The organism is Yersinia massiliensis CCUG 53443 (assembly GCF_000312485.1).
Taxonomy (GTDB): domain Bacteria; phylum Pseudomonadota; class Gammaproteobacteria; order Enterobacterales; family Enterobacteriaceae; genus Yersinia; species Yersinia massiliensis.
Genome location: NZ_HE997643.1, coordinates 1,865,127 through 1,955,540, shown reverse-complemented (window position 1 = coordinate 1,955,540; position 90,414 = coordinate 1,865,127). Strand labels below are relative to the sequence as shown.

Here is a 90,414-nt window from a genome sequence, read left to right as displayed (position 1 = left end):
GGCGCGTTTCGTCACGTATTTCATCGCATTCAATGACAAAACGGCGAAGTTCGGCCTCAATGATTTTCGGTTGCTCTTTTAGGTGGCGAAGATACTCACGGCCCGGCTTTTCGATTGCTGTCTTGCTGCGTGATGCGCTGGCTGCAAGTGATGCTATCCGTGCTCGGCCCTTTGCAGTCGACACATCAGGAACTTCATTAACTGCCCGACGAATCTGCTTGAGGTATTTATCAAGGCCGTTCGTGACGTACAGTGTTGGGTAGGATTCAGGCTTAATGTCGATTACCACCAAGCCGGTGTTTTCGTCTGCCATGCTCATTTCCTTGTGTTTGGCCCACAGCAAAACACCGACTATGGTCAGTTATTTAGTAGTGGGAGCGGGGAGTTAGTGGGGGATGGTTATTCGGTTTCTGTTACGGTATAGCCTTGATTTTCAAGCCAAGAGATAACGTCGGTTTCATTGATTTCATCGAGTAACTCGCTAGCGCCATATTCTTTAACTATCGTTTCAATATCCACGGCATCAACTAAATCAGCGCCAGTTATCTCAATCTCAATTTCACCCATACGAGTAACTGATATCTCGTCAATTTTTTTACATTCGATAATTATATCTAAGCTCATATCTCACCTATTTAGTTGGAGGGGTTATTTACTGCGAGCTGCTAGCATTTCATTGGCTATCCAATAAGCCTTATTGGCAATCTCTGGAACAGAAAGCCCCCATGTGTCTGTATGTGAGCAAATTCCTTGCATAGCCTTAGCTGCAAAATAGTCACGTAATGACATGCCCTCATAAAAATAATTTGAATCAGTTGCAGGCACTGGAAATGCCATACCGCCATCTTTCTCTGCCATCGCCTTACCCTCTATCAATGAACCTAATTAAGCTGCTTCTTCTTCATTTGGCTCGTTAAGCCATTCTGGACGCTCACCCTTTCCGAGATAGAAGTCGATGATATCTAACAGGCGAGGGTAGAACTTAAGCACCGTCTTGCCGTCCATGTCCGCAATTTCACGCTTGCTAAACTTGCGCCATTCGTCTGCTGTATGGTTTTGGCAGCCAACACGAACACTCTCGCCGTTACTAATCTGCAGATAATATTTTTCACCCATAATCACATAAGTGCGATCAGGCAGGTTGGCACTGCGCAGGTTGGCACCGTACAGGTCGGCACCGTACAGGTTGGCACTGCGCAGGTTGGCACCGTACAGGTTGGCACCGCTCAGGTTGGCACCGCTCAGGTTGGCACCGTACAGGTCGGCACCGTACAGGTTGGCACGAGATCCTTTATCTCTATACGACTCAACCCATATTTTATGTTCAGCGAGAATCTTGTTTAAATCGGTAAGGTTCATTGTTACCTCGATTTTCAGACATTAAAAAAGCCGCATAAGCAGCTCGTTGTTTGTTTCAGTGGTCTTATTGCTGCCACCGGTTAAGTGGCAGGGGTAAGGTCACTGTGGGTTGATTCCCATCAGACTATTTGCCTTTTCGATTACAGAAACTGGCACGATATTGCAGGTTGGAGTCTTGTCTTCTTCTGGATAAAACTTATCTGTCCAAGGCAGTGCAGCAATCATCTTTTCGCCTGATTTGAAGTGCGCCATTGCGGATAGCAAATCACTTCTGAATTGGGTTATTGTTTTTACTGTGGACATCAATTTTTTAAGCGCCGCCTTATCAGATAAGTCGCTGGCGTCACATGCATAACTTTTTCCGTATACGCTATGGCCGATACCAAAACGCTCTAACTCGCCTGAGCGAAGCTGCATCGCTGTTGATATAGCGCTAACGTCGATTCTGTCGTTGTATAAATCGATTTGGTCAGTTTTATCGCAGGCTTTCAAAACAATCGGGTCAACACCCTCAAACAATTCATTCTGATATTTCTTATAAAGCTGCTGATATGCATCTTCTTTGAAAGCTGAAAATGCTTTATCGAAGGTTGCTTTATGTTTATTTCGAGTTGCCATATCGGCAATGTGAGTTTTGATTTTTTGATTTAACTTGTACGCCATCATTCATTCCTCAGTTACGCCAATTTAGGCAATAAAAAAGGCCACCTAAGTGACCTCCTATAATTTGTGCTGGGATTTTTAGCCACGCCCAGCCGTGGTTTCCCTACTTTCCACAGTCAAGGAAAATTGATATGTTGGTTATTCCACAGTCAATATAGGGATTTAATTACCATGAGCACTAAAACTTTGAAGGTTGCCTGCCCTGATTGCGGCAGCGAGCTTGTCAGTCGGCCCGACGACTTTGATTTTGACAACAATTTCGTTGATGTCAGTTGCGCCGACTGCGGCCGCGCTATCACTAAAGACGATGTAATCGAACAAGCCACTGCCTCTGTTAAGAAGCAGGTTGATGATATGCTCAGAGACACTCTCAAAGGATTTAAGTTTAAGTGATTCAAGAAGCTCGCTAATCTGATTAACCGCTTCGCTGGCGTCTATGGCTATGGACGACTTTTTAATAGAGGCTTCATCAGGAGAGTAAAGCTCAGTAAATGCTGCTTTAACATCTCGGGCCAGCGCTGTTGCTGGTTCGAAGCCATTACTTTTTGACGAACCACACAAAGGGAATCTATCCGAGAGTGTGTTCGCCGCTATCACCTGTACTTCATATGGTAGTTCTTCAAATCTCATTCTCTTACCCCTTAACTATGTGGTGGGCCTACTTAATAACGTGATAGCAATCTTCACGAACTTTACGGAAGCCTGCTGAAAACTTAGCCACTTCAGGCAGACATATGTTGTCTGCGCTTGGCTGCTCACTGCTGCGAACCGGTACAGGCATCGTTGCTTTGTATACCCTCGCCGTGCAGCCCTCAGAGAGCTTTGTGAACGCTGCTTCAATGCGACTTGCCAGCACTCGGTTGGCATCCTTAGCCGCGAAGAATTCACCTGTACGCTTAAACTTGCGTGTCTTTGAATTCTCTTTAGCTGGCTTGACTGTGATCGTTACCATGATTACCTCCGGTGATTGGCTTTGGTGATGTGGTGGGCTGACTAACTTTCCAGCCTCGTACTGTCATGGTCAGCTTTGCTTGCATCCGTAAGCCGTTGTGGCTGCGCAGACTTGTACTGCTCATCGGTGGCGTTGCTTGCGTCTCGTTTCGTTACGCTTCCACCACATCCCAAAGCCAACTTCACTTTGGTCTCCCAGACTATCCGGGAGAAATCCGTCACGAGGATTGATTAGCATCTCTGCTTTCGTTCCCCGCTTTGTTAATGAGCAACCTGTCGTCCTGACTGGCGCGGCGAGTGATTCCTGTCTGCCGCATCGATGTTTCGTTTCGATGGATAGAGAATACAAGAAACCTTGTATGGCTGTAAACAAGATATATTGTTTATTTGGTTGTGATTACAATATTTCTTTGATTTATAAGTGAATTTATTTTGAAAATAATTCAGATGTGACCCATCGCACCGGCTAACAGGCGTGAAAAGTGTGAAGTGAGTAGTGTTTAATGCGGGTAGGGTGGTGAGATTGTCAGATTACAGGCATAAAAAAGCCCACGTGAGGCTATGTGGGCTAAAGGATCAATGTTGAGCGAAGTAATATCTGGTGTTGCAATTTGATTATGATAACAACTTCATAACATAGCAAGATTACAGGCACAAAAAACCCGGCAGCGGGGCCGGGTTAGTGGATTTATTATGCTGCTAACCTATGGATCCATGACTCTCTCTTGGAGAATGGGAGCACATGGCTTGTTTCATTGAACAAAAGGCTTAGCTGGTGCATTTGTTCGCCGATTGAATCACTATCAACAACGACATACCTATTGTTAAAATCATCGCCAGAATTTTTCAAGTCAATTAATTTACCAAGCAAAGAGTAGGCGCTATTCCAGCTACCTCCACTTTTTACGCTGGATGTAAATATCAGTTTTGGAGATGGTGTTTTCACGGTGATCGGCACTGTAATGTGATGCCCACTCATTCCTAACACAGAATCCCTCAAAGAGATAATGCTTTTAATTTCTGAGTGATACATGAACTCAATCACCTGACTTTCAAATTTCTCCACATGAACAGGCTGATACCAATCTGTAGATAAGCTTGAAGCAAGTATTCCAGCCCTTATTACACCTGAAGTTACAGAGCCAATGTTATTTTCAGTCGCCCACCCAATGATTTCACCGCGGTCATTGAGTTCAGCGCCCTCACGAAGTAATAGTGAACGGATATCTTCAATTCTCTTCTTGGTTAAAGATATCCCTCTTGACTCCATATTCATAAGAGCATCACAACGGTCGCTGACAAGATACTTACCATTGATCTCTCTGACAAAGGCACCAACATGCTCCCCATCATCACAATAAGTGAATGGGCTAATAATTCGTAAGGTTCCGCTACCTATTGGGTGGCATTCGAAACCTAAGTTAGAGATAACGGTTGAGCACATCATAAATTAAATCCCATCTGTCCGGATTCATCTTCAAGTGGAAGTTGTATTTTGCCTTTACAGGTTACATTAAGCTTTGTACAAAAATAATTCCAATAACCAATAAAGTCATCTGGTTTAATGTTTTCAGTTATTGGAAAACCTATCTTCTCACTATAGTGCCCAGCCATCTCATAGTACAGATGGTAATGGGGGCCATTGATGCTATCCTGAAAATCAGGATGTTCAATTTTAAAGCTATTCTTGTGCTTATCAAAAGGATAGGTGTCTACTGCAAAGATTCTCTTTTGATGGTATAGGGCTACCAAATTCATTTTTGGATATGATTCATCGGGGTTTTCGAATGAGTCATGGTCTGGCTTCCAGAGTAAAATAAAACTCAGTCCATATATGGGGATCCCGTCCTCATCCATAGGAACTAATTGCATTTTAAGTCTGTTGGGAGGTGGCTTTGTCTGCCACTTCAGTGGTGAAAAGTCGACAAATTTTTTGCAAAAAAGAACCCTGTCAACTTCGACCTGCGTTGGCAGGTAGTCATCTATTTTTGCCACTGTTTAAATATCCATTTATCCCATAACATGAAAATTATCATCCGTTCACCAGAACGTCTCTTTGGGTAATAAATCAACCCACCCCTCTATGGGCTAGCAGTGGGTTATGGTATTAGACCAACCGCAACTTTGTTTCGACAGCAACACCAATGATTTTGCAATTCCCATTGATTGGCACAAGAGGCCATGCTGGGTTTAACCCTTTCAGGTAGCGTAACCCGCCATCAATAACCAGCTTCTTAAAAGTAACTTCGTTAGAATCTGTTAGCTTAGCAATGACAAGGTTGCCGTTAACTGGTTCGCGCCCAGTATCAAACAAAACAAACGTTCCTTCTGGTACGCTTAGCCCAACTGGAGCAGTCATTGAATCCCCATCGACCTCAAGCCAAAATGCCTCGCCTTGAACGTGTGCATCAGACTCAAGCCACAATTCAATATCTCTGATCGTGTAAACCTCAACGGCCTCAGCCCAAGCACCAGCTTGTACCTTACTTATCACTGGATACCGCACACCAGGGGTGTGAACGCCAGCAAATGAAACATTGCCGACACCTTTGCCAAACATTAAGTAGTCAGGATCAGTATTTAAAGCCTTAGATATTTCTAGAAGATTTCTGGGGCGCTTTGTTGTGCCATTTTCTAAATTAACAATAGACTGCTGAGTTGTCCCTGCCTTAAGCGCCAACTCACTTTGCGTCATACCTAATTCATCGCGCCTAGCCTTAACTCTTTCTGCAATACCCATAAATCACCTCATAAATTTCCTCCCAATAGTCACAAGAAAAGCTGTAATTGACAAACAAGGTTTCTTGTCTGTAAAATACAAGAAACTTTGTCAAGGAGGCAATATGGAAACTATATCGGAACGCCTCAAGCAAAAGCGCTCAGAGCTGAATCTTACGCAGGCTGAACTGGCGGAAAAAGCCGGAATCAAGCAGCAATCAATTCAGCAAATTGAGTCGGGTGCAACCAAACGACCTCGCTTTTTGTTTGAAATCGCAAGCGCACTTCAATGTGAACCATCTTGGTTGTTGTACGGAAAACCAACAACTAAAGCAGCTTAAGCACTACCGCTCTTTAACACTACTGGCCTCACCCCGGAAAGTCTGGGGCAACAAAAGTGACAAGCTCACAGCTTTGTCACGTAACAACATCTAACAAGGGAAGAGTACGCAATGGAACGTGCAAGTAACAGCAAGAGAATTATGGAAGTTGAATCTGAGCTACGAAGCCGAATGGCTATCAAGGGTCAGAGCAAGTTTGCGCGGGAGGCTGGCTGGGCCGAATCAAAGGTCAGCCGGTTAAACGTACATGACATGGCAGTGACGTTTGTTCTTCTGGAGAAGATATGGGAGACGAGCGTGATAAGGGAAATCGCAAGGCAGGCTGTGATTGCGGTGACCGGAAAGCAAAAAGCCCCTGCGCGAACAGGAGAGGCTTCTCAAATAACGCTCAATTTCTGAGGTAACTATACATGAGTTTATCTACGGTAGTAAACCCGACTATGACCAGTCATGAGATAGCTGATCTCGTTGAGTCTCGGCATGACAAAGTTAAGCAATCAATCGAAAGACTGGCACTTCGTGGAACAATTCAACTCCCCCCATTGGGGGAAGTTAAGAATCACCTTGGTCAATCGGTGGCTGTGTACCAAGTTGGCAAGCGAGATAGCTACATCGTCGTTGCGCAGCTTTCCCCTGAGTTCACAGCTCGTCTAGTAGACCGCTGGCAGGAACTAGAAAGTCAGGCGCGAATCCCTCAAAACTTGCCAGATGCTTTACGACTGGCAGCAGACCTCGCAGAAGAAAAGCAGAAACTAGAAAATCAACTTGCCATTGCAGCCCCGAAAGCTCAGTTCGTTGACAGCTACGTAAATGCAACCGGATCTCTTGGTTTTCGCGAAACGTGCAAGCTTCTACACATCAAAGAAAACGCCTTCCGTAAGTTTCTGATTGATAGCGAAATTATGTATTTGCTAGCTGGGAAGCTAACGCCTTACGCTCAACACATCGATGCGGATCGCTTCACTGTTAAAACAGGCGAAAACCTAACAAACGGTCACGCTTTCATTCAAAACAAGTTCACCCCTAAAGGCATCCAATGGATCGCCGGATTACTGGCTGCTCATCAAATCAAGGATATTGCCGCATGAGTACAGCCAAACTATTTGATATCAGCGCCGAACGTGAGCGCAGGAGCAACAGGATGGAGAACCAGAAGCTTGGTTATGTCCCGTTGTACCGAAGCATCAAGAAGAAACCTTGGCACAAAGATGTTTTCCTGCGGACTCTATGGGAGGACCTGTTATTGGGTGCTCAAAGAAAGCCCCGCACGGTTAATTTCAAAGGCAACCAATGGAACCTTCAAGCCGGTCAACTGGTCACGACAGCGGCTGATTTAGGGCTATCTCTGTGCGACAGAGAAGGTAAGCCAACAAGCCGTGATGCGGTGGGCAGGATGCTCTCCTTTTTCGTTAAAGAAGGGATGATTTCAACGGGTGGCGAGAAGCGAAAAGGGACGGTAATCACCATCCTAAATTACGCTGAATATGCCGAAAAAATAGACAATTTACCCGCACATAACGCCGCACTTAAACCCGCACATAGCGAAGCCAGTAACGGCGAGGCTTTGGATGGTGGTGCCGCACATAACGCCGCACTTAAACCCGCACATCATGAACAAGAAGGTAATAACAATAATATAAAACCCTTTACGTCAGAGAATTCTAACGAATCCCCTGACACCTCACCTAAGAAGCTTCCTGTAGTTCGTCCTGATGCTGCAATCCAAAGCGGTAAAAATTGGGGAACGGCTGATGACCTTCGGGCAGCGGAGTGGATGTTTAGCGCTGTGCTGATGATTGCCCCTGACGCTAAAAAGCCGTCTTTTGCTGGCTGGGCCAATAGCATCCGGCTGATGAGGGAAAGGGATGGCAGGAATCACCGAGATATGTGTGTGCTCTTCAAGTGGGCCACTCAGGATAGCTTCTGGTGTGGCAATGTGCTTTGCCCGTCAACGCTCCGCGAGAAATGGGACAAGCTGGACATCAAGCGCAAGAAGCAGCAATCAGGCACCACCACTGGTAAGCCTGTTATTGATTTTGATAACACTGACTGGATAAACGGGGTATCGGTATGAGAAATGTCGTCACAGTCATCCAGAACCGTGATGGTCAATCATTGCAGCAGATTTATGGCACTGAAAAGCCAAAGCAGCAGGTGCCAGAGCAGGCCGCGCAGATATTCAACGAGCTATTTCGCCAGTTGAAAGCTGCATTTCCAGCGCTAATGACCAGCATCAAAGACCAAAGCGACCTGAACGAACTACGCCGGCAGTGGGTGTTGGCTTTTGTCGAAAACGGCATTACCAGCATCGACCAAGTTAACGCAGGGATGAAGATCGCCCGTCAGCAAGCTACGCCGTTCCTCCCGTCGCCGGGACAATTCATCGCATGGTGCAAGCAGGGTGCTACCCGCGCCGCTGGGCTGCCTGATGCTGATGAGCTTTACGACATGGTGATGGACTACGCCAAGCGCCGTGACATGTTCAGCAGCGCCGAAGCGTTCCCGTGGGCTAGCAATGCGGCTTATTGGATGGTTACCAAGCTTTACTCGCAAGAGCGAGTGCAAGGGCTATCTGAGCAGGATTTACGGAAGCGTTGCGGCAAAGAGTTGGCTGACATGTCGAAACGCATTGAGTCTGGAGAGCTGATCCCCGCGCCAGTGGTGCAAATTCCCAAACTTCACATTCCGGTTAGCAATGCGAAAGCGCTCGACCACATCGCAGAGCTACGCGCCAAGCTGAACATGCCGAGGAAATCATGATGGACATAACTAAATCGCGTGAAGAGTTTGAAGCTGAATTCCGCAAGCAACACGCCGGCAATGCATATATTGAAATGCTGCTTAAGATGTACAACCATGGCACTGATGAAGATCCTGAAATTGATTACTACTCACTTGCTGCCCGCGACGCATGGAAGTGGTGGAAAGCGTCGCGAGAGAGTCTTGTGGTGGAGTTGCCGGAAATTTACGGCAATGGAGTGCCAAAGTGTGATGAATATGACCGTGCCATTAACGAGTGCGCTGAGGCCCTCCGCACTGCTGGCATTCGAATCAAAGGAGAGAGTGAATGAGCAGATCAATCGAAACACTAATCACCAATCTTAAAGCCGTAGCTCATGAAGAAATCATGTTCCGCGAATCCAGTGACACATCAGACAAATGGCAAGACGAGTTAACGCCTGAAAATGTGCTTTTGCTGGTAGCTGAAATTGAGAAGGGGAGGGCGACATGAGTATCAGTAGCCCAAAAATAGGTGAATTAGTAACTTTAAAATCCGGTGGCCCGGTGATGACGATAAAAGTTATAGGCTACACAAAACAAGGCGGCAGTGAACTAACCTGCGTCTGGTTCACAAAAGACGAGCAATTAAATGAGGCTGTATTCAGAGCTGAAATAATCGAAAGGGGGACGTCATGAAAGAATTAGATAGTTTCACTGTAGAGAGACTGGGCGAAATAAAAAATGCATTTCTTGATTGTCACAAAGAAACCGCGCCAAGCATCGGAGAGATTTTCGCTCTAATTGACATCGCGTTAGCTGCAAAGAGGGCTGAGCCTATTGGTTATTTAGAGCAAAACCATTTGGATTATCTTCAATCCGGTTCTGATGCTGATATTTGGCCTGAGGGCGGTGCAGGTGATATCCCTGTCTATCTCGCCCCACAGTTGAACTCTCCGGAGATACCGGAAGGTTGGATCAGCTGCAGTGACCGGATGCCAGAAAATGACATGCGAAAGCCAGTAGCAGTTTACACAGGCAATTACTTAGGTCAGGGAATGTTTGTGGCTAGCTATGACGATAACGAGTTTTCCGATTATTGGGAAGGAACTGAGATTGATGGTGTAACTCACTGGATGCCACTACCCACAGCTCCGGAGAAGCCATGAAAGCACACATCCGAATAAACCGTAACGAGATACTTTGCTGGAACACCTTGCCGAGACATCTGCGTTATTTCGGTTATAGAAAAGACTGGATGGACGGGCCGATACCTTGCTTCGGTTTCTGGTTCTTTCACTTTTATATTTGGTGGCGGGAGAAGGAAAATGGATAAACAAATAACCCTATCCAAGAAGCAATATAACCAACTCTGCGACGCCTACGCCAACACAGTAAACATGATGCCCCAACTTCTGATGATTACACCCAATGAAGATGGCCGGTCACCAGATGCTTTGTACAGGCTTCAAACGGCATTGCAGATTGTTCGGCAGCAACTGAAAGGAGTAGTTGATGGTTAATCAAAAATATTTACTTCTAAACGAAAACATCAGACAAAACGCAATAGCAGCCATCAGAAACACACCGCTCGATTTCAAATCCCCCAAAGAAGTCATCATCCAAGAACCTAAGCGAAGCCTCCCACAGAATAACAAAATGTGGCCGCTGCTTACTGACATTGCCGAACAAGTTTTCTGGCATGGCGTGAAGTACAGCAAAGAGGACTGGAAGGATTTAATCACTGACCTTGTAGCAGAAACCAAGAAGCAGGAACGCAGACAGGCACCGGGCATTACTGGTGGCTATGTTCGCTTTGGTCATCGCACAAGCCAGATGAGAAAGAGCGAGATGGTAGAGATTATCGAGGCCGCATACTGGTTCGGCACTGAGCATAACGTGAAGTTTAGCGATGATGCCAAGCGAGAAGTGGAGTGGGCCAATCGATGGGGAGCGACACCATGCGACAAAGGCAAAGCAGCATAGTTGCAGTAATGGAAAACTCAATCTTCAAAGTATCCCGCCGAACCAAGCCTAAACCCCAAATCCCCGCAAGCCAGATAAAGACATTTGATTATGTCCATGGGCTGTTGCAAGCAAAATTCGACAGAGTAAGGAGAACGCGATGAGTGACTATTCAGCGATGAGTGATTTTGAAATTAATCATGCCGTAGCAAAACTAATTAGCTTGAAGTTGCAAAGTGTTTCATCACTTTTATACAACAAAACAGGCAATTGGGAAATCTTCGACCCCTGCAACAACCCCGCTGATGCATGGCCCATAATCATGGCAAATAAAATAAGCCTGATGTTCGACAGAAGCTTGGAGGATGGATGTAATGCTGAGTGGTGTCTAGCTTCATCGCCGTGCGACCAGATAATTGTGGACCACGTTATACCGGACAAAATTCTCCGCGCCGCCATGATTGTATTCCTGATGATGAAGGAGAGCAGCCATGCCTGAACTCCCCCAATCAATATGTATCTTCTGCTTCCTGATGCTTAACAAGGGTGAAACCTACGCTCATCAGAAATGCATTGATAAAGCAGCTAAGGAGGACGCCGATGATAACCGGCAAGCCGAAGAATAAGCCGCCCAAGCAAAAGAAGTGCAAAGTCTGCCCCACCAAGTTCACCCCTAGAAACTCCCTCCAAATAGTCTGCTGTGGTCACTGTGCTTACCTTTACCAAAAGCGGCAATCTGAAAAGAAAGCAGCTGAAAAGGCATTGGAAGAAAGAAAAGCATGGAGAGAGCGCAAGGCTAAGTTGAAGCCATTGAAGCACTGGGAGGATATGACGCAGCGTGCAGTGAATGACTACATCACCAAATGTCGCGATGTTGATGAGCCCTGTATCAGTTGCGGAACTTATCAGGCATTTGAATGGCATGCAGGTCATTTCAGAACGATAGCTAAAGCATCCCAAATTCGATATGTGGAGGACAACATAAATAAACAATGCAGTGAGTGTAATACCCACCAGTCAGGAAACCTCACACCGTACCGCATCAATCTTGTAAAGAAAATCGGCACTCAGCGCGTTGAGGCGCTCGAAAACAACAACACCCCTCACCGATACAACCGCGAAGAACTCGAAACCATCAGAAAGCTATACAGAGCGAAATTACGTGAGTTTAAAAAACTTCAGGAGGCCGCATGAAAGCAGATGTGAAAACTATTCCCGAGTTACTAATTGCCGCTTATGGAAACCAATCAACTGTAGCGGCCCAGCTAAATACTCAACGTGCAACGGTAAAGAAATACGCCAATGACTCGAAGGGTGAGCGTCACGCCATTGTTAACGGGCGGCTGATGGTGGGGACGACTAGCAGGAAGAGGTTGCTATGAATATAACTCAATTAAAACTCACCAAGGATCAGCATGATTGGGTTAATGGCTGGCTTGAACTATGGGGGGCATGGGTTTACTCAGGGAGATTAGAAAAGCGCATGAGCAGCGTTATAGCTCAGTACATGGCTACAGTACAGCCGCAGGGAAGCCCATCAAGGCCGATGTGCAATGATGATGACGGAATGTTGATTTCTCAGGTCGTAGATTCCGTTATGCGTATTGACACAAAAGCCTTGGGGATACTGATTAGCTATTACTCTCATGGGGCTTCCAAACGATCAATTGCATCGTACTACTTCGCGACTGCAAAACCCCGCAAGATGTCAACGAGAGGTGGGGATCGGATGAAGAAACCTTCATTGGGTACTTGCCGCAATGAAGTAGATCAAATCCTCGAAGCTGCTGTTTGGTTGTTGTACCAACCGCTGCAAAAAGCATTCATCTCCCGCAAACGTGTAGCTAAAATAAAGAAAGTTGCATAAACGTGTTGACATCTTGTAGCCAATTAGCCACTATTAGAAGGTAAGGTGCCGTATCTGTCTTAAGTCGGTGCCGAAAGCACAAAGAAGGCTCAGTTAATCACTGGGCCTTTTTGCTTTTCTGCATTCACAAATAACCATTTCGTTGACGTTACCGATATGGTGCCCTCATCAGTGAGGGTACCAATGTGGTGAAGCGGTTAAATCCAATACCCGCCAAGGCGGCCACCACATCCTAATTAAAAGCCCACACATCACTAGCCGCTGGCAATCGTTAATACCTGCATGCTGGTCATGTGTGGCAAATCTATTTCAAGGCTGCGCTATTGCGTGGCCTTTTTGCATTTAGCTCACCGCCTACACCAATCAACCGCAAACACCCTTTAGCGCACAGTGGAAAGGCGGCTGGGCTATTCCCTACACAAGACTAGGAGAATCCTTGTGAAATTACCTGACTTTATAAAAACGGGATTCGTGAGTTCTTCGCCTTGGTTGCTGGCGATAATCCTAGCTTCGTATATCGCAACGGAAATTAACTCACGTATTAACGCTGCTGCTTACGCATTCCCTAGGGAAGTCGTTGCTTATGGATTGGCTAATTCAAAAACTGATGATGAGCTGATATCAACAGTAGAAATATGGAAGCGTGATTCTTGGGGAGCACAAATCGGGGCGTTACGAGTTCTGTGTGAAAACGACCGGAACTATATAGATGCCCTTGGTGGGGTAGATGTAGGGGCTAGAGTATGCAGGATCGTAAAATGAATGAAAAAGACCCTGGGTTTTGGTCAGAGATTCTTAACGGGGTAAAAGCCTCATGGCCTCAAATATCAGGCGCTGGATTGGCAGCATTAATTTGCTATGGGCGTTTGATTTATGACGGAACTGACCGAAAGAATAAATGGATTGAGGGCGTCTTATGTGGCGCTCTTTCTTTGTGTATTTCAAGTGCTCTCGATGTTGTTGGTATTCCAATAAGCGCCTCGCCATTCATTGGCGGGATGGTTGGCTTCATTGGTGTCGAAAAGCTACGTGGTATCGCTATTCGCGCAATTAGCCGCAAGGTTGGGGGCGATGATGCAAATCAGTGATAACGGAATTAGTAAGCTGAAAGGCGAAGAGGGCGAGCGACTTACCGGCTACAAAGATTCTCGCGGCATTCCGACCGTTGGAGTTGGTCACACTGGCATCGTTGATGGAAAGCCAGTTGCTGTCGGTATGGTCATCACAAAAGACAAATCATCCGAGTTGCTACGTTCTGATCTAGCTTGGGTTGAAAAGTCCATCGCCACTAACGTGAAAGTGCCACTCACTCAGAATCAGTACGATGCACTGTGCAGCTTGGTATTCAACATCGGGCCGACCGCATTCGCTAATTCTACCGTATTGAAACGCCTTAACTCCGGTGACTACAAAGGGGCCGCTGATGCATTCCTGATGTGGAAGAAAGCCGGTAATGACTTAGATATTTTGCTTCCACGCCGCCAGCGAGAAAGGGCGCTGTTTCTATCATGAACCGAGTAACGGCAATACTCATTGCAGTAGCGGTGGCCCTGTTATTTGGCGTGACCTATTACCAAGGGAGAGTGGCTACTCTTCAGCGTGATGTGGCAGAAATAACTGCAGTAGCCAATCAGCAGAAGAAAGACCTGCAGGTCATAGAAACCCAACGCCAAGCAGTAGCCGCTATCGATATCAAATACACCAAGGAACTAGCAGATGCCAAATCTGAAAACGAGCGCCTTCGTGCTGATATCGCTTCTGGCACTAAGCGGTTGCAGCTCAACGCGACTTGTACAAAGCCAGTGTCCAAAACCGCCGGCACCGCCAGCGTGGATGATGTTTCCAGCGCCAGACTTGCTGAGTCCGCTGAACGGGATTATATCGATCTCCGCGAACGAATCGGAATTGCCACTAAGCAAATAGAAGGCTTGCAGGCATATATCAATAACGTGTGCCTGAAGTAACTCAACAGGATAAATCATGACTCAGAAAACAGCAGAACAAGTAAAGAGCGAGGCATTAGCCGCTATGCAGGAATACTTCCCGAACGGCGGTCGAGATTGGGATAACGTCAGCGCGCTATTTGATGCAATTCGTGATGGCAAGATTGCGGGGTTGGGTGTGAAGGATAAAATTCACGATCACGCTTGCGTGAATTGCTTTACCGATACAGGCCCATGCCTTGGTGAGTGCCACATAACCGACAGCAACAAAAAGTTAGCAAGCTTTGAAGAAGCCACCAAGCCATTAATTAAGTGGCTGGCTGAAAATGTTCACCCACATCACACAGTAATTGTTACCGGCACTGGCGCTGAGCTAAATGATGGGTGAGATGTCATTCCCCACTGAAGAATTTCTGAAAGATTAAGCGAATCAGATTGTGCAGCCCTAAAGAGGTGATCCACATCTTGCTGACGGGTAAGCCGTGAGTGGTCAAGCAACGTAGATATACATGGCGAAGACTGCGAACAAAGAACATGAAGGCTCAGTTTAACGACTGGGCCTTTTTTTGTACCTGCAATATCTCCGCGCATTCACCGCGCATTTCAAACGAGAGTCTTTCAGAAAGCTGAGCCTGAGAATTGCCGCTATAAGGTGGCGACCTTCTCTCGGGCGGCATTCTGGTGAACAGGCTCATCTTTCTAAAAGGTAATCGCTATGAAACACCTGATTAAAATCATCAAAGGCATTCCGGTAGTTAGCACTGATGTAATCGCAATAGAGTTTGGTCGCCGGCACGATAACGTAATGCAAAACATTCGCTCCTTGATTGATTCTGAACATTTAGATGCCCTTGATTTCAAGGAGACCTCATACGTAGATAAAATGAACAGAGCGCAGCCATGCTACGAACTTACTGAGCGTGGTTTCCTGATCGCAATGCCATTCATTGGCGGTGAGAAAGCAAGGGATGGTCAGGTTCGCTTGGTTGATAGTTTTATCGCTTACCGTGAAAAGGCCAAGCGAGAAGCTGCTATTCAAGCAGAACGCGATTTAGCTAGGGTTGAATACCGGCCGATGACCAATGCGATCAAGGTCAGCAAAGAAGCGGAAGGGAAAGAGGCTGAGCATTATCACTTCAGCAATGAGGCCAACCTGATAAACCGCATCGTGCTTGGTGCAACTTCAGCGAAGTTCAGGAAAGAAAATGAAATCGGAAAGGCTGAGGCGATTCGGGACTATCTGACCGCTGAGCAAATCCGAGCCATTACAGAGCTTCAACGGGCTGACACAGTATTCATCAATATGGGCTGGGACTTCGAAAAGCGCAAGACTGAGTTAACTAGGATGTTTGAGCGAAACCACAAGGCTCCGCTCATTGAAGAGCAGCACCGGTTGGCGGCATGATACCCCAAAGTGTTAAATCACACTTTGAATATAAATCAATTGTTTACAGATTGAGAGCCACTTTCACAACGGCTCTCAATCATTACAGACATAAATAACTTAAGGTTCTTGTCTTTTTCTTGATTGGAGGAGATATTTCCAAATCAATTTGCAATCAAGGAATGGTAATGAGCAAGAATTTAGATGGGCTTGATGGATGGCTTGGTATAGACACTTGGCATACTTCACATCCACGTGATGAAAGCCGGTTCTATCAGGCTATTTATAAAGTGATAAAAGCAAATAACTCCAATTCAATAAACCCTGATGATATAAGAAGCTACATTACTTCAAGGTTTGATGGGAAATTGGATGGTGTTCTTCTCAAATCAAGAGCAGAGGAAGCCGCTGAAAGGTTCGAAATTATAAATGAGTTCGTTGATGCTAATGAGCTTTAACTAAAAGTAATCAAGCCGCCTCTGGGCGGTTTTTTATTTGGCGCTATATATAAAACTCTGCAAAAGGTGCTAACAAGCGCCTTTGACAGAATCTTATAGAGGTTTTCACACGTCAAGGTATTGGCCAATCAGCGGCTGAGACTTTATCAACCAGCGGAATATTCTGTTATGGCTAATTCAGACATACAAATGAAGCGGCCATATCCACCACTATCATTCGTTAATGAGTTCAAACCATACATTGAATTGGTTCCAGCCACTGAAGTGCTTGAATGGGTTAACAGTCAAATACTCAGTGACGATGGCGAACTACACAATCCTGACCACAGTCACTTAATCGACGCTGACATAAAAATTATGTGGGCATCCTCTGCGTTTGAAAAGCAGGGTCGCACTGTTCTTGGTCAAGCTGAGCAAGTAGCAATGAGAGCCGGTGGCTGGCAAAAGGCCCGAATGGAACAACAGATGTATGAATGGTTCGGCGATGTGCCGACATTCATCATCACTCTGGCTGCTGATTATTGTGCTCAATGTAATGACCTTGAGTTCTGTGCTCTGATAGAACACGAGCTATACCATATTTGCCACGCAAAGGACGAATTCGGCGCGCCCAAGTTTAACAAAGAAGGGCAACCAGTATTGAAACTGCGCGGCCATGATGTCGAAGAGTTTGTTGGTGTGGTTCGTCGCTACGGCGCAAGCGTTGAAGTCCAAGAGATGATTGACGCAGCGAATAACAAACCCGAGGTAGGCAATCTCAATATCGCAAGAGCGTGCGGGACGTGCCTGCTTAAATTAGCTTGATTAGTTACATTACGTTAGTCATGGAGGATACCAATGGCTGCATTAAAACCAGAGGTCAAAGCCTTCATCGTCCAGTCATTGGCCTGCTATGACACACCGTCGCAAGTAGTCGCCTTGGTGAAACAAGAATTCAGCCTTACGTTAACGCTTCAGCAGGTGTCGTCATACGACCCGACAAAGGCCATTGCGAAGAATCTCGGACAGAAATGGATAGACCTCTTCAACTCAACTCGCTCCCGCTTTCAAACTGAAATATCCGACATCCCAATCGCCAATCGCGCTTATCGACTTAGAGCGCTCGACCGCATGGCGACGAAGGCTGAGAGCATGAAGAACTTTGCGATGACCGCTCAGCTAATGGAACAGGCCGCAAAAGAGGTTGGTGACGCTTATAGCAATAAGCAAAAGGTCGAGCACTCAGGGCCGAATGGCGGGGTAATTCAAACTGCAACTCTCAATGCAAAAGAGTTCGAAGAAATCGCGAGGAAGCTAAACGACGAGGTGTAAATGGACGTGAAAGAAAAACTAGCTGCCATTAACCTTGCCAGAGTTGATTTCTACTTTTTCGTAAGATGGATGTTTCTCCAGCGCCGCAAGTTTAAATGGCTACGCGGGAAGCATCACAAACACGTCTGCGATGAACTGATGAAAGTGTATCGTGGCGAAGAAAAACGGCTGATCATCAATATTCCGCCGCGTTATTCTAAAACCGAACTTGCGGTCGTTATGTTCATCGCCTGGACTATGGGAAAGAACCCAGATTCAGAATTTATTCACGCTTGTTACTCATCAACGCTCGCCACAAAGAATAGCGCCGAGATACGAGAAATACTCCGATCATCTGAATATCAGGAAATTTTCCCTGAGGTTCATCTGCGTGACGATTCTCAGGCCAAGAATGAGTGGAGAACAGTTGAAGGTGGCTGTATGTACGCAACAGGTACAGGCGGCACAATCACTGGTTACGGTGCTGGGAAAGTTAGAGAAGGATTTGGTGGGGCAATTATCTGTGATGACCTCCACAAGGCGGATGAGGCGCGATCTGACGTTATCCGCGAAGGCGTTATTGAATGGTTCCAGAACACGCTCGAATCTCGCTGCAACTCACCCAACACTCCGATTATTGTCATCATGCAGCGCCTCCATGAAAAAGATATCGCCGGATGGCTTGAAGGTGGTGCGAACGGTGAGCAGTGGCGAGTTATCAGAATGAAAGCGCTGGATGAATCAGGTGAAGCTTTGTGGCCGGAGAAGCACTCTGTCGAAAAGCTTCAACAGATGATGAAGGCGAGCCCCTATGTATTTGCTGGGCAATATCAGCAGGAACCGTATGCGGGCGAGGGTAACACTTTCCAGCCAGACACTATGCCCATTGTTGAGGCGATCCCTGAAGGAACGCGCTTTGTTCGTGGTTGGGACTTTGCAGCCTCAGTTCCTAAAGCGGGCAGAGACCCAGACTATACGGCAGGTGGAAAGATTGGGAAGTTGCCAGATGGGCGGTTCATTATTGCCGACATGGTTCGTCTGCAAGGGCTCCCTCATGATGTCAGGGCTGCTGTGCTAAATACCGCTGACCGAGATGGCAAGCGCGTGAAGATAAGCATCCCGCAAGATCCAGGGCAAGCTGGTAAAGCTCAGGTGGCGTCATTCATTCAAATGCTCGCAGGGCATCGCGTGATATCCAGCACGGAAAGCGGTGATAAGGTAACGCGTGCCGAGCCATTTGCTGCTCAGGTTAACGTGGGTAATGTCGTATTGCTTCGGGCCCCTTGGAATGATGCTTTAATTTCAGAGTTGCGCATGTTCCCTAACGGATCTCATGACGACCAAGTCGATTGCCTTTCGAGAGCATTCAACGAAATCTCATCAGGAGGGTCTGGACTCAATATGAATCCAGACCTCGTAAATAAAGCTCAGTCCAGAAACCTCACTCCAATGCGCCGGTAATCTATGAATAAAACACAACGTCGTAACACTCGGCGCAAGGCAACACGTCCTGAGCGCAAGAAATTTGCTGTATCTCAGTCATTGAGAGACAAGATAGACCAGCAGGGTTACATTCCGACCTACGGCGAAATTAAAGAGCTTTATGGACCAGCTAAAACACTGGGTGCCCCTAAAGAGGCCGTGTTGGCAATGGATCATTCACTTGATAGTGGTGGATCCTACACTCTTCTTCAGCACGCTTTCGAACACGGTCAGTTCCCCGCGCTTGGCCCATCATTCATGGGTTATGCTGCATTGTCATCGCTAATGCAGAACGGACTCATCCGTGCATGTATCGAAACGCTTGCTGATGATATGACGCGAGAATGGATAGAGATTGATGCGGTTGATCAGAATAACGACGGCGATGACACGGATGAAAAGAAGAAATTGCAGGATGCGATGATTGACTATCGCATTCGTGATATATGCCATGCAGCGGCTGAGTTTGATGGCTATTTCGGTGGTTGCTTGATTTTCATTGATACCGGCGCTAAAGATGAGCAGTTACTTACCCCGCTGGATATCTCTGATAAATCGGCAGAACTGAGGGACTTTAAGCGCTTCACTCTGATAGAGCCGATCAATATCTTCCCTGGCACCTACGAGTCAATAGACCCACTAAGCCCAATGTACTACAAACCGCAAACATGGTGGGTGCTTGGTAAACAGGTTCACTCAAGCCGCATGATTCGAGTGTGCGGTAACGAAGTGCCAGTCATTTTGAAGCCAACCTATAACTTCCTCGGGTTGCCTCAGGCACAAATTCTTTACGATTACGTCATCCACTTCCAAGATGCGCGGCAGGCAGAAGCAAGACTTTTGGAAAAGTTTTCTTTAACCGTGCTGAAAACTGACATGCAGGACATCCTGACTAATCCTAGCGCAACAAGCTCACTCGATCCTCGCCTTCAATACATGGCGTCTTACCGGTCGAATGACGGAGTTCTCGCTATCGACAAAGAGATGGAGGATATCGTCAACATCGTTACCCCTATGAATGGTGTTACCGACATCGTCCGGCAACAGCTTGAGTTCGTAGTGATGATAAACCGCACCAACGTGGTTAAAACGCTCGGTCTGTCTCCATCAGGCTTCAACACTGGTAATGCTGATATCAAGAACAACAACGATCATATTTCCTCTCAGCAGGAGAAAGTTTTGCGCGGTCCGATACAGAAGATGCTGGACGTGCTGCAAATTGTCACCCTCGGAAGTTATGATAAATCAGTGCAATTCAAGTTCGTTGGATTGAACGAAGAAGACGATAAGGCAATCGCTGAGACGCAGCTAATTAAGGCTCAGGCGCGATCAATCTACAAGGAAGGAGGGGACGTAAGCTCAATGGAGGTGCGTAAGGCGCTTTCAGAAGACCCTCACAGCGGTTTCACTGGTATTGATGTGGACGAGCTACCGGAGTCTGGAAATGGCGAAGAAAACCAAAACGGCGAAGGCGATCAGTCCGAACGCTGGTCTCCAAATGGAATATCAAAGGAAACTTCAATCGCTAGTTGATGACATGAGCACCTCGGTAAACTACTGGATCTCTGCTGAATATAGAAAGCAGGAACCGAAGATTGTCGGGGATGCTTCACCAGCAAAGCTGATGAATAAGAAGCTTCTCTCTGTCATGGCTCGTTGGCGGGGAACCTTCAACAAGAAAGCAGAAGATATTGCGATCTGGTTTGTGCGACGGTCTGATGCTTACGCCTCGACGTCAGTAAAGAATAAGCTCCGTGCTGAAGGTATGACCACTAACATGCGCATCACTCCAGAGGTAAGGAACGTTCTCGACAGCATCTACGAAACACAGGTCAACTTGATAAAATCGATCCCTGAGCAATACCTTACACAGGTCAGCACCTTGGTTCAGGAAAGCGTAATCCGCGGTCGAGATATTGGATATCTAAAGGAAGAGCTGAAACATCGTTATGGCATTACAGAGCGCAGGGCAAAATTTATCGCATCAGACCAGAACAATAAGGCTTCAAATGAAATATCACGCCAGCGGTTAATGGATTCAGGAATAAAGCGTGGAATTCTCAAGCATCGATCTGGTGGTAGTAAATCATACCGGCACTCTCACGTTCTGGCTGACGGTCAAGAATATGACCTCGCAGTGGGATTCTGGGATTCTCATCTCAAGCGATATGTACAACCAGGAGAGCTTCCCGGCTGTAAGTGTGATTGCAGGCCAATCATTGAGTAGGAGTAATGCCAAGTATGTGTAAAGCACCAACGCCATACAAACAAGGCGACACAGTGAAAAGGCCACCGCCTTCACCACCAAAACCGAAAAGCAATAGGATCGCTATAGCGGTCTTTTTTATTTTCTGAAGAAAGGTGAATAAATGGAAGAGATGCGAATATTAGCATTAGCCCTATTCCTGTGCGGGCTTGTGTTCGGCTTCACTTTTGGAATGTTGTGCTGTCTGGATGAAGATAGAGGCTATGAATTTTTACCCATCCCATCCCATCACCTCCAGTTGGTAGGCCTTGTGAGCCAGCAGCACCACTAAAAACAAGAGTGGCACATGACGACCACCACCTAGCTAAAACGGTGCGAGCTAAATTAAAGGCGCAGAAAGAGAGAAACAACAATGCCAATCCGAGAAGTAACACTTAAAAGCGGCAGGAAAGGCTATCGATGGGGCGCACACGGAAAGATTTATCCGACACGTGAGCAAGCCGAGAAGCAGGGAGCTGCTGCATCTTCAAATGGCTATGCCGGTGATGCCGCTCTCGCCCTTGATAAAGCCAGTAGTCGCGAATACGACCGTAATGGATACCTGCGAATCGCACAAAATCACATTACGAAAGAGCAGGTCGCACCGTATTACGGAAGAGAAATACCGGGTTTCGAAGCTTTAGGTTTGGATCCCGAGAAGATTTACTACGGGTATCGTCCGTGGGAAGAAATAGTTAAAGCCGTCGATACTTTCAATGGCGTTCCGATACTGATCGTTCATAAGTTGGATAGCGCTGATAACCCGCTTAAAGAAGAGCGCATAGGTTCGGTAGGCACCACCCCAGTTCTTAACAGACCATATCTCGATAACGCATTCACTTTCACTGATAAGTCAGGGATTGCGGTAATAGAAGATGGCTCTCAAAAAGAAGTGAGCGCCGGATATTTCTTCACTCCAGATTTTTCAAAGCCCGGAGAGTTCGAAGGAGTTCATTACGACTTCATTTTCACGGATCTCACCGGAAATCATGTAACCGTGGTGCCAGAGGGACGATGTGGTCCCGATGTTCACGTCCAAGACGCAATGCCGTCAAAACCAATAAAGGTGCAAAAAATAATGCAACTTACCCGCAAACAGGTGGCGGTGCGTGCAACGCTGGCTGCCTACTTAAAGCCGCGTCTTACCATGGATGCTGCTCCCGCAGATCTGACCAAGTTGGTTGGATCATATAAAAAACCTTCAACCCTAGCTAAAGCAGTCGTTCGCCAATACGGCAACAAGATTGCTCAAGACATGGAAATCGAACCTGAAGAACTGGCTGAACTGATGGAAGCGGCTGAAGAAGTCGTTGAGCCTGAAGAAAAGAAACCAGTTGAGACTGAAGAAACTATCTTTGATGAAGACAACGTTTCTGAAAGCTTGAAAGCAATTCTGGAAGGTAAAATTCCCGATGAAGTGCTGGCTAAAATTCTCGCATGCGTCATTGAACCAGTTGTTGGTGATGAACTCACCGAAGAAGAGAAAGCAGCTAAAGCACAGGCCGATAAAGACGCGGCTGACGCTGAAGCAGCCAGGAAGAAAAAAGAAGGCGAACCAGCGATGGATGCTAATACTATTAAATTGCAGGCACGCACGGAGGCTCAGTCTCATTTCCGCAATCTGAACGAAGCTGGGCGTAAAGTTCGTGATTTGGTTGGCGAAGTGGATGTCATGGCGTTTGACAGCGCCGAAGATATTTACGGGCACGCACTGAAAGCTAAAGGCGTGAAAATCGGTCAATACGAAAAGTCCGCATACAAAGGCATGGTTGATATGTTGGCGGCGAATAAGCCATCACAGCAGACCATTACTCAGGACTCATCTCTAGATACTTTCGAAGGCCAGTTTGCAGGTCTCGGCAATATCAAAATTAATTAAGGGGCAATGCAATGGGCCTTCAAAAACAAGTAAATCTTTATTATTCCGGTGCTGTAGCCGGTGACCGAGCATCGCATAACCCAGTAGTCTACTTACCTCGAAATCCTCTGGCTGAGGGTGTGGTGTATGTCGGTCGATTCGTGTTTAGGGGAACGGACCCAGAAAACCAAGTCAAAACATCTGGGTCTGTCGTGGCGGGTTTCGTAGAGCGCCTTCTCAATTACTATAATTTCACACTGACATCTGGCGGCACGCTAGCTATCCCAGATAAAACGCCTGTTACCGTAGCGAGTATTGGCGAGTTCTATGCCGTTTATACATCAACCGCACCAACAATTGGACAGAAAGCATTCGCCAATACCACGACCGGCATTATTTCTTATGCTGCGGCTGGAGCTACCGTTGCTGGTTCTGTTGAGACCGGTTTTGTTGTTAGAGAAGTTCGGGAAGAAGATGGTTTAGTCTTCATTTCCAACTGGACCCCCGCCGCCTAAACACTGAAATAATCCGCTCGTAACTAACACTGAAATAACTCGGTGGGCATCGTCACGTGCGGATGGAGATAATAATGAATATTACGTTCGAACAAGCCAAGCGATACGGCTTCGATTTTGGTCGCAACGCTCGCGAGTGGATCACGAAAGACAACATGCCTCGCCTGATTCAGGATGCTGCTCTTATCACCCAAGCAAACACAACTATTCCAGCAGAATTGCTGGCTTACATTGACCCGACTGTCATTGAGATTATGACAGCCCCACGCAATGCCCGCGAACTGTATAGCGAAGAGAAGCGTGGCGACTGGACTACGCCTTATTTCAAATGGCGTGCCGATGAAGTGACCGGCAGTACCGCCGCATATTCTGACTTTGGTCAGTTTGGCGTAGCTGGCGTTAACTCAGAATGGTTTACACGTGAACAATATCGCTTCCAGACAATCATTCAGTATGGCGATTTGGAGCAAGATATGGCGGCGCAAGCCAAAATCAATCTTGCAGCAGCGAAGCAGCGCTCAGCAGCTACTACCATCGACATCGATTCAAATAGGTTTTACTTATTGGGCGTTGCTGGTAAAGAAATCTATGGTGTCCTGAACGATCCAAACCTACCAGCAGCAACTACCCCGATCTCCGTTGGCGGTGTGACTGCGTGGTCAGGTAAGGACGCAATTGCTCGCTACAATGACGTGATCAAACTCTTCACTCAGTTAGTGAATCAGTTGCAGGGTTTGGTAGACGAGAAGTCACACCTTAAGCTAGCAAGCTCTCCTGCGTTGCGTGCACTTCTGGCTGAGCCTACCCAGCTCGGTATCACAGTTATGTCGATGCTGAAAGAGTATTTCCCTAATATGGAATTTGTATCTCTTCCACAGTTGGGCGCAGCGGTTGCGCCAGCGGCTGCTGAAACTATGATGCTGATCGCCCCTGAGATATTGGGTAATCAAACGGGCCTATTGGGGTTCGGTGAGAAAATCCGTATGGGTCGCATCGTCCCATCACTGTCATCATTCGCTCAAAAAGTTACCGGGACTACCTATGGTGGCGTTATTAAGGTGCCTGTGGCGGTTGCCCAAATGACGGGAATGTAAATTATGGCGCGTCAACGCAAAATCACAGCCTCTGAGGAGGCTGTTTCTTTATCTCAAGGAAATAATATGTCTAATTCAGTTCACGTTCGCTTAAAGCACCCACACGGCATCGTGTTTGATATTTCTAATGGTCGCAAGGTTGCATTATTTGGCAGCGACTTCCATCTGCGCGGGCTGGAGAAAGGCACACTGACATGCGGATTTGGTAAGACCATCGTTCCGTCTGCTGATTGGGAAGAAGTGTTGGCTACGTATCCTTCAATGGTGGACGATTTAGTCCGAAAAGGGACTCTTATTCATCAACCAGATTCTGCTAGTGCAGATGAAAACGCCGATGATAATCGAGGCGTTAAGCATGGACGTGAGCCTGTCGATACGAAAAACGACAAGACAATTAAAACCGAAGAAGTACCGGCGGGAGAGGCTGCATAATGGCTGTGGTCACTTTTGACAGTGACGAATTTCTCGGAATCTACCCTCGATTTACTGGTGTCTTAACGCCCATTCAATTACAGAATGCTTTCGACACCGCTTGCTTGATGCTGGACAACACTGACGGATCTATTGTTCCTTATGACCCTGACAACGGCATTAAAAATCGCAAGACGCTTCTCTACATGCTGACTTGCCATCTAGCCTCTGTCGCTCTATGGGGGGATGGACAGTCTGGTCCAGTATCAGGAGCTTCAGAGGGTTCTGTGAGTGTGTCGTTCGCTGTCCCCGATGTAACAACTGCTTCATGGTACAAGCTAACACCTTGTGGTCAGGCTTACTTTCAGGCGATCAAGAAATACATCGTTGGTGGACGCTACATTGCGCAGCGCTACTATCATCCATGGGGGTAATTTATGGCTGGAATATCAGGTGGTGACAAATTAGAAGCCGCGCTTGCTGCTATTTCTGAGAATATTAAGCTGCAAATGAATGTTGGCATATTAGCGGGGGCAACCAATAGGGATACGGGCGATCCTATTGCCCCATATGCGGCGGCAAACGAATTCGGAACCCTTAATATTCCGGCGCGTCCATTCATGCGAAACACCGTTGCTGAGAAGTCTGGCGATTGGGGGCGAACTCTTGGCAGATTGGTCATTGGAAAGGCTCATGAGCCCGGAGGCATAAAAAAAGCATTCAATATTCTCGGTGCTGTTATGGTTCAAGATATTAGAGATTCCATTGAGAACTCAATCCCACCACCCAATACACAGTCCACAATTAACAATAAACGCAGGAAAGGTCGTGCTAGTCCAGATAAGACATTGGTCGATTCAGGAAGCATGCAGAGTGCTGTTGACTTTGAAATCATCACTGGAGAATCAGAATGAATTTACATCAGATTGCTTCAGGGTTGATTGGACAAGTGAATCCGTTCATTGATGGCACCATAAAAGTATATTCGGGTGAAAATGAGGATGCTGCTGGCAAGGTTAGCCCAAATTATGTTGAAAAACAGGTTACCGGACAACTCCAACCTCTGGCATGGAAAGACCTTAAGCACCTTGACGGAATGAACATCACTGGAGTTGAAAAAAAATTCTATGTGAATGGTAATTTCAGCGCTATTAGCCGCCCGGGAATTTCTGGCGGTGACCTTCTGGTTATTGGCCCTCAGGTTTGGATGATTCGCACTGTGATAGAGCTTTGGCCTGACTGGTGCTCTCTTGGATTAACACTACAGGTAACATAATGGCAGCAACCATCACCCCGCTGATGGATGGGTTATTCACTTCTCTTCGCTCGTTTCTTATCGCTCACGTGACCGTTACTTCCTGTCGACAAGCACAGCTAAATAGAACAGCTATGCCAACGGGGGATTTCATTGTCATGACGCCTTTGGGCGTGGATGGCCTATCCACAAATGCGGTGTCTTATCAGTTTGACCCAGATAACGACATCAACACAGAAACTCATAAACGAACAACGGTGTGGCGATGTCAGCTAGATTTCTACGGCGATTCAGCTCAGGAGTTTGCAAATACTATCGCGATGATAATTCGCACTGATTACTCATGTGAATGGTTTCGGCATAATTCTGCTGAAACTGGCAGCTCGTTAATCACTCCGCTGTTCTGCACCGACCCAAAACAAACCGCAATGATAAATGGCGAAGACCAGTGGGAGAACCGATGGACTTGTGATTTGCACGCCCAAATCCCCGCTAGTGTCGTTGTACTTCAGCAGTTTATGGAAAGCGTTAGCATCGGTCTTGTAGAAATCGACGCAAAATTCCCACCGGAGAATGAATAAATGACAATCCCAGCTAAGAATATCGTACAAGTTAATCCCGGTGTTTTATCTGCCGGTGGATCTGCCGTTGATTTGAACGGACTGATCTTAACTACTAACACAGTAATCCCGATCGGCTCAACGCTACAGTTTGCCAGTGCTGATGCTGTATCTAAGTATTTCGGAGCAACCTCAACAGAGGCTGAAATGGCTGGCATTTACTTTGGCGGCTATTTGAATGCCACCAAGATGCCGGGCCTGCTCAATTTAACTCAGTATCCCGCGGCTGATGTATCGGCGTATTTGCGAAGTGGCTCTATGGCTACAATGAAATTGGATGAGCTGAAGTTACTTACCGGCTCGCTTACCATTACGGTTGACGGCACAGCAGTGACAGCAGCTAGCATTAGCCTAGCAGCAGCAACGAGCTTTAGTTCAGCGGCTACCATTCTGGCAACGGCGCTAAGTCTGCCGGTAACGTTCGATTCAATTCAGTCAGCATTCACGATTAGATCGACAACTTCTGGCGCGACCTCGACAATTAGTTATGCCACGGGAACGCTATCAACTAGCCTAAAAATGACTAATGCAACCAGTGCTGTAACGTCGCAAGGTGCAGACGAAACAAACCCAGTTGATTTCATGACTGCATTAGTGCTGCGTACACAGAACTTTGGCGCATTTACCACAGCTTTCGAACCTGACCTTGAAAACAAAATTGCATTCTCTCAGTGGACGAATGGCACCAACAAACGTTATGCGTATGTGGGTTTTGATACAGATGCCAATGCCATTGCTGCTGACAGCACAACTACATGGGCGTATGCAGTCAAACAGGCTGAATATGAAGGGAGTTGCTTGCTATATGGTGACATAACTCTCGCTGCGTTTGTATTAGGCGTCACGGCGGCAATTGATTTCACTCGAACAAATGGCCGGATTACCTACGCATTCAAGCGACAAGGTGGCTTGCTGCCATCAACGACTGATGAAACAGAAGCAACCAATCTGATTGCCAACGGTTATAACTTCTACGGTCGTTATGCAACATCCTCTGATGAGTGGAATTTCCTCTACGATGGATCAGTAAGTGGCTCATTCAAATGGATGGATGCTTACGTTAATCAGATTTGGCTCAACGCCAGCTTGCAATCAGCAATGTTGAATCTGTTACTAAGCGTTGGCTCGATTCCTTATAACAACGCTGGTTATGCATTGGTCGAAACTGCATGTCTTGATCCTCTGAATGCCGCTATCAACTTCGGTGCGATTCGTACTGGGACCACGCTGTCAGAGACTCAGATTGCGCAGATCCAGTTTGCTATCGGCTCTGATGTGTCTCAGGCAATTATTGCGAAAGGTTATTACTTGCAGATTGTCCCAGCGACAGCACAAATCCGGTCAGCGCGAACCAGTCCAAGCATGACGCTTTATTATGCTGATGGCGGTGCTATTCAGAAACTGACCCTCGCATCTATCGAAATCCAATAGCGGAGCGCTAACCATGTCAACAATCACTTCTGCTAACTCCGTATTTTCGTTAGCGATCACCAATTTATATGCTACCCCGCAGATCCTTGAAGGATATAGCTCTGACGATGCTTTCTCTACTGACGCTCTGGATATCACTGAAACGGTAATGGGCATTGATGGCAAGCTATCTGGTGGTTTCGTGTTTAACCCAACCAACCAGACAATCACCATCATGCCTGACTCCCCATCGCTGGTTATCTTTGAAACGTGGGTCACTGCGATGAAAACCATGCGCGAAACATTAACGGCTAACGCAACCATTCAGCTACCAGCGCTGGGGCGAAAATACACTTTAACCAAAGGTTTTTTGGTGAGTGCAAAAACAATCCCTGATGTGAAAAAAACACTTCAACCAACGCCGTTCGTTATTCGTTGGGAAAGAGTCACAGGAGAAACAATCTAATGGCGCGCAAAAAGGCGATGTACGAGGTTAAGGACGAAGGCCGAGACAAAGGAAAGGTGTTTATCCTGACTGAGATGTCAGCGTCTCAGGCAGAGTTGTGGGCGGCACGTGCACTGTTAGCTATCGGTCGAGAAGGAATTAATATTCCTGAAGGAATTGATAAAATGGGCTTCTCTGCAATTGCCACCTTTGGCCTGAATATGGTTATGAAATTGCCATTCGACACTGCCGAATTTCTACTTGGCGAGATGTTCAAATGCGTTCAAATCATCCCGAATCCAGCGAACAAAGAGTTCTCTCGCGACCTAGTCGAAGATGATATCGAAGAAATCACTACGCGGGTTAAATTGCGCAAGGCTGTCTTTGATCTGCATGCGGATTTTTTAATGGCCGCCGCGCAATTGACTTCGGCCCCCAATTCATAGGGGACATGCCAAGCGGCCTAGTAGAATACCTCAATATCCCCGCACCAATAGCAACCGTAATTTCAGCAGGTAAAGCATCCCTTCATGAGTTGGACACCGTTTATGGTGTGGCTGACCTATGGATGATGCTGGAGGTTATTACGGTTGATAACCATAACGCCAGAATCATGAACCAGCCTAAGGAATAATGATGCCAACTATTGTCGATGCTCTTGTCATCACGCTTGGGCTGGAATCATCCGGCTTTAAAAAGGGCGGTAAAGAAATAACCGAGGAGATGAAGAAGCAAAAAAAGGAGGCGGAAAAGCTTGCCAAGGACATGGCAGAACAGGGTAAAAAGGCTGGTGCATTTTTTGGCAGTATCAGAAATGAGTTGTTAGCACTGGTCGGGATATCTCTTTCCATTAAGGGATTTAAAGACCTGATCATTGGCACTGCCAATAGCATGGCTACGCTAGGACGTTCAGCGGCACCCCTAAATATGTCAGCTCGTCAATTGGATGCGTGGCAACATGTCGCCCAAGCAACGGGTGGAACTGCTGAAGGGCTTACTGGCTCAATGCAGTCGCTCAGCGATAGCATTCATGCATTCTCTATGGGTAAGGGGGGCGAACAAGCAATCGCAACGCTTGGTTCACTTGGTATATCAGCAAGAGATGCCCAAGGTAAAATGAAGGGGGTAGGTGATCTCTATATAGAAATCGCCCAAAAATTCAAAGATAAAAATCTTTCCATTGGTGCAGCAAGGCAGTTTGGCTCTGGGCTAGGAATGGACTCGTCCACCATCAACATGCTGATGGAGGGGCCAGAGAAAGTTCAAAAACTTTATCAGGATATGTATAAAAACTCTGGCGTGACTGATGCTGCCGTTGAGAGGTCTAAGCGGTTCCAAGAGCAGTGGGCAAAGATAGATCAAACTTTCCAAAGTGTAAGGGAAAAGCTATTTACAGCGCTAATCCCATACATTGATAAGCTATTAGTCTTGTTGGATAGATTTGCTAGCTGGGTAAGTTCACATCAAGAAGAAATAAATTCCTTTTTTACTAATTCGGCAGCAGAAATCGGAAAGGTTGTTGATGCTGTTGGTGGCTTGCAGAATGCCTTCGAAATATTACTCGCTTTTATGGTTGGCAAGTGGGCGCTTGGAATGCTTGGAACCCTCGGTAAAGTATCCGGTGCTCTTGGGCCAATAGTTGCTGCGATAGCGACAATAAACGCCTACAACAAAGTAAACAGCATTCAAGAAGAAGCTAAGGCTTCTAAAATGTCTGTCGGTGATTACTTAATTAAAAAGAATAAAGATTTTGAATCCTCGGAGGTAGGGAATACACCTGGAGACAAGATCATTAGGTGGTGGGATTCAGTTACTGGAGGTTACAGCGCTGGAGAATACTCGGCCTATGGAACTAAATCACCACGTGACCCAGAACAGCACGCTCAAGCGGCAAGAGCGACAGGAAAAGGTAAGGCTTTGCTTGACTGGATGAGTGGTCAGTTTGGAAAGCTGGAAGCGCAATACGGGCTACCTACAGGATTACTCCGAAGCGTGGCGACCACTGAATCAGGTGGCAATCAATATGCGATCTCTGGTGCTGGAGCTAAGGGTTTGTTCCAGTTTATGGACCCGACAGCCAGAGACATGGGGCTTAAAGGTAACGATGTATATGACCCGGAAAAATCAGCGAATGCGGCAGCTAAATATTTAAGCCAGTTGCTCAAAGCTACCGGTGGAGACCTAAATAAAGCATTGGCAGCTTATAACTGGGGAATTGGAAATGTTCAGAAAAAAGGGCTTGGAAACGCCCCGCTAGAAACATTGAATTACATACCAAAGGTTTTAAATGGAATGCCGATGGGTGCACAGGTGAGCGCTCAGCGCTTTGCTAACAACACCAATAACAACCAAACATCAAGCACCTCAAGCACTGAGATTAGCATTGGTAAAATCGATGTTCTAACTCAGGCAACAGACGCCACAGGTATCGCTAGAGATCTGGGCGGTCAAATTAGGCGCAATGGTCTAGTTGCCGCGGCTAACGGAGGAATAAGTTGATGCCATTAATCAATTTCCCAAACGTCCCTAATGTTCTTGGTGTGCCTAATGTGGCGCGTTCTGGTCTGAGCATCGATCAGGACGCGATCATGAGCGCCATATACAGTGGCGACATCCTGTCAATTCTTGATTCGGTAATCACCCCCAAGTGGGGGATTTACGCACAAGATGGCACTCAGGCAATACTCCCTGACTCTGTACTTGATATCGAATATAAAGGCGAATCGAGAATATTGGACTATCCGATTGAGGCGGGTGGTTTTTCTTCATTTAACAAGGTTGCGACCCCCTTTGATATTCGTATGAAAATGGCATGCAGTGGCAATTTGTCAGCGGCTAGAATGACAAGGGAATCCTTCCTTGCGCGGCTGGATGAAATGCAAGCTTCGCTTGACCTATACAACATCGTTACCCCTGATTATGTGTACAACAATGTTGATTTGGTCGGATATGACTATCGCCGAACCAATGAGAACGGGGTGACCCTGCTGATCGTCGAAGCAAGGTTTAACGAGATTCGCGTCACTGGAGATGCTCAATACAAATCAGTTAAAAGTGATAGCGCTGCCGACCCGGTAAATCAGGGGCAAGTCTACGCAAACAAGCCGACTGCGGAACAATTCTCAGCGGCCCCAAAAACTGCCGAGGAACTATTCTAATGCAAGTCATTCCCATTGCTGCGGTTCCGTCTCAAACGTTAAACGTTATCCTTGCTGGGCAGAGTTGCACTATAAGCCTGAGTCAGAAAAGCGGAGTCATGTATTGCACTTTAATGGTTGGTACGGAAAACATCCTTTCATCTGTCGTATGCCGAGACCGAGTAAGAATAGTACGTCTTACCTATCTTGGATTCATTGGTGACCTTGTGTTTGCTGATAATTCTGGTACTGATGATCCTGTCTATGCCGGCCTTGGTAGTCGCTTTGTATTTTACTATTTGGAGGCGGCTGATTTATGAGTTATCAAAAGCGAAAGATAACAGTAAATTTCACCCTGAGTGATGATGATTTCGGTGACGGCAATGACAGTCTGACAGTTTCAGGATTAAGGGTTGAAGCCCAAATAGATAATGCTGGCGGCGTATCAGGAAGCACCCTGTATGCCAAGATCTACGGCATGAAAGAATCAGATATGAACAAGTGCTGCACGTATGCACAAGTCTACGGAGTTATTAAAAACATTGCGATAACAATGACAGCCGGGGACGAAGCAAGCGGAATGTCGCAAGTTTTCCAAGGGACAATTTTTAACGGTATGATTGACTACAATGAAACGCCAAACGTCCCATTGGTCATTCAGGCCAAAAGCGGATTTGTTGAGCAGATCCTTCCAGCCGCTTCAAATAGCTCACCAGGAAGCACTAATGTTGCATCTATGATTGAAGCTATAGCCAAATCTATAGACTTCGGATTTACAAATAATGGCGTTAATACATCATTATCGAATCATTATTCTTGGGGGTCTCCAGTTGAGCAAATAAGAGATATAGCGAGAGCTGCTGGGATTGATTTAGCGATTGAAAATCGCATTGTCTCGATATGGCCGACTGGTGGCGTTAAAGATAACCAAATGGTGCATCTATCACCATCAGAGGGGCTCATTGGTTATCCTAACTATCTTGGATATGGATACGCAGTAACGGCGATATTCACTCCTGATATTGTTCGTGGAAGGCGACTTAGATTGCTTAGTGCTTCACCTCGGGCTAATGGAGATCTTTATATCCAAGCAGTCAGTCATTTGATATCGAGTGAAATGCCTGGAGGTCCGTGGTTCACGATGTCTACATTAACTAGCACCTCTTCTGGTGGGGAATTTTAATCATGTCATCTGCGATTCAAAGTACTCCGTTATCTTCATCTTCAGATCCAAATTCTTTAGAGTTTTTCATTAGTCAGTTCATGAATAAGATATGGACATCAACAATAGTTGTAGTTAAGGCATCATCTAATGATGGCGGCGTGTCACCAGTGGGTAAAGTAACCATACAGCCAATGGTTACCATGACAGATAGCAAAGGAAGAGTTGTCGATCATAGTGATATTTATGAGGTTCCATACATGAGGCTGCAAGGTGGTAGTGATGCGATCATCATCGACCCAAAGGTTGGTGATATCGGAATAGCTATGTTTGCCAGTAGGGATATCTCAGCAGTAAAATCCTCAAGGAGAATATCCCCTCCGGGATCGGGAAGAAAATTTCACGCATCGGATGCTTTCTATATGGGCGGCATTCTAAATGGTATCCCAACTCAGTTTTTGCGATACTTTTCTGGTGGTATTGAAATAGTATCCCCTCATAAAGTTACAATTATTGCTCCTGAAATTGAACATAATGCTGCAACATCATTTACCGTTAACTCTCCAGTCATCACACTTAATGGCAATCTTTCTCAAGGTGAGGGAAGTAACACAGGTGATGCAACCTTTGGTGGAACGATTACAGCTATTGGCGAGATAAAAGGAAATGGAATTAACTTATCAACACATAAGCATGGTGGCGTTCAGATAGGTGGTAGTGATACAGGATTGCCGGTTTAATGATAGAATGATGACATGTTTGATTTATTCCAAGAGTGACATAAAAATGAGAAAAATCATTATTGGCATGCTGTTATCTATTATGTCATTTTCAAGTATTGCTGACATGAACGCCATGGGCGAGTGCATGCAGCGTGCTGGGATACTAAAAACATCCATCCAACTAATAAATTCTGATTTCACAAGAAAAGATGCTGAAGTTCAGATTATGTCGAAGATAACCCCTAAGCAGTTCTATTATGATCGGACGGCTAAGTGGGTTAATAAGCTACTTGACTCAGTCTACGCCGACCCTGAATCCCCATTTGCAGACCCTCAATATAATTACGATGTGTTTTACCGGCACTGTGTGAATAACTTTAATAAATACAGCGGAAACAACGCCCTGTTGAGGTAGCGAAAGCCGCACTGAACAGCCCACCAAGTGGGCTTTTTTAGCCAAATCTATCTTTGAATTTCTGGTCACTTTTTCTACGACTCATTTTGCCATTGCAATATGGGCATAGGTGCTGTTTTTTACCTTCAATTTCCCACGTGAAGTATTTTTTCTTAAAGTCAGCACCGCAAATGTCGCAGCTTCTTGGTTTGAATAGGCTTGCGAAAAAAACCAGCACGACAATACCGATAATCCATTCCATCTATATCTCCAGTTTAGGTGGGTGTTGGAAGATAGCATACTGCTTCATCATCCATATGGGCAACTTAGCCAGCGAGTGCCATACGGTGGCTATTGGCAGGATAGGACAGTGAAGGTGGTGAGGTATAAAGATTTATAAATAAAGAGCATCTTATTGGTGCTCTTGATGATGGTTTTGATTTTTGACGCGTCCTTGAGTAGATTTAAGGCGTTAGTAGAAAGTCAAACTTGGTCAGGACTGTGCAACCATCCAGTTGTTTCAAGCGAGATCGCGTAAGTTCGAGTTAAATTCGTGAACTGGGTAGAAAATAAATCACTCGATTAACCAATGGTTTATCTATTTGATAAACAACTGCGGTTGTATGTTGGCGAGTTCGTCAAGTAGAATTCTATGCAAGTTACCTTAAGGTAACTATTACATGAGGGTGTAATTATGAAAAAATTTGATGAGTTTGATGGCTTCTAACCAATAAACCACATACGAACCTGCGATCGGAGGCTGAAACCCTCCGATTTTTTGTTTAAGGCTGGCAATAATGGAATTGCTCAAATCTATTCTTTCTTCCGAGATAACTAGAAATATCGGTGTCTTTATTGGGATATTAGTTGCGGTGGTGTCAGTTTGGAGTGCCAAGGTAACGGCAAGGAAAAAACAAACTGCTGATTTTTTATTTGCCAGTCGGACGGACAGTAAGTTAATTGATGGTAATAAGTGTCTATCTGAACTTCATGTATCTGATGATAAGAATATGAGATCCTTCGCCAATCGAGCGAAGTTCGACACAGAAGAAAACATTAATATTAGATATGTTCTTAACCACTATGAACGAATAGCAGTTGGTATTCAGGCTGGGATATACGATGAAGGAATGTTGAAAAAAACATCCTGCAATAGCGTTTTACGTCTATATAAGCAAGCCAAGCCATTTATAGATGGGGTTAGGGATAGTGAAGGGGTGTTAACCTACTATCAGGAATTCGAATGGTTAGCCAAAAAATGGGAAAGGTCACCCCTTAAGACAAAAAGATGAGAAAGAACAATCGACTAAACCCGCTCCGGCGGGTTTTTGCATTTACGCAGTAGGCAGCTAATTAAAGATCGTCCGCTTCCCTGCTTATTGACGCAGCAACATTGATAGCGAGAAGGTATGCGTCGTCTACTACACCATAAGTCTTTGGAGTAATGGCGTTTGCATGCCGACAGAAAGCATTTTCCATATATTCCAGTAACTCTTTGTTATGCGTATCTTTACTAGGGTCTAGGACGTGCAGCCCGCGAATAAACTCCCAATAATTTTCGAACAACTCATGGATGAAAATTTCATTTTCGGAGAATTGGTAGAACTCATCCAGAGTAAGGGGCCGATTCAATTGACTTAATCTTGTTAGCTCTCTAATTAACCACTGGCTTGCGTCACGTAATTGTTCAGCATTTATACTCATAGTGATATGTTTCCTTAGATTAATTTTCCACTTTGACGATTACAAATTGCCAAGGATCTGGCGCGTCCGTGCGCCGGCGTTATCAATAGTTTTGTAAATTTATCTCTTTTCTACGATTGATTACGATTGAGCGATTTTTGGGCTATTTACCACCTCAAAGCACTGTGCTTTACTCTACATCGAAGCGCTGTTGGGTGTGGTGCGAAGCTGCTCAGGTAGGTTTTTTATTGGCGTATTTTTGTTTTGCCTTAAGCAACACTCTAACGTTAGCGCTTTCGTTATCAATTTTTTCCATAAGCTTATCTATCAACCAATCTACCTTTTCATTAACAGCATCGAATTCTTCTATTGTTTCATGCTGTGCGTGTGTGACTTGATTAAAAACAGAAACAAACTCGGCATCCATATTTATAGCGCCCCCAGATAGTGCGTCTTGCAGTATCTGAACAATTTCAGAATTCATGGATCTGCCATTTTGCTTGGCACGTTCAGCTATGGCATCACGCATTCCGTCAGGCATCCTGACCGTAAATCGCTCTATAAAATTTGGGTCATCTTTTTCAGTCATTTTTAGGGTCCATAATTATTTATATAAAACACGGTAGCATCATATTGACATTACTCACAATGACATCATAATGGTGTCAGGCATCAAAATGATGCTATCTGAAACAGGAGAAAGTAAATGCAAGATGTTCTTTATACCGGACGTAAGAACGATAGCTTTCAGCTTCGCATGCCGGAGCGCATGAAAGAAGATATCCGCCGCATGGCTGAAATGGATGGAATTTCTATCAATTCTGCGATTGTGCAGCGTTTGGCGCGGTGCTTGAGAGAAGAGCGTTCTAATGCAGCTTAGAAACAACGAAACCCCATTGGTTGCAGCCGCAGGGGTTTCTAATTTGTCAGTATCTACCAAGGAACTAACAATGAATAGTTTAGCAAAGTCAAATGCAAATAACACGCAAACTTCCGCAATATCACAGTTCCATTTTGATACTCATGCTGTTCGGGTGTTAAGTATCCATAATGAGCCATGGTTCGTTGCTGCTGATTTATGCCGCGTGCTCGAACTATCGAACCCAACCAAAGCCATCATGAATTTAGATGATGATGAGAAAGCCCTAACTTCAATTCAGGGCTTAAGTCGTGGTAATGAAGAGGCCAATATCGTAAGCGAGTCAGGAATGTATACACTGATACTCCGCTGCCGTGATGCTGTAAAGCCGGGAACCATACCTCACCGAGTACGCAAGTGGGTCACTGCCGAAGTTCTTCCCGCAATTCGTAAAACAGGAAGCTATGAAAGTCCACGTAAGTCCACCAAGAAAGCATTGCCCGGTAAAATCACCATCGAACAGCAGGAAGCGGTCAAACAGTTAGTAATGAATCGCGGCAAGGCTTTGCCAAAAGAAAACCAAGCCAAAGCCATAATCACCATGTGGTCAGCGTTGAAAACTCACTTTGGTTGCAGCTACAAAGAAATCAGTGAAGACCAGTTCACGGAAGCTCTCTCACTGGCTGCGCGAGTTCCTATTGAGGGTGAGTTCCTCGGCAAACAGGAAGCGCTACCAGCCCCGAAAATATCTTACCCAATGGAATACTTCGAACAGTTCAAATGGATTATTGGTGAAAAGGCATTGAGTTCACCTTGGGCGTATCCAGCCAGAATGTTAACTCCCGATGCTGATTACCCTAATCCATGTGGTCGTTTATTGTTTGATTTGAAAAATGCCGGATATGAAGTGGAGGCCGCATTATTCCAGTTACTTTCGCTGCAACACCATATTCAAGTGCTGCGTAGCAAGGTCAGCGCAGTAGAGCGAGTATTAGGGGTTAACTAATTTTGCCAAAACACAGGCAATAAAAAACCGCCAGTTAGAGCTGGCGGCTCAATAAACTAAACCGTGTGAGGTTTTATGTCTGCATTAACTTTAGCAAATGGTAGATCTGATGTCACGAAAATGTCTAGCCGAGAGATTGCGACTCTGACAGGTAAGCAGCACAAAAACGTTAAGCGTGACGTTGAAGTTATGCTGGAAGATCTGAAAGAAGATAAGCTCAAATTTGAGCACATCTATTTAGATACCATGAATCGCAAACAGAGTGAGTACCTACTGGACCGAGAACATGTTGAATGCCTGCTGACTGGTTATAGCGCACAACTCCGAATGAAGGTCATTCGCCGTCTTCGTCAAATTGAGGATGGAAGCAAGAAAGAGAAATCATCATCAGGACTGCCAGAGTATCGTCGGGCAAGAACACTTAAAATGTCAGTAGATGCAGTCCATCAGCTTTTCGACATGATGCCCAACCTTAGTGAGCTGTCTAAACAGTGCGCCGCGGCTAATATTATTAACCCAGTCGCTGGTTTTGAAGCCATCCCTTTGCCAAAGCTGGAAGAACATTTCTACACAGCCGGTCAGGTTGGTGAGATGCTTGGTATTTCTGCTCAAAAAATCGGCCGCATATCTAACGCCAATAACCTCAAGACTGACCAGTACGGCATTTATGTAATGGATAAGTCTGCGTATAGCAGCAAGCAAGTTGAGGCGTTCCGCTACAACGCTAACGGGGTAGAAGCGTTGCGCCACCTGATCCACGGAGCTGATGTAGCTTAATTAGTTAGGTCTAATCACCAAAACCTAACCCACTTAACTGTGGGTTTTTTATTACCTAAATTCCGGAGAGTCAATGCAAAACACGCTGCTTCTAGATCGCACTGCATGGGATTTAGTTCTTGATGCAAATGGAGATATTGCCATGGCTAGTTTGCCTTACTCAATAGCTCAGGACGTCGCCAGCGCCATTAAAACATTTATCGGTGAGTGCTGGTATGACACGTCTCAGGGGCTGCCTTACTGGCAGCAAATACTAGGAGAGTGGCCTCCAATATCTTTGGTTAAATCTCACTTGGTATCTGCTGCCCTTTCAGTACCGAACGTTGCGGATGCTAAGTGTGTGATCGTCAGCTTCAAGGGCCGAGAATTAACCGGACAGGTGCAAATTACTGATAGCGATGGCGTGGTGTCGCTAGTCTCATTTTAAGGAATCATCATGACTACAAATGTACCCGCCATTGTCTTTACTGATAAGGGACTGACGCTTCCAGATGAGACAGCAATACTTGCAGGGAGAATGGCTGATATCAACACGGCATTTGGGGGAGGTGTTAATCAGCAATTAAGCACTCCGCAGGGCCAAATAGCGCAAAGCGACACAGCCATTATTGGTGATAAGAATAATCAGATTGCATTACTTGTAAACCAAGTTAACCCGGATTACGCATCAGGGCGCATGCAGGACGCTATAGGGCGCATTTATTTTCTGAATCGCATATCAGCGTATGGGACTGTAGTCACTGGGCGCTGTACTGGATTGGTTGGAACTGTAATACCGATAGGAGCTATGGCGCAAGATAATAGCGGATTCCTATATTCAGCCATCACCACTGGTGTGATACCAGACGCAGGGTATATCGATGTAGATTTTCAATGTACCACAACAGGTCCGATTGCATGTCCAGCAAACACTTTATCAAGAATTTATAACGCAATAATTGGCTGGGACACTATTGATAATGAGTTGTCTGGAACGCCAGGTGTTGATGTTGAAAGCAGAGCTGATTTTGAATCGAGGCGACGGAATTCTGTAGCCGCCAATGCTGTTAATTCACCTCAGTCAATATTTGCTAGGGTATTGTCAGTACCTGACGTTATCGATGCATACGTGATTGATAACCCAACAGGGGAAACAGTTAATATTGGTTCAACTAATTATTCAGTTGTCGCGCATTCTGTTTATGTTGCTTGCGCTGGCGGCGCGGCGGCTGATATTGCAGCTGCAATATGGAATAAAAAATCACTGGGTTGTGATTATAATGGCGATACAACCTACACCATTGAAGACATGAACTATCAGCCTCCGCGCCCACAATATTTGGTTAAGTGGGTAACACCTACGGCGGTCCCTGTTTATTTTGATATTCAGATAGCAATGAACTCCGCATTGCCGTCAAATATTGTCGAATTAATACAGGACTCGATTATTAATTCATTTAATGGTTCGGATGGTGGATCACGCGCTCGTATAGGGGCGACCATTTACGCATCTCGTTATTATTCAGGAATAGCATCAGTAAGTAATAACGTAAATATTCAATCAGTGTTGCTTGGGGTGGTGTCACCTGGCATATCAACTTCAGCAACGATTGGAATAGATCAGCGTCCAACTCTTGATGCAACCAACATTACAGTAACGTTGGTGTAGATATGGAAAATTACAAAGACACACTTCTCAGTCAATATGCCAATAGTCCAACAATTACATCAATAATCAGCACATTTAATGATGCAATAGATCCGGAGGTTGATTTAGATAACTTCTATAACTTTATCTGGAACGTCGAAACGGCGGTGGGGTTCGGGTTAGACATCTGGGGGGCTATCGTTGATATTCCTAGATTATTGCAGGTTGAAACTACGCAGTTAAATTTGGGGTTTGTAGAATCTGAAGGGATTGGGTCGGATTTAACAAGCCCTCAACCATTCGGGCAAGCCCCATTCTACGAAGGCCCATTAGCAACAACAACAGTATCTTTGACTGATGATGCATATCGCCTTTTAATAATGGTGAAAGCACTTGCAAATATTACTGATTGCACTGCAATGAATTTAAATAAATTGCTCAGATATCTTTTTACAGATAGAGGAATTGTTTTTGTTGCAGATACGGGAGGAATGACAATCAGATATGTATTTGGATTTGATTTAACCCCTGTCGAACGTTCAATTGTTCTTAATTCTACAGCCATTCCAAGATCTGCTGGCGTCCTCGCGCAGATGATGATTACCAATTTTGACTATACATTCGGCTTTGCTGAAGCAGAGCTGGCCCCCTTTGACCAAGGGACATTCTTCCCAGACTCAGGACTTCAAGATGCAAAATAGCTCTATACCAACAAGAATGCCGGTACCATTTGCAAATAGTGGTGTTAAGCAAACAATTCCTATCGATTCTCAAATAGGTATTGAGGGCGGCAGGGCTTCTTTCACTGATGGGTTTCCACCTCTAACACGCATTCCATTAACGGCAGGAGGCATCCCTCCATATGGCACAGATTTTAATGGAGTGCTGAACGCGATTACTGATTCTATTCGATGGGCTAATGCAGGGGGAGGGTATTTATATGATTCTGCATTTTCATCACTCGTAAGCGGTTATCCGAAAGGAGCAAGATTAATAAACTCAACCTATACTGGGTATTGGCTAAATACAACAGAGGGTAATACTATTGCCCCTGAATCTGGTATCACTACAGGCTGGGTGCCAGATAAAAATCATGGCGTAACATCCATTACCGGACTTGCAGGCGCTAACGTCACTTTGACCGCTCTGCAAGCATCGAATGACCGCATTACCTTATCTGGAACGTTAACAGCGAATATCAACTTGGTATTCCCGAGCTGGTTATCAAAGTGGATCGTAACCAACAACTGTACTGGGAATTTCACCGTAACCTGTAAAACCGCATCAGGGAGTGGCGTTGCTATTCCTGTTGGCACTACAGCAGTAGTATTCAGTGATGGAACGAATATCACATTGAATGGCCCGCTGATGGTGCAGGCAGCAACGAACAACAATCACGCCGTAAACTTAGGGCAAGGTAACGCTCAGTGGTCACCGGTTGTTGGTGCTTCTCGCAATGCGAAAATGTCCGTAACGGCTGCCTCTGCTACTGCAACATTTACCGCAGATCAGCTTACGGTTACTACTGGACTGAGTGGGCAGCCGTATCTGTTAACTAGCTTCAGCAAGACAATTAACCTTGCGACCACCGGCGCTGGCGGGATGGACACTGGCACCGTTCCGGCCGCGGGATTTGTCGCGCTGTATGCGATATATAATCCCACAACTCAAGTATCTGCATTGCTGGCTGTTAATGCTACGTCAGTGCTGGCTCCTGAGGTATATGGCGGGGCAAATATGCCATCTGGTTATACGGCGTCAGCGTTGGTTAGTGTGTGGCGAACTGCAAGCAGTCAATTCACTATTGGTTACCAGTTAGATAGGAATGTTTCATTCCCTAGGGTAACTATTTTAAGTGTTACCACTGGAACGACTCCGCTTTTGGCGATAAATATGCCCAATTACTTACCCATAAATGCTAAGTATTGCAGCGTAGATGGTTCAGCAGGAACATCAAACAACGGTGTTGTTGGTTTGGCGTTTGCTTCATCGCTCTCAGGCATCGCTTGGCGGGCAAGTGCAATGGCAACAACTGCAAGTTATGGTGTCACATATACAGCCATGAACATTCCGATAACTACCACACAAACCGTTTATTACTCAGCGAATGCAACGGTTGGTACTTTTACCAATTTCGCATCTTCGTTGGTTGACTATTCATTTTAACGGGGAATTACATGGATATTTTATATGTGCAGTTTTCCGACGAAACGGAAACAGTAATAATATCTTGGTTTTGCTGCCCTCAGTCACCATCTGTTTATGATAATTTAGGGGAGGTTTATGCTGATGACCCAAGATACATTGCATACTATGAATCTCTCCCAGAATGGTTAAAGCCATTCTTACCTCAACCGATATATCCATAAAATACGCACCATTGGCAAGGACGCCATCATTGTTGGCCTGTTAAATCATAATCATGTATTTTTAATTTGGTAAGCATAGTAGTATAGTGAGAGAGGAAATTTCCCCCTATGCTATGAAAATAAAATCGCGGAATCGAGGAGTATGAATGCGCGTTCAATTTGCAAACCAATTGAGGGGCGTGGCTGCGATGATAGTAATCATATCGCACTATCTTGGATCTTATTTCTATCAAAAGAAATATATCTCTTCTGTAATAGGTAGTAACATAGAAGAGCACCAACCAAATGATTTTATTATTGTTTCTTTCTTATCTAAACATTTCGCCAATGTATATTTAGGCCCACTTGGTGTGTCAATATTTTTTTTAATAAGTGGATTTGTTATTATGTTTTCATTAGGGAAAATGACAAGTTCGAAATTCATATTCCAAAGAATATTCCGTATCTTTCCTACGTACTGGGCTGCATTGATTATAAGTGCATTTTTTTTATTGTTTTCATTCATCTACTGGAAGCCAATTAATTTTATCGAGAGATTTAGCCCCGCAAGAATTTTAAGCAATATATTTTTATATCATGATATGGCTGGTGAATCTTCTATTAATTTTGTTAACTGGACATTAACTATTGAATTGCTTTTTTACTTTGTATTTGCTTTGGTTTTTTTAATTACAAAAAAAGAAAAATTTATCGCTAATGTTCTTTTTGTTTTACTTTCACTGGTGTTATTACTGTTTTTTTCTCTGAGGTTTTTCAATGTTGAAATTCCTTATTATTTACTTACTTTACTATTAAGATTCAAGTATATACCTTATATGTGTGTTGGCTATTGTATTTATATGCACTTTAAGGGAGTTGTGACATTAATGCGGTGCTTCATTTATTCTGTGATGTTTTTATTTTTATCCTATCTGTATCTTTTGTTGGAGGGCGATAATAACCAACTATCAGTTCTTGGTTTTAATTATATTTATGGTTTGGTGGTGTTTTTAACTTGTTATTTTTTTAGAAGTAAATTTAACGATAATAAAATTATGGATTACTTTGCCGATATTAGCTATCCGGTTTATTTATTACACGCCACTTGCGGGTATGTAATCATATCAATAATGCTTGATAATAATATCAGTATATATACATCATCATTAGTATCCTTGCTGGTGGTAATTTTTATAAGTCACTTAACACATTCATACATTGAGATACCATCAAATAAGCTTGGGAAGTACGCTACATCGATAAAGCAACATGCGCCTATGCATGGGGAGAGAGGATAGTCTATGTGGGCTGGCATGGACGCCCATGAGGTTGGTGGCGTCGAAATGACGCCAGTTAATCTACTTTCTGACCATTGAATCAAGATAGTCCGCATACCATTGCATCATGCGCTTTCTGTCATCGATATATTGGGCGTGGTTATAAACGCCTCTTATTTTACTTTTATCTAAGTGCGCCAGTTGTCTCTCTACCCAATCGCCCTCGAAACCATGCTCATTGAGTATTGAACTCATTTGATGTCTGAAGCCATGGCCGCATGTTCTCCCCTCATAACCAACTCTGCGGATCACCCCTAAGACAGTATTCTCACTAATAGGCTTGGTTCGGTCATTACGCCCAGGGAAGACCAATTCAAAGTGTCCGGTTATTGGTTGTAGCTGTTTGAACAAGTTAATGACTTGGCTGGATAGCGGGACAATATGCAACCGGCGTTTCTTCATCACTTCAATTGGGATGGTCCATATAGCAGCATCCAGATCAACATCACTCCACTTAGCATGGCGCAGCTCTTTAGTTCGCAATCCTGTCAGCATTAATATCTGGGTTGCGGCCTTAGCTATGACACTGCCAAAGTATGAGTTAAGCGCAATAATGAAATCTGGAACTTCAGCCTCGGTGAGGAATGGATAGTGGGTGCTATTTGGTGGCGTCATTGCTACCGTCAAATCTGGGGCAGGGTTATATTCCGCTCGGCCAGTAACAATTGCGTATTTAAAAACCTCCCCGCACCGCCGCCTTGTTTTCCTCGCCATCTCCATAGCTCCGCGCCCTTCAATTTTTCTGAGTACATCCAAAAGCATTAAAGGTTTTACGTCTTTTATTGGCATATGTCCGATGAAAGGGAAAACGTCACGCACGAACATAGACATAACTAGGTCACTGTAGTCGGGTGTCCATACTTTCCTTTTTGAACCGTGCCACTCTCTTGCAATAGCTTCGAAAGTGTTTTCCGCTGATATGCGCTGAGAGACTTTTTTTGCTTTCTTGTCTTGAGATGGATCCACACCATCAGCAAGTAGTGATTTCGCTTCATCTCTCTTTTGACGTGCGTCAGCTAGCGTTGTGGCTGGAAACAACCCAATGGTCAGTAGTTTCTCTTTCCCGTTAATTCTGTACTTGAGCCGCCATGACTTAGCGCCAGTGGTAGAGACATACAAAAATAAACCTCCACCATCAGAAAGCTTATAGGCCTTTTCCTGTGGTTTAGCTGTTTCTACCTGCCTAGCTGATAGTGGCATTTCGGGGGTATCCTATGTGGAGGTCGTTTCAGTACCCCTGATACTACCCCCACTTTATACTTTATTCACGGTTATTTGTGGTAATGTGTGGTTACATCGATTGTCTGAGAGCGTTGCTGTAAAAGGGTTTTTGGTGTGACGTGGTAACGTGGGGTGATTTTGTCGTGGTGTCCCCGACTGGAATCGAACCAGTAACTAGCCCTTAGGAGGGGCTTGTTATATCCGTTTAACTACGGGGACGCTATCATCAACTGGGTGTTGGCGATGTGTGGTGCCGGAGCATTATACGCATTTTGACCCAGATAATAAGCAGTTAGACGTCTGTTTGGTTACTCTGTCGCCAATTTAGAGTGAATAAGTGTTATCGACAATCACAACGTTACCGTTATCTGCCATGCTCTTCGTGCCGTTATTGGCGGGATGATGATGTTTTTTTGTCTACTTTGTCACCTATTTTAGGTCGATGGGTCATATCACTGCGAATCTGAGCATGGCTTATCAGAGCAAAAATAAAGGTACCGCCGATAATGTTGCCCGCCAGTGTGGGGAGGGCGAAGGGGTAAATAAATTGCTGCCAGGGGATAGAACCGTTAAACACCAGATAGAAGATTTCCACGGAGCCGACCACAATATGAGTCAAATCACATAACGCGACTAAATAGGTCATCAGGAAAATCACCCAAATTTTAGCACCGCCCGCCGAAGGCATCATCCAAACCATAGTGGCAATGATCCAGCCGGAGAATATCCCTTTAGCAAACATCTCCCCCGCAGTACTTTCCATTACACCTTGTGCAATGCTGACAAAAGCCGTGCGAGTGGCATCATCGAACACTGGCATATAAATAAAGGAATAGGCGGCCAGCCCAGTGCCAATCAAGTTGCCCAATAATACCAGCCCCCAAAGGCGAAATAGCAGAATGAAATTTTGGCGGCTGGGTTTTTGCATAATGGGCAGCACAGGGGTGACGGTATTCTCGGTGAACAACTGTTGACGAGCCATAATCACAATAATAAATCCGAAGGTATACCCGATGTTTTCCAGTAAAAAACTGGCAGGCGTATCAGGCAATTTTGCGTGAAAAATTCCTTTGCCAAGCAACGATGCCCCGATAGAAAGGCCTGCCGCAATGGCCGACCACAGTAAAGCGAAACTGTCGCGCTCTAACTCTTTTTCGCCATCCATCCGAATAAGTTCATGGATGGCTGCTGCCTTGGAGGGCAAGTTCTTCTCATTAACTTCGATGTCTTTCTCCTGCTGTTGCTCATTGCTTTCCACTTTTAGCTCATTCTCATCCAGAGAGTCTTTTTCATCGCTCATAAGAGGTTTCCTGAAAGGTAGAGAAAGTCACGGTTATCGGGAGGGTAAGTAAGGAAAAGCAACAGTGATAAGCATAGTCGCTAATGATGATTCAAGAAGTTTTACCGGCGAGAATGAGAGGATTCTGCGTCGAGATTTATTGTGATTTTGATAAAAAAAAGTAACCAAACTTTAACGCTGTTGGTTTTTTCTACAGAAATTTGATCTTATACCGAATAATACCTCTATAAGGGTAGGGATAGCGTTAGACCCAAGCTACGTAAGGATTAAGCCTTATGTTATCATTCGGTTTTCCTGAGCGAACAATCCTACGGTGGAAGAAAATTCGTCATGCTGGAAGCAAAAAATCTGACCTGCATTCGAGATGAACGTCGCTTATTCCACAGGTTAAGTTTTTGTGTGGCGGCGGGCGAAATTGTGCAGGTTGAGGGGCAGAACGGGGCGGGTAAAACCAGTTTGCTGCGTATCTTAGCCGGGCTTGCGGATGCGGATGAAGGGCAAGTGAATTGGCTGGGGGAAAATATCCGCCGTGATCGCGCCCGATATCACCAAGATTTACTGTTTCTAGGTCACCAACCGGGTATTAAAACGGTTCTGACACCTTTTGAAAACTTGGCATTTTATCAGTCGGTGTTTCAAAAGGTGGATAGCGCCGCAATCTGGCAGGCATTGGCTCAGGTGGGGCTGGTGGGATACGAAGATTTACCTGTCTCACAGTTATCCGCAGGGCAGCAACGGCGGGTCGCACTCGCGCGTTTATGGCTGAGTCAGTCGCCGTTATGGATTTTGGATGAACCCTTGACCGCCATCGACAAGCAAGGGGTGAGTACATTGTTAGCCCTGTTTGTCGCCCATGCCGCTAAAGGGGGCATGGTACTGCTGACCACGCATCAGGATTTGGATACCGTCGGCCAACAGGTGCGTAAAATCCGCCTCATCAACACGCAGGAGAGTTAATGTTTATCAGCGTGTTGCGCCGTGAACTAAAAATAGCCTTCCGGAAAGGTGGGGAAATCGTTAACCCACTCTGGTTTTTTCTGATTGTCATCACCTTGTTTCCGTTGGGTATTGGCCCTGAACCACAATTATTAGCGCGTATGGCCCCTGGTATTGTTTGGGTCGCCGCCTTGTTAGCCTCGTTATTATCGCTGGAACGATTATTCCGTGATGATTTCCTCGATGGGTCGCTTGAGCAACTGCTGCTATTGCCAACACCACTAGCGCTCACGGTATTAGGCAAAGTGTGTGCTCACTGGGTTGTCACTGGGTTGCCGTTACTAATTTTATCGCCGCTGGTGGCGTTGTTGCTTTCCCTCGATAGCAATACCGCGATTGCCATGGCGTTAACGTTATTGTTGGGGACGCCGACCTTAAGTTTTATTGGCGCCATTGGCGTCGCGCTGACCGTGGGGTTGCGTAAAGGCGGGGTCTTGCTGAGCTTATTAGTGCTGCCGTTGTATATCCCAGTGTTGATATTTGCTACGGCGGCCATTGATGCAGCATCTATGTCTCTGCCGATTGATGGTTATCTGGCCATTCTCGGGGCGATGCTAGCAGGCAGTGCAACACTTGCCCCTTTTGCTACCGCTGCCGCATTGAGAGTGAGTGTGCACTAGTGGCTCATCCTTGGCAGCTAACAGGCTGCCCATTAGAAGAATAGGTGCAGTAAAAAACAGCAATAAAATAAGTACCGATTTTCAGACGCTTAAACGCGGTAGCCAACGCGAATCAGAGCAGATTGTGCGCCGTACCCTGCATGGGATTGCCAATGTGGCGATATCCATCCAATTTCAATGTGAGCAATGAAAAATGTGGAAATGGTTTCATCAATTGGCAAAACCCGAACGGCTATATCAGTTGTGTGGCCGATTTATTCCGTGGCTGGGCATTGGCGCTGCCATCTGCTTGATCGTCGGTTGGGTGTGGGGATTTGGTTTCGCCCCTTCGGATTACCAGCAAGGTGACAGCTTCCGTATCATCTATATACATGTTCCGGCGGCCATCTGGTCGATGGGCATCTATATGTCGATGGCTATTGCGGCGTTTGTTGGCTTGGTCTGGCAAATGAAAATGTCCGAAAACGTGCTCGCCGCCATGGCACCCGTTGGCGCGGTATTTACCTTTATCGCGTTAGCGACCGGTTCCACCTGGGGTAAACCGATGTGGGGAACTTGGTGGGTCTGGGATGCGCGATTGACTTCTGAGTTGGTGCTGTTGTTCCTCTATCTCGGGGTGATCGCCCTGTATAACGCCTTTGAAGATCGCAAATTGGCCGGGCGTGCCGCCGGTATTTTGGTCTTAGTGGGCGTGGTGAATATTCCTATCATTCATTATTCCGTTGTTTGGTGGAACACCTTGCATCAAGGTTCAACCAACATGCAGCAAAGTATTGATTCGAGCATGCGTTCACCGCTGCGCTGGGCAATATTCGGGTATTTATTGTGCTTTATCACCCTCACTTTAATGCGCTTGCGCAATCTGATTTTGCAGCAAGAACGTCATCGCCCTTGGGTCAGTGCCTTATTGCGTAAGGAGCCTCGTGTATGAAACCGGCTTTTGATTCTTGGACGGCATTTTTTGCCATGGGCGGCTACGCCTTTTATGTCTGGTTGGCCGTCGCGATCACCTTAGTCTCGATGCTGGGCCTCTACCTACATACCCTGTGGCAGCATAAACAATTAATCGCGGATATCCAGCGCCGCCAAGCCAGAGAGCAGCGTATTCGCGAGCATGTAGCTCATTCGCAGGAGGGACACCAGTGAACCCACGCAGAAAAAGCCGGCTCTATCTGGCGTTAGCGGTGCTCATCGGTCTTGGTTTGACCACCACACTGGTGCTCTATGCATTACGCGCCAATATTGATTTGTTTTATACGCCGGGCGAGATCATCGAGGGCAAAGGCGAACGTCATGAGATGCCAGAAATTGGCCAACGTTTGCGCATCGGCGGCATGGTCATGCCGGGTTCCGTCAAGCGGGATGATAAAACGCTGGAAATGAGTTTTAAGGTTTACGATGCGCGAGGTGTCGTCACCGTCACTTATACCGGCATTCTGCCTGATCTGTTCCGCGAAGGGCAGGGTGTGGTCGCTCAAGGCGTGTTCGCCGAAGGCAATACCATTAACGCCAAAGAAGTGCTGGCAAAGCATGATGAGAAATACACCCCACCAGAAGTTAAAGAAGCGATGAAAGAAAACCATACGCGTCCTGCTGAGGTTTACAACAATGCCAACAGCGGGGGCAATGCCTCATGATGCCTGAAATTGGCAGTTTTCTGTTATGTCTGGCCCTCGCCATTTCGCTGCTACTGAGCTTTTATCCACAATGGGGGTCGGCACGTCAAGATGCCCGCATGATGGCAACCGGCAGGCCACTGACTTATGGCATGTTCGCGACGATCGCGCTTTCATTTATATGCCTGATTTATGCCTTTGTGGTGAATGATTTCACTGTCTCTTATGTGGCGGCCAACTCGAATTCGCACCTGCCGGTGTATTACCGGATCGCGGCGAGCTGGGGCGCGCATGAAGGTTCGTTGCTGCTGTGGGTGTTGCTACTCAGTTGTTGGTCGTTAGCCGTGGCGCTGTTTAGCCGTTCAATGCCTGAAGATGCGGTGGCAAGAGTGCTCTCAGTGTTGGGGATGATTACGGCAGGCTTCCTGCTGTTTATTATCCTGACCTCGAATCCATTTACTCGCACCTTGCCGGACTTCCCCATTGATGGCAACGATCTGAACCCTTTGTTGCAGGATATCGGGCTGATATTCCACCCGCCATTGCTGTATATGGGTTACGTCGGTTTCTCCGTGGCTTTTGCATTCGCCATTGCTTCATTAATGGCCGGTCGACTCGACAGTGCTTGGGCGCGCTGGTCACGGCCTTGGACTCAGGCCGCATGGGTGTTCCTGACCTTGGGGATCGTGCTGGGTTCCGCGTGGGCTTACTATGAACTTGGCTGGGGCGGTTGGTGGTTCTGGGATCCGGTCGAAAATGCCTCCTTTATGCCTTGGTTAGCCGGTACCGCGCTGATTCACTCGCTGGCTGTCACGGAAAAACGCGGTACTTTCAAAGCTTGGACGGTACTGTTGGCTATCAGCGCATTTTCACTGTGCCTGATGGGGACATTCTTGGTGCGTTCCGGTGTGCTGGTGTCGGTGCATTCATTTGCCTCTGATCCGGCGCGCGGCATGTTTATTCTGGCCTACTTGGTGATCGTCATTGGCGGATCGCTGCTGCTTTACGCAGTCAAAGGCGCACAAGTGCGCAGCCGGACTCAGCATGAAGTGTTCTCGCGTGAGACATTCTTGCTCGGCAATAATGTGTTGTTGATTGCTGCCACACTGGTGGTGCTGCTTGGAACATTACTGCCGTTGGTGCATAAACAGCTCGGGCTGGGCAGCATCTCTATCGGTGAGCCTTTCTTTAATACCATGTTTACTTGGCTGATGGCGCCCATGGCGCTGTTGATGGGGATTGGGCCGCTGATCCGTTGGCGTCGTGATGAACCGAGTAAGCTGTGGCGACGCTTGAGTGTGGCCTTGGTCGTCACCTTGCTATTGTCGATTTCGTTGCCATGGTTGCTGCAAGACACTATCGTCGGAATGACCGTGGTCGGATTAATGATGGCGATTTGGGTGATTATTCTGACATTAATGGAGTTGCATGAGCGCGCGACGCACCGCCACGGTTTTTGGCGAGGTCTACGCCATCTCTCTCGCAGTCATTGGGGTATGGTGCTGGGCCACTTAGGCGTCGCGGTAACAGTGATTGGGATTGCATTCAGCCAGAATTACAGTGTCGAGCGTGATGTGCGCATGAAAGCAGGTGATAGCATTGATATTCACGATTATCACTTTGTTTTCCGCGATGTTCATGACATTAAAGGGCCAAACTATACCGGTGGTGTTGGGATCATTGATGTGACCCGTCATGGCAAACCGGAAGCGACCTTACATGCAGAAAAACGCTATTACAGTGTGGCCCGTTCGATGATGACGGAAGCGGCCATTGATGGTGGTTTGACTCGGGATTTATACGCCGCATTGGGTGAAGAACTGGATGACGGTTCGTGGGCGGTGCGCCTGTATTACAAACCTTTTGTGCGTTGGATCTGGTACGGCGGGGTGTTTATGGCTATCGGCGGCATCTTCTGCATGTTCGATCCGCGCTATCGGATGAGTAAAAAATTAAAATCTGGGGCTGAACAATGAAATCTGGAACTTCATTTAATAAGCTGATGTTTATTCCGTTGATACTATTTTTGCTGCTGGTGGTGGCCTTTTTAGTGCAACTGACCCGCAATGCAAATGGCGACGATCCTACGATGCTAGAGTCTGCGCTGATTGGTAAACCGGTCCCCATGTTCAAATTAGAGTCGCTCGATCAACCGGGGAAAACCTTTGATCAAGCGGTGTTGCACGATGGCAAACCGATGCTACTGAATGTTTGGGCGACGTGGTGCCCGACTTGCAGAGCTGAGCATGAGTATCTGAATAAGTTGGCCGCGCAAGGTATTCGCGTAGTCGGGCTGAACTATAAAGACGACCGCGCTAAAGCGGTGCAGTGGCTCAATTCACTGGGCAATCCTTATGCGCTGAGTTTGTACGACGGTAATGGCATGCTAGGGCTAGATTTGGGGGTTTATGGTGCGCCGGAAACGTTCTTGATCGATGGCCAAGGTATTATTCGTTATCGCCATGCCGGTGACCTTAATGATCGCGTCTGGCTGCAAGAAATTCTACCGCTTTATAAGAAGTATCAGGGGGGCGCATGAAATTACTGAGCCTGATGTTTGGCCTGATGCTGAGTTGGAGTGTCTTTGCGGCCATCGATACCTACACCTTTAAATCTGAGGCGCAGGAGCAGCAGTATCGCGAGCTGACCGAGCAGTTACGTTGCCCTAAATGCCAGAACAACAGCATTGCTGATTCCAATGCCATCATTGCCGCGGATATGCGTGGAAAGGTGTACGAACTCCAGCAGCAGGGGAACTCCAAACAGCAAATCATTGATTATATGGTGGCCCGTTACGGCAACTTCGTGACTTATGAGCCCCCCGTGACAGCCGCGACAATCATCTTATGGGTTGGGCCCGCGCTGTTTGTGCTTATCGGTGCAACAGTGGTTGTTTTACGCGCCCGTCGGCGGGTGGAGAAAGACGTGCCACTTTCTGAGCAGGAGCAGCAGCGATTACAAAAACTGTTAACCGAACATTCGACCCAATCAGAACAGACTGACAGGAAAAAACCATAATGGCTTTTTGGCTGATAGTGATTATTTTACTGGCGGTTGCGGGTGCCTTATTGGTCATTCCGGCCATGCGACAGAATAACCCTTCCGGGGTGACGACCCGAGATGCGCTCAACAAGGCTATTTATCAAGACCGATTATCTGAACTGGCCGAAGATGAAGCACAAGGTGTCGTTGAGCAGCGGCCTGAATTGATTCAAGAGCTGCAACAAAATCTACTGACAGATATTCCCCAGCAAGCAGAAGAAGCCACACGCCTAATCAACCGCTGGGCGCTAGTGCCTGGCGTCATTATTATGGTGCTGCTTTCTGTGGGCCTATACCTAAAAACGGGTGGTTTAACACAGGTGCAAGCATGGCATCAGGTCGACGCGCAAATGCCAGAGTTACGTGCCAGAGTGGCCAATGAACGAGCTGAACCCCTCACCATGGAAGAGATCGCGCGTTTAGGGCTGGGGTTGCGGACGTCTTTGCAGCATGATTCAGGTAATGTTGACGATTGGATGATGCTGGGTCGAGTCGGGATGGCGCTCAATAACGCCACGACCGCGACTCAAGCTTTTGCCAAAGCCTACCAACTCGCACCGACGAATGATGATGTCAGATTCGGTTATGCAGAAGTGCTGACACGTTCCAACGATCCACAAGATAATCAGTTAGCCACTCAGATGCTGCGGAGCATGGTGGGGCAGGATCACAACAATCTGCGAGCCATGAGCTTATTAGCTTTTAATGCTTTTGAGCAAGGCGATTTCAAACAAGCCATTGGCGCATGGGAAGTTATGCTAAAATTGCTGCCGGCTGGCGATTCACGCGTAGAAGTGATAAAACGCAGTATTGCACAAGCCAAATTACAGGCTGGGCAGGAAACAGCTACACTGGGAATAGAGGTTTCACTATCATCTGAAGCTACCCGACAGCTACCCCAACAGGGAACACTGATTTTATCGGTAACCGATGGCACAAATCCGGTGCCGGTTGCCGTAAAGCAATTACCGTTGAGTCGATTCCCGCTATCTATCGCGCTGGATGACAGCAATGCAATGATGCCTGAGCGCTTGCTTTCATCGTTGCAGCAGGTAAAAGTGCGTGCGCGTATTTCGCGAGATGGCACGGTCAATCCTCAGTCGGGTGACTGGTATGGCGAAAGCAATGTGCAGGATTTCAGTGGAAAAGGGCAGCCTCAGACGATAAATGTTGAGATAAATAAGCAGACCCCTTAAGTGTAAGGGGCTAGCAAGAATTTCATGGAGAAACATATGAACTACCGCCTGATTGGGCTGGCTTTTGCAACCGTACTATTAGTCGGGTGTGCCAGTAGCTCGCCGGATCACAGTGAGCAAGGCCGCTCGGATCCGCTAGAAGGTTTTAACCGGGCAATGTTCAATTTCAACTATGAAGTTCTTGATCCTTATGTCGTGCGCCCAGTTGCCGTTGTCTGGCGTGATTATGTACCGCAACCGGCGCGTAATGGCATGAGTAACTTCTTGGGGAACCTTGAAGAGCCTGCGAGCATGGTCAACAGCTTCTTGGTGGGTGACCCCTATAACGCTATGAAGCACTTTAACCGCTTCTTCCTGAACACTATTTTAGGTATGGGTGGCTTGATTGATGTTGCTGGCATGGCGAACCCTAAACTGGCGAAGGAAGTTCCGCATCGCTTTGGTAGCACGCTGGGCCATTATAATGTCGGTTATGGGCCCTATGTGGTACTTCCAGGGTACGGCAGTTTCACGATCCGTGAGGATGGCGGGGACGCAGTCGATTTCGTCTATCCGGTGTTAAGCTATCTCACCTTCTGGATGTCAGCCGGTAAATGGATGGTTGAAGGGATAGAGACGCGTGCACAACTGCTAGATTCAGATGGCTTGCTGCGTAACTCCTCAGACCCATATTTGATGGTGCGTGAAGCGTACTTCCAGCGCTATGATTTCTTAGCGAGTGGCGGGCAGTTGAAACCGGAAGTCAACTCAAATGCTCAGGCCATTGAGGGCGATTTGGACAGCATCGACTCAGCAAACTGATCGATTCAGTCAGCCAACAGTGATGAAAGCAGAATGTAAAAAAAGCGCCGAAAGGCGCTTTTTTGTATCTACGATGTATCTACGTGGAATCGTTGTGTATACTCATCGTAGATGACACAAAGTGCAGGAGGTTTTCATGCGTGCCCAAGCTACATTGTTAAAGTGGGGTAATAGCGTTGCATTACGTTTATCCGGTAATCTAAAAACCATCCCAAATTTTGAAGTCGGTGATACCGTCGATATTGATATTAGTGAACAGGGATTAGTCATTCAAAAAGTGGTTAAAAAACCGCTTACCGAAGAGAGTTTACTGGCCGGTCTGACCGCTTACACAGCTCATGCGGATGAACGGAGCGATCCCACGGAAAGGGAGTTTGATTATTAATGTATATACCAAAGCGTGGTGATATTTGTTGGTTGGATTTTGAGCCAACGAAAGGAAAAGAAATTGGTAAATATCGTCCCGCGTTAATTCTTTCGCATGAAACTTATAACCGGCTTACGGGGCTGGTGATGTGTTGCCCAGTCAGTAGTAGCGTCCGTGGTTCACCGACAGAAGTCTCGGTCACCAACTTGGATACGCCCTGCGTAGTGGCAACGACATTAATACAAACTTTTGACTGGCGTCAGCGCAAAGCCAAATTTGTCATTGAGTCCGAAGCTGGCTTATATGATGAGGTATTAGCGAGGCTTATTCCTCTAATCGGTGGCGAGCACTTGATTGCTTAACTAACTGTTAATAAAAAGTAATATATAAAAAAAGCGCCGAAAGGCGCTTTTTTGTGGGCATAGAGATGCGAATATCAACTGATTAGAAGGAGTAGTTAAAGTTAACGCCGTACAGCAGTGCAGTACCTTTTGAGTCGAATTGGTACTCAACATTACCCAACGCTGGCGGTGTTCTTTCAGTGATACGCACGTTCTGGCCGTGCATATAGGAGATACCGACGTCAACAGATGCATCTTTGTTGAAGGCGTAAGTGGTACCAGCACTTATCCAGAAACGGTCTTGGTCTGGAATAGAGATAGTACGGTTATTGGCTGGAACTGGGCTATCATCAAACGCGATACCAGTACGGAAGGTCCAATTATCATCGTAGTAATAGGTGGTACCTAACGCGATACGGTAAGCATCTTTGAACCCTTCATCCTTCTCAAACAGTACCTGGCCGTTGGTTCCGGTTGCTTTCAACTCTTTGAATTGGCTCCAACTGGTGTAGGCCAAGCTATAGTGAATTGCCCATTGCGGCGCGACTCTGTTGTAGCCGGACACTTCCCAAACTTCTGGCAGGTTCAGGGTTAACGCGCCAGGGATGATGGCACCGCCAGTGCCTCTAGGTGGTGGTAACTGGCTGCTGAAATCGCCATCAAAATCAATTTTAACTTTTGAACGGTAAGTGAAGCTGTAACGGTTTTCTTTATCCACTTCATACAGGATACCGGCGTTCCAGCCATAGCCCCACTCTTTACCTTCCATACGGGTGACTTCTGTTCTTGCTGGAATGGTTGGGCCACCCAGCTCACCAATATGACGTACGATCTTCGCATCGGCATAAACCGCGTTAAAGCCCAGACCGAAACTGAAGTTTTCATTTAGACGATAAGCTGCTGCCAAGTTCAGGTTAGCGGTTTTAAGGTCGGTCTGCCCACCCAGCGAACCGACAATATAATCATCGTTGAATTCAGTTGCCAATCCGTAGTTTGAGGTACCGGAGGCACCAATTGCCCATTGTTCGTTCAGCGGCATAATAAAGTGAATGTTTGGAATCCACTCTGATGGCGCAATGTTATTGGCGTCAGTGCTACGACGACTAACAGGTGACGTACCACTGATATTGACGTCAGGATCGACATAGACCAAACCGCCAGAGAATGAAGGACGGTCAAACATAGTCATTGCGGCGGGGTTGCGGCTACCAACGGATGCGTTGTCGGCAACTGCGCCTTCACCAGAGAAAGAGCGGCCCAATGCAGCGGCTGAATATTCATTCAGTTGGAAACCCGCCGCAGATACGTTTGAAGAGATAATTGCTACTGCAGCTGCCAGAGCTGATCGGGTAAACAGGTTTTTCTGGTTCATGACCAAAACCTCATTGTTTTAATTAATGTTACATACCGTAACAAGAGAATGCGGGATTGTAGGGTCCGTTATCTGTCAGACAAAGCAGACCAGTGGCTGAAGTATAGGTCCGACCTGTATGAGTGTTGCAAGTATGTTTTAAGATTTGTTCAAATTTGATCGCAAAAAATAGACGAAGTTAACAAAAAACTTACATTTGCATATCAATTAATGCGCTATTGATGAGCAAAGTAACAAAATGACTGTGATATCCATCACTTAATAAGCCTATAAACAGTAAGTTCTAGTGCCTTCGTGTTTGCGGGAGTAAAATAACAGCAGAGAAAAATTTTTCTACGCCAAATTGACTTTTTTTTGTATTAATTACTATTTGCGCTCGCTGCTAGGCAATTTTCACCTATTTTGAAATGTCCGTTGAGGAGAATTGAAGATGTCAGATACAACCGATCGTCCAATCAAAAACCGTTGTAGTGCTGAGGAAACGGCAGCATGTTGCTGCGTAGATGTTGGCACTGTCATGGACAATACTGACTGTACTGCATCCTATAGCTGCGTGTTTGACAACCGCGCTGACGCAGAAGCTATGCTGAAATCGCTGACCGAGAAAGCCCGCGCCGTTGAGTCAGAGCCTTGCCTGATTGAGCATAAACTGGAAGACGTTGAGGGGGGCGTACGCTTAACGATAGATTTCACTTTCTCCTGCCAAGCAGAAACCATGATTTTCCAGTTGGGCTTGCGTTAATATTCACGCTGATATCTAAACTGGCTATCATCTAACGCGGAGCTTTAGGCTTCGCGTTTTTTTATCTTTCTTTAATGAATTTATTGCGTTAAATGCATTGTTTCCGCTGAGACAATTCTACTTTCGTTTCTTCTCCCCGTTCCCGTAGTTTTTACACCAAGCAGTTTTTACATCAAAAAGTTGCTCCTGCTCTCACTTTCCCGTTCTATAGGTTTACCGAATGTAAATATTTGGTTAACAATCATTAGATCAGGTCAGACCTGTTCTTTATTACTTTGCTATATTCACAACAGCCATCTTTATTTATCGGGAGCGTTTATGAGTAAGCCATTACCGCTAGTGACGCGTCAGGGCGATCGTATTGCCATCGTCAGCGGCCTGCGGACCCCTTTTGCCAAGCAGGCAACTGCTTACCATGGCGTGCCCGCCGTCGATTTGGGCAAAATGGTGGTCAGCGAATTGCTGGCTCGCAGTGGTGTCGCTCCTGAATTCATCGATCAATTGGTGTTCGGCCAAGTCGTGCAAATGCCGGAAGCGCCCAATATCGCTCGCGAAATTGTCTTGGGCACGGGCATGAGTGTGCATACCGATGCCTACAGTGTCTCACGTGCCTGCGCCACCAGCTTTCAGGCGGTGGCTAATGTTGCGGAAAGTATTATTGCGGGCTCAGTGACGGTGGGGATTGCTGGGGGGGCCGATTCCTCTTCCGTGTTGCCAATCGGTGTCAGCAAAGCGCTGGCGCGCACCTTGGTTGACGTCAACAAAGCGCGCACTTTATCTCAGCGCCTCAAATTGTTCAGCCGATTAAAATTACGTGACCTCCTACCCGTAGCCCCCGCAGTGGCAGAGTATTCCACGGGTTTACGTATGGGAGATACGGCTGAGCAGATGGCAAAAACCTATGGTATTAGCCGTGAAGATCAGGATGCATTAGCGTTGCGCTCGCATCAAATGGCGGCACAAGCTTGGCAGCAGGGGCTCTTGCAGGATGAAGTCATGACGGCCTATATCCCGCCTTATCGTGATGCGATTGCCGAAGATAACAATATCCGCAAAGATTCCACGTTGGCGCAATACGCTAAACTGCGCCCAGCGTTTGATCGCAAGCACGGCAGTGTCACGGCAGCCAATAGTACGCCACTGACTGACGGTGCAGCGGCAGTGATGATGATGAGCGAATCAAAAGCGAAAGCGCTCGGTCTGCAGCCATTAGGTTACCTGCGCAGTTTTGCTTTTTCTGCCATTGATGTTTGGCAAGACATGCTGTTAGGCCCCTCTTATGCAACGCCACTGGCACTTGAACGTGCGGGTATCACACTGGCAGATTTAACCTTGATTGATATGCATGAGGCCTTTGCGGCACAAACACTGGCGAACTTGAAAATGTTTGCCAGCGAGACTTTTGCGCGTGAAAAATTGGGGCGTAGCCAAGCTATCGGTGAAGTTGATATGAGCAAGTTCAACGTGTTGGGTGGCTCAATTGCTTATGGTCACCCCTTTGCGGCCACTGGCGCACGTATGATTACCCAAACATTGAATGAATTGCGTCGCCGTGGCGGCGGGTTAGGGTTAACCACCGCCTGTGCTGCCGGTGGATTAGGTGCCGCGATGATTTTGGAGGTGGAGTAATGAATCAGGTAAACGGACTTAATACCCGTGATGAGCCGAAGGTCGTAAACGTAGAGGCCGCAGCAGTGACTCCCTCTGTATTTAGCCTCAGTCTTCGGCCTGACAATATCGGGGTGATCACTATCGATGTTGTTGGCGATAAAGTGAATACCTTAAAGGCTGAATTTGCAGCACAAATCGCCGAAATACTGCAACAAGCGCAGGCTTTGCCGCAATTACAGGGTCTGGTGGTGATTTCAGGTAAACCAGATTCATTTATTGCGGGGGCTGATATCACCATGATTGCAGCTTGCCGTAGCGCGCAAGATGCGCGGAAATTAGCCCAAAAAGGGCAATCAATCTTGGCTCAAATCGCTGCATTCCCGGTGCCAGTGGTCGCGGCTATCCATGGGGCTTGTCTCGGCGGAGGCTTAGAGCTGGCGCTGGCGTGCCACAGTCGTATCTGTTCATTGGACGATAAAACAGTACTGGGGCTGCCTGAAGTACAACTGGGTTTACTGCCCGGTTCTGGCGGTACACAACGCTTACCGCGCCTAGTGGGCGTTAGCAAGGCGTTGGATATGATTCTGACAGGCAGGCAGGTTCGTGCTCGCCAGGCGCTTAAAATGGGGCTGGTGGACGATGCTGTACCACGAGATATTTTGCTGGAAGTGGCTATCGAACGAGCCAAAGCCGGTTGGCTCGATAAGCCCGTATTGCCTTGGCAAGAGCGTTTGCTCAGTGGGCCGTTAGGTAAAGCACTCCTCTTTAGCCTTGTGCGCAAGAAAACGCTGGCGAAGACCAAAGGCCATTATCCGGCGGCTGAACGTATTATTGACGTGGTGCGTAAGGGGCTGGATCACGGCAGTGCCAGTGGTTATGAGGCTGAAGCGACCGCATTTGGTGAATTAGCCATGACTCCGCAATCTGCGGCATTGCGCAGCTTGTTTTTTGCCACTACATCACTGAAAAAAGAAACCGGCGGGGATGCACAACCTCGTGTTATTCACCGTGTTGGGGTGCTTGGTGGCGGCCTGATGGGCGGCGGCATTGCGAATGTCACCGCAACCCGCGCTGAGTTACCGGTGCGCATCAAAGATATTAATCCGCAAGGGATCAATCAGGCACTCAAATATACATGGGACGCTCTAGGTAAACGCGTGCGTAGTAAACGGATGCGCCCCGCTGAGCGGCAACGACAGATGATGCTGATTTCCGGTAGCACGGATTACCATGGTTTTGACACCATCGATATCGTGGTTGAAGCGGTATTTGAAGATTTATCTTTGAAGCAACAAATGGTCGCAGATATTGAGCGTTTTGGCGCGGCGCATACCATTTTTGCCTCCAATACATCGTCATTGCCTATCAGCCAAATTGCAGCTCAGGCGCAGCGACCCGAGCAAGTCATCGGGCTGCATTACTTTAGTCCCGTCGATAAAATGCCGTTGGTTGAAGTTATCCCCCATGTAAAAACCAGCGAAGAAACTATCGCTACAACAGTGGCTTTAGCCCGCAAACAGGGGAAAACAGCCATTGTGGTGGCTGATCGCGCCGGCTTCTATGTCAATCGCATTTTGACTCCTTATATCAATGAGGCTGCCCGCTGCTTGCTAGACGGTGAACCTATCGAGTCTATCGACAGCGCCTTGGTCGATTTTGGTTTCCCAGTGGGGCCGATCACATTACTGGATGAAGTCGGTATTGATGTGGGAACTAAAATTATGCCAATTCTGGTTGAACAATTAGGGCCACGTTTTGCAGCGCCGCCGTCGTTTGATGTCATTTTGCAAGATGGCCGTAAAGGGCGTAAAAACGGCCGTGGATTTTATTTATATCCTGCCAAAAAAAGCAGTGGCTTTAAGTGGAGACGAAACACGGCAAAACAAGTGGATCCTAGTGTTTATGTGTTACTTGGCGTCACTCCTAAAGCCCACCTTGGCGCGGCTGTGATAGCGCAGCGATGCACGATGATGATGCTGAACGAGGCTGCTCGCTGCTTAGATGAGTCTATCATTCGCAATGCACGTGATGGTGACATTGGCGCCGTGTTTGGCATTGGCTTCCCGCCGTTCCTTGGTGGGCCATTCCGATATATGGACAGTTTGGGTGTCGATACCGTCGTGAAAACGCTTAAATTATTGGCGCAACAGTACGGTGATCGTTTTGAGCCTTGCCCGTTACTGGTCACCATGGCTGAACATCAGCAGCGCTTTTATCCAGAGGAAAGTAGCGATAATACGGCGTCTGTAAACCCTGTTGTTTAGAGTGTGAGCAGGATCACTGCCTGCAATTCTTGCGGTTAAGGTGGCTGTACACAGGGGACAACCCGCGCTACCTTAAGCCGGAATCACGTGAAGTGACTATTCGTGCCAAAATGAATTAATCGCTATTTATTGGCAGGTAGTAGAGTTTGGATTAAGCTATTGATATGGTTATTATGTAACCAATTAGGGGTGGCTGCCGGAGTAACCGGTGTGAAAACAGCCATTTTATTTACTTTAAGTTTCAGGCAAAATGCCCGGCCGCCATAGAGAGACGGCGCGTTATCGTTATGAAGTTTCTTTATCTTCGGGTAAAGGTTTCGGCGGTACAGCACGCAAAGCGTTTCTGTATAGCGTTATTTTGTTAACAAAAACGGTGCAATATGCAAGTTTTCATTATGCGTCACGGTGACGCGGCGCTTGACGCAGCAAGTGATGCGTTAAGGCCTCTAACTCTGTGTGGTCAGGATGAATCACGTCAGATAGCAAGTTGGCTTAACGAGCAATCGGTCGATGTCGATCAGATTCTGGTGAGTCCTTATTTGCGTGCTGAACAGACTTTGGAAGTTGTGCGTGGCGTCATGACGCTACCGGCAGAGCAGGAAGTGATGCCCGAATTAACGCCAGGTGGGGATGCCGCTTTTATCTGCTGCTATCTGCAAGCGCTCGCGAAAGAAGACCACGAGGCAGTGTTGATTATTTCGCATTTACCGCTGGTGGGCTATTTGGTGGCTGAACTTTGTCCAGGGCAGTGCCCGCCGATGTTCGCCACATCTGCCATCGCGTGTGTCACGCTAAATAGCGAAACGGGCAAAGGGACTTTTGACTGGCAAGTCAGCCCAACACAGTTAATGGCGAAAGCCTGCCACGGCTAAAATAGCGGCGGTGTTGGGGGTATTTCGAGACGGTTTTCGAGATATTGCTTTTGAAATATTGTTCTTGAGAGAAAAAAGGCGCGATATGAAAATATTGCGCCTTTCGTCATTTTACAGCGTGGTCATCAAGAATCGAAAAGCGTGAGGGGTAGAGATGCCTCTGAAGATATTTGAAGCAACATCACTGATGACATCCTTGCTAAATGAAACTAAACCGTTTTCGCCAAATGAAGCCATAGCATTAGTCAACATCTGTATTTCTGCCGGGCTACCATAGGTTGTTTGTAAGGTGTCGGCCGTAATTTTTTCAACGACGGGAACAACTTTATTATCCAAAACTGGAGGCGTTTCTTTTGCTAACCAGACTGGTTGCTCATTTTTACGCAGTGCAGTTCGTATGGTTTCCATCGGTAGGGTTTGGCCGTCAACCGAAATGTCTTTGAATCGGCTTGAGAGAGCGAAGCGGTCATTCAAACTCTCACTAATAATGACACTATCATCGGATTGACTACCAAGCACACTGATTGTGAACTTAGGAAACAATGGAGTGAAATGCGGAGATTTTTCAAAATGCAGCATATCAGGGGTAATCCCGCTGCCAAATTCGAGGGTGTTGTCGCTTGAACCCTCCATGAGATTAATTTCTCTGCAGCCACCTCCTAGTTTAACTTTGTAGATATTATTATTCCCAATAGTCTCATCAGGCTTTGTGATTTCTCTGTTTGGACGATTATGCACATGCGGAAGTTTGGATGAAGTAGGATTCTTTGCTAAGTGCACCTGAGGCTTGTAATACCTGAATGGCATCAGGTCAGAAACTCTCGGTATACTTTCTACCCGTGTTGTTGCTGACAGCGTGCTTTCCTGACTATGCGTGTTCATATTTAACCTCTGTTTGTGGATGAAAAACAAACCAAGGTTATCGCTTGATACCTAAACGCCAACACGCGAGTCAGGTGATGTAAGTAGATGGCGAGGTAAATCGAGCACCTTTTTTTGGTACTCCTATATTCACTTCCTGCGCGGTCAAATTACTCAGCTAGCTCTATCAAAACCAATAATGCCGCAGTTCCTCCCCATTCCTTAGGGGCTTGATGGAATGCCAGCACATCTGGGTGCTGAGCTAACCACAGTGGCGTTTGCTGCTTCAAAACATGTTTGCCATGACCATGCATGACACAAGCACAATGGACATGTTCGCGTTTGCAGGCAGCAATCAATGCGCCCAATTCTTGCTTCGCCTGTTTTTGCGTTAATCCATGCAAATCTAAAAACATATCGGGTGAATAATCACCGCGCCGCAACTTTTTAACTTCAAAATGATCAACGCCTGGCCGTACATAACGTGTCGGGCCATCCATATCCAACTGTGGCTGGAATTCATCAGAGAAATAATAGCTGGCATCAACTTGCTCTTGGATTAATCGTTCAGGCGCAATTTTTTGGCCCAATTTAGGCGGCGAACGGTGGAGGATCGTGTCTTGCTTGAGCTTTTTTGCGCCCGCAATCGACTCTTTAAAGAGTTGTAACTCATCCGCTGTCAGGTGATATTTTTTTTTCATTATCGGTTCATTAGCCTGTTTCAATTGCCTTCAGTTTACCTGTTGATGGTCATCCGCCTAAATAAAAATTGGGTTAAGACCGCGACTTTAATGCGCCTATCATTATTGGGTTATCATTCAACTGATGTATTGCTGCTGATTTGTCGCGGGCTTCATGGCAAACTAGGGGCATAGAGAATGATTTTACGCACCTGTTGGAGATAACCTTGGACAAGATTTTCGTCGATGAAGCAGTCAGTGAGCTGCACACCATTCAAGATATGCTGCGTTGGGCAGTCAGCCGGTTTAATGCAGCCAATATTTTTTATGGTCACGGAACGGATAATCCGTGGGACGAAGCGGTGCAACTGGTTTTCCCCAGCCTGTTTTTACCGATTGATATTCCAGAGGATATGCGCAATGCGCGTCTGACCTCCAGCGAGCGTCATCGCATTGTTGAGCGAGTTATCCGCCGCGTTAACGAACGTATTCCAGTGGCCTACTTGACCAATAAGGCTTGGTTCTGTGGCATGGAATATTATGTGGATGAACGTGTGTTGGTGCCGCGCTCGCCGATTGGTGAATTGATCAATAACCGCTTTGATGGGCTGATTCGTCATCAACCCAATCATATTTTAGATATGTGTACGGGCAGCGGCTGTATTGCTATTGCCTGCGCATATGCTTTCCCTGAAGCCGAAGTGGACGCCGTTGATATCTCCAACGATGTTTTGGCGGTGACTGAGCACAATATCGAGCAGCACGGAATGATTCATCAAGTTACGCCGATCCGCTCCGATCTGTTCCGCGATTTGCCACCGATCAAATACGATTTAATTGTCACTAACCCACCGTATGTCGATGCTGAAGATATGGCTGACTTGCCGCAAGAGTTCCGCTTTGAGCCTGAATTAGGCTTGGCGGCGGGCAGCGATGGTCTGAAATTGACGCGTCGAATTCTGGCCTGTGCGCCGGACTTTTTACAAGATGGCGGCGTGTTGATTTGCGAAGTAGGGAACAGCATGGTCCATTTGATGGATCAATATCCTGATGTCCCGTTCACTTGGCTTGAGTTTGACAATGGCGGCGACGGCGTCTTTATGCTGACTAAACAGCAATTGATTGATTGCAAGCCACATTTTAGTATGTATCGCGATTAAGTCATCGATACTTAAACGAAACTATCGCTATCGAACAATCTGTCAGGTCGATGAATATCGGGCTGGCGGACGGATGGCGAGTTATTTATTTGTCACTACAGGGTAAGGAGCCGTGATGGCTGGGAACAGTATTGGGCAGTTTTTCCGCGTCACCACATTTGGTGAGTCTCACGGTATCGCCTTGGGGTGCATTATCGATGGGGTTCCGCCGGGTATTCCCATCACCGAGGCTGACATTCAGTTGGATCTCGATAGGCGTCGCCCAGGCACATCACGTTATACCACTCAACGCCGCGAAGCAGATGAAGTGCGTATTTTATCTGGCGTGTTTGAGGGGGTAACCACTGGGACAAGTATCGGGTTGATGATCGAAAATACCGATCAACGTTCGCAGGATTACAGCGCGATCAAAGATGTGTTCCGCCCTGGTCATGCTGACTATACCTACGAACAAAAATACGGTACGCGCGATTATCGTGGTGGTGGCCGTTCATCGGCCCGTGAAACCGCCATGCGTGTCGCCGCCGGTGCTATCGCCAAAAAATATCTGGCGCAGAAATTCGGTGTGCAGGTGCGAGGCTATCTGGCCCAAATGGGCGATATTAACTGCGATTTAATTGACTGGGATCTGGTTGAGCAAAACCCATTCTTCTGCCCAGATGCGAGCAAATTAGAACCTCTGGACGCATTGATGCGTGAGCTGAAAAAGGCTGGCGATTCTATTGGTGCCAAAATTACGGTTGTTGCTGAACATGTTCCGGTCGGGTTAGGCGAACCCGTATTTGACCGGTTGGATGCAGACTTAGCCCATGCGCTGATGAGCATCAATGCGGTGAAAGGGGTAGAAATCGGTGATGGTTTTGCCGTGGTCACCAAACGTGGCAGCGAAAACCGCGATGAAATCACCCCAGAAGGTTTTCAGAGCAACCACGCGGGTGGCATTTTGGGGGGCATTAGTAGCGGCCAACCTGTCGTAGCGCATATCGCGCTGAAGCCAACCTCCAGTATTATGGTGCCAGGGCAAACCATTAATCGGCAAGGTGAAGCGGTTGAAATGGTCACCCGTGGCCGCCATGACCCTTGCGTCGGTATCCGTGCGGTGCCGATTGCAGAAGCGATGATGGCTATCGTGTTAATGGATCACTTACTGCGTCAACGTGCGCAGTGCGGTGATGTGGTTTCAAACGTTCCACGCTGGTAGGCACGATGAAAAAATGGATTGCGGGTCTTTTGACATTGACCCTTGCGGCCCCCGTCCTTGCTGCGACACCGTGGCAGCAAATTGCGAACCCAGTGGCAGGATCGCCGCAAGCGATCGGCGGTTTCGCTAACGGTTGTGTGATTGGGGCCATGCCTTTGCCGCTTCAGTCAGCGCAATATCAGGTGATGCGACCGGATCAACGCCGCTATTTTGGTCACCCTGATTTGCTGAACTTTATTCACCGTCTGAGCGAGAAAGCAGAGAAAAATCAGCTGGGTACAGTTCTGATTGGTGATATGGCGATGCCAGCGGGTGGGCGTTTTAGCAGTGGTCATGCTAGCCATCAATCAGGTCTGGATGTGGATATCTGGTTACAGTTGCCCAAACAGCGCTGGAGCCAACAGCAATTACTTAAGCCACAACCCATTGATTTGGTTGCCGTTGACGGTAAACGTGTGGTGCCTGCATTATGGCAACCGCAGATTGAAAGTCTGATTAAGTTAGCGGCTCAAGATAGTGAAGTGACGCGTATCTTCGTCAATCCAGCCATCAAAAAACAACTTTGTCTGGATGCAGGTACGGATCGCAATTGGCTGCATAAAGTGCGCCCATGGTTTGCTCACCGCGCTCATATGCATGTCCGCTTACGCTGCCCCGCTGATAGCTTGGAATGCTTGGATCAAGATTCACCGCCACCAGGTGATGGTTGTGGTGCGGAGCTGGAGAGCTGGTTCCAGCCTCATCAGCCAAGTGCTAAGCCGGGTAAAACCTTACCACCACCATTGCCGCCTTCCTGTCAGGCGCTATTGGATAACCATTTCGCTGCGGAATAAACTTTGATGTTTAATAGAATCCGTTAACATCGAATAAATCTCTCAAGGCCTCGCTATTGCAGGGCTTTGTGTTTATTGGCATCTAACAACATTGATTGACAGCGAATAATAAACCGGACAAGCTACCGGACAAATAAACGGTTATCCGGTGGCCCTATGAAGTTAACTGATACCAAAGCCCGCAACGCTAAACCTCAAGAAAAAGCCTATCAATTGCAGGATGGTAACGGCCTGTACTTGGATGTTCGCCCCTCGGGTGTAAAGACATGGCGTTATCGCTACTGGATCACGCCTACAAAGGACGGACGCTACACTATCGGGAGTTACCCTGCCGTATCGTTGGCCGAAGCTCGTCGATTGCGTGAGTGGGCTAGGGAGCAGGTAAAAAACGGCATCGCCCCCAAGGAAGCCAAAGCAGTTGAGCGGGATATCGCAAAAGCTGAGAACGCCAATACATTCGAAATAGTGGCAAAAGAATGGCTGGATAAAAAAGGGGAGCATTGGGCAAAAAATTCAAAAAATCAGATCACTGGTTTTATGTATAACGATATTTTCCCCGCTATTGGCGCTATGCCTATGCGGGAAATTAACGCCTCTCATATATTAAAAATAATTAGAGACCTTGAGAGTCGGGGCGCTAAATCCGTAGCGGTTAAAGTACGGCAGTGGTGCTCTGCTGTTTTTTGCTATGGCGTAGCGACATTACGCGCAGACTCCGATCCGGCCGCGGCATTAAGGGGGGCTATTATAGTCCCTAAAACCGAACATTCTAGACCGCTCACTGGTGATGAGTTACGTGATTATTATTTGCGTCTTGATAGCTCCACCGGTAACCAAGCGACTATTATAGCGCTAAGAATCTTGCCGCTAGTATTTGTTAGACAAGCTGAATTACGTTCGGCTGAATGGTCACATATTGATTTTGATAATGCGGAATGGGTTATTCCCCCGGAACTAATGAAAATGGGGCGAATGCATAGAGTGCCATTGTCTGCCCCAGTAATATCCCTGCTAAATGAATTGAAGAAAATTACGGGTAATAGGCGTTGGTTATTCCCCAATACCAGACTAAACAACACTTACATGGGAGCATCCACTTTAAATAGGGCTATTGTGCAGTTGGGATACGCTCGTACGGTGATAACAACTCACGATTTCCGCGCTACAGCTTCAACCAGGTTGCATGAAATGGGATATCGGCATGAAGTTATCGAGCGGCAGCTAGCACACGTTGAAAAAAACCGTGTGTCAGCCGCATACAATCACGCCGAGTACATGCCAGAGAGACGGCAGTTAATGGAAGAGTGGGGCCAGTGGGTTACTGGCCTGATTGCTTCTGATTCTCCACAATAAGGTTATCAATCCATTCCTGAATCACCGTTGACGGCCAACGAGAGTTGCGCCCGTCTTTAACTGGTTTTGGGAATGTCCCTTCTTTGATGCGCAGGTAGATGGTTGTGCGGTCATACCCTACAGCCTTTTCTACCCGTTCAATTGTCAATAATTCACATGTGATCATAATTAGCCGCCTTGCTTATCTGTAGGGTAAAACATTGGTGAACACTCGCTTGAGTAACCCGCCTTCCGGATCGCTATAGAGCACATAGCAATGGCAGCGTTGAAATGGTTCGCGGAGTTTAGGTCTTCACCCTCCAGACCAGTGATATCAATCATTGGGGGGGAGCATTACCGGTGTTTTGATTGCCGCTTGCCACCATGTCCAGCCTAAATCCGTTCTGTAGCTAGCGTAGCCGTTGCCATGGCGAGTTAAATCAAAGCCGCCTACGTAGTGACAACGTTTTTCAAACTGCTGACGGTTGCTCATCTGCGCATACCTCCATGACAAAATCAGTAATAGTGGCTTCACCCATCGAGGCCCACCAGTGCCAATGCCCGTAGCAATCGGCCTCGTCTTCTGCTTCGGTAACGCGCTCGAATGGTTCACCGTTCCACTTGCCTGTACATTTGAATTTCACTGTTTCGCCTCCACAATTAGCTCTTCGTATAGCGGCTCTGGGGTTCCTCGAAAACCGGGCTTAAGTGCATCCTCTCGCGTTGAAAATAGGATTCCGGCAATCTCCCAATAAACCGGTTCAGCCATTAGCGCAGATAGGGCAACTCGGTAGCTAGAGAGAACAAACTCAGCGTGTAGCGCGGCGCATGGATTGCTTGATGCTGTCTGTTTTTCCAACAACTCAATCTCAAACTGAAGCATTTTTATATGGTCTTGTTTATTCATCACACCGCCCCTATCGCTTTCTGAACCACCTTATAACCCCGTTTCCGGGGCTGTTTAATCGGCGTTATTGTCACTGGTGCTACCTTCGGTCTGGCTGGTGGTGCTTCATTTATCCCATTCCGCATGCGGTACTTTTCACGCATTTTCCAGTTAAGCCATTTCGTCCAGTCGCGACCATCATCTATCCGAACCGTGGCCCGTACTTGGGTGTCGTTGATATCAGCCTGTTTACCCATTGGTACCCACCTTGCTGTATCCGGCGTCGATAATCGCCCTTGCAACACTGACGGAGTTCGAGTTATCTAGATATACAGCCTCGAAAACAATCAGGTTCAGTTCGCCAGATAGCACGTGGTCATAAGTTGTGGGCCAATACTCGAAAGGGATATCATTTCCGTAATAATCATTCGTAATCAGATCCAAAGTCAGTAGAGCGGCTTCCTCGGCTGATTTCTCTGGCTTACGGTAACCAGCCGCCCATACAGCGCCTGTGATATCGCCGGGGTTACCCCACGCTAATCTGATGATGTACGCCAGTGGTAATATGCTTTGCTGACCAGATTGGCCGATAGCCTTGCTATTAGCGGGAACGGGTGCGACAACCCCCTTATCTTTGCCACCAATTAGCTCAAGTGATTTCTTCATCGCGACACCCCCCGAGCCACAAGTTTATAAGCCCTGAGCACCGCCGCAGAGCGACCGGAAAGCACGGTTTTCATGAAGAATGATCCGGTTCGGTGTGGGCTAACATCTACCAGAAGCAACACCTTATCAACCACACGGTTATGTTTACGGAATTCAAATATCGTGCTGGTGATCGTGATGCTGGCCACCGCGCCGCTGTCTTGATAATCGAATTTCATGCCAACACCTCCCGCAACCAAATGACCCAGCCAAGCCAAGCATAGAAGCCAGAAGTAAGCCCAACGCCGACAAGGGTAGAAAAGAACAGCGTCCACATAATCTCAAATACCTTCTTCATTCAGCACCCCCTGGCAGAGTTCAAAGGCGTTTGAATGTAGCGGCATAATTACCAGAAATGGGTTTCCGTACAGGTGATTAGTGGCTGGGTCGAGCAGTAACTGGCACGGTGCTTCTTTCCCGTAAGGCTTGAATTTCACCGGGCCAAAACCATGACGAAACATCAGGTAAGGCAATGCCAGTAGTCGGGCATTGAACATGGGAAATTCTTCGCATGGTTCCAGTTCAGCGGGTAATAGCTTGCTAAAATCGGGGTATTTGCAATCGAGTAGTTCCAGCATGTTTGAACAAATTGGCTTCTCGTTTTCATCGTAATGGACTGCATACCAGTTGCTGCCGTCAGCAACAATCGCGGTTAATTCGGCATCGGCGGCTTCGTCAGGAATGTCACCATCAAAGACAAACACGCCATCAATATCATTACCGACCTCACAGCCATGCTCCATCATCACCAGCGCACGGCCATCAGTAGCCTTGATATGGGTTGGGGTGATGTACACCCCTTTCAGGTATTCGCGGGTTTCGCTCTCTCCAGCGACACAGAGCAGAGCGGCGCGAAGAATATCGGTTGGAATAAACATTATTTTGTCTCCCCTGTGTGGTTTTCGGATTTCAGACGTAAAGTGAAGCCGCCGAACTCTGGATGCTGCCAGCGCTTAAGTTTGCCGGTGGGTGGTGTGGACTCATCAAGCAAGGTTTGAGCTGCCGACATAAACGAATCACGGTGAATCAGTAAATGGCCTCGCTCACCATTGGTCAGGCGGGTAGGTAGCTTCGAGAACGTAGTCAATCGGCGGCAGGCATCATCTGATAACCCACAAGCCCACGACAGATCAGACACAAGGGCATATTCAGATTGTCCGCTATCTGGCGTGTGGTGGCTGACCTGCAAGGCTTCTGGTGCTGGTGGCGCGATAGCTACAACTGGTTCAACTACGGGTTGGTACTTCTGAATGCCAACAATATCAATTACCGCTTTCATGGTTGCCGATGCGGTTGCCTCAGCTACAACACGCGCCAGAGAAAGAATGTCATTATTCATGTGGGTTTCCTGTGGTGCTGGCGGTGAGAGGAGAGGCTGGGATTCGCCCGTTTCAAGTGCGTGCCAACGATCAATGATTGCAGCGCGACGTTTAACGTCGTAACCAGAAACCAAAATTTCCGAATGTCGGCGATCGAGGAGGAACTCAGAGACAAAGCCACGATTATCGATGCAGGCAATAACGCCAGAAACCAACGTAACCTGTTGATTTTTATAATTACGCAAATTTGCGTTATCTTTGCTGATACCATAAAGAGATTCCAGCATCACCCACACGTCGCGGATCACGTCTGCTGGGCGTTTTTCAGTCATCTTTGCAATTTCTTTGGTACCCATCATTGGCGCACCATTGACTACTAGTTCAGTTTTATTCGTCATTTCACTTCACCTCTTTGATGTTGATGCCAATGTGTTTTGCGTACCGGCGCATGCTTCGGTTTAATGGCATTTCAACTACGCCGTCGTCTGTTCGGTATTTCGCTACTGATTCCTGCACGTTGACGTATTCCCTTGCTGGCGCTCGGTCTAGTCGGTGTCCTTGCGCCAAGGTCACACCACAAAGGCCCTGACGAGTTTTGCTATTGCGTTTTTTAGTCATACTTCTGGTTTTCCTTTGTATTTCGCCTGGTCAGAGCAACGCTGCGCATTGCTGGCACATATTCCCTGAACCTCTATTGATGGGGCGTGAGGTAATGCGTCACGCCAAGCACATGCAGCACGGCGATATAGCCCTTTAGCTTCAAGCTCGGTTGCTTGTTCGGCTCTTTGGGCGTAATTGCTCATTTCACTTCCCGTGTGTCGCTGGTGGCTGGTTCGTCAGATGCTGTAACAAACCCATCAATTAACCGATCAACAAGGGCGTGACCGCTTTGGGTAAGTCCACCAAACTTTTTGACGCAATCCTTATAGGTTTCAACAATCGACTCACGAGCCTTGGCCTTTCCTAATGATTCAATAATTACCAGCTCAAACATTTCTAATGCGCGTGTTAATACCTCAGCCGTTAATTCAATGGAGATAATCTCCCCGCTGGCTGATTCTTTAATTACGCAGGTGCTGCCTGTTTTCCGCTGCAATGAATCCAGTTTTGCAGCCACTATGCGATTACGATATCTTCCGATTAATTCAAGATTGCTCATATTTGGGTTGCCTCATTTACGGCCTTTAGGTATGGGGAGTCCTAACCCGAAGGCCATAGTTAATATTTTGTTTAGTTAGTAATTAAGACTTACAATCTCTTTCTTTAATTCGGCAACCTTATCTATTGCCTTTTTATATTTATCGATAAGAGAGTCAGTTTGCTTTTTCTTTTTGGCTTCCTGTCTTAATATTTCGCGTCGCTTGGCTAACAGGCGGCGAATACGGCGCATACAGCGCGAGTGGGCAATAATATAATCTATAGTGTGTTCACCGCGATTATGTGCAATCCTGCCATCTTCAAGTGTTGTGTAGGTTTCGCCTACGCGAGACTTAACACCCGCCCGTTTAAATACTTTTTCAGTCATAAAGTGAGCTAGACGATTAATTGCAGTTTCACGGCTAAAGCATTTCTTACGGCGACCGTGACGCATAACAAAATAAACAGGTTCCGGCCTTAATTGGAATGCAACCTCGACACCACCATCATCAATTAAATCAAATTCCCACTCTTCGAATCTGGATGGGTCAACTTTTTCAATTTTCATTATTTTCATCCATTAATTTTTTAGCATTTCTGGATGATTGTGTTGTCATTATTACCAACTCTTCTGTAAGGCTCCATAGCCTCGCTGCAACATCTTCATCAACCTTTCGAATTGCGTCATCAATGAGCGTTGTATATAAATATCTTAATTGCTTTGCATAACGATCAGCATTACTAGCCGTGTAGGCAAGGTATTCTATTTGCCCTTTCGGAGGGAAAATACCAAAATTTAATGGTGTAAAATTATCAGGTTCTTTGTACAAGATATCTTTCTTGTCTTGTATGTATACACCTTCGGAAGAGCCACCGGAGACAGAGATGATACCTGGTGTGATTTGGTTTGATGTCGATAAATTACGCATAGATTCCAGCTCCTTTATTCATTTGTAAATAGCGCGTCTGAGTCTTAATAACACAGCCGGTTTCTTTGCAAGCATGCGTGATAGTATAATTACCCAATACATCACCGACGCTAGGGAACGGTTCTTCAATATATATCCCGTAAGCCTCTCTCAACTTCCAATTGGCTAATAACCAACCGTATTCAGTTTTATAGTCACTTGCCAATTTTTGGGCTACATGCCGAGCGTCTTTATCAACTAGAATAACTTTCTCAGATGATGGGTTTGTAGTTGCATTTTTAATTATGATACTATTTGACTTAACCATATAACTAACCTCTCAGGTATGTGTATTTGGCTAGGCTCATGTATTCGATTGGCGTCAGTACATGAGTCGTTAAACTAAGCATTCAAGTTTCTTTCTTTATAATTAGAATAACCAATAATTGAATTTTTAAACTTTTCGCATTCATCAATTATTTTTCGAGCTTGTTCATTTGCTGATTCGTAACTGTTAAAAAAATCCACAAGAACAAAGTAATTTTCAATCCGTTCATAAATGGCGTATTCAACTTCACCAACAAAACAAGTTTGAAGTTGGTAAGTTGATTTAGGGTTAAAATGTTTAGCATCAAACAAATACGACCAGTGGGATTTACTCTCACGTAATTTTTTATGAATATCCTGATGGTTAACCTCTGAGTGTTTCATCTTATCCTCAACGCAATTATGTGTGGCGGTGAGGTAATAATACTAAAAGTTTTAATATCTGCAATACTAAAAGTATATAAAATATTATCATAAGTATTAACTTTTTGAATTTTAATGGTATTTATTTTTATTTTGGCGATAAAAAAGGCCCGAGGTTAACCGTGGGCCTTTTGTTGGGGGTGTGGGTAGGTGGTTTTTAAGAGAACATAATTTTAGCTTCTACCACAACGCCAATGATTTTACAGTTTCCATTAATGGGGATTAATGGGTACTGAGGGTTTAGGGGCTTAAGGTAGGATGATCCTCCGTCTGTCACTAATTTTTTGAATGTGGCTTCGTTGGCATCAGTTAATTTAGCGATAACAAGGCTGCCATTTTTTGCTTCTCGCCCAGTATCTACCAGAACAATCATTCCCTCTGGAATGCTGACACCTACAGGGGATGTCATTGAGTCACCTTGGACTCTCAACCAAAAGCCATCACCTTCAATGTGAGCTGAAGTATCATACCACTCATCGATATCTTTCAGGGTATAGGGTTCTATAGCCTCACACCATGAGCCTGCACTGACCCAGCTAATTAATGGATAACTCCCCTTGGGAGTATTTTGCTCTACAAATGACACGTTGGAGACTTGTGATAAGCGGGATGCCTCTTTTGCAAGAGATGGACTAAATTCTGATATAGGAACCTGTAGAAAACTTGCAAAAACAGCGGCAACATTTAGGTTGAGAGGGTTTCGCCCATTCAGATAATGACCTACAGCCCCCTGAGAAATATCAAGTTCGTTGGCAATTACCTGCTGAGTAATCCCTAAAGATTTTTTCTTTGACTCATACAAAGCCTTCAGACGCATCGCATCTTCCAACTGTTCTGTCGTCAGGACTCTTTTGTTTTCCATATCTTATTTTAATACCTTTAGTTTGATAATGTCTCCTACTTGTAGTAGCATTTATATTAATACTTTTAGTATTATAAATGCAACAGATAGGACATTTATGACTAATATGACGTTGAGAGAGTATGTGGATATGCATGGGCAAGTCCGTACTGGGAAGGCTCTTGGCTTAACCCAGATGGCAATCAGCAAGGCGCTTATATCTGGGCGAAACATCAAGGTTTCTGTTCAGGAAGGAGGAGCTCTTGAGGCATTCGAGACAAAACCCTTCCCGAGTAAGAAAAAAGTAACCAAGCGGAATTAACCCATGACTCCCGATGCATTTACCCAAGTAATCATGCCAACGGTGTTTTGCCCCGAGGATGGGAAGTGGATTCAGGAGCAGTTACAGCAATTGGCACCCTCGTTGCGCAGAAAGGTTGTCGTTAAGTATGCAGAGGCTTATCAGGTCGCGTTTTACACGGAGTCTGTTTCATACCGTCAAGAGAACAAAGCAAGGCATGAAGCTAATACGCGATTGAGATTGTTTGTGAACAGCCACGGAAAAGCACTACAGGGTTACACGGTCAGTCCGCCGTTGGTAGCACAACGGTAAACAACCTGCGGATAACCAGACTTAAAGGTGTTTGGTTGCATTACAGCATCAAGGTGCTGGCAGGTTACTAAATCTACATATCAAGATGCGTAATTTTTAGGTGGCTAGATGTGCGGATATCTAAGCGCTTAAGTGTCTGGATGTATAGATGCTCACCTCAAAAAATGAGGGGGGTAAGGGGGGAGTTGGGTTTAAGTGCGAAGCACTGGAACAGGCTTTTCCAACAGACAACTCCATAGGTTAGGTAGATCTCGATCTAAGGGGTAGCCCTTAAAAATGCGATGTACCACCAATCTAGTACGTTAAGTAATTATGAGGAGACTCTATGAGCAAAGAACTGAAACAGAAATTAATCGCCCTTCTGGAAGAGCAATTCATTCGGTCTGACGACAAGGTCACTTTTGACTACGTCATGCAAAGGAAAATCAAATCTCAAGGTTATTACCTGCAACGCAACTTTGCTATCAGCGTGGCCAGTGGTCGCAAAGGGTTTATTGATTGCCTAGTTACATCGCCTGACGGGCAGCAATGCGCCATTGAAATTGACAAAAAATCTCCTCGTTGTCGCTCACTGATGAAGTTGAACGTATTACCTGACGGTATGTCTGGTTTCGTCCTGCTCATGGATGGTAGGCACCCACTGCGTTATATCGCTGATGGCGTCGAGGTTATCCGAGCCACCAGATTCAAGTAAACGCTTTGTACTAGCTAGATGATATGGGGTCACACAATGCTGAACATCACACCGAACTTTGCACAGGAACGCGCCCTGAACATGCTGCGCAGTGACTGGAAGTCATTCGGCTCTTTCATGGTCTATGCACCGACAGGCAGCGGCAAAACCGGCTTAGCGGCATTTATCGCTGATGGGTTTGTTAGTCGCGGTATGCGTGTGCTCTTCATTGCCCCGTACACAATTTTAATTAACCAGACTGCGCAGCGCTTTATCGAATACGGACTCCCTGAAGATGAGATTAGTTTCATCTGGCAGAAACATCCGAGCTATGACCCAGCGTTAAAAATTCAGATTGCCAGTGCCGCCACGCTGATCCGCCGTCAGTTCCCGGACAATATTGATCTGCTGATCGTTGACGAGGCTCACCTCCGGCAGAAACAAATTCTGATTGAGATTGAGCGCCTGACACGTGAAACACAGGTGAAAGTGATTGGTTTATCCGGTACGCCTTTCTCACCGTTCTTGGGTAATTACTACCAGCAACTGGTTAAGCCGACCACCATCGGGGAGTTAATCCAGCGTGGCGACCTGAGCGGTTACGAGTTCTATGCGCCGAGCAAGCCAGACCTGAAAGGCGTGAAAACAACCAACACCATTGATTGCGGACGAGACTACAACGAAAACCAACTCGCAGAAATCATGTGTGGTGCTGACCTTGTTGGCGACATCGTTGATAACTGGCTACAGAACGGGCGGGACCTGCCCACGGTGGCATTCTGCGTAAATGTAGATCACGCCAATTACGTCACCATACAATTCAATAAGGTGGGGATTAACGCTGAGGTGATGGTAGCTGAAACCCCGCATGAAGAGCGTCAACTCATTATTCATCGCTTCGAAATGGGCGCCACAAAAATTATCGTCAGTGTGGGCGTGTTGGTAGCTGGTTTTGATAGTGATGTTCGCTGCGTTATCTACGCCCGACCCACAAAAAGCGAAATCCGTTGGTTGCAGGCGCTTGGGCGTGGCTTGCGTACTGCGCCGGGTAAAGAGTCTTGCCTTGTTTTCGATCACAGTGGCACTGTTCACCGCTTGGGCTTCCCTGACTCCATCGAGTACAACGAACTGCCCTCCAAAAGCGACGGAATGAAAGACAGCGCCAGTCGTGAGACTGAGGAACGCACTGAAAAACTCCCCAAAGAATGCACCGAGTGTCATTTCATGAAGCCTGCGGGTGTATATGTCTGCCCGAAATGTGGATTTAAGCCACTGGCAGGGCAGGACGTGGAGACCGACACCCAGCGCGGACTGAAAAAGTTAGGTAAGGGTAAGCGGGGGTTCACCCAATCTGACAAGCAAGCGTGGTGGAGTCAGATCAAGTTCTATCAGCGTCAGCGTACATCAATGGGTAAGCCTGTCAGCGATGGCTGGTGCTCACACACCTTCCACGACAAGTTTAGCGAATGGCCTAATGGCTTGAGTGATTTCCCGATGGAGATAACCCCCGAGGTCAGCAACTTCATTAAACATAAGCGCATCGCTTTTGCTAAAGGCAGAGAGAAATCTCAGCCACCCCCTCAACAGCGTCATGACGTCAATGCCGACACCACCATGTCGTTGATTAATGCCAAAAATCAGCTTGAAGATATACGTCAAAGTTTAAGGAAAGCAGTATGAAAACAACAGAAGCGTCAAGAGGCCGGTGGGCTGAAATTTTTGAGTATTTTGGCTTACCACCCATCACAGGCAAAAACCATTTTAAGGGAGAGTGTCCGGTATGCGGTGCTCGTGGCAAGTTCCGCATTGATGACCGCGACGGGGTGGGAACATGGATTTGTATCTGTGACAGTGGCGACGGTATGAAGCTGCTTAATCTGACGCAGGGTAAATCATTTTCAGCACTGTGTGCCGAAGTGGATCAGTTGATTGGCAATAACTACCGTCATGTCAGCATCCCCGTCACCAGTTCAGCAGCGAAACAGCGGCAGCGAGTCATTAGTAAGTTTTCAAAGCTGGTGGGCTTACGTGGCACGACGGGGGCAGATTATTTGCGTCAGCGTGGTATTAGCCGTCTTCCGGTTGAAGCTGTCAGGTTTTGCGATAAACAGCGACATGCAGGGCGGGTATATCAGGCGCTTTATTCTTTGGCTACAGATGATAAGGGTGAACTCTGTTACCTACATCAGACCCTGCTTGATGGAGATAAAAAAGCCAATATCGGTGATAGCGCCAAGCGACTTAAGTCACTTCAGGAACAGAACTACCTCGATCACACCCGCTCAGTAGCGATACGTATGTTTCCAGTCGCTTCCACATTGGGGATTGCAGAAGGGATAGAAACAGCTCTGTCCTGCTATCAAGTTTACGGGGTCAATACATGGTCAGTCATGAATGCTGGATTCATGGAGAAATTCAGGGTGCCGGCAGGCGTCAAACACCTCATTATTTTTGCTGATATGGATAAACATTCAGCCACCGGACAGGCAGCGGCCTTTAATTGCGCCACCGCCAATCTCAGAGCAAAAAATGACCTGATATCTGTTAGCGTACGCTGGCCCGATAATGATGATTTCAATGACATGTTAATGAATGGTGATCAAGTTCGTGAGCAGATCTACACAAAGAGGGCGGCATAGTGAAACTAGAATCAGCAATGAAACAGTTCAGCGCCAAGAGCCAGATGATTACCGATTCTTCCCGCGCGACCTCTTCCGATTCGCTTAAGGGACCGGATTTAGCCGCTGCAATGGGAATGGTTGAGGCTCGTGCCAGTTTCGGCATGGCTGCATATCTTGGCAAGGTGGGTATCAGCAAAGAGGATAAGGTAAGAACCGTTGAGCAGCTTACACAGTTCGCCATGAAGAACGCCCCGAAACATGTCGGTAAAGCATCAGGCCGCCGAATGGCTCAATGCATGGTTATTCTGGCTAAATTTGCCTATGAGGAATACAGCAGTTCAGCAGCGACCACTACTACATGTAAACACTGTAAGGGGAGGAGGCTGATTTACAGCATTCAAAAAGTGACTAAACACCCCGGATGCGGTGAGAAAACAGAGGCATGGATAGAAGAAGAACTGGTGGGCGAATTGTGCAATCCCTGTAACGGAAAGGGCAAAATCTCCCATCGTTGCCGCTGCAATGGAACGGGTAAGGTGCGTGACCTTAAAAAATCCAAGCGGCTTGGCGTGCCAGTTGAAAAAGAGTGTGAACGTTGTTCAGGAATTGGATACAAACGGACACCCTCAACAACAGCATACAGAGCGATTACAGCGTTGCTTCCTGAACTAACCCAATCGTCTTGGTCACGTAACTGGAAGCCGTTCTATGAGTCGCTGGTGGCTAAATGCGACATTGAAGAGAGTTATGCAGAAGATGAGTTCCAGCGGATTACACGATAACGACATGATTGTGACTAATGGCGACAAGTTTTTAATATATCGCTTGCATTTTGCATAAAGTTGGCGTAATTTCTCTAAATCATGGGCGTTTCTGTAGATGAGCGCCAAGGAAAATTATCAAGACCTCGCTTCGGCGGGGTTTTTTGTTTCAGTCTTCACTGCTAATTGGGTATACTAATTGCGAGGTATGCTCAGGTTGATACGCACTATCGACTTTCCAAAAGAAACTGAGCATATTTCACTTGTACGCAGTGACGGCCGGGAAAGACCGGCAACCCCCTAAAAATTATTAATCTTGGTATCAATTTGTATTGGAGCATTTCCACAAGACATATATATACTCCTAGTAATGATGGTAGATACTAGGAGATGAAGCATGTCAGACGTTACATCACATATAACGCTTGAAATATTGGCGCTAAAAAAGATAGTTTCAGCGTTTTATTGCACGCTAGGTCCTTCAGAACGAGCGAGACTTGATGTCATGCTAATGGACAAAAGCTCTCTAGATGGGGAGATTAAGTCGCCGTCATTGCAGCTAGAAATTCAAGATAAAATTAATAAAATCCTGCTGTAGAGTGACTTAGTTGTGATGTCACTGTCGAGATAGTTCGATTAATTATAAAGCCCTGGTATTTACTGGGGCTTTTTGCATTTTAGAGGTATGCGGTCAGCACATTGGTAGGTGTTGACGCCGGAACCGTAACCGGCTTCAAAGAGTCCTCGCCATCGTGCGGTTTTTTGTTTATGTATCTACCTCTAATTGGGTATACTGATTTTGAAGTATGCTCAGGCTGACATCCAGGGTCATCTGTCCAAAAGAAGCTGAGCATATTTCATCTACAATGAAAACTGACAGCCGGGAAAGACCGGCAACTATTCAAGCCCTTGAGTTAATTGCTCACGGATTTATGGTTTTGTGAGTCATGCCCACTGTAAAGGTAGTTATGTTTAAGGTTTGTTTATAATTGCAATGTAAATTATTCAGTGCTGTGATAGCTACCTTGGTGCAAGGATTGCATTATCATTGATACGGTTGCAGGGTTAACTATCACAGCCCCGAATTTTAAAGCCTCGGTTAATCGCCGGGGCTTTTTGCATTCTACATTCGCATGGGTACTGGATTGGTTAATCCAATCGTTGTGAAACAGTATCCAGCCGAATGTGGTGAATGCGCATGCTAAAGCGCCGCAATACTGGAGATGAAGTGACCGTGCAGGCTGGCAAAACTCCAGCAGACGGCCTGCAAGGGAGAGTGTAAAACCATTCCCTGATACACGGAGTAGCGCAGTGAGAGTCTGACATATCCGAGATTAGCGCCGGACACCACATACCAACTTTTAAGGCTCACTTCGGTGGGCCTTTCTCGTTTTAGCCCATCAGTCACCCAATCAACTCCACACACATTACTCCGCATGAGTGGCTGCACTGGTGGGCTAAATTCCTTAACTACGCGCCCAACCCGCAGAACGGGAGGGGGAGATATGAAGATGAACGATACTGGTCAAGTGCCTTATTGGTGGACAGCTTCACTTGCTTTGTTTTCCGCTCTCAGTTTGCAGGAATACATTTTTATTATCGGCGCTTTGGTTAGTGCGTGGTTCACCATCAAAACGTATTACGCCAATCGAAGAGAAAAGGCGGCTCAAATTAAAGAGCAGCAAGAGCGTACGCAGATATTAAAAGACTATTTGCACGGCAAACCTATTGATAGCCATCCGGCTGCAATTCAAGTGGTAAATGAAGTTTTGCAGCAAATGGAGAGTGAGTGATGACGACATTAAAGCGTGTTGCCATCGGTACCGCCTGCGCAGTGTCAGCCATTATTGCTATCGTCGTATCTAACGGAACGGTGAGAACAAGCGAGAAAGGATTAGAGCTTATTGGTAATGCTGAATCATGCCGCCGTGACCCATACGTATGTCCGGCTGGAGTGTTGACCGATGGCATTGGCAATACTCACGGCGTCAAGGCTGGGGTGATTAAGACTGACGCTCAAATAGCCGCTGATTGGGAAAAGAATATTCTTGATGCTGAACGTTGCGTAAACAAATTTGGCAATGGAAAGGAGCTGAATCAAGGCCAGTTTGATGCTGTTACGTCGATCACATTTAACGCTGGTTGTGCGCAGATGCAGAAATCTACGATGTATCGAATGTTGCGCGATAGCAAATTCACCGAAGCCTGCTATCAATTCCCCCGATGGACTTACGGTGGTGGAAAACAACTCCCCGGACTGGTTACTCTTCGTGAAAAAGAAAAGTCTCTCTGCCTGACAGGTGATTTCAAATGAGTGCTATCTGCTTTATCGCCGCTGCTGTGTTGGTATTTTATGGCATTCCGCAATGGTGGTGGTTTTTTGTGGTCGGGATACTCACATCATGAATAAGGTAACGGCAATACTGATCGCAGTGCTGGTAATCGCTGCTATTTGCATCGCTGGTGGCCATAAGTGGGGCAGCGATAGTAAAGATTCGGAATGGTCACTTGAATGGGCTAGGCGTGATAAGTCAGACCTAGAAGCAGAAAAAGCCGCTAAAAAGAGTGCTGACGAGAAAGAGGCTCAACTTCAAGCCGCGCAATCAGCCGGATTAAAAGCATATCAACAAGGGGTAGCAGATGCTGAGAACAAAGCAAAAGGCACTATTGCTGCTTATCGCGCTGGCAATATCAGGCTGCAAAAGCGCTTCGAGTGTCTCTCCGCTTCAGTTGGGGATATGTCCGTTACTCCCGCCAGTGGACAGCTCACTGATGCAGCCAGAGATTGCGGATTTTCAGACGCAGATGTCGGATTTCTTATTTCAATCGCTGAACGAGCCGATAAGCTAGTCGAGAAGGTCACCGCGCTGCAAAAGGTTGTCACTGACGACCGGCGAATCATTAACAGCACCAAGCTTCAATATAATTAATGATATTGATCAAATAACTTTCATCTGATTGTCTCTTGTATCAACCCATCTGGCAGTATTGAAACTGCTGAATAGTCAGCATACCTGATGGGAATTAATAATAATGACTAAGTATTATGTGAACAAAAATAAGCAAGACAATGGCGATAATGAAGTACATACAGAGACATGTAATTATTTACCTACGATTTTAAATAGAGTGTATTTGGGTTCATTTGATACTTGCACGTCCGCTGTAAGTGAAGCAAAGCGTCAGGGGTATAAGGCAAATGGCTGCTATTACTGCAGTAGGTTTTGCCACACATCGTAAAAAGATTAAATCTTAATCCTAAAGGTCACTTCGGTGGCCTTTTTTATTACCAGAAGCAGGAGAATAAGTATGCTTACAGTAAAAGTAATGTCACCCAATGGCGGTGAAGAGATTCATTGTGGTTTAAGTGTTGGGTTTAACCCTAATCAACAATCAATATCGGTTGCCGGGTTGGAGAGAAATATCGTTCTGCATCCTAATGATGTTGCATACGTTATGAATAGTAACGGCAAGACAGTATCTCAGTACCGGCATATGACCCGCAGTCAATAGCATTACAGATGGCATTTATTGAGTGCCATCGATAATGCACGATAAGCAATGCTATCACCTGTTTCCCACCGCTCACCCTGAGCATTAACAGGCTGGTGGCATTTTATTTAATTCTGAAATCGGCGATTGGCCAGCGAGAAAAACAGCACAAACACGCTGGATGAAATTTCTCTGGTGTCAAAAATCACCAGGTTTTAATCAAAAACCCACAAACCAACCAGCAGGAAACTCTAAATGAATACGATTGAGATTAAAGTTAACGTTGATACAGCACCAATAGATAGCTTGATTACTAAGTTGGAGCGAGCTGTTGATCTACAAAAGCAGTTAACGCCGAAGAGCAAGCCCAGATCACTCATATCCATTAGTGTTGAGCCTGCGCCGTTTGGTGTTGTTGTTAGCTGGAGTGAGTGGTGGGTTGGGGCTGCAAGGGTTCGCGTATACAGTAAATGCCGCCGTGGTGATGAAACAGTGGAGACGTGCAGCTGGCCTGTATCGAGCTCACAGCAGAGCTATTTAATTAATGGGTTAGCGGCCGGTCAAAGTATTGAATGCCATGTGCGCTTCTATGATAACGATGGTAAGGAAATCTTCCGCAGCGACACAGTAACGGGCAAGGCTAGCTCTGATGCTAGTGAAATCCTTAATGCAGTTCCCACTGGCGGCTATGTCGGTAACAGCAAAACATACTCGCTCCGTGCTGGCATTCATATTGATAGCTTCATATTGGGTGGAACTGTTACAGCCTCAAAGGTTGAACCCTCGCTGGCTTCCATCAAGGAGCTTCAGGATAAGGTTGCTGCCATCATCACTAATGCCACTGATACTCGGCATCTGGTTGAGCAGGTTAACTATCAGCGTGAACAAGACTTTGCTGTTTTGTATAAGAATATTCGGGCATTAGAGGAAAGTATCAGCCGACTCAGCTCACGCGACTCATTCATCAGGTAACCCATGAAAGAGCCAAGGGTATACGGTAGCCGATGGGCTAAGGCTCGGGCCTCTTTCCTACGTGTTAATCCCCTGTGTGTGATGTGCCAACAACAGGGACGGATAGAAGCCGCAACAGTCGTTGACCACATCGAACCGCATCGACTCAAAGAAGCCTTGATGTCAGGTAACACAGTGCAGATAGCCAAGGCTCAGAAACTATTCTGGGATAGAAAGAACTGGCAATCATTATGCACCCCACACCATAGCTCAACGAAGCAACGGCAAGAGAAAAGCGGCCATGTAACGGGTTGTACCGATGATGGCATGCCGATTGATCCTAACTCACACTGGAAAAAATGATAATGAATCCCATCACCTCAAATGAGAATGACTCTCAAGGGGGAGGGTGGGGTGAAAGTTCAGGGCTTTGATCCCCAAAGACCTATCATCGTCATTTCTGTGCACAACCGCGAATTGAAAACTTTTTTTGGGAGGTTTTCCATGGCTGGACGCCGACCAAAACCGACCCACTTGAAGGTGGTCACCGGTAATCCGGGCAAGCGCCCACTGAATAAGAATGAACCTCAACCAGCTCGAGAAATTCCAAGCCCTCCCTCTCATTTAACTGATTGGGGCAAGGCGGCTTGGGGGCGGCTGACTTTACTCCTGGATCAGATGGGTGTGTTGACCGTTGCCGATACCATGGCACTGGAACGCCTTTGTGATCTGTATGCGGAAATACTTCGGTTGCGCCAGCAAGTTCTTGATGAGGGTAATACCTACACAACCAAAACCCAGATGGGGGATTTTCTTATTAAAGGACATCCCGCCGTAGGGCAGCTTGCCGATGCGGATCGCCGCTTCAAAGGTTACTTAATTGAATTCGGACTTACCCCAGCCGCGAGATCAAAGGTGAATGTTAATGGCGGAGAAAAAGAAGAAGACCCGCTCGCCCAGTTCTTCGGTTGACCCTGCAACGCAATATGCAATGGATGTAACAGCAGGAACCATTCTTGCTGGCCCCGATATTCGTCACTCTTGCGCCCGGCATTTGCGTGATCTGGAGTTTGGCCCAGCAAGAGGGTTGGTGTGGGATGTGGAGTCAGCAAGTCGAGCGATGGACTTTTTCGCCAAAATATTGAAGTTGAACGGCGGTGAGCATGAGGGTAAACCCTTTATTTTGCTGTCCTGGCAATGCTTTGTTGTTGGTTCGATATTCGGCTGGAAATCCAGTGATGGCACCCGCCGCTTTCGCATGGTGTACGTTGAATCTGGTAAGGGTTCTGGAAAATCACCCTTGGCGGGCGGTGTCGGGTTGTACTGCATGGTTGCAGACAAAGAGCCTCGCGCAGAGGTCTATGCAGCGGCGACTAAAAAAGACCAGGCTATGATCCTGTTTCGTGATGCGGTAGCGATGGTTAAACAGTCACCGGCGCTATCTCAACGAATAGAGCCGTCAGGTGGAGCAGGGAAAGAGTGGAATCTGGCTTTTTTGCAAAACGGCTCATTCTTCCGGCCTATCAGTTCTGATGATGGACAATCAGGTCCACGTCCCCACTGTGCGCTAATTGACGAAGTGCACGAACACAAGAACAACACCGTCGTTGAAATGATGCGGGCCGGGACAAAAGGGCGGCGTCAGGCTCTGATATTTCTGATCACCAACAGCGGCCATGATAAGACCAGCGTTTGCTATGACTATCACGAATATGGCAGAAAAGTTGCTAACGGTGATTTGGAAGATGACAGCTTCTTTAGTTTCATCTGTTCACTGGATGAGGGCGACGACCCATTTAAAGACGAATCTTGCTGGGGCAAAGCTAACCCCTCGCTGGGCCAGACCTTTGAACTTAAATACCTACGCGAACAGGTTACCGCTGCCCGAGGTATGCCAGCAAAAGAAAGCATCGTGCGTCGCCTCAACTTTTGCGAATGGGTGGAATCAGCTACGCCGTGGATCGGCGGTGATACCTGGATGGACTGTGAAGACGAATTCGATATTGAGGAACTGGCGGGAGAGGAATGCTATGGCGGACTCGATTTGTCTGGCTCCCGCGACTTAACCTCGCTGGCGCTCTTTTTCCCCAAGCATAACAAGTTGTTTGTCGAGTTCTGGACACCTAAAGACAGTTTGCTCGAGCGGGCCAAAACCGACCGAGTGCCTTACGATAAATGGTTAAAGGCTGGCTTTATCCACGCGCCTCCAGGTAAGGCTGTGAATTATGGTTTTGTTGCCCACAGAATCGGTGAGCTAACAGCCATGTTTGATATCAAATGCATCGCTTTTGACCAATACCGCATCAAATACCTTGAGCCTGAACTGGAAAGCAACTCGGTCAGTGTCGTTTTGGTACCCCATGGGCAGGGCTATTACAAAGCACAGGAATCCGGCTTATGGATGCCGCGCTCAATTGAACTGTTTGAGGAAAAACTCAATAACAAAGAGTTGATTATCAAGCGTAACCCTTGTCTGCGCTGGAATGCAGCCTCGGCGGTACTCGAAGCAGACCAGAAAGATAACCGTATCTTTGCCAAGAAGAAAAGCACCGGCCGCATTGATGGCGTGGTTGCTTCTGCAATGGCAATCGGCGCTGCTGAAGATGCCGATATTGAGGAGGAGGGCGATCTGGATGGTTTCTTTGATAACCCAATCATAGTAGGTATCTAATGGCACGAAATAAACATCCGGGGCGCGTTAAAAGCGCGCTCCTTAACTGGCTTGGTGTGCCAATTAGCCTCACTACTGGCACTTTCTTTCAGGAGTGGTTTGGCACCAGCAGCAGCGGTAAGGTGGTCACGGCGGATAAAGTGATTCAGTTGGCCGCAGCCTGGGCATGTGTCCGACTTATCAGTGAGTCAGTTTCGACTCTTCCTCTGAAATTGTATAAGCGGATGCCGGACGGCTCCCGAGGCACAGCAACCGATCACCCACTTTATCCGGTGCTATGCCGTAGCCCCAACTCAGAAATGACCCCCTCGCGCTTTATGTTGATGCTGGTGGCCAGTATCTGTTTGCGGGGAAATGCGTTCATAGAAAAGAGAATGATTGGTAATCGCGTAGTTTCTCTTATTCCGTTACTGCCACAGAATATGGTGGTTAAGCGCCTTGATAACGGCCAACTCGAGTACACCTATACCGAGAACGGTAAGAAGCGGGTGATACCGGTCAAAACCATGATGCACATTCGGGGATTTGGTCTGGATGGTATGTGTGGGTTAATGCCGATGAATACCGGTCGAGACGTGTTTGGTTCAGCCATGGCGATCGAAGAGTCGGCAGCGAAAGTATTTGAAAATGGTATGCAAAACTCGGGTTTTTTGACCAGTAAAACCGCGCTAACAACAGCCCAGAGAGAAAAACTGCGTAGCAGCATGACGGCATTCACCGGCTCAAAAAATGCCGGTAAAACCATGGTACTTGAAGCCGATCTCACGTACCACAGCGTGACCATGAATCCAGAAGACGCTCAGATGCTGGAGAGTCGGGCATTCAGTATCGAAGAGATTTGCCGCTGGTTCAGGGTGCCGCCATTTATGGTGGGCCATATGACCAAGCAAAGCAGTTGGGCTTCTAGCGTTGAGGGAATGAACCTCCTTTTCCTGAGCAATACGCTTCGTCCACTACTGGTTAATATTGAGCAAGAGATTGCGCGCTGCCTGCTGGCGGGTGATGAGGATTACTTTGCGGAGTTTTCTGTTGAAGGTCTATTGCGTGCCGACAGTGCAGGACGCTCTGCATACTACACCACAGCATTGCAAAATGGCTGGATGAACCGCAACGATGTTCGCCGCCTTGAAAATCTGCCTCCGATACCGGGCGGCGATATCTATACCGTGCAACTTAACCTTGTTGCACTTGAAGACCTGAAATCACATAACGCTGTTGTTAAAGCGAAAGCCATTACTGAGCTTCACGGATATCTGTTCCCTGACATCCCGCTTGAACAGTCACCGCTAAAACAAGCCGCCTAGGAGTAAAGCCTAATGACAATTAAAAGCCTTCCGGCAGCGCCGGTGGGACGCCCGTGCGCGGGTGTTTCCTGTGAGGTTTCGCCAAGTGCGGTAGAGCGCTGGAACGGTGGGTTAAAAGCCGCTGCGACAGGCGAGAACAGCATTTCAATCTTTGACGTGATCGGACAGGACTACTGGGGCGAGGGGGTTAGCACCAAACGCATTGCCGCCGCATTGCGGTCGATGGGCGGCGAGGATGTGACGGTTAACATTAACTCGCCTGGTGGTGACATGTTCGAGGGACTGGCTATCTATAACCTGCTGCGCGAATACAGCGGCAAAGTCACGGTAAAAGTGCTGGGGATTGCCGCCTCAGCAGCTTCTATTATTGCCATGGCTGGTGATGAGATTCAGGTCGGGCGCGGCGCGTTTCTGATGATCCACAACTGTTGGATTGTCATGATGGGCAACCGCCACGATCTGGCGAAAGCAGCCATCGATATAGAGCCTTTTGATCGGGCGATGGGTGATATCTATTCAGCTCGTACCGGCCTCCCAGCGGTTGATATTGCGGCCATGATGGACAATGAAACCTACATTGCGGGTAGTGATGCCGTCGAAAAAGGTTTCGCGGATAGTTTGTTATCTGCTGACGAAATTGCGAATGACGACCAAAGCCCGTCAGCAGCGATTCGCAAACTCGATGCGCTGCTGGCGAAAGCCAATACCCCGCGCTCCGAGCGCCGAAAGTTACTTAAAGCCCTAACCGACAGCATGCCGGGCGCTGCTGTTACTCCTTCCGGTACGCCAAGCGCTACCACTGAAATCAATACTGAAACTTTAGCTAGCTTCGAGTCTGCATTAAGCGGACTGAAAGCGGCGTGCCAATAATCTGGAGAATATATGTCTGATGTAAATGATGTACTGAAAAAGGTATCCGCAGCGCTGGAAGAGGCCACTGGCAAGTTTAACGCCAAGGCAGAAGAAGCGCTGACAGAAGCTAAAAACGCGGGTCAGCTCTCCGCCTCGACTAAAGAAGCTGTAGACAAAATGGCGTTAGAATTTAACGCGCTGACCGCCGCAGAGAAAACCCTCAAAGTGGCCTTGGGCGAACTCGAGCAGCATGTCGCCCAAATGCCATTGAATAATGCCGTACAGACTGTTGAGACGATTGGTCAGCAAGTTGTATCAGCCGAGGCGTTAAAAGGTTTTGTCTCAGGTCTAGCCGCCAGCCAGCGGATCAGTATACCGGTGAAAGCGGCACTCTTGTCAGTCGATGTGCCGGGGCAAATTGTGGCCCCGCATCGTTTGCCGGGTATCGATGTTGCACCTAAACAGCGCCTGTTTATTCGTGATTTACTTGCACCGGGTCGTACTCAATCCAGCACCATTTATTGGGTTCAGCAGACCGGATTCACCAATAATGCACGGGTCGTCGCTGAAGGTACGCAAAAGCCTTACAGCGAGATTCAGTTCGGTGAAAAAATCACGCCTGTTCGCACGATTGCCCACTTGTTCAAAGCCGCGAAACAGATCCTTGATGATTTCTCACAGTTACAATCAACGATTGATACTGAAATGCGCTTTGGCCTGAAATATGCCGAAGAGCAAGAAATCTTGTTTGGTGATGGTACCGGTGTTCATCTTGAAGGGATTATGCCGCAGGCATCAGTATTCGATCCGTCATTTGAAGTTGCTCAACAGAACGGCATTGATGACTTGCGTCTGGCTATGCTGCAGTCTCAGTTGGCTCGTTTCTCTGCTTCCGGTCATGTGTTGCACTTTATTGATTGGGCCAAGATCGAACTGACCAAAGACACATTGGGCCGTTACATCTTGGGTAATCCGTCAGCATTGACTACACCGACCTTATGGGGCTTGCCAGTTGTGGAAACTCAAGCTGCAGCTTTCTTAGGTAAGTTCCTGACCGGCGCATTTAATGCGGGTGCTCAAATCTTCGACCGTGAAGATGCCAATGTGGTGATCAGTACTGAGAACTCCGACGACTTCGAGAAAAACATGATCACTATCCGTTGCGAAGAACGTCTCGCACTCGCGGTGTATCGTCCTGAAGCGTTTGTTACTGGTGCGTTTACGGTCCCTGCACCTGTCGGCGGCTAATGACTCCCTTCACTGAGCGGCCTACGGGCCGCTTTATCAGAGATAACATCATGAAACTGATAGCACTAAAGCAGATTTATTTCGGCTATAGCGTTCTTGATCACGGTCAGGAATTTGAAACGGGTGAGCAGCATGGACGGGAACTCCTGAAAAAAGGCTATGCAAAGCGGCTGGATGAATCACAACCTGCGGAGCCAACGGAGCCAACGG

At 46.8% G+C, this 90,414-nt stretch carries 127 protein-coding genes, 1 tRNA gene and 5 pseudogenes; 95 read left to right on the top strand and 38 right to left on the bottom strand.

Annotated elements, in window-relative coordinates:
• The 5 genes and pseudogenes from BN68_RS09080 to BN68_RS09060 form a co-directional block, all read right to left on the bottom strand.
• Positions 1-313: pseudogene (locus tag BN68_RS09080) on the bottom strand (hypothetical protein); the annotation flags it as partial.
• Between the two features lie 86 nt (positions 314-399).
• A complete protein-coding gene (locus tag BN68_RS09075; protein ID WP_019210862.1) occupies positions 400-624 on the bottom strand; it encodes a hypothetical protein in 225 nt (74 codons plus the stop codon).
• 24 nt (positions 625-648) lie between these two features.
• Complete coding sequence (locus tag BN68_RS09070) at positions 649-858, bottom strand: hypothetical protein (protein WP_019210861.1); 210 nt, start codon at positions 856-858, stop codon at positions 649-651.
• A 27-nt stretch (positions 859-885) separates the two neighbouring features.
• A complete protein-coding gene (locus BN68_RS09065; RefSeq protein ID WP_019210860.1) occupies positions 886-1,359 on the bottom strand; it encodes a pentapeptide repeat-containing protein in 474 nt (157 codons plus the stop codon).
• 99 nt (positions 1,360-1,458) lie between these two features.
• Positions 1,459-2,022, bottom strand: a complete 564-nt coding sequence (locus BN68_RS09060) for a hypothetical protein (RefSeq protein WP_019210859.1) — start codon at positions 2,020-2,022, stop codon at positions 1,459-1,461.
• A 171-nt stretch (positions 2,023-2,193) separates the two neighbouring features.
• On the opposite strand from BN68_RS09060, the gene BN68_RS24655 reads away from it, so the two are divergent.
• Positions 2,194-2,415 carry an ECs_2282 family putative zinc-binding protein gene (locus BN68_RS24655; RefSeq protein ID WP_455685169.1) on the top strand — a complete coding sequence of 74 codons (222 nt, stop codon included), beginning with the start codon at positions 2,194-2,196 and terminating at the stop codon, positions 2,413-2,415.
• Positions 2,416-2,478: 63 nt separating this feature from the next.
• Here BN68_RS24655 and BN68_RS09050 read toward each other — a convergent pair.
• The 5 genes and pseudogenes from BN68_RS09050 to BN68_RS09030 all read right to left on the bottom strand — a co-directional run.
• A pseudogene (locus tag BN68_RS09050) lies at positions 2,479-2,652 on the bottom strand (formyltetrahydrofolate deformylase); the annotation flags it as partial.
• 28 nt (positions 2,653-2,680) lie between these two features.
• Positions 2,681-2,974 carry a transcriptional antitermination N peptide gene (locus BN68_RS09045; RefSeq protein WP_019210857.1) on the bottom strand — a complete coding sequence of 98 codons (294 nt, stop codon included), beginning with the start codon at positions 2,972-2,974 and terminating at the stop codon, positions 2,681-2,683.
• Between the two features lie 690 nt (positions 2,975-3,664).
• Positions 3,665-4,420: a DUF1828 domain-containing protein gene (locus tag BN68_RS09040; protein WP_019210856.1), complete on the bottom strand. Its 756-nt coding sequence runs from the start codon at positions 4,418-4,420 to the stop codon at positions 3,665-3,667.
• Positions 4,417-4,968 (bottom strand): hypothetical protein, encoded by a 552-nt coding sequence (locus BN68_RS09035; protein ID WP_019210855.1) that lies wholly within the window; start codon positions 4,966-4,968, stop codon positions 4,417-4,419. The genes BN68_RS09040 and BN68_RS09035 overlap by 4 nt, the downstream gene beginning before the upstream one ends.
• Positions 4,969-5,080: 112 nt before the next feature.
• Entirely contained in the window at positions 5,081-5,713 is a 633-nt protein-coding gene (locus BN68_RS09030; protein ID WP_019210854.1) for a LexA family protein, read from the bottom strand.
• Positions 5,714-5,816: 103 nt separating this feature from the next.
• On the opposite strand from BN68_RS09030, the gene BN68_RS09025 reads away from it, so the two are divergent.
• From BN68_RS09025 to BN68_RS08810, 46 genes and pseudogenes are all read left to right on the top strand, one after another.
• Complete coding sequence (locus BN68_RS09025; RefSeq protein ID WP_019210853.1) at positions 5,817-6,032, top strand: helix-turn-helix domain-containing protein; 216 nt, start codon at positions 5,817-5,819, stop codon at positions 6,030-6,032.
• A 111-nt stretch (positions 6,033-6,143) separates the two neighbouring features.
• Positions 6,144-6,431: a CII family transcriptional regulator gene (locus tag BN68_RS09020; protein ID WP_019210852.1), complete on the top strand. Its 288-nt coding sequence runs from the start codon at positions 6,144-6,146 to the stop codon at positions 6,429-6,431.
• A gap of 11 nt (positions 6,432-6,442) precedes the next feature.
• The gene (locus tag BN68_RS09015; RefSeq protein WP_019210851.1) at positions 6,443-7,120 is read left to right on the top strand and encodes a phage antirepressor KilAC domain-containing protein; all 678 of its coding nucleotides are present in this window, start codon (positions 6,443-6,445) and stop codon (positions 7,118-7,120) included.
• A 53-nt stretch (positions 7,121-7,173) separates the two neighbouring features.
• On the top strand, positions 7,174-8,106 hold the full coding sequence (locus BN68_RS09010) for a replication protein (RefSeq protein ID WP_042806597.1): 933 nt from the start codon (positions 7,174-7,176) through the stop codon (positions 8,104-8,106).
• Positions 8,103-8,792 (top strand): replication protein P, encoded by a 690-nt coding sequence (locus BN68_RS09005; protein ID WP_019210849.1) that lies wholly within the window; start codon positions 8,103-8,105, stop codon positions 8,790-8,792. Before BN68_RS09010 ends, BN68_RS09005 begins: the two co-directional genes overlap by 4 nt.
• Entirely contained in the window at positions 8,792-9,103 is a 312-nt protein-coding gene (locus BN68_RS09000) for a hypothetical protein (protein ID WP_019210848.1), read from the top strand. Before BN68_RS09005 ends, BN68_RS09000 begins: the two co-directional genes overlap by 1 nt.
• Positions 9,100-9,264, top strand: a complete 165-nt coding sequence (locus BN68_RS23890; protein WP_019210847.1) for a hypothetical protein — start codon at positions 9,100-9,102, stop codon at positions 9,262-9,264. Before BN68_RS09000 ends, BN68_RS23890 begins: the two co-directional genes overlap by 4 nt.
• Positions 9,261-9,449, top strand: coding sequence for a DUF2158 domain-containing protein (locus BN68_RS08995; protein WP_019210846.1), 189 nt, complete (start codon positions 9,261-9,263; stop codon positions 9,447-9,449). Before BN68_RS23890 ends, BN68_RS08995 begins: the two co-directional genes overlap by 4 nt.
• Complete coding sequence (locus tag BN68_RS23645; protein ID WP_019210845.1) at positions 9,446-9,919, top strand: DUF551 domain-containing protein; 474 nt, start codon at positions 9,446-9,448, stop codon at positions 9,917-9,919. The genes BN68_RS08995 and BN68_RS23645 overlap by 4 nt, the downstream gene beginning before the upstream one ends.
• Positions 9,920-10,078: 159 nt before the next feature.
• Positions 10,079-10,273 carry a hypothetical protein gene (locus BN68_RS08985; protein WP_019210843.1) on the top strand — a complete coding sequence of 65 codons (195 nt, stop codon included), beginning with the start codon at positions 10,079-10,081 and terminating at the stop codon, positions 10,271-10,273.
• Positions 10,266-10,736, top strand: a complete 471-nt coding sequence (locus BN68_RS08980; protein WP_019210842.1) for a recombination protein NinB — start codon at positions 10,266-10,268, stop codon at positions 10,734-10,736. The genes BN68_RS08985 and BN68_RS08980 overlap by 8 nt, the downstream gene beginning before the upstream one ends.
• A gap of 139 nt (positions 10,737-10,875) precedes the next feature.
• Positions 10,876-11,214 (top strand): phage protein NinX family protein, encoded by a 339-nt coding sequence (locus BN68_RS08975; protein ID WP_019210840.1) that lies wholly within the window; start codon positions 10,876-10,878, stop codon positions 11,212-11,214.
• Positions 11,207-11,341, top strand: a complete 135-nt coding sequence (locus BN68_RS24435) for a hypothetical protein (RefSeq protein ID WP_019210839.1) — start codon at positions 11,207-11,209, stop codon at positions 11,339-11,341. Before BN68_RS08975 ends, BN68_RS24435 begins: the two co-directional genes overlap by 8 nt.
• Entirely contained in the window at positions 11,316-11,909 is a 594-nt protein-coding gene (locus BN68_RS08970) for a recombination protein NinG (RefSeq protein ID WP_019210838.1), read from the top strand. The genes BN68_RS24435 and BN68_RS08970 overlap by 26 nt, the downstream gene beginning before the upstream one ends.
• Positions 11,906-12,097: a protein ninH gene (locus BN68_RS08965; protein ID WP_019210837.1), complete on the top strand. Its 192-nt coding sequence runs from the start codon at positions 11,906-11,908 to the stop codon at positions 12,095-12,097. Before BN68_RS08970 ends, BN68_RS08965 begins: the two co-directional genes overlap by 4 nt.
• The gene (locus BN68_RS08960; protein ID WP_019210836.1) at positions 12,094-12,582 is read left to right on the top strand and encodes an antiterminator Q family protein; all 489 of its coding nucleotides are present in this window, start codon (positions 12,094-12,096) and stop codon (positions 12,580-12,582) included. The genes BN68_RS08965 and BN68_RS08960 overlap by 4 nt, the downstream gene beginning before the upstream one ends.
• A 438-nt stretch (positions 12,583-13,020) precedes the next feature.
• Positions 13,021-13,344 carry a hypothetical protein gene (locus tag BN68_RS08955; RefSeq protein WP_019210835.1) on the top strand — a complete coding sequence of 108 codons (324 nt, stop codon included), beginning with the start codon at positions 13,021-13,023 and terminating at the stop codon, positions 13,342-13,344.
• On the top strand, positions 13,326-13,670 hold the full coding sequence (locus tag BN68_RS08950) for a phage holin, lambda family (RefSeq protein ID WP_019210834.1): 345 nt from the start codon (positions 13,326-13,328) through the stop codon (positions 13,668-13,670). The genes BN68_RS08955 and BN68_RS08950 overlap by 19 nt, the downstream gene beginning before the upstream one ends.
• A complete protein-coding gene (locus BN68_RS08945; RefSeq protein ID WP_019210833.1) occupies positions 13,657-14,094 on the top strand; it encodes a lysozyme in 438 nt (145 codons plus the stop codon). Before BN68_RS08950 ends, BN68_RS08945 begins: the two co-directional genes overlap by 14 nt.
• On the top strand, positions 14,091-14,546 hold the full coding sequence (locus BN68_RS08940) for a lysis protein (protein WP_019210832.1): 456 nt from the start codon (positions 14,091-14,093) through the stop codon (positions 14,544-14,546). The genes BN68_RS08945 and BN68_RS08940 overlap by 4 nt, the downstream gene beginning before the upstream one ends.
• A 16-nt stretch (positions 14,547-14,562) precedes the next feature.
• Positions 14,563-14,913 (top strand): hypothetical protein, encoded by a 351-nt coding sequence (locus BN68_RS24140; RefSeq protein WP_019210831.1) that lies wholly within the window; start codon positions 14,563-14,565, stop codon positions 14,911-14,913.
• 327 nt (positions 14,914-15,240) lie between these two features.
• Positions 15,241-15,930, top strand: a complete 690-nt coding sequence (locus BN68_RS08930) for a Rha family transcriptional regulator (RefSeq protein WP_019210830.1) — start codon at positions 15,241-15,243, stop codon at positions 15,928-15,930.
• A gap of 167 nt (positions 15,931-16,097) precedes the next feature.
• Positions 16,098-16,367, top strand: coding sequence for a hypothetical protein (locus BN68_RS08925; RefSeq protein ID WP_019210829.1), 270 nt, complete (start codon positions 16,098-16,100; stop codon positions 16,365-16,367).
• 168 nt (positions 16,368-16,535) lie between these two features.
• On the top strand, positions 16,536-17,171 hold the full coding sequence (locus BN68_RS08920; RefSeq protein ID WP_019210828.1) for a putative metallopeptidase: 636 nt from the start codon (positions 16,536-16,538) through the stop codon (positions 17,169-17,171).
• A 33-nt stretch (positions 17,172-17,204) separates the two neighbouring features.
• Complete coding sequence (locus BN68_RS08915) at positions 17,205-17,678, top strand: DUF2280 domain-containing protein (RefSeq protein ID WP_019210827.1); 474 nt, start codon at positions 17,205-17,207, stop codon at positions 17,676-17,678.
• Positions 17,679-19,118, top strand: a complete 1,440-nt coding sequence (terL, locus tag BN68_RS08910) for a phage terminase large subunit (protein ID WP_019210826.1) — start codon at positions 17,679-17,681, stop codon at positions 19,116-19,118.
• Between the two features lie 3 nt (positions 19,119-19,121).
• Positions 19,122-20,672 carry a phage portal protein gene (locus tag BN68_RS08905; protein WP_019210825.1) on the top strand — a complete coding sequence of 517 codons (1,551 nt, stop codon included), beginning with the start codon at positions 19,122-19,124 and terminating at the stop codon, positions 20,670-20,672.
• Positions 20,584-21,366: a phage head morphogenesis protein gene (locus BN68_RS08900; RefSeq protein WP_071822397.1), complete on the top strand. Its 783-nt coding sequence runs from the start codon at positions 20,584-20,586 to the stop codon at positions 21,364-21,366. Before BN68_RS08905 ends, BN68_RS08900 begins: the two co-directional genes overlap by 89 nt.
• 391 nt (positions 21,367-21,757) lie before the next feature.
• Entirely contained in the window at positions 21,758-23,263 is a 1,506-nt protein-coding gene (locus tag BN68_RS08895) for a DUF2213 domain-containing protein (RefSeq protein WP_019210823.1), read from the top strand.
• An 11-nt stretch (positions 23,264-23,274) separates the two neighbouring features.
• The gene (locus BN68_RS08890) at positions 23,275-23,757 is read left to right on the top strand and encodes a structural cement protein Gp24 (RefSeq protein ID WP_019210822.1); all 483 of its coding nucleotides are present in this window, start codon (positions 23,275-23,277) and stop codon (positions 23,755-23,757) included.
• 74 nt (positions 23,758-23,831) lie between these two features.
• The gene (locus BN68_RS08885; protein ID WP_019210821.1) at positions 23,832-24,851 is read left to right on the top strand and encodes a major capsid family protein; all 1,020 of its coding nucleotides are present in this window, start codon (positions 23,832-23,834) and stop codon (positions 24,849-24,851) included.
• Between the two features lie 3 nt (positions 24,852-24,854).
• The gene (locus BN68_RS08880; RefSeq protein WP_019210820.1) at positions 24,855-25,283 is read left to right on the top strand and encodes a hypothetical protein; all 429 of its coding nucleotides are present in this window, start codon (positions 24,855-24,857) and stop codon (positions 25,281-25,283) included.
• Entirely contained in the window at positions 25,283-25,696 is a 414-nt protein-coding gene (locus BN68_RS08875) for a DUF4054 domain-containing protein (protein ID WP_019210819.1), read from the top strand. The genes BN68_RS08880 and BN68_RS08875 overlap by 1 nt, the downstream gene beginning before the upstream one ends.
• 3 nt (positions 25,697-25,699) lie before the next feature.
• Positions 25,700-26,176, top strand: a complete 477-nt coding sequence (locus BN68_RS08870) for an HK97-gp10 family putative phage morphogenesis protein (RefSeq protein WP_019210818.1) — start codon at positions 25,700-25,702, stop codon at positions 26,174-26,176.
• Positions 26,173-26,538, top strand: coding sequence for a hypothetical protein (locus tag BN68_RS08865; protein WP_019210817.1), 366 nt, complete (start codon positions 26,173-26,175; stop codon positions 26,536-26,538). The genes BN68_RS08870 and BN68_RS08865 overlap by 4 nt, the downstream gene beginning before the upstream one ends.
• A complete protein-coding gene (locus BN68_RS08860) occupies positions 26,538-27,098 on the top strand; it encodes a phage neck terminator protein (protein WP_019210816.1) in 561 nt (186 codons plus the stop codon). The genes BN68_RS08865 and BN68_RS08860 overlap by 1 nt, the downstream gene beginning before the upstream one ends.
• On the top strand, positions 27,099-28,568 hold the full coding sequence (locus BN68_RS08855) for a DUF3383 domain-containing protein (RefSeq protein ID WP_019210815.1): 1,470 nt from the start codon (positions 27,099-27,101) through the stop codon (positions 28,566-28,568).
• A gap of 13 nt (positions 28,569-28,581) precedes the next feature.
• A complete protein-coding gene (locus BN68_RS08850) occupies positions 28,582-29,013 on the top strand; it encodes a phage tail fiber protein (RefSeq protein WP_019210814.1) in 432 nt (143 codons plus the stop codon).
• Entirely contained in the window at positions 29,013-29,438 is a 426-nt protein-coding gene (locus BN68_RS08845) for a hypothetical protein (RefSeq protein WP_019210813.1), read from the top strand. Before BN68_RS08850 ends, BN68_RS08845 begins: the two co-directional genes overlap by 1 nt.
• A gap of 5 nt (positions 29,439-29,443) precedes the next feature.
• Entirely contained in the window at positions 29,444-29,626 is a 183-nt protein-coding gene (locus BN68_RS08840; protein WP_019210812.1) for a hypothetical protein, read from the top strand.
• Between the two features lie 1,262 nt (positions 29,627-30,888).
• Positions 30,889-31,491 (top strand): annotated as a pseudogene (locus BN68_RS24590) (lytic transglycosylase domain-containing protein); the annotation flags it as partial.
• Entirely contained in the window at positions 31,491-32,150 is a 660-nt protein-coding gene (locus BN68_RS22905; RefSeq protein WP_019210810.1) for a phage baseplate protein, read from the top strand. The pseudogene BN68_RS24590 and the gene BN68_RS22905, both read left to right, overlap by 1 nt.
• Positions 32,150-32,449: a phage baseplate plug family protein gene (locus BN68_RS24650; protein WP_019210809.1), complete on the top strand. Its 300-nt coding sequence runs from the start codon at positions 32,150-32,152 to the stop codon at positions 32,447-32,449. The genes BN68_RS22905 and BN68_RS24650 overlap by 1 nt, the downstream gene beginning before the upstream one ends.
• Positions 32,446-33,312 carry a baseplate hub protein gene (locus BN68_RS08820; protein WP_019210808.1) on the top strand — a complete coding sequence of 289 codons (867 nt, stop codon included), beginning with the start codon at positions 32,446-32,448 and terminating at the stop codon, positions 33,310-33,312. Before BN68_RS24650 ends, BN68_RS08820 begins: the two co-directional genes overlap by 4 nt.
• A 2-nt stretch (positions 33,313-33,314) precedes the next feature.
• Complete coding sequence (locus tag BN68_RS08815; RefSeq protein WP_019210807.1) at positions 33,315-34,031, top strand: Gp138 family membrane-puncturing spike protein; 717 nt, start codon at positions 33,315-33,317, stop codon at positions 34,029-34,031.
• Between the two features lie 46 nt (positions 34,032-34,077).
• Positions 34,078-34,428 (top strand): hypothetical protein, encoded by a 351-nt coding sequence (locus BN68_RS08810; RefSeq protein WP_145579432.1) that lies wholly within the window; start codon positions 34,078-34,080, stop codon positions 34,426-34,428.
• Positions 34,429-34,465: 37 nt separating this feature from the next.
• Here the strand turns inward: BN68_RS08810 and BN68_RS08805 are convergent, their stop codons facing one another.
• Positions 34,466-34,669 (bottom strand): hypothetical protein, encoded by a 204-nt coding sequence (locus tag BN68_RS08805; protein ID WP_019210805.1) that lies wholly within the window; start codon positions 34,667-34,669, stop codon positions 34,466-34,468.
• A gap of 21 nt (positions 34,670-34,690) precedes the next feature.
• Here BN68_RS08805 and BN68_RS23885 point away from each other — a divergent pair.
• Together BN68_RS23885 and BN68_RS08800 are read left to right on the top strand one after the other, a co-directional pair.
• Positions 34,691-34,807 (top strand): annotated as a pseudogene (locus BN68_RS23885) (peptidase P60); the annotation flags it as partial.
• Between the two features lie 397 nt (positions 34,808-35,204).
• Positions 35,205-35,699: a DUF4760 domain-containing protein gene (locus BN68_RS08800; protein WP_019210804.1), complete on the top strand. Its 495-nt coding sequence runs from the start codon at positions 35,205-35,207 to the stop codon at positions 35,697-35,699.
• Between the two features lie 61 nt (positions 35,700-35,760).
• Here the strand turns inward: BN68_RS08800 and BN68_RS08795 are convergent, their stop codons facing one another.
• Both BN68_RS08795 and BN68_RS08790 read right to left on the bottom strand, forming a co-directional pair.
• Entirely contained in the window at positions 35,761-36,111 is a 351-nt protein-coding gene (locus BN68_RS08795) for a hypothetical protein (RefSeq protein ID WP_019210803.1), read from the bottom strand.
• Between the two features lie 211 nt (positions 36,112-36,322).
• Positions 36,323-36,679, bottom strand: a complete 357-nt coding sequence (locus BN68_RS08790) for an Arc family DNA-binding protein (protein WP_019210802.1) — start codon at positions 36,677-36,679, stop codon at positions 36,323-36,325.
• 117 nt (positions 36,680-36,796) lie between these two features.
• Between BN68_RS08790 and BN68_RS08785 the strand changes: the two genes are divergently transcribed.
• The 8 genes and pseudogenes from BN68_RS08785 to BN68_RS08740 all read left to right on the top strand — a co-directional run bounded on the left by BN68_RS08785 (position 36,797) and on the right by BN68_RS08740 (position 44,005).
• Complete coding sequence (locus BN68_RS08785) at positions 36,797-36,970, top strand: Arc family DNA-binding protein (protein ID WP_019210801.1); 174 nt, start codon at positions 36,797-36,799, stop codon at positions 36,968-36,970.
• Between the two features lie 70 nt (positions 36,971-37,040).
• Positions 37,041-37,718 (top strand): annotated as a pseudogene (locus BN68_RS08780) (BRO-N domain-containing protein); the annotation flags it as partial.
• 312 nt (positions 37,719-38,030) lie between these two features.
• On the top strand, positions 38,031-38,732 hold the full coding sequence (locus BN68_RS08775) for a Rha family transcriptional regulator (protein ID WP_019210799.1): 702 nt from the start codon (positions 38,031-38,033) through the stop codon (positions 38,730-38,732).
• Positions 38,733-38,805: 73 nt separating this feature from the next.
• Positions 38,806-39,159, top strand: coding sequence for a hypothetical protein (locus tag BN68_RS08770; protein ID WP_019210798.1), 354 nt, complete (start codon positions 38,806-38,808; stop codon positions 39,157-39,159).
• 9 nt (positions 39,160-39,168) lie between these two features.
• Entirely contained in the window at positions 39,169-40,380 is a 1,212-nt protein-coding gene (locus tag BN68_RS08765) for a baseplate J/gp47 family protein (protein WP_019210797.1), read from the top strand.
• A 2-nt stretch (positions 40,381-40,382) separates the two neighbouring features.
• Entirely contained in the window at positions 40,383-41,060 is a 678-nt protein-coding gene (locus BN68_RS08760; protein WP_019210796.1) for a DUF2612 domain-containing protein, read from the top strand.
• The gene (locus BN68_RS24130) at positions 41,050-42,525 is read left to right on the top strand and encodes a hypothetical protein (RefSeq protein WP_196796387.1); all 1,476 of its coding nucleotides are present in this window, start codon (positions 41,050-41,052) and stop codon (positions 42,523-42,525) included. Before BN68_RS08760 ends, BN68_RS24130 begins: the two co-directional genes overlap by 11 nt.
• A 349-nt stretch (positions 42,526-42,874) precedes the next feature.
• Positions 42,875-44,005 (top strand): acyltransferase family protein, encoded by a 1,131-nt coding sequence (locus BN68_RS08740; protein ID WP_019210794.1) that lies wholly within the window; start codon positions 42,875-42,877, stop codon positions 44,003-44,005.
• A 60-nt stretch (positions 44,006-44,065) separates the two neighbouring features.
• Here the strand turns inward: BN68_RS08740 and BN68_RS08735 are convergent, their stop codons facing one another.
• The 3 genes from BN68_RS08735 to BN68_RS08725 all read right to left on the bottom strand — a co-directional run bounded on the left by BN68_RS08735 (position 44,066) and on the right by BN68_RS08725 (position 46,565).
• Entirely contained in the window at positions 44,066-45,244 is a 1,179-nt protein-coding gene (locus tag BN68_RS08735; RefSeq protein ID WP_019210793.1) for a tyrosine-type recombinase/integrase, read from the bottom strand.
• 165 nt (positions 45,245-45,409) lie between these two features.
• Positions 45,410-45,484 (bottom strand) — tRNA-Arg (locus tag BN68_RS08730).
• Between the two features lie 169 nt (positions 45,485-45,653).
• The gene (locus tag BN68_RS08725; RefSeq protein ID WP_019210792.1) at positions 45,654-46,565 is read right to left on the bottom strand and encodes a formate/nitrite transporter family protein; all 912 of its coding nucleotides are present in this window, start codon (positions 46,563-46,565) and stop codon (positions 45,654-45,656) included.
• Between the two features lie 330 nt (positions 46,566-46,895).
• Between BN68_RS08725 and ccmA the strand changes: the two genes are divergently transcribed.
• The 12 genes from ccmA to BN68_RS08665 all read left to right on the top strand — a co-directional run bounded on the left by ccmA (position 46,896) and on the right by BN68_RS08665 (position 55,565).
• Positions 46,896-47,522: a cytochrome c biogenesis heme-transporting ATPase CcmA gene (gene ccmA, locus BN68_RS08720; RefSeq protein ID WP_019210791.1), complete on the top strand. Its 627-nt coding sequence runs from the start codon at positions 46,896-46,898 to the stop codon at positions 47,520-47,522.
• Positions 47,522-48,181, top strand: coding sequence for a heme exporter protein CcmB (gene ccmB / locus BN68_RS08715; RefSeq protein WP_019210790.1), 660 nt, complete (start codon positions 47,522-47,524; stop codon positions 48,179-48,181). Before ccmA ends, ccmB begins: the two co-directional genes overlap by 1 nt.
• A gap of 193 nt (positions 48,182-48,374) precedes the next feature.
• Entirely contained in the window at positions 48,375-49,112 is a 738-nt protein-coding gene (locus tag BN68_RS08710) for a heme ABC transporter permease (RefSeq protein WP_019210789.1), read from the top strand.
• Entirely contained in the window at positions 49,109-49,327 is a 219-nt protein-coding gene (gene ccmD, locus BN68_RS08705) for a heme exporter protein CcmD (RefSeq protein WP_019210788.1), read from the top strand. The genes BN68_RS08710 and ccmD overlap by 4 nt, the downstream gene beginning before the upstream one ends.
• Complete coding sequence (gene ccmE, locus BN68_RS08700; RefSeq protein ID WP_019210787.1) at positions 49,324-49,818, top strand: cytochrome c maturation protein CcmE; 495 nt, start codon at positions 49,324-49,326, stop codon at positions 49,816-49,818. Before ccmD ends, ccmE begins: the two co-directional genes overlap by 4 nt.
• Positions 49,815-51,773: a heme lyase CcmF/NrfE family subunit gene (locus BN68_RS08695; protein ID WP_019210786.1), complete on the top strand. Its 1,959-nt coding sequence runs from the start codon at positions 49,815-49,817 to the stop codon at positions 51,771-51,773. Before ccmE ends, BN68_RS08695 begins: the two co-directional genes overlap by 4 nt.
• Positions 51,770-52,336, top strand: coding sequence for a DsbE family thiol:disulfide interchange protein (locus BN68_RS08690; RefSeq protein ID WP_019210785.1), 567 nt, complete (start codon positions 51,770-51,772; stop codon positions 52,334-52,336). Before BN68_RS08695 ends, BN68_RS08690 begins: the two co-directional genes overlap by 4 nt.
• The gene (locus BN68_RS08685; protein ID WP_019210784.1) at positions 52,333-52,815 is read left to right on the top strand and encodes a cytochrome c-type biogenesis protein; all 483 of its coding nucleotides are present in this window, start codon (positions 52,333-52,335) and stop codon (positions 52,813-52,815) included. Before BN68_RS08690 ends, BN68_RS08685 begins: the two co-directional genes overlap by 4 nt.
• A complete protein-coding gene (gene ccmI, locus BN68_RS08680; protein ID WP_019210783.1) occupies positions 52,815-54,035 on the top strand; it encodes a c-type cytochrome biogenesis protein CcmI in 1,221 nt (406 codons plus the stop codon). The genes BN68_RS08685 and ccmI overlap by 1 nt, the downstream gene beginning before the upstream one ends.
• A 36-nt stretch (positions 54,036-54,071) precedes the next feature.
• Positions 54,072-54,836 carry a phospholipid-binding lipoprotein MlaA gene (mlaA, locus tag BN68_RS08675; protein ID WP_081578771.1) on the top strand — a complete coding sequence of 255 codons (765 nt, stop codon included), beginning with the start codon at positions 54,072-54,074 and terminating at the stop codon, positions 54,834-54,836.
• Between the two features lie 136 nt (positions 54,837-54,972).
• Positions 54,973-55,221 (top strand): AbrB/MazE/SpoVT family DNA-binding domain-containing protein, encoded by a 249-nt coding sequence (locus tag BN68_RS08670; protein ID WP_019210781.1) that lies wholly within the window; start codon positions 54,973-54,975, stop codon positions 55,219-55,221.
• On the top strand, positions 55,221-55,565 hold the full coding sequence (locus tag BN68_RS08665; protein ID WP_019210780.1) for a type II toxin-antitoxin system PemK/MazF family toxin: 345 nt from the start codon (positions 55,221-55,223) through the stop codon (positions 55,563-55,565). Before BN68_RS08670 ends, BN68_RS08665 begins: the two co-directional genes overlap by 1 nt.
• 82 nt (positions 55,566-55,647) lie before the next feature.
• Here BN68_RS08665 and fadL read toward each other — a convergent pair whose 3' ends face one another.
• Positions 55,648-56,916, bottom strand: coding sequence for a long-chain fatty acid transporter FadL (fadL, locus tag BN68_RS08660; RefSeq protein WP_019210779.1), 1,269 nt, complete (start codon positions 56,914-56,916; stop codon positions 55,648-55,650).
• Between the two features lie 430 nt (positions 56,917-57,346).
• Here fadL and BN68_RS08655 point away from each other — a divergent pair, with 430 nt between their 5' ends.
• The 4 genes from BN68_RS08655 to sixA all read left to right on the top strand — a co-directional run bounded on the left by BN68_RS08655 (position 57,347) and on the right by sixA (position 62,405).
• Positions 57,347-57,658: a YfcZ/YiiS family protein gene (locus BN68_RS08655; protein ID WP_019210778.1), complete on the top strand. Its 312-nt coding sequence runs from the start codon at positions 57,347-57,349 to the stop codon at positions 57,656-57,658.
• Between the two features lie 318 nt (positions 57,659-57,976).
• Positions 57,977-59,287, top strand: a complete 1,311-nt coding sequence (fadI, locus tag BN68_RS08650) for an acetyl-CoA C-acyltransferase FadI (protein WP_019210777.1) — start codon at positions 57,977-57,979, stop codon at positions 59,285-59,287.
• On the top strand, positions 59,287-61,533 hold the full coding sequence (fadJ, locus tag BN68_RS08645) for a fatty acid oxidation complex subunit alpha FadJ (protein WP_019210776.1): 2,247 nt from the start codon (positions 59,287-59,289) through the stop codon (positions 61,531-61,533). Before fadI ends, fadJ begins: the two co-directional genes overlap by 1 nt.
• 380 nt (positions 61,534-61,913) lie before the next feature.
• Positions 61,914-62,405: a phosphohistidine phosphatase SixA gene (sixA, locus tag BN68_RS08640; RefSeq protein ID WP_019210775.1), complete on the top strand. Its 492-nt coding sequence runs from the start codon at positions 61,914-61,916 to the stop codon at positions 62,403-62,405.
• Positions 62,406-62,516: 111 nt separating this feature from the next.
• Here the strand turns inward: sixA and BN68_RS08635 are convergent, their stop codons facing one another.
• Together BN68_RS08635 and smrB are read right to left on the bottom strand one after the other, a co-directional pair.
• A complete protein-coding gene (locus BN68_RS08635; protein ID WP_145579356.1) occupies positions 62,517-63,287 on the bottom strand; it encodes a hypothetical protein in 771 nt (256 codons plus the stop codon).
• Positions 63,288-63,436: 149 nt separating this feature from the next.
• Positions 63,437-63,967, bottom strand: a complete 531-nt coding sequence (smrB, locus tag BN68_RS08630; RefSeq protein WP_019210773.1) for an endonuclease SmrB — start codon at positions 63,965-63,967, stop codon at positions 63,437-63,439.
• A gap of 206 nt (positions 63,968-64,173) precedes the next feature.
• Between smrB and prmB the strand changes: the two genes are divergently transcribed.
• From prmB to BN68_RS08605, 4 genes are all read left to right on the top strand, one after another.
• Positions 64,174-65,106, top strand: a complete 933-nt coding sequence (prmB, locus tag BN68_RS08620; RefSeq protein WP_019210771.1) for a 50S ribosomal protein L3 N(5)-glutamine methyltransferase — start codon at positions 64,174-64,176, stop codon at positions 65,104-65,106.
• A gap of 115 nt (positions 65,107-65,221) precedes the next feature.
• Positions 65,222-66,307, top strand: coding sequence for a chorismate synthase (gene aroC, locus BN68_RS08615; protein WP_019210770.1), 1,086 nt, complete (start codon positions 65,222-65,224; stop codon positions 66,305-66,307).
• Positions 66,308-66,312: 5 nt separating this feature from the next.
• Positions 66,313-67,140, top strand: coding sequence for a penicillin-insensitive murein endopeptidase (mepA, locus tag BN68_RS08610; protein WP_019210769.1), 828 nt, complete (start codon positions 66,313-66,315; stop codon positions 67,138-67,140).
• Between the two features lie 156 nt (positions 67,141-67,296).
• Positions 67,297-68,493, top strand: a complete 1,197-nt coding sequence (locus BN68_RS08605) for a tyrosine-type recombinase/integrase (protein WP_019210768.1) — start codon at positions 67,297-67,299, stop codon at positions 68,491-68,493.
• Here BN68_RS08605 and BN68_RS08600 read toward each other — a convergent pair.
• The 18 genes from BN68_RS08600 to BN68_RS08525 all read right to left on the bottom strand — a co-directional run bounded on the left by BN68_RS08600 (position 68,459) and on the right by BN68_RS08525 (position 75,039).
• Complete coding sequence (locus BN68_RS08600; RefSeq protein WP_042806437.1) at positions 68,459-68,659, bottom strand: helix-turn-helix transcriptional regulator; 201 nt, start codon at positions 68,657-68,659, stop codon at positions 68,459-68,461. The genes BN68_RS08605 and BN68_RS08600 overlap by 35 nt on opposite strands.
• Positions 68,660-68,806: 147 nt before the next feature.
• Positions 68,807-68,965 carry a hypothetical protein gene (locus BN68_RS23880; protein WP_155408998.1) on the bottom strand — a complete coding sequence of 53 codons (159 nt, stop codon included), beginning with the start codon at positions 68,963-68,965 and terminating at the stop codon, positions 68,807-68,809.
• On the bottom strand, positions 68,943-69,116 hold the full coding sequence (locus BN68_RS24125; RefSeq protein WP_019210767.1) for a hypothetical protein: 174 nt from the start codon (positions 69,114-69,116) through the stop codon (positions 68,943-68,945). The genes BN68_RS23880 and BN68_RS24125 overlap by 23 nt, the downstream gene beginning before the upstream one ends.
• Entirely contained in the window at positions 69,113-69,379 is a 267-nt protein-coding gene (locus BN68_RS08595; protein WP_019210766.1) for a hypothetical protein, read from the bottom strand. The genes BN68_RS24125 and BN68_RS08595 overlap by 4 nt, the downstream gene beginning before the upstream one ends.
• On the bottom strand, positions 69,379-69,615 hold the full coding sequence (locus tag BN68_RS08590) for a hypothetical protein (RefSeq protein WP_019210765.1): 237 nt from the start codon (positions 69,613-69,615) through the stop codon (positions 69,379-69,381). Before BN68_RS08590 ends, BN68_RS08595 begins: the two co-directional genes overlap by 1 nt.
• On the bottom strand, positions 69,608-70,024 hold the full coding sequence (locus tag BN68_RS08585) for a hypothetical protein (RefSeq protein WP_019210764.1): 417 nt from the start codon (positions 70,022-70,024) through the stop codon (positions 69,608-69,610). The genes BN68_RS08590 and BN68_RS08585 overlap by 8 nt, the downstream gene beginning before the upstream one ends.
• Positions 70,021-70,242, bottom strand: a complete 222-nt coding sequence (locus BN68_RS08580) for a hypothetical protein (protein ID WP_019210763.1) — start codon at positions 70,240-70,242, stop codon at positions 70,021-70,023. Before BN68_RS08580 ends, BN68_RS08585 begins: the two co-directional genes overlap by 4 nt.
• Entirely contained in the window at positions 70,239-70,361 is a 123-nt protein-coding gene (locus BN68_RS08575) for a hypothetical protein (protein WP_019210762.1), read from the bottom strand. The genes BN68_RS08580 and BN68_RS08575 overlap by 4 nt, the downstream gene beginning before the upstream one ends.
• Complete coding sequence (locus tag BN68_RS22900; RefSeq protein WP_019210761.1) at positions 70,345-70,941, bottom strand: beta clamp domain-containing protein; 597 nt, start codon at positions 70,939-70,941, stop codon at positions 70,345-70,347. Before BN68_RS22900 ends, BN68_RS08575 begins: the two co-directional genes overlap by 17 nt.
• Complete coding sequence (locus tag BN68_RS08565) at positions 70,941-71,780, bottom strand: Rha family transcriptional regulator (protein ID WP_019210760.1); 840 nt, start codon at positions 71,778-71,780, stop codon at positions 70,941-70,943. The genes BN68_RS22900 and BN68_RS08565 overlap by 1 nt, the downstream gene beginning before the upstream one ends.
• Position 71,781: 1 nt before the next feature.
• Positions 71,782-72,000, bottom strand: a complete 219-nt coding sequence (locus BN68_RS08560) for a hypothetical protein (RefSeq protein ID WP_019210759.1) — start codon at positions 71,998-72,000, stop codon at positions 71,782-71,784.
• Positions 71,997-72,185 (bottom strand): hypothetical protein, encoded by a 189-nt coding sequence (locus tag BN68_RS08555; RefSeq protein WP_019210758.1) that lies wholly within the window; start codon positions 72,183-72,185, stop codon positions 71,997-71,999. Before BN68_RS08555 ends, BN68_RS08560 begins: the two co-directional genes overlap by 4 nt.
• Positions 72,182-72,541: a hypothetical protein gene (locus BN68_RS22895; protein WP_019210757.1), complete on the bottom strand. Its 360-nt coding sequence runs from the start codon at positions 72,539-72,541 to the stop codon at positions 72,182-72,184. Before BN68_RS22895 ends, BN68_RS08555 begins: the two co-directional genes overlap by 4 nt.
• A gap of 75 nt (positions 72,542-72,616) precedes the next feature.
• The gene (locus tag BN68_RS08545; protein ID WP_019210756.1) at positions 72,617-73,087 is read right to left on the bottom strand and encodes a hypothetical protein; all 471 of its coding nucleotides are present in this window, start codon (positions 73,085-73,087) and stop codon (positions 72,617-72,619) included.
• Positions 73,077-73,448, bottom strand: a complete 372-nt coding sequence (locus BN68_RS08540; RefSeq protein WP_019210755.1) for a hypothetical protein — start codon at positions 73,446-73,448, stop codon at positions 73,077-73,079. The genes BN68_RS08545 and BN68_RS08540 overlap by 11 nt, the downstream gene beginning before the upstream one ends.
• Complete coding sequence (locus tag BN68_RS08535; RefSeq protein ID WP_019210754.1) at positions 73,441-73,755, bottom strand: hypothetical protein; 315 nt, start codon at positions 73,753-73,755, stop codon at positions 73,441-73,443. Before BN68_RS08535 ends, BN68_RS08540 begins: the two co-directional genes overlap by 8 nt.
• A gap of 74 nt (positions 73,756-73,829) precedes the next feature.
• Positions 73,830-74,138, bottom strand: coding sequence for a hypothetical protein (locus BN68_RS08530; RefSeq protein ID WP_019210753.1), 309 nt, complete (start codon positions 74,136-74,138; stop codon positions 73,830-73,832).
• Positions 74,139-74,334: 196 nt separating this feature from the next.
• Positions 74,335-75,039, bottom strand: a complete 705-nt coding sequence (locus BN68_RS08525) for a LexA family protein (RefSeq protein ID WP_019210752.1) — start codon at positions 75,037-75,039, stop codon at positions 74,335-74,337.
• A 97-nt stretch (positions 75,040-75,136) separates the two neighbouring features.
• Between BN68_RS08525 and BN68_RS08520 the strand changes: the two genes are divergently transcribed.
• The 7 genes from BN68_RS08520 to BN68_RS08490 all read left to right on the top strand — a co-directional run bounded on the left by BN68_RS08520 (position 75,137) and on the right by BN68_RS08490 (position 80,284).
• Positions 75,137-75,340 carry a Cro/CI family transcriptional regulator gene (locus tag BN68_RS08520; RefSeq protein WP_019210751.1) on the top strand — a complete coding sequence of 68 codons (204 nt, stop codon included), beginning with the start codon at positions 75,137-75,139 and terminating at the stop codon, positions 75,338-75,340.
• A gap of 3 nt (positions 75,341-75,343) precedes the next feature.
• On the top strand, positions 75,344-75,631 hold the full coding sequence (locus tag BN68_RS08515; RefSeq protein WP_019210750.1) for a hypothetical protein: 288 nt from the start codon (positions 75,344-75,346) through the stop codon (positions 75,629-75,631).
• 325 nt (positions 75,632-75,956) lie between these two features.
• Positions 75,957-76,325 (top strand): hypothetical protein, encoded by a 369-nt coding sequence (locus BN68_RS08510; RefSeq protein ID WP_019210749.1) that lies wholly within the window; start codon positions 75,957-75,959, stop codon positions 76,323-76,325.
• 36 nt (positions 76,326-76,361) lie between these two features.
• Positions 76,362-77,984, top strand: coding sequence for a DEAD/DEAH box helicase (locus tag BN68_RS08505; RefSeq protein WP_019210748.1), 1,623 nt, complete (start codon positions 76,362-76,364; stop codon positions 77,982-77,984).
• Positions 77,981-78,943: a DUF7146 domain-containing protein gene (locus tag BN68_RS08500; RefSeq protein ID WP_019210747.1), complete on the top strand. Its 963-nt coding sequence runs from the start codon at positions 77,981-77,983 to the stop codon at positions 78,941-78,943. Before BN68_RS08505 ends, BN68_RS08500 begins: the two co-directional genes overlap by 4 nt.
• Positions 78,944-78,960: 17 nt before the next feature.
• A complete protein-coding gene (locus BN68_RS08495; RefSeq protein WP_315850861.1) occupies positions 78,961-79,707 on the top strand; it encodes an antitermination protein in 747 nt (248 codons plus the stop codon).
• A gap of 376 nt (positions 79,708-80,083) precedes the next feature.
• Positions 80,084-80,284, top strand: a complete 201-nt coding sequence (locus BN68_RS08490; protein WP_019210745.1) for a hypothetical protein — start codon at positions 80,084-80,086, stop codon at positions 80,282-80,284.
• Positions 80,285-80,887: 603 nt separating this feature from the next.
• Here the strand turns inward: BN68_RS08490 and BN68_RS24315 are convergent.
• Positions 80,888-81,124: a hypothetical protein gene (locus tag BN68_RS24315; RefSeq protein ID WP_145566369.1), complete on the bottom strand. Its 237-nt coding sequence runs from the start codon at positions 81,122-81,124 to the stop codon at positions 80,888-80,890.
• Between the two features lie 73 nt (positions 81,125-81,197).
• Here BN68_RS24315 and BN68_RS08485 point away from each other — a divergent pair, with 73 nt between their 5' ends.
• The 11 genes from BN68_RS08485 to BN68_RS08430 all read left to right on the top strand — a co-directional run bounded on the left by BN68_RS08485 (position 81,198) and on the right by BN68_RS08430 (position 90,204).
• Complete coding sequence (locus tag BN68_RS08485) at positions 81,198-81,479, top strand: hypothetical protein (RefSeq protein ID WP_042806577.1); 282 nt, start codon at positions 81,198-81,200, stop codon at positions 81,477-81,479.
• Positions 81,479-82,000 (top strand): lysozyme, encoded by a 522-nt coding sequence (locus tag BN68_RS08480; protein WP_019210743.1) that lies wholly within the window; start codon positions 81,479-81,481, stop codon positions 81,998-82,000. The genes BN68_RS08485 and BN68_RS08480 overlap by 1 nt, the downstream gene beginning before the upstream one ends.
• A gap of 88 nt (positions 82,001-82,088) precedes the next feature.
• Positions 82,089-82,616: a DUF2514 family protein gene (locus BN68_RS08475; RefSeq protein WP_019210741.1), complete on the top strand. Its 528-nt coding sequence runs from the start codon at positions 82,089-82,091 to the stop codon at positions 82,614-82,616.
• 379 nt (positions 82,617-82,995) lie between these two features.
• The gene (locus BN68_RS08465; RefSeq protein WP_004390466.1) at positions 82,996-83,199 is read left to right on the top strand and encodes a hypothetical protein; all 204 of its coding nucleotides are present in this window, start codon (positions 82,996-82,998) and stop codon (positions 83,197-83,199) included.
• A 234-nt stretch (positions 83,200-83,433) separates the two neighbouring features.
• Positions 83,434-84,150, top strand: coding sequence for a hypothetical protein (locus BN68_RS08460; RefSeq protein WP_019210740.1), 717 nt, complete (start codon positions 83,434-83,436; stop codon positions 84,148-84,150).
• A gap of 3 nt (positions 84,151-84,153) precedes the next feature.
• Positions 84,154-84,492: a holin gene (locus tag BN68_RS08455; RefSeq protein ID WP_019210739.1), complete on the top strand. Its 339-nt coding sequence runs from the start codon at positions 84,154-84,156 to the stop codon at positions 84,490-84,492.
• A gap of 141 nt (positions 84,493-84,633) precedes the next feature.
• Complete coding sequence (locus BN68_RS08450; protein ID WP_042806576.1) at positions 84,634-85,101, top strand: phage terminase small subunit P27 family; 468 nt, start codon at positions 84,634-84,636, stop codon at positions 85,099-85,101.
• On the top strand, positions 85,055-86,800 hold the full coding sequence (locus BN68_RS08445) for a terminase large subunit (RefSeq protein ID WP_019210737.1): 1,746 nt from the start codon (positions 85,055-85,057) through the stop codon (positions 86,798-86,800). Before BN68_RS08450 ends, BN68_RS08445 begins: the two co-directional genes overlap by 47 nt.
• Positions 86,800-88,104, top strand: coding sequence for a phage portal protein (locus tag BN68_RS08440; protein WP_019210736.1), 1,305 nt, complete (start codon positions 86,800-86,802; stop codon positions 88,102-88,104). The genes BN68_RS08445 and BN68_RS08440 overlap by 1 nt, the downstream gene beginning before the upstream one ends.
• 12 nt (positions 88,105-88,116) lie before the next feature.
• Entirely contained in the window at positions 88,117-88,974 is an 858-nt protein-coding gene (locus BN68_RS08435; RefSeq protein ID WP_019210735.1) for a head maturation protease, ClpP-related, read from the top strand.
• A 12-nt stretch (positions 88,975-88,986) separates the two neighbouring features.
• Positions 88,987-90,204 (top strand): phage major capsid protein, encoded by a 1,218-nt coding sequence (locus tag BN68_RS08430; RefSeq protein WP_019210734.1) that lies wholly within the window; start codon positions 88,987-88,989, stop codon positions 90,202-90,204.
• The last annotated feature ends 210 nt before the right edge of the window (positions 90,205-90,414 follow it).

Coding starts and splice junctions, on each gene's coding strand:
- BN68_RS09025 (WP_019210853.1), top strand. CDS start 5,817: ATGGAAACTATATCGGAACGCCTCAAGCAAAAGCGCTCAGAGCTGAAT.
- BN68_RS08850 (WP_019210814.1), top strand. CDS start 28,582: ATGTCAACAATCACTTCTGCTAACTCCGTATTTTCGTTAGCGATCACC.
- BN68_RS08785 (WP_019210801.1), top strand. CDS start 36,797: ATGCAAGATGTTCTTTATACCGGACGTAAGAACGATAGCTTTCAGCTT.
- BN68_RS08820 (WP_019210808.1), top strand. CDS start 32,446: ATGAGTTATCAAAAGCGAAAGATAACAGTAAATTTCACCCTGAGTGAT.
- BN68_RS08555 (WP_019210758.1), bottom strand. CDS start 72,185: ATGAGCAATTACGCCCAAAGAGCCGAACAAGCAACCGAGCTTGAAGCT.
- aroC (WP_019210770.1), top strand. CDS start 65,222: ATGGCTGGGAACAGTATTGGGCAGTTTTTCCGCGTCACCACATTTGGT.
- BN68_RS08450 (WP_042806576.1), top strand. CDS start 84,634: ATGGCTGGACGCCGACCAAAACCGACCCACTTGAAGGTGGTCACCGGT.
- BN68_RS08795 (WP_019210803.1), bottom strand. CDS start 36,111: ATGAGTATAAATGCTGAACAATTACGTGACGCAAGCCAGTGGTTAATT.
- BN68_RS08905 (WP_019210825.1), top strand. CDS start 19,122: ATGAATAAAACACAACGTCGTAACACTCGGCGCAAGGCAACACGTCCT.
- BN68_RS24435 (WP_019210839.1), top strand. CDS start 11,207: ATGCCTGAACTCCCCCAATCAATATGTATCTTCTGCTTCCTGATGCTT.
- BN68_RS08475 (WP_019210741.1), top strand. CDS start 82,089: ATGAATAAGGTAACGGCAATACTGATCGCAGTGCTGGTAATCGCTGCT.
- BN68_RS08665 (WP_019210780.1), top strand. CDS start 55,221: ATGTATATACCAAAGCGTGGTGATATTTGTTGGTTGGATTTTGAGCCA.
- BN68_RS08490 (WP_019210745.1), top strand. CDS start 80,084: ATGTCAGACGTTACATCACATATAACGCTTGAAATATTGGCGCTAAAA.
- BN68_RS08670 (WP_019210781.1), top strand. CDS start 54,973: ATGCGTGCCCAAGCTACATTGTTAAAGTGGGGTAATAGCGTTGCATTA.
- BN68_RS08945 (WP_019210833.1), top strand. CDS start 13,657: ATGCAAATCAGTGATAACGGAATTAGTAAGCTGAAAGGCGAAGAGGGC.
- sixA (WP_019210775.1), top strand. CDS start 61,914: ATGCAAGTTTTCATTATGCGTCACGGTGACGCGGCGCTTGACGCAGCA.
- BN68_RS08900 (WP_071822397.1), top strand. CDS start 20,584: ATGGCGAAGAAAACCAAAACGGCGAAGGCGATCAGTCCGAACGCTGGT.
- BN68_RS09040 (WP_019210856.1), bottom strand. CDS start 4,420: ATGATGTGCTCAACCGTTATCTCTAACTTAGGTTTCGAATGCCACCCA.
- BN68_RS08975 (WP_019210840.1), top strand. CDS start 10,876: ATGAGTGACTATTCAGCGATGAGTGATTTTGAAATTAATCATGCCGTA.
- BN68_RS08725 (WP_019210792.1), bottom strand. CDS start 46,565: ATGAGCGATGAAAAAGACTCTCTGGATGAGAATGAGCTAAAAGTGGAA.
- BN68_RS08960 (WP_019210836.1), top strand. CDS start 12,094: ATGAATATAACTCAATTAAAACTCACCAAGGATCAGCATGATTGGGTT.
- BN68_RS08925 (WP_019210829.1), top strand. CDS start 16,098: ATGAGCAAGAATTTAGATGGGCTTGATGGATGGCTTGGTATAGACACT.
- BN68_RS22905 (WP_019210810.1), top strand. CDS start 31,491: ATGCCATTAATCAATTTCCCAAACGTCCCTAATGTTCTTGGTGTGCCT.
- BN68_RS08735 (WP_019210793.1), bottom strand. CDS start 45,244: ATGCCACTATCAGCTAGGCAGGTAGAAACAGCTAAACCACAGGAAAAG.
- BN68_RS08995 (WP_019210846.1), top strand. CDS start 9,261: ATGAGTATCAGTAGCCCAAAAATAGGTGAATTAGTAACTTTAAAATCC.
- BN68_RS08525 (WP_019210752.1), bottom strand. CDS start 75,039: ATGGAAAACAAAAGAGTCCTGACGACAGAACAGTTGGAAGATGCGATG.
- BN68_RS08865 (WP_019210817.1), top strand. CDS start 26,173: ATGAATTTACATCAGATTGCTTCAGGGTTGATTGGACAAGTGAATCCG.
- BN68_RS08455 (WP_019210739.1), top strand. CDS start 84,154: ATGAAAGAGCCAAGGGTATACGGTAGCCGATGGGCTAAGGCTCGGGCC.
- BN68_RS09065 (WP_019210860.1), bottom strand. CDS start 1,359: ATGAACCTTACCGATTTAAACAAGATTCTCGCTGAACATAAAATATGG.
- BN68_RS08880 (WP_019210820.1), top strand. CDS start 24,855: ATGGCGCGTCAACGCAAAATCACAGCCTCTGAGGAGGCTGTTTCTTTA.
- fadI (WP_019210777.1), top strand. CDS start 57,977: ATGAGTAAGCCATTACCGCTAGTGACGCGTCAGGGCGATCGTATTGCC.
- BN68_RS08560 (WP_019210759.1), bottom strand. CDS start 72,000: ATGACTAAAAAACGCAATAGCAAAACTCGTCAGGGCCTTTGTGGTGTG.
- smrB (WP_019210773.1), bottom strand. CDS start 63,967: ATGAAAAAAAAATATCACCTGACAGCGGATGAGTTACAACTCTTTAAA.
- BN68_RS08800 (WP_019210804.1), top strand. CDS start 35,205: ATGGAATTGCTCAAATCTATTCTTTCTTCCGAGATAACTAGAAATATC.
- fadJ (WP_019210776.1), top strand. CDS start 59,287: ATGAATCAGGTAAACGGACTTAATACCCGTGATGAGCCGAAGGTCGTA.
- BN68_RS23890 (WP_019210847.1), top strand. CDS start 9,100: ATGAGCAGATCAATCGAAACACTAATCACCAATCTTAAAGCCGTAGCT.
- BN68_RS09015 (WP_019210851.1), top strand. CDS start 6,443: ATGAGTTTATCTACGGTAGTAAACCCGACTATGACCAGTCATGAGATA.
- BN68_RS08500 (WP_019210747.1), top strand. CDS start 77,981: ATGAAAACAACAGAAGCGTCAAGAGGCCGGTGGGCTGAAATTTTTGAG.
- BN68_RS22895 (WP_019210757.1), bottom strand. CDS start 72,541: ATGAGCAATCTTGAATTAATCGGAAGATATCGTAATCGCATAGTGGCT.
- BN68_RS09030 (WP_019210854.1), bottom strand. CDS start 5,713: ATGGGTATTGCAGAAAGAGTTAAGGCTAGGCGCGATGAATTAGGTATG.
- BN68_RS09000 (WP_019210848.1), top strand. CDS start 8,792: ATGGACATAACTAAATCGCGTGAAGAGTTTGAAGCTGAATTCCGCAAG.
- fadL (WP_019210779.1), bottom strand. CDS start 56,916: ATGAACCAGAAAAACCTGTTTACCCGATCAGCTCTGGCAGCTGCAGTA.
- BN68_RS24650 (WP_019210809.1), top strand. CDS start 32,150: ATGCAAGTCATTCCCATTGCTGCGGTTCCGTCTCAAACGTTAAACGTT.
- ccmD (WP_019210788.1), top strand. CDS start 49,109: ATGAAACCGGCTTTTGATTCTTGGACGGCATTTTTTGCCATGGGCGGC.
- BN68_RS08810 (WP_145579432.1), top strand. CDS start 34,078: ATGAGAAAAATCATTATTGGCATGCTGTTATCTATTATGTCATTTTCA.
- BN68_RS08915 (WP_019210827.1), top strand. CDS start 17,205: ATGGCTGCATTAAAACCAGAGGTCAAAGCCTTCATCGTCCAGTCATTG.
- BN68_RS09060 (WP_019210859.1), bottom strand. CDS start 2,022: ATGGCGTACAAGTTAAATCAAAAAATCAAAACTCACATTGCCGATATG.
- BN68_RS08495 (WP_315850861.1), top strand. CDS start 78,961: ATGAAACAGTTCAGCGCCAAGAGCCAGATGATTACCGATTCTTCCCGC.
- BN68_RS08515 (WP_019210750.1), top strand. CDS start 75,344: ATGACTCCCGATGCATTTACCCAAGTAATCATGCCAACGGTGTTTTGC.
- BN68_RS08845 (WP_019210813.1), top strand. CDS start 29,013: ATGGCGCGCAAAAAGGCGATGTACGAGGTTAAGGACGAAGGCCGAGAC.
- BN68_RS08540 (WP_019210755.1), bottom strand. CDS start 73,448: ATGCGTAATTTATCGACATCAAACCAAATCACACCAGGTATCATCTCT.
- BN68_RS08970 (WP_019210838.1), top strand. CDS start 11,316: ATGATAACCGGCAAGCCGAAGAATAAGCCGCCCAAGCAAAAGAAGTGC.
- BN68_RS08710 (WP_019210789.1), top strand. CDS start 48,375: ATGTGGAAATGGTTTCATCAATTGGCAAAACCCGAACGGCTATATCAG.
- BN68_RS08505 (WP_019210748.1), top strand. CDS start 76,362: ATGCTGAACATCACACCGAACTTTGCACAGGAACGCGCCCTGAACATG.
- BN68_RS08545 (WP_019210756.1), bottom strand. CDS start 73,087: ATGAAAATTGAAAAAGTTGACCCATCCAGATTCGAAGAGTGGGAATTT.
- BN68_RS08585 (WP_019210764.1), bottom strand. CDS start 70,024: ATGAAGAAATCACTTGAGCTAATTGGTGGCAAAGATAAGGGGGTTGTC.
- BN68_RS08765 (WP_019210797.1), top strand. CDS start 39,169: ATGACTACAAATGTACCCGCCATTGTCTTTACTGATAAGGGACTGACG.
- BN68_RS08875 (WP_019210819.1), top strand. CDS start 25,283: ATGGCTGTGGTCACTTTTGACAGTGACGAATTTCTCGGAATCTACCCT.
- BN68_RS08965 (WP_019210837.1), top strand. CDS start 11,906: ATGAAAGCAGATGTGAAAACTATTCCCGAGTTACTAATTGCCGCTTAT.
- BN68_RS22900 (WP_019210761.1), bottom strand. CDS start 70,941: ATGTTTATTCCAACCGATATTCTTCGCGCCGCTCTGCTCTGTGTCGCT.
- BN68_RS08580 (WP_019210763.1), bottom strand. CDS start 70,242: ATGAAATTCGATTATCAAGACAGCGGCGCGGTGGCCAGCATCACGATC.
- BN68_RS09045 (WP_019210857.1), bottom strand. CDS start 2,974: ATGGTAACGATCACAGTCAAGCCAGCTAAAGAGAATTCAAAGACACGC.
- BN68_RS08690 (WP_019210785.1), top strand. CDS start 51,770: ATGAAATCTGGAACTTCATTTAATAAGCTGATGTTTATTCCGTTGATA.
- BN68_RS08480 (WP_019210743.1), top strand. CDS start 81,479: ATGACGACATTAAAGCGTGTTGCCATCGGTACCGCCTGCGCAGTGTCA.
- BN68_RS08790 (WP_019210802.1), bottom strand. CDS start 36,679: ATGACTGAAAAAGATGACCCAAATTTTATAGAGCGATTTACGGTCAGG.
- BN68_RS08535 (WP_019210754.1), bottom strand. CDS start 73,755: ATGGTTAAGTCAAATAGTATCATAATTAAAAATGCAACTACAAACCCA.
- BN68_RS24140 (WP_019210831.1), top strand. CDS start 14,563: ATGACTCAGAAAACAGCAGAACAAGTAAAGAGCGAGGCATTAGCCGCT.
- BN68_RS09070 (WP_019210861.1), bottom strand. CDS start 858: ATGGCAGAGAAAGATGGCGGTATGGCATTTCCAGTGCCTGCAACTGAT.
- BN68_RS08775 (WP_019210799.1), top strand. CDS start 38,031: ATGTCTGCATTAACTTTAGCAAATGGTAGATCTGATGTCACGAAAATG.
- BN68_RS08980 (WP_019210842.1), top strand. CDS start 10,266: ATGGTTAATCAAAAATATTTACTTCTAAACGAAAACATCAGACAAAAC.
- ccmA (WP_019210791.1), top strand. CDS start 46,896: ATGCTGGAAGCAAAAAATCTGACCTGCATTCGAGATGAACGTCGCTTA.
- BN68_RS08815 (WP_019210807.1), top strand. CDS start 33,315: ATGTCATCTGCGATTCAAAGTACTCCGTTATCTTCATCTTCAGATCCA.
- BN68_RS08575 (WP_019210762.1), bottom strand. CDS start 70,361: ATGAAGAAGGTATTTGAGATTATGTGGACGCTGTTCTTTTCTACCCTT.
- BN68_RS08635 (WP_145579356.1), bottom strand. CDS start 63,287: ATGAACACGCATAGTCAGGAAAGCACGCTGTCAGCAACAACACGGGTA.
- BN68_RS08485 (WP_042806577.1), top strand. CDS start 81,198: ATGAACGATACTGGTCAAGTGCCTTATTGGTGGACAGCTTCACTTGCT.
- BN68_RS24655 (WP_455685169.1), top strand. CDS start 2,194: ATGAGCACTAAAACTTTGAAGGTTGCCTGCCCTGATTGCGGCAGCGAG.
- BN68_RS08605 (WP_019210768.1), top strand. CDS start 67,297: ATGAAGTTAACTGATACCAAAGCCCGCAACGCTAAACCTCAAGAAAAA.
- BN68_RS23645 (WP_019210845.1), top strand. CDS start 9,446: ATGAAAGAATTAGATAGTTTCACTGTAGAGAGACTGGGCGAAATAAAA.
- BN68_RS09005 (WP_019210849.1), top strand. CDS start 8,103: ATGAGAAATGTCGTCACAGTCATCCAGAACCGTGATGGTCAATCATTG.
- BN68_RS09075 (WP_019210862.1), bottom strand. CDS start 624: ATGAGCTTAGATATAATTATCGAATGTAAAAAAATTGACGAGATATCA.
- BN68_RS08870 (WP_019210818.1), top strand. CDS start 25,700: ATGGCTGGAATATCAGGTGGTGACAAATTAGAAGCCGCGCTTGCTGCT.
- BN68_RS08445 (WP_019210737.1), top strand. CDS start 85,055: ATGGCGGAGAAAAAGAAGAAGACCCGCTCGCCCAGTTCTTCGGTTGAC.
- BN68_RS08595 (WP_019210766.1), bottom strand. CDS start 69,379: ATGAATAAACAAGACCATATAAAAATGCTTCAGTTTGAGATTGAGTTG.
- BN68_RS08590 (WP_019210765.1), bottom strand. CDS start 69,615: ATGGGTAAACAGGCTGATATCAACGACACCCAAGTACGGGCCACGGTT.
- BN68_RS08435 (WP_019210735.1), top strand. CDS start 88,117: ATGACAATTAAAAGCCTTCCGGCAGCGCCGGTGGGACGCCCGTGCGCG.
- mlaA (WP_081578771.1), top strand. CDS start 54,072: ATGAACTACCGCCTGATTGGGCTGGCTTTTGCAACCGTACTATTAGTC.
- ccmI (WP_019210783.1), top strand. CDS start 52,815: ATGGCTTTTTGGCTGATAGTGATTATTTTACTGGCGGTTGCGGGTGCC.
- BN68_RS08600 (WP_042806437.1), bottom strand. CDS start 68,659: ATGATCACATGTGAATTATTGACAATTGAACGGGTAGAAAAGGCTGTA.
- BN68_RS08805 (WP_019210805.1), bottom strand. CDS start 34,669: ATGGAATGGATTATCGGTATTGTCGTGCTGGTTTTTTTCGCAAGCCTA.
- BN68_RS08565 (WP_019210760.1), bottom strand. CDS start 71,780: ATGACGAATAAAACTGAACTAGTAGTCAATGGTGCGCCAATGATGGGT.
- BN68_RS08510 (WP_019210749.1), top strand. CDS start 75,957: ATGAGCAAAGAACTGAAACAGAAATTAATCGCCCTTCTGGAAGAGCAA.
- BN68_RS08770 (WP_019210798.1), top strand. CDS start 38,806: ATGCAAAACACGCTGCTTCTAGATCGCACTGCATGGGATTTAGTTCTT.
- BN68_RS08940 (WP_019210832.1), top strand. CDS start 14,091: ATGAACCGAGTAACGGCAATACTCATTGCAGTAGCGGTGGCCCTGTTA.
- BN68_RS08465 (WP_004390466.1), top strand. CDS start 82,996: ATGCTTACAGTAAAAGTAATGTCACCCAATGGCGGTGAAGAGATTCAT.
- BN68_RS08685 (WP_019210784.1), top strand. CDS start 52,333: ATGAAATTACTGAGCCTGATGTTTGGCCTGATGCTGAGTTGGAGTGTC.
- BN68_RS08460 (WP_019210740.1), top strand. CDS start 83,434: ATGAATACGATTGAGATTAAAGTTAACGTTGATACAGCACCAATAGAT.
- BN68_RS08840 (WP_019210812.1), top strand. CDS start 29,444: ATGCCAAGCGGCCTAGTAGAATACCTCAATATCCCCGCACCAATAGCA.
- BN68_RS23880 (WP_155408998.1), bottom strand. CDS start 68,965: ATGAGCAACCGTCAGCAGTTTGAAAAACGTTGTCACTACGTAGGCGGC.
- BN68_RS24315 (WP_145566369.1), bottom strand. CDS start 81,124: ATGCGGAGTAATGTGTGTGGAGTTGATTGGGTGACTGATGGGCTAAAA.
- terL (WP_019210826.1), top strand. CDS start 17,679: ATGGACGTGAAAGAAAAACTAGCTGCCATTAACCTTGCCAGAGTTGAT.
- BN68_RS08740 (WP_019210794.1), top strand. CDS start 42,875: ATGCGCGTTCAATTTGCAAACCAATTGAGGGGCGTGGCTGCGATGATA.
- BN68_RS08895 (WP_019210823.1), top strand. CDS start 21,758: ATGCCAATCCGAGAAGTAACACTTAAAAGCGGCAGGAAAGGCTATCGA.
- BN68_RS08950 (WP_019210834.1), top strand. CDS start 13,326: ATGCAGGATCGTAAAATGAATGAAAAAGACCCTGGGTTTTGGTCAGAG.
- mepA (WP_019210769.1), top strand. CDS start 66,313: ATGAAAAAATGGATTGCGGGTCTTTTGACATTGACCCTTGCGGCCCCC.
- ccmB (WP_019210790.1), top strand. CDS start 47,522: ATGTTTATCAGCGTGTTGCGCCGTGAACTAAAAATAGCCTTCCGGAAA.
- BN68_RS24130 (WP_196796387.1), top strand. CDS start 41,050: ATGCAAAATAGCTCTATACCAACAAGAATGCCGGTACCATTTGCAAAT.
- BN68_RS08440 (WP_019210736.1), top strand. CDS start 86,800: ATGGCACGAAATAAACATCCGGGGCGCGTTAAAAGCGCGCTCCTTAAC.
- BN68_RS08520 (WP_019210751.1), top strand. CDS start 75,137: ATGACTAATATGACGTTGAGAGAGTATGTGGATATGCATGGGCAAGTC.
- BN68_RS08920 (WP_019210828.1), top strand. CDS start 16,536: ATGGCTAATTCAGACATACAAATGAAGCGGCCATATCCACCACTATCA.
- BN68_RS08930 (WP_019210830.1), top strand. CDS start 15,241: ATGAAACACCTGATTAAAATCATCAAAGGCATTCCGGTAGTTAGCACT.
- BN68_RS08985 (WP_019210843.1), top strand. CDS start 10,079: ATGGATAAACAAATAACCCTATCCAAGAAGCAATATAACCAACTCTGC.
- BN68_RS09020 (WP_019210852.1), top strand. CDS start 6,144: ATGGAACGTGCAAGTAACAGCAAGAGAATTATGGAAGTTGAATCTGAG.
- BN68_RS08760 (WP_019210796.1), top strand. CDS start 40,383: ATGGAAAATTACAAAGACACACTTCTCAGTCAATATGCCAATAGTCCA.
- BN68_RS08655 (WP_019210778.1), top strand. CDS start 57,347: ATGTCAGATACAACCGATCGTCCAATCAAAAACCGTTGTAGTGCTGAG.
- BN68_RS09010 (WP_042806597.1), top strand. CDS start 7,174: ATGGAGAACCAGAAGCTTGGTTATGTCCCGTTGTACCGAAGCATCAAG.
- BN68_RS08885 (WP_019210821.1), top strand. CDS start 23,832: ATGAATATTACGTTCGAACAAGCCAAGCGATACGGCTTCGATTTTGGT.
- BN68_RS08695 (WP_019210786.1), top strand. CDS start 49,815: ATGATGCCTGAAATTGGCAGTTTTCTGTTATGTCTGGCCCTCGCCATT.
- BN68_RS08860 (WP_019210816.1), top strand. CDS start 26,538: ATGGCAGCAACCATCACCCCGCTGATGGATGGGTTATTCACTTCTCTT.
- BN68_RS08890 (WP_019210822.1), top strand. CDS start 23,275: ATGGGCCTTCAAAAACAAGTAAATCTTTATTATTCCGGTGCTGTAGCC.
- BN68_RS08430 (WP_019210734.1), top strand. CDS start 88,987: ATGTCTGATGTAAATGATGTACTGAAAAAGGTATCCGCAGCGCTGGAA.
- BN68_RS08530 (WP_019210753.1), bottom strand. CDS start 74,138: ATGAAACACTCAGAGGTTAACCATCAGGATATTCATAAAAAATTACGT.
- BN68_RS08855 (WP_019210815.1), top strand. CDS start 27,099: ATGACAATCCCAGCTAAGAATATCGTACAAGTTAATCCCGGTGTTTTA.